Origin of the sequence: Chryseobacterium proteolyticum (assembly GCF_046591535.1) — a bacterium.
GTDB lineage: Bacteria > Bacteroidota > Bacteroidia > Flavobacteriales > Weeksellaceae > Chryseobacterium > Chryseobacterium proteolyticum.
The window spans coordinates 57,672-173,014 of the sequence record NZ_JBJLWK010000005.1 but is presented as its reverse complement, the minus strand read 5'-3'; the positions used below and the strand labels follow the sequence as shown (position 1 = coordinate 173,014).

The 115,343-nt window shown below is 35.2% G+C and carries 109 protein-coding genes, 11 tRNA genes and 4 pseudogenes (2 of these 124 cut by a window edge); 52 read left to right on the top strand and 72 right to left on the bottom strand.

Annotation, left to right across the window (positions count from 1 at the left end):
- Positions 1-2,013: the 3' portion of an ATP-dependent DNA helicase RecG gene (gene recG / locus ACJ5H0_RS18505; protein WP_411251604.1), read on the top strand. It extends 105 nt beyond the left edge of the window; only the last 2,013 of its 2,118 coding nucleotides appear in the window; its start codon lies off the left edge, out of view; its stop codon occupies positions 2,011-2,013.
- Between the two features lie 597 nt (positions 2,014-2,610).
- On the opposite strand, the gene ACJ5H0_RS18500 is transcribed toward recG, so the two are convergent.
- The 4 genes and pseudogenes from ACJ5H0_RS18500 to dapA form a co-directional block, all read right to left on the bottom strand.
- On the bottom strand, positions 2,611-3,057 hold the full coding sequence (locus ACJ5H0_RS18500; RefSeq protein ID WP_172283837.1) for a response regulator: 447 nt from the start codon (positions 3,055-3,057) through the stop codon (positions 2,611-2,613).
- Complete coding sequence (locus ACJ5H0_RS18495) at positions 3,050-3,631, bottom strand: helix-turn-helix domain-containing protein (protein WP_172283835.1); 582 nt, start codon at positions 3,629-3,631, stop codon at positions 3,050-3,052. The genes ACJ5H0_RS18500 and ACJ5H0_RS18495 overlap by 8 nt, the downstream gene beginning before the upstream one ends.
- Before the next feature lie 291 nt (positions 3,632-3,922).
- Entirely contained in the window at positions 3,923-4,429 is a 507-nt protein-coding gene (locus tag ACJ5H0_RS18490) for a GNAT family N-acetyltransferase (RefSeq protein WP_273650764.1), read from the bottom strand.
- A 106-nt stretch (positions 4,430-4,535) separates the two neighbouring features.
- Positions 4,536-5,409 (bottom strand): annotated as a pseudogene (dapA, locus tag ACJ5H0_RS18485) (4-hydroxy-tetrahydrodipicolinate synthase).
- A 107-nt stretch (positions 5,410-5,516) separates the two neighbouring features.
- On the opposite strand from dapA, the gene ACJ5H0_RS18480 reads away from it, so the two are divergent.
- The 4 genes from ACJ5H0_RS18480 to recO are packed head-to-tail and all read left to right on the top strand — an operon-like array spanning position 5,517 to position 10,177.
- The gene (locus ACJ5H0_RS18480; protein ID WP_172283829.1) at positions 5,517-6,272 is read left to right on the top strand and encodes a 5'-nucleotidase C-terminal domain-containing protein; all 756 of its coding nucleotides are present in this window, start codon (positions 5,517-5,519) and stop codon (positions 6,270-6,272) included.
- Positions 6,272-7,222: a bifunctional metallophosphatase/5'-nucleotidase gene (locus ACJ5H0_RS18475; protein WP_172283827.1), complete on the top strand. Its 951-nt coding sequence runs from the start codon at positions 6,272-6,274 to the stop codon at positions 7,220-7,222. The genes ACJ5H0_RS18480 and ACJ5H0_RS18475 overlap by 1 nt, the downstream gene beginning before the upstream one ends.
- Position 7,223: 1 nt before the next feature.
- Complete coding sequence (gene porZ, locus ACJ5H0_RS18470) at positions 7,224-9,491, top strand: type IX secretion system anionic LPS delivery protein PorZ (RefSeq protein WP_411251284.1); 2,268 nt, start codon at positions 7,224-7,226, stop codon at positions 9,489-9,491.
- Positions 9,491-10,177, top strand: coding sequence for a DNA repair protein RecO (recO, locus tag ACJ5H0_RS18465; RefSeq protein WP_411251280.1), 687 nt, complete (start codon positions 9,491-9,493; stop codon positions 10,175-10,177). The genes porZ and recO overlap by 1 nt, the downstream gene beginning before the upstream one ends.
- Before the next feature lie 144 nt (positions 10,178-10,321).
- On the opposite strand, the gene ACJ5H0_RS18460 is transcribed toward recO, so the two are convergent.
- From ACJ5H0_RS18460 to ACJ5H0_RS18445, 4 genes are all read right to left on the bottom strand, one after another.
- Positions 10,322-12,976 (bottom strand): MGH1-like glycoside hydrolase domain-containing protein, encoded by a 2,655-nt coding sequence (locus ACJ5H0_RS18460; RefSeq protein ID WP_411251276.1) that lies wholly within the window; start codon positions 12,974-12,976, stop codon positions 10,322-10,324.
- A gap of 47 nt (positions 12,977-13,023) precedes the next feature.
- The gene (locus ACJ5H0_RS18455) at positions 13,024-13,833 is read right to left on the bottom strand and encodes an SDR family oxidoreductase (RefSeq protein ID WP_411251273.1); all 810 of its coding nucleotides are present in this window, start codon (positions 13,831-13,833) and stop codon (positions 13,024-13,026) included.
- Between the two features lie 73 nt (positions 13,834-13,906).
- The gene (locus ACJ5H0_RS18450; protein WP_273650758.1) at positions 13,907-14,380 is read right to left on the bottom strand and encodes a GNAT family N-acetyltransferase; all 474 of its coding nucleotides are present in this window, start codon (positions 14,378-14,380) and stop codon (positions 13,907-13,909) included.
- Between the two features lies 1 nt (position 14,381).
- The gene (locus ACJ5H0_RS18445; RefSeq protein ID WP_411251270.1) at positions 14,382-14,999 is read right to left on the bottom strand and encodes a DUF1684 domain-containing protein; all 618 of its coding nucleotides are present in this window, start codon (positions 14,997-14,999) and stop codon (positions 14,382-14,384) included.
- A 106-nt stretch (positions 15,000-15,105) separates the two neighbouring features.
- Between ACJ5H0_RS18445 and ACJ5H0_RS18440 the strand changes: the two genes are divergently transcribed.
- Positions 15,106-15,894: an FAD-binding protein gene (locus tag ACJ5H0_RS18440; protein WP_411251267.1), complete on the top strand. Its 789-nt coding sequence runs from the start codon at positions 15,106-15,108 to the stop codon at positions 15,892-15,894.
- A gap of 145 nt (positions 15,895-16,039) precedes the next feature.
- Positions 16,040-16,687 carry a GMC oxidoreductase gene (locus ACJ5H0_RS18435; protein WP_411251264.1) on the top strand — a complete coding sequence of 216 codons (648 nt, stop codon included), beginning with the start codon at positions 16,040-16,042 and terminating at the stop codon, positions 16,685-16,687.
- Here the strand turns inward: ACJ5H0_RS18435 and ACJ5H0_RS18430 are convergent.
- From ACJ5H0_RS18430 to ACJ5H0_RS18405, 6 genes and pseudogenes are all read right to left on the bottom strand, one after another.
- Positions 16,684-17,549 (bottom strand): annotated as a pseudogene (locus ACJ5H0_RS18430) (AadS family aminoglycoside 6-adenylyltransferase). The gene ACJ5H0_RS18435 and the pseudogene ACJ5H0_RS18430 sit on opposite strands and share 4 nt — an antisense overlap.
- Entirely contained in the window at positions 17,550-17,951 is a 402-nt protein-coding gene (locus ACJ5H0_RS18425) for a hypothetical protein (RefSeq protein WP_172283809.1), read from the bottom strand.
- Positions 17,952-18,262: 311 nt separating this feature from the next.
- Positions 18,263-19,768: a malate dehydrogenase (quinone) gene (gene mqo / locus ACJ5H0_RS18420; RefSeq protein ID WP_306614479.1), complete on the bottom strand. Its 1,506-nt coding sequence runs from the start codon at positions 19,766-19,768 to the stop codon at positions 18,263-18,265.
- 192 nt (positions 19,769-19,960) lie between these two features.
- On the bottom strand, positions 19,961-21,049 hold the full coding sequence (locus ACJ5H0_RS18415) for an NAD(P)-binding domain-containing protein (RefSeq protein WP_411251260.1): 1,089 nt from the start codon (positions 21,047-21,049) through the stop codon (positions 19,961-19,963).
- Positions 21,050-21,059: 10 nt separating this feature from the next.
- Positions 21,060-22,082, bottom strand: a complete 1,023-nt coding sequence (locus ACJ5H0_RS18410) for an LLM class flavin-dependent oxidoreductase (protein WP_411251257.1) — start codon at positions 22,080-22,082, stop codon at positions 21,060-21,062.
- 230 nt (positions 22,083-22,312) lie between these two features.
- Positions 22,313-23,353, bottom strand: coding sequence for an NAD(P)H-dependent glycerol-3-phosphate dehydrogenase (locus ACJ5H0_RS18405; protein ID WP_172283800.1), 1,041 nt, complete (start codon positions 23,351-23,353; stop codon positions 22,313-22,315).
- Between the two features lie 221 nt (positions 23,354-23,574).
- Between ACJ5H0_RS18405 and ACJ5H0_RS18400 the strand changes: the two are divergent.
- Positions 23,575-24,610, top strand: a pseudogene (locus ACJ5H0_RS18400) (M23 family metallopeptidase).
- Positions 24,611-24,859: 249 nt separating this feature from the next.
- Here the strand turns inward: ACJ5H0_RS18400 and ACJ5H0_RS18395 are convergent.
- From ACJ5H0_RS18395 to ACJ5H0_RS18375, 5 genes are all read right to left on the bottom strand, one after another.
- Positions 24,860-26,035 (bottom strand): MoaF-related domain-containing protein, encoded by a 1,176-nt coding sequence (locus ACJ5H0_RS18395; protein WP_411251254.1) that lies wholly within the window; start codon positions 26,033-26,035, stop codon positions 24,860-24,862.
- A 15-nt stretch (positions 26,036-26,050) separates the two neighbouring features.
- A complete protein-coding gene (locus tag ACJ5H0_RS18390) occupies positions 26,051-26,704 on the bottom strand; it encodes an NAD(P)-dependent oxidoreductase (protein ID WP_172283796.1) in 654 nt (217 codons plus the stop codon).
- 185 nt (positions 26,705-26,889) lie between these two features.
- Entirely contained in the window at positions 26,890-27,174 is a 285-nt protein-coding gene (locus ACJ5H0_RS18385) for an Rrf2 family transcriptional regulator (protein WP_411251247.1), read from the bottom strand.
- A 68-nt stretch (positions 27,175-27,242) separates the two neighbouring features.
- The gene (locus tag ACJ5H0_RS18380; protein ID WP_411251244.1) at positions 27,243-28,193 is read right to left on the bottom strand and encodes a hypothetical protein; all 951 of its coding nucleotides are present in this window, start codon (positions 28,191-28,193) and stop codon (positions 27,243-27,245) included.
- A gap of 163 nt (positions 28,194-28,356) precedes the next feature.
- Entirely contained in the window at positions 28,357-28,716 is a 360-nt protein-coding gene (locus tag ACJ5H0_RS18375) for an FKBP-type peptidyl-prolyl cis-trans isomerase (protein ID WP_411251241.1), read from the bottom strand.
- Between the two features lie 207 nt (positions 28,717-28,923).
- Here ACJ5H0_RS18375 and ACJ5H0_RS18370 point away from each other — a divergent pair, with 207 nt between their 5' ends.
- Complete coding sequence (locus tag ACJ5H0_RS18370) at positions 28,924-29,919, top strand: catalase family protein (RefSeq protein ID WP_411251237.1); 996 nt, start codon at positions 28,924-28,926, stop codon at positions 29,917-29,919.
- 76 nt (positions 29,920-29,995) lie between these two features.
- Here the strand turns inward: ACJ5H0_RS18370 and ACJ5H0_RS18365 are convergent, their stop codons facing one another.
- From ACJ5H0_RS18365 to ACJ5H0_RS18330, 8 genes are all read right to left on the bottom strand, one after another.
- Positions 29,996-31,033: a TerC/Alx family metal homeostasis membrane protein gene (locus ACJ5H0_RS18365; RefSeq protein WP_172283786.1), complete on the bottom strand. Its 1,038-nt coding sequence runs from the start codon at positions 31,031-31,033 to the stop codon at positions 29,996-29,998.
- A gap of 195 nt (positions 31,034-31,228) precedes the next feature.
- The gene (locus ACJ5H0_RS18360) at positions 31,229-31,840 is read right to left on the bottom strand and encodes a TerD family protein (protein WP_172283782.1); all 612 of its coding nucleotides are present in this window, start codon (positions 31,838-31,840) and stop codon (positions 31,229-31,231) included.
- Between the two features lie 226 nt (positions 31,841-32,066).
- The gene (locus ACJ5H0_RS18355) at positions 32,067-33,011 is read right to left on the bottom strand and encodes a hypothetical protein (protein WP_411251233.1); all 945 of its coding nucleotides are present in this window, start codon (positions 33,009-33,011) and stop codon (positions 32,067-32,069) included.
- A 15-nt stretch (positions 33,012-33,026) separates the two neighbouring features.
- Positions 33,027-34,187: a toxic anion resistance protein gene (locus tag ACJ5H0_RS18350; RefSeq protein WP_411251230.1), complete on the bottom strand. Its 1,161-nt coding sequence runs from the start codon at positions 34,185-34,187 to the stop codon at positions 33,027-33,029.
- 6 nt (positions 34,188-34,193) lie between these two features.
- A complete protein-coding gene (locus ACJ5H0_RS18345; RefSeq protein ID WP_411251227.1) occupies positions 34,194-34,748 on the bottom strand; it encodes a TerD family protein in 555 nt (184 codons plus the stop codon).
- On the bottom strand, positions 34,738-35,562 hold the full coding sequence (locus tag ACJ5H0_RS18340; protein WP_411251222.1) for a phosphoribosyltransferase family protein: 825 nt from the start codon (positions 35,560-35,562) through the stop codon (positions 34,738-34,740). The genes ACJ5H0_RS18345 and ACJ5H0_RS18340 overlap by 11 nt, the downstream gene beginning before the upstream one ends.
- Before the next feature lie 5 nt (positions 35,563-35,567).
- A complete protein-coding gene (locus tag ACJ5H0_RS18335) occupies positions 35,568-36,242 on the bottom strand; it encodes an HAD family hydrolase (RefSeq protein ID WP_411251219.1) in 675 nt (224 codons plus the stop codon).
- A gap of 215 nt (positions 36,243-36,457) precedes the next feature.
- Positions 36,458-37,996: a SulP family inorganic anion transporter gene (locus ACJ5H0_RS18330; protein ID WP_411251216.1), complete on the bottom strand. Its 1,539-nt coding sequence runs from the start codon at positions 37,994-37,996 to the stop codon at positions 36,458-36,460.
- Positions 37,997-38,672: 676 nt separating this feature from the next.
- Between ACJ5H0_RS18330 and ACJ5H0_RS18325 the strand changes: the two genes are divergently transcribed.
- The 4 genes from ACJ5H0_RS18325 to ACJ5H0_RS18310 all read left to right on the top strand — a co-directional run bounded on the left by ACJ5H0_RS18325 (position 38,673) and on the right by ACJ5H0_RS18310 (position 41,016).
- Entirely contained in the window at positions 38,673-39,101 is a 429-nt protein-coding gene (locus tag ACJ5H0_RS18325; RefSeq protein WP_172283772.1) for a helix-turn-helix domain-containing protein, read from the top strand.
- 6 nt (positions 39,102-39,107) lie between these two features.
- Complete coding sequence (locus tag ACJ5H0_RS18320) at positions 39,108-39,434, top strand: helix-turn-helix domain-containing protein (protein ID WP_172283770.1); 327 nt, start codon at positions 39,108-39,110, stop codon at positions 39,432-39,434.
- 153 nt (positions 39,435-39,587) lie between these two features.
- Positions 39,588-40,472, top strand: a complete 885-nt coding sequence (locus ACJ5H0_RS18315; RefSeq protein ID WP_411251213.1) for a helix-turn-helix domain-containing protein — start codon at positions 39,588-39,590, stop codon at positions 40,470-40,472.
- Positions 40,473-40,557: 85 nt separating this feature from the next.
- On the top strand, positions 40,558-41,016 hold the full coding sequence (locus tag ACJ5H0_RS18310) for a VOC family protein (RefSeq protein WP_411251210.1): 459 nt from the start codon (positions 40,558-40,560) through the stop codon (positions 41,014-41,016).
- A 76-nt stretch (positions 41,017-41,092) separates the two neighbouring features.
- Here ACJ5H0_RS18310 and ACJ5H0_RS18305 read toward each other — a convergent pair whose 3' ends face one another.
- From ACJ5H0_RS18305 to ACJ5H0_RS18290, 4 genes are all read right to left on the bottom strand, one after another.
- Entirely contained in the window at positions 41,093-41,935 is an 843-nt protein-coding gene (locus ACJ5H0_RS18305) for an alpha/beta fold hydrolase (RefSeq protein WP_411251207.1), read from the bottom strand.
- 101 nt (positions 41,936-42,036) lie between these two features.
- Complete coding sequence (locus ACJ5H0_RS18300; RefSeq protein WP_411251205.1) at positions 42,037-43,137, bottom strand: slipin family protein; 1,101 nt, start codon at positions 43,135-43,137, stop codon at positions 42,037-42,039.
- A gap of 306 nt (positions 43,138-43,443) precedes the next feature.
- Positions 43,444-43,537: transfer RNA gene (locus ACJ5H0_RS18295), tRNA-Lys, on the bottom strand.
- Positions 43,537-43,601 (bottom strand) — tRNA-OTHER (locus tag ACJ5H0_RS18290). Before ACJ5H0_RS18290 ends, ACJ5H0_RS18295 begins: the two co-directional genes overlap by 1 nt.
- A 442-nt stretch (positions 43,602-44,043) precedes the next feature.
- Between ACJ5H0_RS18290 and ACJ5H0_RS18285 the strand changes: the two genes are divergently transcribed.
- Genes ACJ5H0_RS18285 through ACJ5H0_RS18270 form a run of 4 tightly spaced genes read left to right on the top strand, consistent with a single transcriptional unit; the run spans position 44,044 to position 46,177 of the window.
- A complete protein-coding gene (locus ACJ5H0_RS18285) occupies positions 44,044-44,469 on the top strand; it encodes a MarR family winged helix-turn-helix transcriptional regulator (RefSeq protein WP_345990593.1) in 426 nt (141 codons plus the stop codon).
- A gap of 20 nt (positions 44,470-44,489) precedes the next feature.
- On the top strand, positions 44,490-44,834 hold the full coding sequence (locus ACJ5H0_RS18280; protein WP_411251202.1) for a GIY-YIG nuclease family protein: 345 nt from the start codon (positions 44,490-44,492) through the stop codon (positions 44,832-44,834).
- A gap of 10 nt (positions 44,835-44,844) precedes the next feature.
- On the top strand, positions 44,845-45,303 hold the full coding sequence (locus tag ACJ5H0_RS18275; protein WP_172283758.1) for a DUF1330 domain-containing protein: 459 nt from the start codon (positions 44,845-44,847) through the stop codon (positions 45,301-45,303).
- Positions 45,284-46,177, top strand: a complete 894-nt coding sequence (locus ACJ5H0_RS18270) for an alpha/beta fold hydrolase (protein WP_411251199.1) — start codon at positions 45,284-45,286, stop codon at positions 46,175-46,177. Before ACJ5H0_RS18275 ends, ACJ5H0_RS18270 begins: the two co-directional genes overlap by 20 nt.
- Before the next feature lie 33 nt (positions 46,178-46,210).
- On the opposite strand, the gene ACJ5H0_RS18265 is transcribed toward ACJ5H0_RS18270, so the two are convergent.
- The 17 genes from ACJ5H0_RS18265 to ACJ5H0_RS18185 form a co-directional block, all read right to left on the bottom strand.
- Complete coding sequence (locus ACJ5H0_RS18265) at positions 46,211-46,762, bottom strand: exonuclease domain-containing protein (protein WP_411251196.1); 552 nt, start codon at positions 46,760-46,762, stop codon at positions 46,211-46,213.
- A gap of 87 nt (positions 46,763-46,849) precedes the next feature.
- The gene (locus ACJ5H0_RS18260) at positions 46,850-47,224 is read right to left on the bottom strand and encodes a cyclic-phosphate processing receiver domain-containing protein (protein ID WP_411251193.1); all 375 of its coding nucleotides are present in this window, start codon (positions 47,222-47,224) and stop codon (positions 46,850-46,852) included.
- A 20-nt stretch (positions 47,225-47,244) separates the two neighbouring features.
- Positions 47,245-47,730 carry a ribonuclease H-like YkuK family protein gene (locus ACJ5H0_RS18255; RefSeq protein WP_172283751.1) on the bottom strand — a complete coding sequence of 162 codons (486 nt, stop codon included), beginning with the start codon at positions 47,728-47,730 and terminating at the stop codon, positions 47,245-47,247.
- Positions 47,731-47,804: 74 nt separating this feature from the next.
- Positions 47,805-47,876: transfer RNA gene (locus ACJ5H0_RS18250), tRNA-Gln, on the bottom strand.
- A gap of 154 nt (positions 47,877-48,030) precedes the next feature.
- Positions 48,031-48,104: transfer RNA gene (locus ACJ5H0_RS18245), tRNA-Leu, on the bottom strand.
- Positions 48,105-48,467: 363 nt separating this feature from the next.
- Positions 48,468-48,554: transfer RNA gene (locus tag ACJ5H0_RS18240), tRNA-Tyr, on the bottom strand.
- Positions 48,555-48,730: 176 nt separating this feature from the next.
- Positions 48,731-48,812: transfer RNA gene (locus ACJ5H0_RS18235), tRNA-Cys, on the bottom strand.
- A gap of 79 nt (positions 48,813-48,891) precedes the next feature.
- Positions 48,892-48,963: transfer RNA gene (locus tag ACJ5H0_RS18230), tRNA-Pro, on the bottom strand.
- 67 nt (positions 48,964-49,030) lie between these two features.
- Positions 49,031-49,102, bottom strand: a tRNA-Asp gene (locus tag ACJ5H0_RS18225).
- Between the two features lie 177 nt (positions 49,103-49,279).
- Positions 49,280-49,352: transfer RNA gene (locus tag ACJ5H0_RS18220), tRNA-His, on the bottom strand.
- Between the two features lie 828 nt (positions 49,353-50,180).
- The gene (locus ACJ5H0_RS18215; RefSeq protein WP_411251190.1) at positions 50,181-51,200 is read right to left on the bottom strand and encodes a tetratricopeptide repeat protein; all 1,020 of its coding nucleotides are present in this window, start codon (positions 51,198-51,200) and stop codon (positions 50,181-50,183) included.
- Complete coding sequence (locus tag ACJ5H0_RS18210) at positions 51,193-52,854, bottom strand: APC family permease (protein ID WP_411251187.1); 1,662 nt, start codon at positions 52,852-52,854, stop codon at positions 51,193-51,195. The genes ACJ5H0_RS18215 and ACJ5H0_RS18210 overlap by 8 nt, the downstream gene beginning before the upstream one ends.
- Positions 52,844-55,228 (bottom strand): hypothetical protein, encoded by a 2,385-nt coding sequence (locus ACJ5H0_RS18205; protein ID WP_411251184.1) that lies wholly within the window; start codon positions 55,226-55,228, stop codon positions 52,844-52,846. Before ACJ5H0_RS18205 ends, ACJ5H0_RS18210 begins: the two co-directional genes overlap by 11 nt.
- Positions 55,219-55,962: a hypothetical protein gene (locus ACJ5H0_RS18200; RefSeq protein WP_411251181.1), complete on the bottom strand. Its 744-nt coding sequence runs from the start codon at positions 55,960-55,962 to the stop codon at positions 55,219-55,221. Before ACJ5H0_RS18200 ends, ACJ5H0_RS18205 begins: the two co-directional genes overlap by 10 nt.
- Positions 55,935-57,068 carry an AAA family ATPase gene (locus ACJ5H0_RS18195; RefSeq protein ID WP_411251178.1) on the bottom strand — a complete coding sequence of 378 codons (1,134 nt, stop codon included), beginning with the start codon at positions 57,066-57,068 and terminating at the stop codon, positions 55,935-55,937. Before ACJ5H0_RS18195 ends, ACJ5H0_RS18200 begins: the two co-directional genes overlap by 28 nt.
- Positions 57,065-57,304, bottom strand: a complete 240-nt coding sequence (locus ACJ5H0_RS18190) for a hypothetical protein (RefSeq protein ID WP_411251175.1) — start codon at positions 57,302-57,304, stop codon at positions 57,065-57,067. Before ACJ5H0_RS18190 ends, ACJ5H0_RS18195 begins: the two co-directional genes overlap by 4 nt.
- Complete coding sequence (locus tag ACJ5H0_RS18185; protein WP_411251172.1) at positions 57,270-57,719, bottom strand: hypothetical protein; 450 nt, start codon at positions 57,717-57,719, stop codon at positions 57,270-57,272. Before ACJ5H0_RS18185 ends, ACJ5H0_RS18190 begins: the two co-directional genes overlap by 35 nt.
- Positions 57,720-58,029: 310 nt before the next feature.
- Here ACJ5H0_RS18185 and deoD point away from each other — a divergent pair, with 310 nt between their 5' ends.
- Entirely contained in the window at positions 58,030-58,740 is a 711-nt protein-coding gene (deoD, locus tag ACJ5H0_RS18180; RefSeq protein WP_172283737.1) for a purine-nucleoside phosphorylase, read from the top strand.
- Between the two features lie 98 nt (positions 58,741-58,838).
- Here the strand turns inward: deoD and ACJ5H0_RS18175 are convergent, their stop codons facing one another.
- From ACJ5H0_RS18175 to ACJ5H0_RS18155, 5 genes are all read right to left on the bottom strand, one after another.
- Positions 58,839-59,627 carry a TatD family hydrolase gene (locus tag ACJ5H0_RS18175; protein ID WP_411251601.1) on the bottom strand — a complete coding sequence of 263 codons (789 nt, stop codon included), beginning with the start codon at positions 59,625-59,627 and terminating at the stop codon, positions 58,839-58,841.
- Positions 59,628-60,005: 378 nt separating this feature from the next.
- Positions 60,006-60,656, bottom strand: a complete 651-nt coding sequence (locus ACJ5H0_RS18170) for a hypothetical protein (protein WP_411251169.1) — start codon at positions 60,654-60,656, stop codon at positions 60,006-60,008.
- A gap of 162 nt (positions 60,657-60,818) precedes the next feature.
- Complete coding sequence (locus ACJ5H0_RS18165) at positions 60,819-61,241, bottom strand: ester cyclase (protein ID WP_411251165.1); 423 nt, start codon at positions 61,239-61,241, stop codon at positions 60,819-60,821.
- Positions 61,242-61,289: 48 nt separating this feature from the next.
- A complete protein-coding gene (locus tag ACJ5H0_RS18160) occupies positions 61,290-61,940 on the bottom strand; it encodes an HD domain-containing protein (RefSeq protein ID WP_345990620.1) in 651 nt (216 codons plus the stop codon).
- 69 nt (positions 61,941-62,009) lie between these two features.
- Complete coding sequence (locus ACJ5H0_RS18155) at positions 62,010-62,915, bottom strand: helix-turn-helix domain-containing protein (RefSeq protein WP_411251159.1); 906 nt, start codon at positions 62,913-62,915, stop codon at positions 62,010-62,012.
- Positions 62,916-63,047: 132 nt separating this feature from the next.
- Between ACJ5H0_RS18155 and ACJ5H0_RS18150 the strand changes: the two genes are divergently transcribed.
- Both ACJ5H0_RS18150 and ACJ5H0_RS18145 read left to right on the top strand, forming a co-directional pair.
- The gene (locus ACJ5H0_RS18150; protein ID WP_273650724.1) at positions 63,048-63,533 is read left to right on the top strand and encodes a DUF4822 domain-containing protein; all 486 of its coding nucleotides are present in this window, start codon (positions 63,048-63,050) and stop codon (positions 63,531-63,533) included.
- Positions 63,534-63,730: 197 nt separating this feature from the next.
- Positions 63,731-65,911 carry an outer membrane beta-barrel protein gene (locus tag ACJ5H0_RS18145; protein WP_273650723.1) on the top strand — a complete coding sequence of 727 codons (2,181 nt, stop codon included), beginning with the start codon at positions 63,731-63,733 and terminating at the stop codon, positions 65,909-65,911.
- 89 nt (positions 65,912-66,000) lie between these two features.
- Here ACJ5H0_RS18145 and map read toward each other — a convergent pair whose 3' ends face one another.
- The 10 genes from map to ACJ5H0_RS18095 form a co-directional block, all read right to left on the bottom strand.
- Positions 66,001-66,765 (bottom strand): type I methionyl aminopeptidase, encoded by a 765-nt coding sequence (map, locus tag ACJ5H0_RS18140; RefSeq protein WP_411251157.1) that lies wholly within the window; start codon positions 66,763-66,765, stop codon positions 66,001-66,003.
- 518 nt (positions 66,766-67,283) lie between these two features.
- Positions 67,284-67,763 carry a hypothetical protein gene (locus ACJ5H0_RS18135; protein ID WP_411251154.1) on the bottom strand — a complete coding sequence of 160 codons (480 nt, stop codon included), beginning with the start codon at positions 67,761-67,763 and terminating at the stop codon, positions 67,284-67,286.
- 25 nt (positions 67,764-67,788) lie between these two features.
- Positions 67,789-68,376 carry a DUF6705 family protein gene (locus tag ACJ5H0_RS18130; protein ID WP_172283714.1) on the bottom strand — a complete coding sequence of 196 codons (588 nt, stop codon included), beginning with the start codon at positions 68,374-68,376 and terminating at the stop codon, positions 67,789-67,791.
- 264 nt (positions 68,377-68,640) lie between these two features.
- On the bottom strand, positions 68,641-69,210 hold the full coding sequence (locus tag ACJ5H0_RS18125; RefSeq protein WP_273650720.1) for a DUF6705 family protein: 570 nt from the start codon (positions 69,208-69,210) through the stop codon (positions 68,641-68,643).
- Between the two features lie 18 nt (positions 69,211-69,228).
- Positions 69,229-70,551 carry a hypothetical protein gene (locus ACJ5H0_RS18120; RefSeq protein WP_411251151.1) on the bottom strand — a complete coding sequence of 441 codons (1,323 nt, stop codon included), beginning with the start codon at positions 70,549-70,551 and terminating at the stop codon, positions 69,229-69,231.
- Between the two features lie 347 nt (positions 70,552-70,898).
- A tRNA-Ile gene (locus ACJ5H0_RS18115) sits at positions 70,899-70,964 on the bottom strand.
- A gap of 152 nt (positions 70,965-71,116) precedes the next feature.
- Positions 71,117-71,488 (bottom strand): hypothetical protein, encoded by a 372-nt coding sequence (locus ACJ5H0_RS18110; RefSeq protein WP_411251148.1) that lies wholly within the window; start codon positions 71,486-71,488, stop codon positions 71,117-71,119.
- Positions 71,489-71,527: 39 nt separating this feature from the next.
- Positions 71,528-72,163 (bottom strand): hypothetical protein, encoded by a 636-nt coding sequence (locus ACJ5H0_RS18105; RefSeq protein WP_411251146.1) that lies wholly within the window; start codon positions 72,161-72,163, stop codon positions 71,528-71,530.
- Positions 72,163-72,564: a hypothetical protein gene (locus ACJ5H0_RS18100; RefSeq protein ID WP_411251143.1), complete on the bottom strand. Its 402-nt coding sequence runs from the start codon at positions 72,562-72,564 to the stop codon at positions 72,163-72,165. The genes ACJ5H0_RS18105 and ACJ5H0_RS18100 overlap by 1 nt, the downstream gene beginning before the upstream one ends.
- 25 nt (positions 72,565-72,589) lie before the next feature.
- On the bottom strand, positions 72,590-72,979 hold the full coding sequence (locus tag ACJ5H0_RS18095) for a hypothetical protein (protein ID WP_411251140.1): 390 nt from the start codon (positions 72,977-72,979) through the stop codon (positions 72,590-72,592).
- A gap of 181 nt (positions 72,980-73,160) precedes the next feature.
- Here ACJ5H0_RS18095 and ACJ5H0_RS18090 point away from each other — a divergent pair, with 181 nt between their 5' ends.
- Complete coding sequence (locus ACJ5H0_RS18090) at positions 73,161-73,391, top strand: helix-turn-helix domain-containing protein (protein ID WP_072958016.1); 231 nt, start codon at positions 73,161-73,163, stop codon at positions 73,389-73,391.
- A 342-nt stretch (positions 73,392-73,733) separates the two neighbouring features.
- Here ACJ5H0_RS18090 and ACJ5H0_RS18085 read toward each other — a convergent pair whose 3' ends face one another.
- Positions 73,734-74,081 carry a hypothetical protein gene (locus ACJ5H0_RS18085; protein ID WP_411251137.1) on the bottom strand — a complete coding sequence of 116 codons (348 nt, stop codon included), beginning with the start codon at positions 74,079-74,081 and terminating at the stop codon, positions 73,734-73,736.
- Positions 74,082-74,329: 248 nt separating this feature from the next.
- Between ACJ5H0_RS18085 and ACJ5H0_RS18080 the strand changes: the two genes are divergently transcribed.
- Genes ACJ5H0_RS18080 through ACJ5H0_RS18065 form a run of 4 tightly spaced genes read left to right on the top strand, consistent with a single transcriptional unit; the run spans position 74,330 to position 77,875 of the window.
- A complete protein-coding gene (locus tag ACJ5H0_RS18080; RefSeq protein WP_411251134.1) occupies positions 74,330-75,574 on the top strand; it encodes an SIR2 family protein in 1,245 nt (414 codons plus the stop codon).
- Positions 75,555-75,998 carry a hypothetical protein gene (locus tag ACJ5H0_RS18075; RefSeq protein ID WP_411251131.1) on the top strand — a complete coding sequence of 148 codons (444 nt, stop codon included), beginning with the start codon at positions 75,555-75,557 and terminating at the stop codon, positions 75,996-75,998. The genes ACJ5H0_RS18080 and ACJ5H0_RS18075 overlap by 20 nt, the downstream gene beginning before the upstream one ends.
- On the top strand, positions 75,976-77,292 hold the full coding sequence (locus ACJ5H0_RS18070) for an ATP-binding protein (protein ID WP_411251128.1): 1,317 nt from the start codon (positions 75,976-75,978) through the stop codon (positions 77,290-77,292). The genes ACJ5H0_RS18075 and ACJ5H0_RS18070 overlap by 23 nt, the downstream gene beginning before the upstream one ends.
- Positions 77,293-77,308: 16 nt before the next feature.
- Positions 77,309-77,875, top strand: a complete 567-nt coding sequence (locus ACJ5H0_RS18065; RefSeq protein WP_411251125.1) for a hypothetical protein — start codon at positions 77,309-77,311, stop codon at positions 77,873-77,875.
- Between the two features lie 2 nt (positions 77,876-77,877).
- Here the strand turns inward: ACJ5H0_RS18065 and ACJ5H0_RS18060 are convergent, their stop codons facing one another.
- Entirely contained in the window at positions 77,878-78,966 is a 1,089-nt protein-coding gene (locus ACJ5H0_RS18060; protein WP_411251122.1) for a DUF4238 domain-containing protein, read from the bottom strand.
- A 187-nt stretch (positions 78,967-79,153) separates the two neighbouring features.
- Between ACJ5H0_RS18060 and ACJ5H0_RS18055 the strand changes: the two genes are divergently transcribed.
- Both ACJ5H0_RS18055 and ACJ5H0_RS18050 read left to right on the top strand, forming a co-directional pair.
- Positions 79,154-79,582 (top strand): hypothetical protein, encoded by a 429-nt coding sequence (locus tag ACJ5H0_RS18055; protein WP_411251119.1) that lies wholly within the window; start codon positions 79,154-79,156, stop codon positions 79,580-79,582.
- A gap of 132 nt (positions 79,583-79,714) precedes the next feature.
- A complete protein-coding gene (locus tag ACJ5H0_RS18050) occupies positions 79,715-81,601 on the top strand; it encodes an ABC transporter permease (RefSeq protein ID WP_411251116.1) in 1,887 nt (628 codons plus the stop codon).
- Here ACJ5H0_RS18050 and ACJ5H0_RS18045 read toward each other — a convergent pair.
- Together ACJ5H0_RS18045 and ACJ5H0_RS18040 are read right to left on the bottom strand one after the other, a co-directional pair.
- Positions 81,598-82,677, bottom strand: a complete 1,080-nt coding sequence (locus ACJ5H0_RS18045) for a DUF3871 family protein (RefSeq protein WP_411251114.1) — start codon at positions 82,675-82,677, stop codon at positions 81,598-81,600. The two genes, ACJ5H0_RS18050 and ACJ5H0_RS18045, sit on opposite strands and share 4 nt — an antisense overlap.
- Complete coding sequence (locus ACJ5H0_RS18040) at positions 82,655-83,533, bottom strand: ATP-binding protein (RefSeq protein ID WP_411251111.1); 879 nt, start codon at positions 83,531-83,533, stop codon at positions 82,655-82,657. Before ACJ5H0_RS18040 ends, ACJ5H0_RS18045 begins: the two co-directional genes overlap by 23 nt.
- Before the next feature lie 328 nt (positions 83,534-83,861).
- Between ACJ5H0_RS18040 and ACJ5H0_RS18035 the strand changes: the two genes are divergently transcribed.
- A complete protein-coding gene (locus tag ACJ5H0_RS18035; RefSeq protein ID WP_411251106.1) occupies positions 83,862-85,334 on the top strand; it encodes a hypothetical protein in 1,473 nt (490 codons plus the stop codon).
- Position 85,335: 1 nt separating this feature from the next.
- Here ACJ5H0_RS18035 and ACJ5H0_RS18030 read toward each other — a convergent pair whose 3' ends face one another.
- The 3 genes from ACJ5H0_RS18030 to mce form a co-directional block, all read right to left on the bottom strand.
- Positions 85,336-86,550, bottom strand: a complete 1,215-nt coding sequence (locus tag ACJ5H0_RS18030) for a site-specific integrase (RefSeq protein WP_411251101.1) — start codon at positions 86,548-86,550, stop codon at positions 85,336-85,338.
- A gap of 213 nt (positions 86,551-86,763) precedes the next feature.
- Positions 86,764-86,837, bottom strand: a tRNA-Ile gene (locus ACJ5H0_RS18025).
- Between the two features lie 62 nt (positions 86,838-86,899).
- Positions 86,900-87,298, bottom strand: a complete 399-nt coding sequence (gene mce, locus ACJ5H0_RS18020; protein ID WP_172283698.1) for a methylmalonyl-CoA epimerase — start codon at positions 87,296-87,298, stop codon at positions 86,900-86,902.
- Between the two features lie 91 nt (positions 87,299-87,389).
- Between mce and rbfA the strand changes: the two genes are divergently transcribed.
- The 7 genes and pseudogenes from rbfA (at position 87,390) to ACJ5H0_RS17985 (ending at position 95,265) form a co-directional block, all read left to right on the top strand.
- On the top strand, positions 87,390-87,749 hold the full coding sequence (gene rbfA, locus ACJ5H0_RS18015; RefSeq protein WP_273650702.1) for a 30S ribosome-binding factor RbfA: 360 nt from the start codon (positions 87,390-87,392) through the stop codon (positions 87,747-87,749).
- Between the two features lie 3 nt (positions 87,750-87,752).
- Positions 87,753-88,958 (top strand): ABC transporter permease, encoded by a 1,206-nt coding sequence (locus ACJ5H0_RS18010; protein WP_273650701.1) that lies wholly within the window; start codon positions 87,753-87,755, stop codon positions 88,956-88,958.
- 49 nt (positions 88,959-89,007) lie between these two features.
- The gene (locus ACJ5H0_RS18005) at positions 89,008-90,795 is read left to right on the top strand and encodes an endonuclease (protein WP_273650700.1); all 1,788 of its coding nucleotides are present in this window, start codon (positions 89,008-89,010) and stop codon (positions 90,793-90,795) included.
- A gap of 62 nt (positions 90,796-90,857) precedes the next feature.
- Positions 90,858-91,601 carry a shikimate dehydrogenase family protein gene (locus ACJ5H0_RS18000; protein WP_411251096.1) on the top strand — a complete coding sequence of 248 codons (744 nt, stop codon included), beginning with the start codon at positions 90,858-90,860 and terminating at the stop codon, positions 91,599-91,601.
- A gap of 70 nt (positions 91,602-91,671) precedes the next feature.
- Positions 91,672-93,476, top strand: a pseudogene (locus tag ACJ5H0_RS17995) (DUF349 domain-containing protein).
- A 60-nt stretch (positions 93,477-93,536) separates the two neighbouring features.
- A complete protein-coding gene (gene ribD / locus ACJ5H0_RS17990) occupies positions 93,537-94,565 on the top strand; it encodes a bifunctional diaminohydroxyphosphoribosylaminopyrimidine deaminase/5-amino-6-(5-phosphoribosylamino)uracil reductase RibD (protein ID WP_411251093.1) in 1,029 nt (342 codons plus the stop codon).
- A 97-nt stretch (positions 94,566-94,662) separates the two neighbouring features.
- Complete coding sequence (locus tag ACJ5H0_RS17985; RefSeq protein WP_411251598.1) at positions 94,663-95,265, top strand: IMPACT family protein; 603 nt, start codon at positions 94,663-94,665, stop codon at positions 95,263-95,265.
- On the opposite strand, the gene ACJ5H0_RS17980 is transcribed toward ACJ5H0_RS17985, so the two are convergent.
- On the bottom strand, positions 95,262-95,972 hold the full coding sequence (locus tag ACJ5H0_RS17980) for a zinc metallopeptidase (protein WP_172283684.1): 711 nt from the start codon (positions 95,970-95,972) through the stop codon (positions 95,262-95,264). The genes ACJ5H0_RS17985 and ACJ5H0_RS17980 overlap by 4 nt on opposite strands.
- A gap of 107 nt (positions 95,973-96,079) precedes the next feature.
- Here ACJ5H0_RS17980 and ACJ5H0_RS17975 point away from each other — a divergent pair, with 107 nt between their 5' ends.
- From ACJ5H0_RS17975 to ACJ5H0_RS17895, 17 genes are all read left to right on the top strand, one after another.
- Entirely contained in the window at positions 96,080-97,210 is a 1,131-nt protein-coding gene (locus tag ACJ5H0_RS17975; protein WP_411251090.1) for a GNAT family N-acetyltransferase, read from the top strand.
- A gap of 483 nt (positions 97,211-97,693) precedes the next feature.
- Positions 97,694-98,065 (top strand): NADH-quinone oxidoreductase subunit A, encoded by a 372-nt coding sequence (locus ACJ5H0_RS17970; RefSeq protein ID WP_172283680.1) that lies wholly within the window; start codon positions 97,694-97,696, stop codon positions 98,063-98,065.
- Between the two features lie 94 nt (positions 98,066-98,159).
- Positions 98,160-98,720 (top strand): NADH-quinone oxidoreductase subunit B, encoded by a 561-nt coding sequence (locus ACJ5H0_RS17965; RefSeq protein ID WP_172283678.1) that lies wholly within the window; start codon positions 98,160-98,162, stop codon positions 98,718-98,720.
- A 6-nt stretch (positions 98,721-98,726) separates the two neighbouring features.
- Complete coding sequence (locus ACJ5H0_RS17960) at positions 98,727-99,221, top strand: NADH-quinone oxidoreductase subunit C (protein WP_172283676.1); 495 nt, start codon at positions 98,727-98,729, stop codon at positions 99,219-99,221.
- A 71-nt stretch (positions 99,222-99,292) separates the two neighbouring features.
- A complete protein-coding gene (gene nuoD / locus ACJ5H0_RS17955) occupies positions 99,293-100,516 on the top strand; it encodes an NADH dehydrogenase (quinone) subunit D (RefSeq protein ID WP_172283674.1) in 1,224 nt (407 codons plus the stop codon).
- Between the two features lie 123 nt (positions 100,517-100,639).
- Positions 100,640-101,149, top strand: coding sequence for an NADH-quinone oxidoreductase subunit NuoE family protein (locus ACJ5H0_RS17950; protein ID WP_172283672.1), 510 nt, complete (start codon positions 100,640-100,642; stop codon positions 101,147-101,149).
- A 12-nt stretch (positions 101,150-101,161) separates the two neighbouring features.
- Complete coding sequence (gene nuoF / locus ACJ5H0_RS17945; RefSeq protein WP_172283670.1) at positions 101,162-102,520, top strand: NADH-quinone oxidoreductase subunit NuoF; 1,359 nt, start codon at positions 101,162-101,164, stop codon at positions 102,518-102,520.
- Positions 102,521-103,402: a hypothetical protein gene (locus ACJ5H0_RS17940; RefSeq protein WP_172283668.1), complete on the top strand. Its 882-nt coding sequence runs from the start codon at positions 102,521-102,523 to the stop codon at positions 103,400-103,402.
- Positions 103,403-103,443: 41 nt separating this feature from the next.
- On the top strand, positions 103,444-104,442 hold the full coding sequence (locus ACJ5H0_RS17935; protein WP_172283666.1) for a 2Fe-2S iron-sulfur cluster-binding protein: 999 nt from the start codon (positions 103,444-103,446) through the stop codon (positions 104,440-104,442).
- A gap of 93 nt (positions 104,443-104,535) precedes the next feature.
- Positions 104,536-105,597, top strand: a complete 1,062-nt coding sequence (gene nuoH, locus ACJ5H0_RS17930; RefSeq protein ID WP_172283664.1) for an NADH-quinone oxidoreductase subunit NuoH — start codon at positions 104,536-104,538, stop codon at positions 105,595-105,597.
- A 138-nt stretch (positions 105,598-105,735) separates the two neighbouring features.
- Positions 105,736-106,293 carry a NuoI/complex I 23 kDa subunit family protein gene (locus ACJ5H0_RS17925; RefSeq protein ID WP_172283662.1) on the top strand — a complete coding sequence of 186 codons (558 nt, stop codon included), beginning with the start codon at positions 105,736-105,738 and terminating at the stop codon, positions 106,291-106,293.
- Complete coding sequence (locus ACJ5H0_RS17920; RefSeq protein WP_172283660.1) at positions 106,293-106,790, top strand: NADH-quinone oxidoreductase subunit J family protein; 498 nt, start codon at positions 106,293-106,295, stop codon at positions 106,788-106,790. Before ACJ5H0_RS17925 ends, ACJ5H0_RS17920 begins: the two co-directional genes overlap by 1 nt.
- A 4-nt stretch (positions 106,791-106,794) precedes the next feature.
- Entirely contained in the window at positions 106,795-107,124 is a 330-nt protein-coding gene (gene nuoK, locus ACJ5H0_RS17915; protein WP_172283658.1) for an NADH-quinone oxidoreductase subunit NuoK, read from the top strand.
- 3 nt (positions 107,125-107,127) lie between these two features.
- The gene (gene nuoL / locus ACJ5H0_RS17910; protein WP_172283656.1) at positions 107,128-109,041 is read left to right on the top strand and encodes an NADH-quinone oxidoreductase subunit L; all 1,914 of its coding nucleotides are present in this window, start codon (positions 107,128-107,130) and stop codon (positions 109,039-109,041) included.
- 2 nt (positions 109,042-109,043) lie between these two features.
- On the top strand, positions 109,044-110,537 hold the full coding sequence (locus ACJ5H0_RS17905) for a complex I subunit 4 family protein (RefSeq protein ID WP_172283654.1): 1,494 nt from the start codon (positions 109,044-109,046) through the stop codon (positions 110,535-110,537).
- 121 nt (positions 110,538-110,658) lie between these two features.
- Positions 110,659-112,038 carry an NADH-quinone oxidoreductase subunit N gene (locus ACJ5H0_RS17900; RefSeq protein ID WP_172283652.1) on the top strand — a complete coding sequence of 460 codons (1,380 nt, stop codon included), beginning with the start codon at positions 110,659-110,661 and terminating at the stop codon, positions 112,036-112,038.
- Positions 112,039-112,112: 74 nt separating this feature from the next.
- On the top strand, positions 112,113-114,413 hold the full coding sequence (locus ACJ5H0_RS17895) for a GAF domain-containing protein (protein ID WP_172283650.1): 2,301 nt from the start codon (positions 112,113-112,115) through the stop codon (positions 114,411-114,413).
- A 106-nt stretch (positions 114,414-114,519) separates the two neighbouring features.
- Here the strand turns inward: ACJ5H0_RS17895 and ACJ5H0_RS17890 are convergent, their stop codons facing one another.
- Positions 114,520-115,343, bottom strand: the 3' portion of a protein-coding gene (locus ACJ5H0_RS17890; RefSeq protein WP_172283648.1) for a Pycsar system effector family protein. Its footprint extends 355 nt past the window's final position; the window shows 824 of its 1,179 coding nt (coding positions 356-1,179); its start codon lies off the right edge, out of view; the stop codon is at positions 114,520-114,522.

The following is a 115,343-nucleotide window of genomic DNA, read 5'->3' as shown; positions in this document are numbered from 1 at the left end:
TTGGGAATTTCTACTGTGGAAGATTTGCTTAACTTCTATCCTATCCGGTATCTGGATAAAAATAAAGTGTATAAAATTTCTCATCTTCAGGAAAACAATCTGGAGATTCAGCTAAAAGGAAAAATTACCCATGTTCAGGAAATTCAAACCGGAAAAACCAAAAGGCTCTCCGCCAAATTCAATGATGAAACCGGAACAATGGATCTTGTATGGTTCCAATATTCAAAATGGCTGAAAGAGCAGCTTCCCATCAACAGGGAAGTCTATATTTTCGGAAAGATCAATCTTTTTAATAATCAGTTTTCAATGCCACATCCGGAAATTGAAATTGAAGAAAAAAGAGAAAATGATAATCGCCTGAGACCAATTTATCCAAGCTCTGAAAAGCTGACAAAACGTGGTTTAAACCAAAAATATTTTCAAACAATTCTCAGAAATATCTGCAAAGAGATCCCAAATCTTATTGAGGAAAACCTGCCGGATTACCTGATAAAATCCTTTAAATTCTTATCAAGGCAACATACTTTTTTAAATATCCATTTTCCACAGAGTATGGAATATTTTGAAAAGGCCGATCACCGGTTGAAATTTGAGGAATCATTTTTCTTTCAGCTAGGCTATGTTTTAAAGAAAATTCATCATAAAAGCCACGCGTTCGGCAATCCATTTCCTATTGTGGGAGACTACTTTACCGGTTTTTATGAAAACCATCTTCCTTTTGAGCTTACCAATGCCCAAAAACGTGTTTTAAAAGAAATACGCTTAGATATGAAGAAACCGATACAGATGAACAGGCTTCTTCAGGGAGATGTAGGCTCAGGAAAAACGATGGTTGCTTTGCTTACTATGCTTATTGCAATGGATAACGGCTTTCAAAGTTGTATGATGGCACCTACTGAAATCCTTGCCCAACAGCATTATAACGGAATAAAAGAATTGCTGGAAAAAACAGATATTAATGTCCGGCTTTTAACCGGTTCCACAAAGGCTTCTGAAAGGAAAATCATTCATCAGGAGCTTGAAAACGGAGAGCTTTCTATTTTAGTAGGCACCCATGCCGTACTTGAGGATAAGGTTAAGTTTAAAAATCTCGGGCTGGCCATTATAGATGAGCAACATCGGTTTGGTGTTGCACAGCGGGCAAAACTTTGGGCAAAAAACAAAATTCCGCCACACATTCTTGTTATGACAGCCACTCCTATTCCGAGAACTCTGGCTATGAGCTTTTACTCGGACTTGGATGTTTCTGTGATTGATGAAATGCCCGTAGGTAGAAAACCGATTATAACAGCTCATAGAAGAGAAAAAGACAGAACCTATGTTTATAATTTCTGTAGAGATGAAATAAAAAAAGGCAGACAGGTCTATTTTGTATATCCGCTGATAGAAGAATCTGAAACTTTAGATTATAAAAATTTAATGGAAGGTTTGGATCATGTTATGAACTCTTTTCCTGATTATAATGTGAGTATGCTTCATGGAAGGATGAAGCCGGATGAAAAAGACGCAGCCATGCATTATTTTGCATCCGGGAAAGCAGAACTTATGGTTGCAACGACAGTAATTGAAGTGGGTGTAAACGTTCCCAATGCCTCAGTAATGGTTATAGAGAGCGCTGAGAGGTTTGGTTTGTCACAGCTCCATCAGTTAAGAGGACGTGTGGGCCGCGGGGCGGAACAAAGCTATTGCATTCTCATGACTTCAGATAAATTATCAACTGAAAGCAGAACCCGCATCAGGACAATGACAGAAACCAATGATGGATTTAAAATCTCAGAAGTAGATATGCAATTACGCGGACCCGGTGATATTTTAGGTACTCAGCAAAGTGGCGTTGTAGATTTTAAAAGACTTGACCTGGTAAAAGATTCCGGGATTATAAAAACAACAAAGAAAACAGTTGAAAAGATTCTTGAAAAAGATCCCCTGCTTGGTCTTGCGGAACATCAGATTATTAAAAACTACTATCTGAAATACTATAAAGGGAAAAATAAATGGAGCAAAATATCATAAAAAAAAAACCGCAAAAAGAAAAAGATCTTTCCGCGGCCCCCTTATAAAACTGTTATTTAGAAGAAATTATTCTCGTGGTAAAAAATTTATTTAGTAGAATGCTTATTATTCTGTAGTTTGATGTGGAGTGAAAATATTTATAGCATTTGCATTTTTATTTTAAGCCACTACTAAATAAATTTTGAAAAAACAAAATGAATTATGTTTCCAACTTACTTATTATAAAAACTAACTGTGTTTGTCGAAAGGATTTTAAAAGAAACGACTATAATATCCCCCGACGCTTGAGTTTTCATGATTGTACCGTTTTGTTTAAAGATCTTCTACGCTTAACATTGGAACTGAATAATCCATTTTGTTTTACTAACATCGTGATTAACATTTTTTTACTTTCAAGATTTGAAAAATAATTATTTATATTAATTACTTTTATGATTAATTTGTGTTAGCACGTTTCTTGTACAAATTTCATCAATTGTTATTAATAACTATTTATATTATTATATTTAATAGTTATAAAATTTTCACCTATTGGTGAGTATTGTATAATATGTCTTATTTTATTTCTGAATTAAAATCCAGAAACATCAATGTTTATCATACTTTCAGGATAAGATTATCCTTATTGAGTCCTGATGTGTGGTATTGCCAATTGAGAGTCACTACCTCGGAAATTACCCTTTTCAGGTCTTTATAATTATCTGGTTTTTTTATATAAATATTTGCACCTTTTACAAAAATCCTTTCGACTTCTTCTTCTGACAATGTATCACAATATACCCCTGTGACCATACTGTTCAACCTCACATCTTTTTTAATCTCTTCCAGACATTCCAGCATCCCTTTTTTTGGAATGGTGTAGTTCATCAGCAGCACTTCCGGAATAAGAGCCTCCGCATTATTTAAATATTTCATCAAATCCTCACCATTGGAAAACGACTGCACCTTTACTGTTATTTTAAGATCTTTAAGTATACTTTTAAATAGAATAATATTGCCTTCGTCATTATCAACAAGTATGGTATTTAAATATTCTTTATTCATAAAGCATTTTATTAGTAACAGCCACAGTCTGCTCTTTTCTCCTTTTGATAATAATTTTCTGAAACTGGGAAGGAGTGATACCCGTTGTATTTTTAAATTGTGTACTGAGATGAGCAACACTGGAGTAGTTCAGCTTATGTGCAATCTCCGTAAGGTTAAGTTTATTTGTAATAATCAGCTCCTTGGCATATTCTATCTTCTGTAGAATAATAAAGTTTTCTATAGATGTGTACGCGACTTCTGAAAAAAGATTGGAAAGATATCCGTAGCTATGATTCAATTTTTCAGCAATGTAAATAGACGCTTTAACAGCAACAATATCTTTTGAGAAAACCAATTCTACGATTGCATCTTTTATTTTCTGGACTAATGCAATCTTCTGGCTCTCGATAATTTCGATGCCATAATCTTCAAGATTCTTTTTGAAATTATTGTGCTGTTCCTGAGTAAATGCTTCATAAAATTCAACTTCCCCAAAATTCAGCAAACGGTATTTCAAACCCTGTTCTTTAAGCTTTTCATCCAACACTTTTTTACAAAGAGCATTGAAATCAAATTTCACATACATTTTCATCCTAGTACAAGTGTGTTAATTATTTTGTAAATATAAACTTTTATTTCATATGAATGTGAAATAGGTTAATAAAGTTAAAATAATTTTCATAAACGCAAAAAACTCCTGCATTAAAGAATACAGGAATTTAAACACTAAGGATGAAAAAAATATACTGATAAAAGCCAATACAGCTTAAAACCAAGTATATGAACGTATTATTTTTGAAGTGATTTGGTTCTTTGCAAATATCACAATTATAACCAAGTCACCCGTTATAGAATTATCAGATATTGTTACACAATTATAAGTCTATTGTTCGTGAATTATAAATTCCATGAGATAATCGTCCATCACGAAACCATTCCCGATATCAAATACTCCTTCGTCGTAGATCCGGTATCCTTGAGATTCGTAAAATTGTCTTGCGGCATTAAATTTATTTACATTTAAGATTATTCTGCCATCTCCAGCTTCAAGTGTTTTGTCTGCCAAAAAAGCGAGTGCTTTTTTCCCAAATCCTTTTCCTTTACTCTCGGGAACCAAATAAATCCTGTGGAGTTTTGTTGTTTGATCTTCGTAGGCATTTTCGTAGCCTATAAATCCTTCAAAAGAGTTACTTTCTCCATCTTTAATAAGATAATAATGATAATGAGGGTGCTGCAAATGCCCTGCAATCTCTTCTGTAGAATACATTGTACCCAACATATACTCCATCTGTTCAGCCGAAAGTATTTCTGCATAGGCATTTTCCCATGATCTTCTGGCTAAATCCTGAATTAAAGGAATGTCATTTTCTGTTGCTTTTACTAATTCCATAATTTTATCATTAAAAAAAGTGAAAGGCACGAACCTTTCACTTTATGTTATTTAATTTATTGACAGATAACGTAACCGCATATTTATTTTTAACGTCTTACGTATCTTAAACATTCGCCATTTCAGCTTTTATTTTCGCGTAAAGTCCTTCTGATGCTGCTACGAGAGGAAGTCTTAAATAATTTTTAATAATTCCTTTTTCTGTCAAAATCACTTTAATTCCACATGGATTTCCTTCGGCAAAAATCAATCTTGTGATTTCCACAAGTTTGTTATGAATTTCATAAGCTTCTTTTACTTTTCCATCCAAAGCTAACTGAATCATAGTAGAAAACTCTTTTGGATATGCTTGTCCTATAACGGAAATAACTCCTTCACCCCCTGCCAAAGTTACAGGCAATGCATATTCATCATCTCCCGATACTAATGCAAAACCTCCAGGCTTCTTTCTTAAAATATCGAAATATTGAAGAATATTTGGAGCGGCTTCCTTAATTAAGAATAAATTAGGAAATTCTTTAGCCAATCGAATCGTAGTATCTGCCTCTATATTTTGTCCTGTTCGGGAAGGCACGTTATAGATAATGATCTTTTTTCCTGTAGAAGCCAGAGCTTTATAATGCTGATAAAGCCCCTCCTGATTAGGTTTATTATAATAAGGAGAAACTGATAAAACTGCTTCAAATGATGAAAGATCCGTTTCTTCAATTTGTTTTTTTTACTTCAAGAGTATTGTTCCCTCCAATTCCCAGAACCAAAGGAAGGCGTTTACTATTTACCTTAATGATATGATCTGTAACCTGTTTCTTCTCCTCTGCAGAAAGTGTTGCAGCTTCCGCTGTAGTTCCTAAAACAACTAAATAACTGGTTCCGTTTTCAATGTTATATTCAACAAGTTTTGTTAAACTATCAAAATCAACGGATAAATCTTCATTAAAGGGTGTTACCAAAGCCACACCTACTCCTTTTAAAATGCTCATCTGTTAGAATTATTTTTGTCAAATTTAATAATTTCGACTAAGAATTTATAATAAATAATAATGTTTTATTCTACATATAATTATATTTGCATATACTAAAAGAAATTATGAAAAATAAATTCTTATTGCTGGGAATTGCCTTGGTTTCGCTTACTTCTTGTAAAACAATTCCTTTACAGGTAGCAAATGTGGAAACACAAAAGAATATTTCCATTAATAAAGATCTGAAGAATGATGAGGCTTTTGTAAAAGTTATTGAACCTTATAAACAAAAACTGGATCGGGAAATGAATCAAAAAATTTCCCATACGAACACAGATCTTACCAAACAAGGTGATAACAGCAATCTGGGAAATCTTTTAGCTGATTATACTTTTGAAGGAGCCAATGAATGGGCAAAGTCACACCTGCAAAAGAATGTTGACGCTGCTCTCATCAATATAGGAGGTATTCGCACTTCCATTGGCAAGGGTGATATTTTACTCAAAAATGTATACGAAGTGATGCCATTCGAAAATGAAGTGGTCATTGTTAAAATGAAGGGATCCGACTTGCAGGGTTTATTTGAATACTATGCAAAAAATGAGGTCAATAATCCGGTTTCTCATTTGTATATAGAAACTCAAAACGGCAAACCATCCAAAACTTTAATTGACGGAAAAACCATTAATTCAAGTCAGGATTATTATATTGCAACTTCTGATTATTTAGCATTAGGAGGTGATAACATGAATTTCTTTGCAAAAGGGGAATCAATTTCTACGGGAATTAAAATGAGAGATCTTTTTATTGATTGTTTTAAGAAAAACCCGCAGATTGTTCCCAATACAGATGTTCGTTTAAATTTTATCGGTAAGAAATAATGGATAGAAAAAGATTTATAAAAACAATTGGTGGCGGGACTATGGCAATGGCTTTAGCTCCCAATATGATGATGGCTGAAGATTTCGGACTGAGTACCTTATCTTCAACAAATAAACTTACTATTCTTCATACCAATGATCAGCACAGCAGAATAGAACCTTTTGATGAAAGTTATACAAAAAATCCTAATCAGGGAGGTTTTGCAAGAAGAGCAAGTTTAATACAGCAAATCAGAAGTAAAGAAAACAATGTATTGCTTCTTGACTCGGGAGATATATTCCAGGGAACACCATACTTTAATTTCTTTGGCGGCGAACTTGAATTCAAATTAATGTCCATGATGAAATATGATGCTTCTACCATGGGGAATCATGATTTTGATAATGGATTACAGGGGTTTCTGAATGTTTTGCCTAATGCACAGTTTCCATTCATCTGCTCGAATTACGATTTTAAAAATACAGTTTTAGATGGTAAAACATCTCTCTATAAAATCTTCAATAAAAACGGAATCAAAGTAGGGATTTTCGGAGTAGGCATTCAATTGGAGGGGCTAGTGGGTAAAAAACAATATCAGGAAACCGTATATTCGAATCCGATTGAAGTTGCACAACATTATTCAAACTTTTTGAAAAATGAACAAAAATGTGATCTTGTAATTTGCTTATCACATATTGGCTACGATTACAAAGGAGAGCCCGATAAGGTAAGTGATAAGATACTGGCTGCAAGTACAGAAAATATCGATCTGATTTTAGGAGGACATACCCATACATTTTTACCGGAACCCCAAACCTTTAAAAACCGTCAAGGAAAAAATGTCCTGGTAAATCAGGTGGGATGGGCAGGACTTCTTTTAGGCAGAATAGATTTCCATTTTGACAATAACAAAAACGTACAACATATCTCCTGGAATAATCAGGTAATAGATAGCAGTATAATAGCATAATATGAAAAAACTCTCCATAATTTCCCTTGGTATTTTAGCATGCTTTCAAATGGCTAATGCTCAGGTTATCTCTTCAAAAAAATGGGCGGATATATTCTCCTACAACAATGTTATCTCCATGAAAGAAGATAATGGGAAAATAATTGCAGCTGCAGAAAACGGGCTATTCTATTATACCATCTCGACAGGTGAAATTACGAAGTTATCCAAAGCAAACGGCCTTCATGAAGTAGGTATTTCTGCTTTTGATTACAATGCTCAAACCAAGATCGGACTTATTGGTTATCAAAACGGCTCCTTGGATATTGTTACTCCGGACGGTGTTACTTATGTTGTGGATATCCCCATTGCTACAGGATACAACGGAAGCAAAAAAATCAATCATATATCAATTACAGGAGATAAGGCTGTTATTTCAGTTGGCTATGGAGTCTCTATTTTTGATCTTAGAAAAAAAGAGTTTAACGATTCTGCTTTTTTTCTTGCAGGAGGTGTATATGAAGCGAGTAATGAAGCAACTATCGTAGATAATAAGGTATATTCTGTAACGAATACTGGTTTAAAGAGCCATGAAATGAATACGACTTTTCCGGTATTTTCTACCTGGACAACTGATGTCCCGGGAACATTTACCCAAATCGATTCTGATCCTGTTATTAGCTTTTCTTCTGCAACTACAGCATACATCTTTAATAATGGTGTCTCTACTCCACTTTCACAGACTTTTGGAAAAGTACAGGATATCGTAGTGAGTTCAAATGGCATTATTGTTACCGATCAGAGTAGGATTTACACTTTCAATACCAACGGAAACTATGTTGGGACTGCGAGTGTAGGAGAAGAATGTAATACCGCTATAAGGACAGGTTCGAAGATATATGGAGGAACTATTCTTTCGGGAATTAAAGATGAAACCAATAATGCATTTAAACCGGATGGTCCCTATTTCAACTATGCTTATAAACTTAATTTATATGGTGAAAACCGAATTTTAGTTTCAACCGGAGGTAGAGAAGCAAGATTCAACACTCCACTTATTAATGCTAAAAATCCGGGTTTTTACTACTTTAACGGAATGCAGTGGATATATTCATCTTATTTTATAGGACAAACACAGTCATTTAATATTTTAGATGCTGTGGCCGATCCGAGCAATTTGGATGAAGTCTATTTCACCAACTATGTATATGGAGGACAGGGTATTTACAAAATGAAATACAACAGCACGAATAAAGATTTTGATTTTACAAAATATTACAGCTTATCACCACCTAATAACTTTGCCTATAGACCTGTAGGCTTAACTTATGATGATCAAAATAACTTATTTGCTACTGTAGGTTTCATGGATAATGGCTCTATGTCTGTAGTTCCATATGACAAAACTGCTGACAATTTTATCGTAAAGGAAATAGCAGGTCTGAGCCACGGTGTGCAGAAAGCTCTATATTATGAAAATCTTTTATGGGTACCGATCCCAAGGACGAACAACTTTTTAGTATATGATTATAAAAAGACTCCAACAAACGTATCTGATGACACCGCTTATATCCTGACTCAAGCCAGCGGATTTCCAACCAATTCAGGAGGAACGGTTTCTGTCGCCATTGATAAAGCCGGAGATGCGTGGATAGGTTCTGACACAGGGTTACGGGTTTTATCCAATGCGGTAACAGCCATTAAAGAACCCAATCCTACTGTAAACCCTATTATCATTGAGCAGAACAATCTAGGTGAGGAGCTTTTCCGTGATTCTCAAATTCTACAAATAGAAGTAGATGCAGGAGATTATAAATGGATTTCAGTAGATGGTGGAGGAGTATATTATCTGTCTTCAGATGGACAAAGAACCATAAAGCATTTTACAAAAGAAAATTCACCATTGCCTACGAACAGCATTACTGATATTAAAGTAGACAGAAAAACAGGAAAGGTATATTTTGCTTCTTACAACGGAATTGTAACCTATCAGGGAGATGTAGCAGATGTAACTTCGGGCTTCGGAAATGTAGTGGTGTATCCGAATCCTGTGGTACACTCCAATTTCAAAGGAAAAGTTACAATCAAAGGTCTGGCGGAAAAAACAAACATAAGAATAACTGATGTTGCAGGAAACGTCATTCACTCGGCAGTAGCAAGAGGTGGTTATTATGAATGGGACCTTAATAATCAGCGAGGAACCAGAGTAGCATCAGGTATCTATTTTGTCTTAATGACCAATGAAGATGGTTCTGATAAAGCGACCGCCAAAATAGCTGTGGTTAATTAATGAATTCACAAAAAGGATTTTTACTTTCATTTATCAAATACGGGGAAAATGATGCGGTTCTTCATTGCTTTACAGAAGAGGAAGGCTTTCAGACTTTTTTCCTGAAGGGTATTTACTCCAAAAGAAATAAGAAAAAAGCATTATTGCTTCCGTTAAACCAACTTAGTTTTTCCATTCCTGTAGGAAAAAGTAGCGGAATACCGTCCGTTACCAGATTCGAGTTGGTAAAAAACAACGATATGTATACCGATATAAAGATCAATACTGTGGTTTTCTTTATTTCAGATTTTCTTAATCAGATCCTGAGAAATGAACATAAAAATTCTAATCTCTATTTTTCCATTGACGAGTTTATTGATGAACTCTCTCTAAAGAATTATCAATCCCATTTGATTTTTTTAATTAAAATTTTAAAAATCCAGGGTGTAGCACCCCTACTCGACAATCACCAGTATCTGGATCCGGAAACAGGAACTTTTTCACCTCAACCGGCTCATCAATTATTCAGCCATGAGATCTCAGCCGCTTGGAAATCTATTATTTCTTCACAGAATCCTTATGAATTAAAAATTCATTCAGCATTAAGAAAGGATCTCCTGGATAGTATATTGGTTTATTACCATTACCATATTACAGACTTTAAGATCCCAACTTCCCTGGAAGTGATCCAGCAGATATTTGAATAAGTAAATTACACAATCATAAGATCATTTTTCTTATGGTTGTCATCGGTTTATTTTGTAAGGTAGCTGAATTGTGAAATTGTATTTAATACATTATTATTCTGCTATTCTGCTCGCTTGCTTTTTAGCAAATTGCTCCCCACTCAACTATTTCGTTTCTTCCGGCATTTCCGTTTGAGATTCCGCTATTTCCTTTTTGGGGAATTTTGGTTGAAGAATTTTAGATATCAGTCCGGTCCATCCTGTCTGATGAGAAGCTCCTACTCCACGCCCTGTATCACCGTGGAAATATTCATAAAAAAGAATGTAATCCTTAAAATCAGGATCTGTCTGAAACCTTGGATACTGTGAATTGACCGGCCGATTTTCATTTTCATCTTTAAGGAATATTTTTGCGAGTCTTTTACTTAGAGCATCTGCAATCTCCTCAAGATTAGAATAATTTCCACTGCCAGTAGGATATTCTACCATAAAATCAGGACTATAATAAAAGAAAAAACTTTGAAGACTCTCAATAATCAGAAAATTAATAGGAAACCAGATAGGACCTCTCCAGTTACTATTTCCACCAAAAAGCCCACTATCACTTTCTGCAGGTGTATATTTTACAGAATAATCAACCCCATTGAGATTAATTGTATAAGGATTTTTTTCATATACTTTGGATAGGGCGCGCACACCATAATCACTTAAAAACTCGTTTGGATCCAGCATTCTGCTGAGGAGCCTCTTTAAGCGATGTCCTCTCAACAGAGAAAGCAAATGCTTTGAATCCTGTCCCTTCACTTCCCAGTGCGAAACAAGGGCTGCCAGTTCGGGTTTATTTTCCAATACCCAATGCATCCTCTTTTTAAAATTAGGAAGTTTTTCAATCACCTCATCGTCAATTACCTCAACCGCAAACATAGGAATGAGTCCCACTATTGTCCTTAATTTAAGATACATATGATTTCCATCACTGGAAGAAATAGCATCATAAAAGAACTCATCTTCTTCGTCCCAGAGGCCAAAGTTTTCATCACCCATATTATCAAGAGAATGGGCGATAGAAAGGAAATGTTCAAAGAATTTCATTGCCATCTCTTCATAAACCCTGTTATAGAGAGCCAGTTCTAAGGCAATTCTCATCATATTGAGTGCGAACATCGCCATCCAACTGGTTCCATCCGCCTGTTCCAGCTGTTCTCCATTCGGGAGTGTACTGTTTCTGTCGAAAACGCCTATATTATCAAGTCCTAAAAATCCGCCTTCAAAAATATTATTCCCGTTGTTATCCTTTTTATTCACCCACCATGTAAAGTTCATCAATAGCTTCTGGAAAGCACTTTCCAGAAATTCAAGATCAGGCTTATCCTTCAGATATTCATCGATTTTAAAAACTTTAAAAACCGCCCAGGCATGAACGGGTGGGTTTACATCACCGAAATCCCACTCATAGGCAGGTAACTGCCCGTTAGGATGCATATACCATTCGAACAGGAACAACTTTAACTGATATTTAGCAAAATCGGGATCAATCAATGAAAAACTTATGGCATGAAATGCCAGATCCCAGGTTGCATACCATGGATATTCCCATTTATCAGGCATCGAAATGATATGTTCATTATTCAGATGTTTCCAATCGTAATTTCTTATTCTCCCACGGGATTTAGGTGGAGGCATTTCTGCAGGATCACCTTTCAGCCACTTTTCAACATTATAATGATAATACATTTTATTCCACAACAAGCCTGCAAATGCCTGCCTCTGAATCAGCTTTTCATCATCAGACCGGATTCCTTTCTGGATGTCATTATAAAAATCATCAGATTCTTTTTTTCTTGAATTGAAAATTGCCTCAAAATCCTGAAATGGTTCTGATAATTCTTTATCGGAGAGCCGAAACTCAAAGGTCTTTGTTTCTCCTGCTTTAAAATCATCTTCAATATAAAAAGAGGCTTTTGTTCCCTTATTCTCCAGATTTATGGCCGATAAATTCTGATTAATGATAAAGTCATTAATTCCGTCCTTACAGTATTTTGATTTATTAGCCGAACGATATATCCGTTCATTATTGGTCTCATTATCACAAAACAATGTTTTCCGGGATTGTTTGGAATAGATATTTCTGACCTCAAGATCCTTATGCTCAATTTTAATCTTTGAAAATTCTTTTGAGCTTAGCAGAGGCTTATAATCATCATATCCCCAACTCCAGGTATTCCTGAACCAAAGTGTTGGTAAGATGATAAGCGGAGCTTCATTTTCAGATTTATTGGTAACCGTTAATTGTATTAAAATATCATTTGCTCCTTCTTTAGCATATTCAATGAAGATATCGAAGTATTCGTTTCTTTCAAAAATACCGGTATCTATCAATTCATATTCATCTTCATTTTTACTTCTTCCTGCATTGATGTTTAGCAGATCTTCATATGGAAAAGCATTCTGAGGATATTTATAAAGCATTTTCATGTAGGAATGGGTAGGTGTGGAATCGAGGTAATAGAAATATTCTTTAACATCTTCACCGTGATTTCCCTGGCCGTTTGAAAGACCAAAGAAACGCTCCTTTATCATCTTATCTTTTTTATTCCAGAACCCTATGGAAAACACCAATTTCTGCCAGTCATCACAAATCCCGCAAATCCCTTCTTCCCCCCAACGATATGCCTTCGCTTCAGCAATATCATGATTGGTATAATTCCAGGCATCTCCATTCGCACTATAATCTTCACGTACCAATCCCCATTCCCTATTGCTTACATAAGGACCCCATTTTTTCCATTGTATATCAGAAAGTCTCTGCTGTTCTGTCATATATGTAGTTTTAAGAATGAAATAACAAATTAAAGGCAGATCATTATTTATCCGCCTGTGGAAAAGCTTTCAAAAGTCGTCATTCCTCCATCTACAAAAATGCTGGTTCCTGTTATATAATCTGCAAGATCACTCGCCAGAAAAGCGGCCAGGTTTCCGATATCTTCCGGTTGTCCGATTCTATTGTATGGAATTAGGTTAAGAAGACTGTTGAGTGTCTCCGGAGTATCCCAGGCATTTTTATTTATTGGTGTCTGGATAGCCCCAGGACAAATAGAATTAACTCTAATTTTTTGTGCTCCATACTCTTGTGCCAGGGTTTGCATCAGCATACGGATAGCTCCTTTACTTGATGCATAGTTGGCATGGCCTCCCCATGGAATAATTTCGTGTACAGAACTGATATGAATGATTTTTCCACAAGCTTTAGAACGAGAAAGATCTATTCCCCTGCGAAGAAACTCCTTAATGGCTTCTCTGGCACAAAGAAATTGTCCGGTAAGATTAACCCCAATTACAGCATTCCACTGATCCATGGTCATTTCGGTGAACTTAGCATCTTTCTGAATCCCGGCGTTATTAACAAGAATATCCACAGTTCCGAATCGGGAAATCACTTCCTGAAACATAGCGATCACCTGATCTTCTTTCGAAACATCACACTGATAGGTGATTCCTTTTCCTCCAGCATCCGTTATTTCTTTTAAGACAGCTTTGGCTTCCTCAACGGATCTTTCTGAAGAATGATTAACAATGACCGTGGCACCTGCTGAAGCTAAGGATTTAGCGATTCCTGTACCTATTCCACTTGATGCTCCCGTAACGACAGCCACCTGATTATGAAGGGATATTTCCATATTTTTTATTTGATGTTACTCAAAGTTAGTGGAAAGATCGCGCCAAGCAGAATTTTTTTACTTTAAAATTTTCTTAAAGTTTTTTATACATCAGCCGTTGCGGACCACTGCGTCCCATTCTGGTTTTCCCCTCGAATATGTAGCCTACTTTTATGTACAGCTCATATGCAGAAATATTGTTTTCGTTGACAGCAAGAACGATTTCATCACAATCTTTAAAATGATTCTTTACAAAATCATCTACAAGGCTCATAGCAGCTTTTCCAATGCCTCTCCCCTGAAAATCGGGATTAATAGACAATGATCTTAATAAAACAGATTTCGTATTATGGGTAAGATCCAGTTTATCATCACCGAAATCCAAGGCAAAATAGCCTGCAGGATTCTCATTTTCAAAAATCGTCACGGAAAATCCTTTACCATCATTTCTTTCTCTGATTCTCTCTATAGCAAATTCGGCAGTTGATGTATACTGCGATTGAACGTCATCCAATGTATAGTTAACTCCGGAAAAATCTTCGGGCTTGTAAAATTCTAAATGAATCATATTAATGGTGGTAAATATCGTTATACATTACTCCGGCGCGGATCTCCACAGGTAGTTTATTTTCTTCGGGAACAACCGGACAGTTATAATCATAAGCGTTATATGCACAATACGGTTGATAAGACTGGTTAAAATCCAGAATAAGAGTGTTTCCTTTCGGAATTTTAAGGTCCATATATTTTCCGCCACCATAAGTTTCTTTTCCATTGGTGAGGTCACGGAAAGGAAGGAAAAGATAGTCTTTATATTTTTCTTGTTTTAAAAGATCCAGACTTTGATATAAAGTAAGCGTATACTCCTGCCCTTCCAACGTAAAGCTAGCCTTACCATATTCTTTATATTGTTTAGTCTTTCCTGATGAAGTAGGAATTTCAAACGGTTCAGCATTAGCTGTTCGTACCAGCTTAGCTTCTACTCTGTATTTTAGATCCACAGGAAAAAAAGGATGTGCTTTAAAATTTTTAAAATTATCTCCTCTTAAAGGAGTTTCTTTAGGATTTAAATACTCTGCATTAAGGTTCTTCTGGAATTTTTTGATTTCAACCTTCTCCTTAAGGATTGATTTCTGTGAAAAAACGAAACAAGGAAACAGCAGCAATAGTAACAGGTATCTTTTCATTATTCATCTATTAAAGGTTAAAATTACAATAAAAAGTCCCATTAATTTTAATTAAAAATTATAATTTTTTGTGTTTTTCTAGCATAGTTTTTGGAAAATAACGAACATGAATAGAAAAGAGTTCATTAAAACAGGTATCATTGGAATATCTGGCTTTTACTTTTTAGGTACGCATCTTTTATATGGTTCCGCTCCAAAATCTCCTGAAAAAACAGAAATTTTGGATGCCCCTGTCATTATTATCGGTTCCGGATATGGAGGCGCCGTAGCAGCTTTACGCTTATGTGAGGCGGGAAAAAAAGTATTAATGCTTGAAATGGGACTGAATTGGGAAAAATCCGGGATTCCTTTTTCCAACTTATTAAAACCCCGAGAAAGTGCTGCATGGCTGAAAAAGAAGACCATTGCACCATTTATGAACCTGTTCTCTTTAAAAACTTTTACAGGTGCATTGGACCGACTGGATTTTGAACATATCAATATCTGGATGGGAAGAGGTGTTGGTGGAGGATCTATCGTAAATGGCGGAATGGCTGTAACCCCTAAAGAAAGTTATTTTAAAGAAGTTTTTCCACAGCTCGATGCTGAAATGTTTTATGATTACTATTTTCCTCTCGCCAGAAAAGAACTGAAGGTCAATGTGATTGATGAACAGTTTTTGCATGATTGTCCTTATTATAAATTTACAAGAGTAGGTGAAGAAGAGGCTCATAAAGCAGGCTTTAAAACCATCCGTGTTCCGAATGTGTATGATTTCAAATACATGGAGAGAGAATATAAAAATGAAGTTCCGAGATCTGCGCTTAATACGGAAGTAATCTATGGAAATAATCACGGTAAAAACAGTCTTGATAAAACGTATTTAAAAAAAAGCATCAGACACGGGAAATCTTGAAATACTGGATCTCCATTCAGTTACTTCCATCAAATTAAGTGATGACAAAAGTTATACACTGGATGTTAAACAGATCAATACCTCTGGAGAAGTAATCAAAGAGAAAATTTTTCATTGTAAAAAGCTGATCGTATCTGCAGGAACTATGGGAACTTTAGAGCTTCTTTTAAAATCCCATGCGAAAAACCAGCTTCCACTCAACAGTAATGTAGGGAAAAATTGGGGTAATAACGGAAACTTTATGACCGGTAGAAACTGGGTCAGACCTCTGTCCGGAGGTACAGGAGTTCAGCAATCCACTATTCCTGTAGGTGGAGTTGACAACTGGGAAGATAAAGAACATCCTTTTTTCACGGAGATTGCACCATTGCCAATGGGTATGGATGTGGCTACTGCACTATATCTGCTAATCAACAGGGTTGATAAAAAGGGAAAGGTATCTTTTGATACCACAACTCAAAGACTCCATATTGACTGGAATGAAAGTCATACAAAAAAGATGAGAGAGAATGCAGATTATTTTATCCGGAAAATGAACCGGGCTAATGGAGGTACCAGAAGCCATTTTCTTTTTAAAAATGGTTTTGGGCCTAATATATGTTATCATCCGTTAGGAGGTTGTGTATTAGGTGAAGCCACCACTCAATATGGTAAATTAAAAGATCATGAAAATCTTTTCATCCTGGACGGATCTTTAATTCCTGGAACCATTGGCGTGAATCCTTTTGTAACAATTGTTGCAATTACTGAATACTGCATTGAAAACTTAATCCGGCAAAATGAATTCGACTAATCCTGAGTCTTTATCATCGTAAGGTACTTTCGTACTTTACTTTCGTGCTCTTCAGGATATGAAGTTTCGAGCTTTCTGGCTAGGTCAGTTCCTATTTCATGAAAAAGATCTGCATATGCCAATAAAGCATTCCAGTTTTCTTCAATACTACTTCCGGAAAAAGTAGCTTCAATCCTTTTCCATAGATCTGGAGACAAATACTTTTTGAAAAGTCTTCCGTGTTTATTGGTCGTTATATTGTTCCACCCGTTTTCACTGGCAATATACCATTCCAGCAAAGGAACAAGATAATCAGTTCTGATTACATCCTCACTCATAAATTTAGCATAAAAAATATCTTCACGCTTAAGGCATTTTGCCACATAAGTTGTGTCCCACCAGAAATCATTCATCAGTTGCTGAAATCTTTCCGTTGTGGGTTTTTTAATCATCACAGACTGGTAAGTCGGGGCCTTTAGATTCTTTGTCAACTCATCTTTGTCGATCAGAACTTTATAGCCTACGTCCCAATCTTCAGGAAGCTCATCTTTTTTTATTTCTTTAATAAATTCAGATTTTTCATAGAGTTTGAAGTCCACTTTCACAAGATCTTCATACAAAACCATTTTCATTGCATGGACTCCGTCAAAAAATGTTTCATCTTCTTCTACCATTGAAATGGGCGCCCCAAAAAGTTCCAACCATGACTTATCAGATTCATATAGTTTCATTTTTTCAAAGACAAGTTCAATATCCAGATCACTAAAATCATCAACAGGAGCATAAGGATTTACTAATGAGCTGGTTAACAAAATAGCACGAATATCCGGATTCGTTTTCGCCAGTCAATGATCTGTTGTAATTTTTTTTCTCTGGTTTTCATTTAATAAGATTCTGATATTTTCACTCTGTATACATCCATTGCATTTCTCTTAATGGATTGTACAAAAAATCCACCTTCTTCAGGAATGACTTCTTTAAGATCAAAACTTTTACAATCTTTTGGCAATCCTGAAAATATGAGTGTAAACCAAAAATCCCGCATAAAAGGAACCGGAGTCCAGTCCGGAAATATTGTAATATTTTCAGCGTGGATCAGCTTACTTTGATGCTCCGAACTGTTATCAAAAAGATACGTGGTATTCCATATCCGGATCAGGTTACCCAAAAAAGGAGAGGCCGGGAAGCAGCAGTGCACAATAACCTGCTTCTCCTCTTCCACTTTTGTCTTAAGGGATTCAAGAAGTTCTCTGGCAATAATAGGCTTTACAACAATTTCTTCCACGGCTTTATATGAATTGCAAATAATATATCCTGCAAATTTATTTAAATTTCAATTGAAATGTATATTTTGAATGGATTATGATTGTGTAAAGTACTTTTCCAATATAAAAGCCGATTCATTGGAATCGGCTTTATTACTATTATTGATATTTAATTTATTCTTTGATATAAAATAATGCTTCAGAGACAATGTCGCATCAAAATTTCAGCACTCCCCATCAATTTCACTGCGGACATTTTAATTCAAGAAGCTTATCTCTAATATCTTTTATCTTTTATCTTTTATCTTTTATCTTTTATCTTTTATCTATACTAATAATGCAGCTCCAGCTTCTCTTTCGTATAAGCTCTCACTTTATCTGTAAGTTCAGGATTATCTGCAAGTTTTTGTCCGTAAGAAGGGATCATTTCCACTAATTTGTCTTTCCACTCCCCGTGAAGTTTTTCACCGAAGCACTTCTCAAGAACATTAAGCATGGCATAAACAGCAGTAGAAGCTCCCGGTGAAGCCCCCAGTAAAGAGGCAATGGTTCCACTCTTATTAACAACCACTTCGGTTCCGAATTCCAGTTTTCCACCTTCCTTTTCATCTTTTTTAATAACCTGAACTCTTTGTCCGGCTACTTTTAATTCCCAGTCTGCTTCATTGGCATCTTTAACAAACTCTCTCAAATGCTGCATCCTCTGGGCTTTCGTCATGGCTACCTGCTGAATTAGATATTTTGTTAATGGAATATTATGCCACCAGGCCCCAAAAAGGGATCTTATGTTTTTTGTATTCACACTTTCAGGAAGGTCAAGATAACTACCCTCTTTTAAAAACTTGGTTGAAAAGCCGGCGAAAGGCCCAAACAGGAGTGCTTTTTTACCGTCAATAATTCTAAGGTCAAGGTGAGGAACAGACATTGGCGGAGCATCTACTGTAGCCTGTGTGTATACTTTAGCCTGATGTTTTTCTACCAGCTCGGGATTATGCGTTACCAGCCATTCACCCGAAACAGGAAAACCTCCATACCCTTCACTTTCCTTAATATCTGAACTATCAAGCAACGGAAGCGCATAACCTCCGGCACCGATGAATACAAAATCTGCAACTACTTCTTGTTTGTGATTGTGAATCCTGTCTTTAACCTTCATTTCCCATTGTCCATTTTCTCTGGGATCAATATCTTTTACTTCATGATATAAAAAAACCTCTACATTGGAATCTTCTAATAAATGTCTTCCCATTTTTCGGGTAAGGGAACCAAAATTAACATCCGTTCCCAGATCCATTTTGGTTGCTGCCATTACTTCAGAAGCATTTCTCTTGCTCATCACTAAGGGAATCCATTCCCGCAGTTTTTCATGATCCGTAGAATACTCCATTCCTTTAAATAAAACGGATTTCACCATCTTATCATGGCGCTTTCTCAGATATTCTGCGTCCTTATCTCCAAATACCAGACTCATGTGAGGACATGAATTGATAAAATCTTTTGGATCTTTGATATATCCCTTTTGAAGTAAATAGGACCAAAACTGTTTGGAAATTTCAAATTGTTCTGCAATACTTTCTGCCTTTGAAATATCAATGGTCCCATCTTCTTTTTCCGGAGTATAATTCAATTCGCAAAATGCTGAATGCCCTGTTCCGGCATTATTCCAGGCTGCTGTACTTTCTTTGGCAAACCTGCCAAGCCTTTCAAAAATTGCGATCTCCAGATCGGGATCAAATTCGTGGAGTAATGTGGCTAAAGTGGCACTCATGATACCACCCCCAATGAGTACAACGTCATATTTTGGTTTTGGCGTTCTGCTTATAAGCGAATGTGACATAACATAAAATTTACTACTAATTTCGTGAAAAGTTTTAAAAAGAAGATTGCGTTTAAGGATTTTAACACAAAAGTTATTAAGAATATCTAACCTGTATCTGCACTAGAAAAAGTACAAAATTTTAGGTTAAATTTTGTACACCATTCAGATTATGGAATGATGAATACGAAATGCTTCTAATTAGACATCAATTTACTTCTCAATTCCCAGAGTCTTAACCAATTCCCTTGCCGCAGCACTTCCAGCTCTGTTTGCTCCGATAGTGGAAGCTGAAGGTCCATAACCCACCAAATGAATTCTCGGCTCTTTTGAAACTTCAGTGGCAAGTCTTCCGGACATGATGATACCTCCACCTTCTTCCTTAGGCAAAACAGCATCTAAATGAGACAGAGACCAGCGGAAGCCCGTATTCCAAAGAATGACATCAGCTTTTTCCTGTCTTCCGTCTTCCCATTTAACACCTTCTTCCGTAATCTCGCTGAACATAGGAAACCGTTTGAGGACACCTCTTTTTTCCATATTTTTAATTTCATCAGTAACAGGTAATCCCGTTACCGAAACAACAGATGTTGGCAATAATCCGCTTCTCACTCTTTTATCAACCATCGCAACTGCTAAACTCCCGGCCATATCATCAAACGGTCCTTCACGAAATTCCGGAGGCCTTCGTGTAACCCATGTAGTGGTGGTTACTTTTGAAATCTGATCCAGCAATTGAATCGCAGAAATACCACCTCCGACAATGATCACGTGTTTTCCCCTGAAGTATTCAGCATTTTTAAAATTCCGAGTATGCAGCTGTTCGCCCTTAAAAAGCTTAGCACCCGGATATTCCGGGATGTATGGATTTTCCCAGGTTCCCGTAGCATTAATGATGCCTAATGCAGAAAAGGAAACAGACGATGTATCAATATAAAACCGTTCTCCGTTCAGGCTCACTTTTTCAACCTTTACGGGCCGATAGACCTGTAACCCAAACTCTTTCTCATACAAATCATAATAATGCGGAACGGCAATATTAGCACGAACTTCCTTTTCATCTCCCTGAATAGTTTCTTCAAATGACATTCCCGGCAGATCATGAATGCGGTTTACTGTACTCAAGGTCAGGGAGTCCCAACGGGATTGCCATGCACCTCCAGCTGAAGGTGCAGCATCTAAAATAATAAAATCCCGACCGATTTCCAGTCCCATTTTTTTGAGGTGATATGCTGTAGAAAGTCCGGCTTGCCCGGCTCCAATAACTGCAATTTTTGTTTTATACCAAATTTTTCCTGCCATTTCAGATTTTTTAACGCCAGCCCAATTCAGGAGCCACATATTTCAAAATGGATTCAAGTACATGTACATTGTAATCCACACCCAATGTATTGGGAATTGTCAATAATAAAGTATCTGCTTCCTGAATGGCTTCATCCTGAGCCAACTCCTTAATGAGCTGTTCCGGTTCAGCAGCATAACTTCTTCCGAAAATAGCACGTTGGTTCCCCTCTAAAACACCTATTTTATCTGTTCTGTCGGCTTCATGTCCGAAATAATATCTATCCTGATCGTTGACGATTGCGAAAATAGACCGGCTCACAGAGACTCTCGGGATCCGTGTATGTCCTGCTTTTTTATAAGCCTCTCTATACAAACGAATTTGTTCAGCCTGCTGAATGTGAAAAGGTTTTCCACTTTCATCAAACTTCAAAGTAGAGCTTTGCAGATTCATACCGGTTTCTCCCGCCCAAACTGCAGTGGCATCCGAAGCCGAGCCCCACCAAATGCGATCACGTAATCCTTCAGAATGGGGTTCTATCCGCAATAATCCTGGAGGATTAGGAAACATCGGATTAGGATTAGGTTGAGCAAACCCTTCTCCTCTCAACAAATCAAAAAACTCCAAACCTTTACGACGTCCCATATCGACATCTGATTGTCCATCTTCCAAATCATATCCGAAGTATCGCCAACCATCAATGACCTGTTCTGGTGAACCTCTACTGATGCCTAATTGTAACCGGCCTCCAGAAATCAAATCTGCTGCACCGGCGTCTTCTACCATATACAATGGGTTTTCATACCGCATATCGATGACACCCGTTCCGATTTCAATTTTTTTGGTTTTGGCACCAATAGCCGCTAACAAAGGAAACGGCGACGCCAACTGGTTAGCGAAATGATGCACTCGAAAGTACGCTCCATCAATCCCAATTTCTTCTGCAGCTACAGCCAGATCTATAGATTGCAACAGAGTGTCACCTGCTGTTTTGGTATCATATGAAGGATGATTTCCCCAATGTCCAAACGATAAAAATCCTATCTTTTTCATATATCTAATTTACAAAATGTAATCTCTTGAAATATTATCATATGGTAAGTTCGGAATATAACAAGTCCTTACTATTTACCAATACATTTCAGATACAAGACAGATTGCATTCCGTTTTTATATACACTGAACTGGATCAAAGATCTGTGCCCCGGTAAAAATAGTCTCCAATAAAAAAACATCAGCAAATTGCTGATGTTTATATTCTGTCCTGTAATTTTCAAATCGTTTTAGTTCAATTTTGCGGTCAGCTTTTTAAACTGTTTTTCTGCATTTTTACCTTCATACAGAATTCCATAAATGGTATCAACAATCGGAAGTTTCAGATTTTTTTGTTTAGCCGTTTTATAAATAGAGTTAGCTGCGTAGTATCCTTCTGCTACCATGTTCATGGACTGGATAGCAGATTTTACAGTGTATCCTTTTCCGATCAGATTCCCTAAACTTCTGTTTCTGGAAAACAATGAATAGGCCGTCACCAATAAGTCTCCTAGATAGGCACTTTCATTAACATCTCTCGGTGCCTCATATATGGCTTCAAGGAATGTTTCCATTTCTCTGATCGCATTCGACACAAATACGGCCGTGAAGTTGTCTCCATAACCCAAGCCACTTGCTATTCCTGCACCAATGGCGAAAATATTTTTAAGGATTGCACTGTATTCGTTTCCTAAGATATCTTTACTTGAGTGGACTTTTATAAAATCGGAATTAAAGATATTCAACAGTTTTTCGGAAACTTCATCCTCTACAGTGGCTACGGTAAGATAAGAAAGACGTTCCATCGCTACTTCTTCAGCATGACAAGGTCCGGCAATTACCGCCTGATTCCGGAATCCGATCTGAAATTCATCTCTCAGATAATGAGCAACCACATCGTTTACTTTAGGAATAATCCCTTTAATTGCAGAAACAAAAATTTTATCTTTATAATCGCAGGTCATCTTATCCAATGTATCTGAAAGATAAATAGAAGGAGTTGCCAGTACAATAATATCACAGGCTGTAACAAGCTCATTGATATCAGTTGTCAGTTTTAAATTTTTAAGATTAAAGTTAACTGCAGTTAAATAAGTAGGATTGTGCCCGCGAAGCTCAATAGCTCCTTTTACAAATTCACTTCGTACACACCAATGTACTACTTTACAGTTTTCAACAAGCATTTTTACAATCGCAGTTGCAAAACTTCCACTTCCTACCACTCCTACGGAAACTTCACTTTTATTCTTTTTCGGATTTGAAGATTCTGAAATAGTTTTCTTTTTCGCCATAATTGAAATGTGAACTGCAAAGATATTAAAACAAAAAATTAAGAACTCTTTCGGAGCGTGATAAAACCTAATTTTTTGAAAACATTAACACTTTCACACAATTAAACCTTTAAATCCACGTTAAATACAGAAATAAGTAAATTTTAATTAAAAATAATTCATAAAACTGTTTTTTAATTAAATTTGCAGGCTAATACTGTTTTAATACTAACTGAAGAAATATGAATAAATTTCTAAGCAGCAAAAAGAAGGTAAATATACTCCTGGGAGGACTTTTACTGGTAGTTTTTGCTCAAGGCATCTTTATAGCTAAGTTATCTTCCGAAAAGGATGATAAAACATACGAAGTAAACCTTGTGAAAATAAACACTGAAAAAGACAGTGTAGATTACTTAAAAATGAAAACAGATCTTACTTTAGTAGATCAAACCGTAGCACAGCTTAACTCATTCCTGAAGTCTAAAGATGTTCCTAGTGAAAAGCTGATGTTTCTGAGTAAAGACAGTATTTCAAACACTGTCTATCTGGCCAAACAAGCCAACCGTTACAGTCAATATTTAATGGATTTACAAAAAAAAACTGATGCAGGTTCCATTGGGAATGCCAACTGACGGATATATTTCGTCCAATTTTGGAGTCAGAAAAAATCCTATTCCATTTAAGACCGTCTATGCTTCCGTAAGGACAAGTGCGGTTGCAGATTCTAAACCAGCAGTTGCCGCAGCTCCAAAACCGGAAGTGAAAGCCGAACCTGTTGAAAAGATCATTGAATTGACAGACAGTTACGGAAATAAAAGAGAGGTAAAAGTAATGGTTACTCCAAAAGCAACCAATGCTGCTACTCCATCAGCTGCATCAACCACTACAAAAACCTTAGCCGCCAATCCGTCATCTTCCAAAACAGCACCAACAGAAAAAAATAATCCACCTGCCGAAGCAGATCAGATGCAATTTCATAAAGGTCTGGACATTGCTGTTGCTTATGGTTCTGATGTAAGAGCAGCGGCAGCCGGAACCATTATTTTCTCAGGACAGAAGGGAGGTTATGGGAATTGCGTAATTGTTTCCCATGGAAATGGCTTGGCAACTTTATACGGCCACTTATCCGAATTGATCGCAAAAGTAAACGATAAGGTAAAAGTAGGTCAGGTGATTGCCAAATCCGGAAATTCAGGACGTTCCACAGGTCCTCATATTCATTATGAAGTGCACAAAAACAATACTCCGGTGAATCCGAAATTATTTATGAATTTATAATATAAAAACGGCTGTCAAAAGACAGCCGTTTTTGTTGTTTTATTCGAAATTTATACTTGAAAAAGAGACTGTGTAATCCGTTATATCTGAGAGAGTTTTATACACAAAGATTCTATCGTTTTAATTTTAATCAATCAAGAATCCGCTAAGGTTGCCGGCTACAATAAGTCTTCTAATTAAAATACCTAAATGAATTATTGGATTAAAAAACTCGGCTGCCTGACGGCAGCCGAGTTTTTACCTATTATTTTATTTCAAGATTTTAAACGGTACTTTAAAATGATCGAACGATCCGTCTTTTCCAGCAATATTCGTATAAATTATGTTTTTATTATAATCCTGAATATGGGTAACATTTTCACCGGTTTTAGGTTCATGCCAATACACCATGAATATATTTTTTGCAATCTCAGTTGCCGTATACTCAACAGTATCTGAAATACCTTTAAAAGCTTCTGTACCGCTAAAAGACATCGTTTTATTATCTTTATAATTCAATACAAAATTTCCTTTTCCAAAATCCACTTCAACCTTTCTTCCGATTGCCGGATATGGCGATTTCAGATCCCAGTTCATCTCTCCTAAAAATACCTTAACACCCATGCCCAACTCATCTTTTCCAGGAAGATCCGGATATTGATTCACCATATATTTCACTACAGCATCTGAACTTTTGTTCTCATGAACGGCTTTTTTATAGTTTTCTAAATACTTTTTAACAAAATCCAGAGATTGTGGAGACAAATTTAGTTTCGCAAAATGAGACGGAACAACTTGTTGTGGTTGCAAAGCCTTCATTGCGTCAATCTGTGCAATCCATTTATCAATAGCTTCATTGTTTTGAGTATCTGCCATCCAGATATGAGAATCTACAGAAACGGAAATACCTCCAACAATTGTTTTTAACGAAGGAATCCACAGAAAACTATGGGCAGGATCGTCAGGGTTCTGTCTGATCTCAATTTTATTTCCTTCCAAATCGGGAATTGAGTCTATAGCCTGAGGAACATAAACCTCTGAGGGAGCATCCGCTTTCAACTGAGGATTCCATACTGCCAGCTTATCATCTTTAGAAGCCGAAATAAGGTAAGCTGTCTGCGCTGTGGAAATGATCCTTACGTTAGGAAATGCTTTTTTAATAACATCAAGCCCAAAATAAAAGTCAGGGTCGCTGTGCGAAATAAAAACGGTTTTCAGATTTTTGCCTGTCGCTTTTATTTCCTTTACCAACTCTTCCGCATATTGTTTTTGGAATTGTGCATCAATCAGTATGGCATCTTTATCTCCGTATACAAGAGTAGAGGTAATCGGAAAAATAGCTTTTGCTCCCGGATTATATACTTTTATTTTTAGGGTTCCAGCCCATGCACTTCCTACAAAAACTAAAACAGCCAGTAATGATAATAATTTTTTTCTCAGCATCATAAAATGTTGTTTTGATTAGTAAGCAGCTGTAAAACGTTCACGGATATGATTGTTCTGTTCCAATTCATCTACAAGAACAACTGCGACATCTTCTACTGACAGAATACTTCTTCCCTCTTCATTCAATACCGGAGTTTCTAAAGAAGTTCTGTATTTTCCTGTTCTTGTTCCTACGTTAGCCTGGTTCATTTCAATTGCAGGGCTAAAGAAGGTCCAGTCAAGCGTATTATTTTCTTTGATCTTATTCAAATAATCTCTGGCAGCGGTAGCTCCAGGTTTATATGCTTCGGGAAAATCTGGGGTGTCTACAATTTGTACATGATCCGGTGTATAAAGACTTCCTGCACCTCCTACTACTATAAGTCTTTTTACTCCCGATTTCTCAACTGCTTTTTCAATGTTTTCAGAACCGGTAAGAAAGTCATTGTATAGATTCGGATTTGTCCATCCGGCGTTGTAAGTACTGATTACAGCATCAATTCCCTTTAAATTTTCGGCTAGCTGTTCTACATTGTTTACATCAACACTTTTAGCCTTTACTTTGTCATTCTGCTCTACTTTAGAAGCATCTCTTACGATCGCCTCTACTTCATAACCTCTGTTTTCCAGTTCTTTCACTACATGTGAACCTACAAATCCTGTTGCACCAATTACTGCTACTTTTTTCATAATGTTTATTTTTAAATTAAATTGTAATAAATTTTGTTACATTTAAGGGTAAAAAATTTTAATTGAATTGATCACAAAACTCCTGTAATGTTTTATCCCCTAAAAATTGAATCACTAACTTTTCTGTTTCGCTGAATAATGTGTTTAAATGATTATTAATCTCTTTTCCAACATTACAAGCCGGATTAGGATTTAGATTTTTTTTTACCCAGAACTTCAGTGTTTTTTACTGCTGAGTAGATATCAGAAATACGGATTTCGCTCGCATTCCTTGAAAGCTGGCTTCCTCCTTCTTTACCTTGTCTGCTTGCAACCAGACCAGCGTTTCTTAAAACCCCTAACTCTTTACGAACAACAACAGGATTAATATTAATACTGCCAGCCATCCACTCAGAAGTTAACCACTCCTCCGGACTATCTGCCAATAAGGTCATAATATGTACTGCCGTAGCAAATCTTGTATTGTTCATTTTAATTACAGGACAAAGGTAAAACAATTTTTTTAATTGTAACAAAATTTATTACAGTTATTTTTTTCTTAAAGTATCAATTTATCCAAATCCAAAAGCAGATAGTTGATGTTCTGATTGATCGTCCTTGTTGCTGATTGCATCTGATTAAGCATTGCTGCACGGTTTTGCAGGTCATCAGCACGATAAAATCCTCCGTCACTAAAAATGACCGAACTGTCTGCAGCTTTCCTATCATCATCGAACTGATAATGAAGCCATCTTTGTTTCATACTCTGGATGATGGAACTTGATTCTTTATTGGAAAACTTCTTCTCGGTATACATATACCAGATAAATGGTGGAAAATTAGGAGATTCAAGTCTTTCGTTCCATATATCCCTGAGAAGATTTCTTTGATGGATAAACTCTACCTTCTTCCCCTTCGGGTTCAGGGTAGCCAATCCGAATCCGGCTCCCAAAGCACCCCCACCAATATCTATTGCACTGCTCCATCCCTCATCTTTTACAATTCCTCCCGCAATGGATGCCGCAGCTCCTGCCACAATGGAATATAAAATAAGTTTATTATTCCTGGAAGCATTGAGATTATCTACATAACTTCCAATCTGAGCCACCCGCTCTCCTTCGCAATCAAATTCAGCCGCTACAGCATCCAGCTCTGTTAGTGCAATCGTAATTTTACTGTTAATTTTAGTTTTAAGTTGTAAAACTTTAACCTGAGCACTTAGTGAGGTATCCTTTTTAAGTTCTATAATCTGATGCACTTCGTCCAGATTATCCAGAGCATTCAGGATAAGGATACTCTGATCGGAAAACATTCCTTTAAGTTCCTTGTTCGCAGCCAGAATAGAATCAGAATTATAGGAAGGAAGCTTTTTGCTGTAATTGTATTGGAACGGGGCTTTGCAGTAGCTATCTTTTAAAGTAAGAATATTCTGCTTTATGGCCTGATTTTTTTTGGAAACACATGAAGTTATTAAGCTAAAAATAGCAAAAAGGTAAAGCAGCTTTTTCATTCAATCTATTTTTGTGTAGTCAGCTGTTGAAGGAGATTGCATGCATTATTAAAAATAATCTATCACCTATTTAAACAACTTAAAATCTAAAATACGAATTTAAAGTAAATAAAAAAATTTACCCAGAAATCGGGTAAATTTTAAGCTTTATTTAATCAGTAAATTATTTAATTCCCAATAGTTCAACTTCAAAAATAAGGGTACTGTTCGGGCCAATTTCTTTGCTGATCTGTTCCTCACCATAAGCCAGGTTAGGAGGAAGGAATAATCTCCATTTACTTCCTACCGGCATTAGCTGAAGAGCTTCTGTCCATCCGGATATTACTCTATTCAAAGGAAATGACGCCGGAGTTCCTCTTTTTACAGAGCTATCAAAAACCTCCCCTTTGATTGTGGTTCCGTGGTAGTGACATTTTACCGTATCTTTTGCTTTAGGCTGAGCTCCATTACCTTCTGTAATGATCTCATACTGCAATCCGCTTGGCAAAGTTACAACACCATCCTTTTTGGCATTTTCTTCCATGAAGGCTTTTCCCTCATTAAGATTTTTTTTCTGCCAGTTCTTTTTTGCGTTTAAATAACATATCTGCTACTCCCATTATTTAATTTTTTACAAAGATAAACTTTCTGAAAAACACTGAAAACCGAATGTTAAGCAGATAAAACACTAAAATAACATTATCTTAACATGCAATTCGAAACTTGGTGTTATAATTGGATTTAAAAATTAATGCCAAGCCCAATATTATATAATAAGAAATTCAATGAACTGACGGAGGAGGAAAAAGAACTTCTTACGATCAACAAAAAAAGTATTTCAGATTTTGTTGAACAGTCATCCATTATCAGCGATGTAGATTATGCGACGCGAAATGCTCATGCTACAACATATGCGGTTCTAAAGGGAGAGTTCAAAGTAAATACAAATCTACCCGATAATCTGCAACCCTTTTTTGATAAGGAAAAATATGATCTTATCATCAGGTTTTCCAATGCACATCTGAAAATTACAAAATCGAAAAAAGAAATACCAGCCTATGGTTTTTCAGTAAAAATAAAAGACGAAACCGGCGATGTTCTGGCCAATTATCCATTGGTTAATTTCCCTTTGTTCCCGGTTAACTCAGTAAGTACATTTTTGAAGCTTTTTACCTCAATAAACCAATTTTTTATAAAAAAATGGAACCATGTATTTCCTCTTGCTTACCAGATAATAAAAATAACCCCATCAGTATTCACCTTTTCATTTTTAAAGCATCTGTTCAGGTTGATCAGCCGGCGTAACAATTTCTTCCTTTCATTTGATTTTCACTCTATCGGAGCCTACCGATTAGGCGAATATATGATCAAAATACAGCTAAAACCTCAATCTCCGGAGAAGAATTTTGGAAAAAAAACAGGTACCCGTGAAGCTATTGAAAATTACTTTTCATCCAATGAGTATGTAGCGGATGTATTGGTTCAGCTGTGTTGTGATTTAAAGGATCAGCCCATTAATATTTTAAATCGTGAATGGAAGAATGCTCCCCTTATTAAAATAGGTGAAGTACTAATCAAAAAGGATGGCATACTGGAGCGATCGTGTGAACACGAACTCCTGTCTTTTAATCCTTTTGAAAGCAAGACTATTTTCCAGCCTGTTGGTAAAATCCAGAAACTCCGGGATGAAGCGTATAAGGTATCTGTACAGACCCGGCGTAAGATCAATAAACTGTTGCATGGATAACCTTGAAAACAATTGACACGAAATAAAAAAACTAGATTCAATAAAAAAGCCTTACTTTTAAGTAAGGCTTTTTGATTTATTTTTCTTCAAGCTTTTCTTTTGCTTCGTCCTCTTTTTCAGGGAACATGATTGATAAAATAACTGAAATCACCAGTACTCCACCCACGACCCCTAATGAGATTGGTGATGAAATATGAATCCATGGTGCAATTAACATCTTAACTCCAATGAAAGATAGGATGATAGCTAATCCGTAAGGTAATTTACTGAACATATGAATAAAATTCGCTAATAGGAAATACAATGATCTAAGTCCTAGAATTGCAAAAATATTCGAAGTATAAAGAATGAACGGATCATCTGAAATCGCAAAAATAGCAGGAATTGAGTCTACAGCGAAAAGAACATCCGTAAATTCTATTACCCCTACAACAACCAAAAGTGGGGTCGCCATTCTGATCCCGTTTTTAACGGTAAAGAACTTATCTCCATCATAGTTATCGGCAACTTTCCAGAAGCTCTTGATAAGCTTTGCCCCGGCAGTATTACTGAAATCTTCATCCTCATCATCGCCTCCGTCACCCCAGGATTTAATACCGGCATAAATAAGGAAAATACCAAAGAGTGCCATTACAATATTAATCTTAACAGCTTCACCAAAAATGTGCATTTCAGGTAAATAAGTTAAATTGATCAGCTCGACTCCTGCAAAAATAAATATCGCCCTGAAAATCAAAGCGCCTATAATTCCCCAAAATAAAACTTTATGATGTAAATATTTCGGAACTTTAAAAAATCCGAAAACAAGGATAAATACAAACAGGTTATCCACTGAAAGGGCTTTTTCTATCCAGTAAGCAGCCTGGTACTGGGTAAACTTTTCTACAGCAAGATGATGCCCATCAGCCTGATTGAACACCCAATATACCACTCCTGAAAAGATCATGGACAATGAAATCCACACTACAGACCAGATCGTTGCTTCTTTAGATGAAACCTCGTGACTTTTTTTGTTGAAAACTCCCAAATCGAGAAGCAACATGATAACAACCGTTACCGCAAATCCCCACACCAATCCAGGATGCAGTTCTAAAATACTTTGATGTTTTTCCACTTTACTATGTGTTTATTATATACGATAAAAGCAATAGCTGTACAGAGTACAATTATTGCCATTTATTTCAATTCGCGTAAATATAACCAATTTCAGCATAACTAAGCCTGACAAAAGTCTTGTTTAATAAATTTACAATCAACAATAATCAGCTCACTACGCCTGTAAATCAGTCTATGTGCTATATTTTTTTTCTTATAAATACTTTTGCTGTACGGTCTGGATTGTCTGCTCCAGTTTTCTGTCTGCGGTAGGATCTCCGATTGCGTTGAATTTCCATTCCCCGTTTCTTCTGTAAAAAACTCCCATTACCATCGCAACATGCCCGCTGAATGATTTGTCGTTAGCAATATCGTATTTAGCGAAAACTTCTTTTACATTAGTCGGTGTTCCCTCATAAATACGAATGGACGCAAACGGAATGGTTCCGAAATCCTGACCTCTGTAGCTGTTCAAAACCAGGGCAACATGCTCAACACCGGGATCCAGCTGATTGAAATCCACCGTAATAACCTCATTATCCAAACCGTCATCTCCGTCTACATCCCCTGTAAGATCATCCCCACTATGCTTCACAGATCCGTTTTTAGACTTTAGGTTTCCGAAGTAGATTACTTCCGTTGCATTTTTATTGGAATCATATAAAATACAGCTCGCATCTAAGTCTACTGCTTCTTTTTTACTTCCCCCGAAAAAGCTCTTTTTCTCAATCGCCCCCCAGTTAATTCCCACACAGGCTTGCGTAAGAGTAGTTCCGTTTTCTTTGGTAAGATTAATTCTTTGACCTTTCTGTAAGTTAATAGCCATTTTTTTATGTTTAATTATTTTTTTAGTGAACTGCGAAACCGCTGAATCGCAAAATTACTTTTATCCTACCTTTTTTGAAGGTAGTTTCTTTTTTAAGTTAATCCGTTAAACTGAATAATTGTGAAATTGCTTCTTTTTTTTATCTTATAGTAACTATTTTACAGTTTCTACAAATAATGCAATTTGGCCTTTTTACAATTCAGCAAATTTGCATTTTCCCTCCTTCCTAATTATTCAAATTCAAATTAAGCATTGCACGCAGAATATTTGTTTCTTCATTGACATCAAATATTTTGCTCATAATATCAACGTTTTCTAAGTTTCGAAGATAGTCCTTTAAAACAGTCTCTACATCTTCAGGTAGTGTACGTTTTCTTTCACCGATTGATTCCTCCAGCTCCTGATTTTTCCTCTTTAGCTGGTTGATAATAACAATCTGGTTCGATTCATTTTCCGCAGTATTTAAGTACGCAAGCTCATCATCGATCAGGTATAATCTCTTCTCTTCAATGTTGAAGATAAAGTGTTCATCCGATTGAAAGATCCGAAATAATTCATATTCATTTCTGTCGATTCTGTAACCACACATAAAGCGTACTTTAAAGTTTTGTATATTAAGCTTACCTAATAATTTCCTTTCAATAAAATAATCATTGTACTGGTAAGAAGGAACCGGATGAAGCTTAAGTTTTGATTCATCTGCCTCCGTTCTGTAAAATTCCGTTGCATATTTTTTATGAAAATATAAAACATCATTCCAGTTCAGGGTGAATTTATCTTCTGTAAGATCTTTATACAAATTTTTCAAATGCGTAGAAAATATACCGCTGTACATTTTCCTGTCTATTTCAAAACTATCAACTTTCCTTTCTTCAAAAGCTGAAATATATTGATTATTAATATCAATTTCATTAATAACCGCCAGCAGATCGTTTTCCTTTTTCTTCTTTATCTTGGTCAACAATTCTATCAGGCTGTCCGTATACTGAAGGTGAAAAAGCTCAAGCTTCTGAAAATCCAGTGTCTTATTTTCATTGAACAGATTATGTATAATATCTGTTTTAATGTAAATGGATATTATATTAACATTTTCAAAGAAGTTGGCAAGAAGTTTAAGTTTCGTTAATCTTCTTTTACTCTGAGACAGTATGGTTACAGCTTCATCATTCACCGGTGTATCGTATTATTAACCTCTGATATTTGCTTTTAGTTCGCTTTCTAATGTTTGCAGGTCCTGATCCAGCTTTCTTCTGTTTTCTGTTCCTTGCTTTTGGATCTGCTTTACTTCATTCAGGGTATTGATCAACATGGCTGTTGTTTCTTTCAAGGTTTCAGCGGATACAATGGTCTGCTCGTTTGCTTTCGCAACGTTTCTGGAGTTTTGCCCCAGACGTTCTGCATTTTTCCTTAAAATTTCTTCTGTAGTGGAAGATACCTTTTGCTGAATTTCAATATTCTGTTGCTGTCTGTGCATGGCAACAGCTAAAGAAAGCTGATTCTTCCATACCGGCAATGTTGTGGTAAGGATAGTCTGTGCTTTTTCAGCTATGGAAACATTATTGTTCTGTACCAATCTGATTTGCGGAAGGGACTGCATCATGATCAGACGAACAACTTTGAGATCAGCCAATCTTCTGTCCAGCCTGTTAATGAAGTCTCTTTTATCTGCAATCTGATAATCAGCATAATTCTGGATATTCGCTTCCATTTCTGCAAGTTCTCTTCCCGCTCTCTCCATTCTTAGATTCCCTGCAATTACAAGATCTTCTATTTGTTTAATTGAATTCACATTGCTGTCAAAGATCGTTTGCAATACTGCATTATCCTTTGTAGAAGTAATGATCCCGGCATTTACTTTATAAGAGATCTGATCAATATTATTGATAATCTTATCGTACTTCGCAAATAAGTTCTCAACCTGGGTAATTACTTTTTTCATGAATGGCAAACGGCTTAAAAAGCTTTTCGCTTTATTTCCGCCATTGATCTCATCTACATCCACGTAATTAAGCTCAACCAATAAATTATTGATCAGCTCTCCTACCTCACCTGAATTGGATCTTCTTACGTTATTCAGAAAGCTGTCACTCTGATTTGCAAGCGTCTTCTGCAGTTCAGAACCAAAATTTACGATAGAACCGGGATTAGTTTCATCTATGGCATTCGCTGCATTTTCATATTTCTGCAGATCATCATTTTTGATCTGGCTTAAATTCACATTTCCATCGCGGTCCACCAGAACCCCAGGTGTTCCCTGGTTGGATTGAACAGGCTGTGCCGGCTCAAATGTTTTAAGAGGTTCAATTGACTGAAGTGGGCCGATAGGTTGATTGGGTTCGTTATCCATGATAAATTATTGATAAAGTGATACAAATTTTTCAAGCCCTTCTCTCTGTCCGCTTCCTACCGCTTCAAACTTCCAATCTCCGTTTCTGTTATAGATTCTTCCGAATTCTACCGCCGTTTCGATGGAGAAGTCCTCATCCAGTTCATATTTTAGAATTTCTTCGTTGGTATCGGTATTGAAAATTCTGATAAAAGAGTTTCTTACCTGTCCGAAATTTTGTTTTCTTGCTTCAGCTTCGTGAATGGTAACAACCACTGTTATTTCCTTTACAGCAGAATCGATTTTGGTAAGATCAATTTTAATTTGCTCATCGTCGCCATCTCCATCTCCAGTCAAATTATCTCCCGTATGGATTACAGCTTTATCCGGAGATTCCAGGTTGTTATAAAAAATAAAGTGATTATCTGAAACCAATTTTTTATTTTCTCCCAATAAAAATAAAGAAGCATCTAAATCGAATGAACCTCCCGTTGATGTATTATTGATGTCCCATCCTAAACCTACGGTAAATTTAGGTGCGTTTATATTTTCTCTTTGTCCTTTTTGTAAGTTAATAGCCATAATATAATTCTGTTTGTGTTAAAGCATTTATGTTATTTTCGTATTCTTCTATTAAATGATAGTTATTGCTGATTGCCAGTTCAAGCAAGCTATCGATCTGTTCCTTTTTTACTTTAGACGTAAGATACTCAAAATTACTTGAATCCAACCCTAAAATATATTTCACAATTCTCGTATTAAACTGAAAACCAGCCCTTGCCATCACCTCAGCAATGTGATCTACATTTTTTACTGCATAGTAATTGAAGTAGTTTTCAATTTTCGGGTCAATACTAAAATTCATTAACTCCGCATAATATAAGAATATGAAATCAGCTTGTACGTCATATTCATTCAATATTTTGTTTACAGTATGCTCATGGCTTCCTGTAATTTTGATATCATCTATAAAAATACAAAGTTTTCCTCTTAGAAAATCCTTGTCAATATAATACGTATCATTAGCAATCAGATTTTTCCGATCCTCGAAATTAAGATTTCCATAATCTGTTGTATAGGTATGATTACGGTTGATCTTGGATAAAATACTTGACTTCTTTCCTTTTTGAAAAAGATAGAAATCAAGGCACTTTTTAAAATAAAAGCATAAAAAGTTTGAAGCAGTGGGAATTGCCATATAAGGACTCGGTAAAATCACGATTTCTTTATCGGCATCGAAAAGCCCTTCATAATGTCTAATAAATCCTTCGAATAATTCTTTAGCAAACTTCTCGGCATAAGATTTATCTCCATATTTAAAATAACTGTATTCTGCCGGAGAAAAGCTAAACTCTTCCGCAGAATGAATATGATGTAAACTGTACCTCGTGTTCATAGTTATTATATTGAATGTTTAAGTAAATGTGCATTGAAACCAAAGCTTTTCGCTCCATTAAAATCGGCAATCGCATTATCACCGATATGCAAAATCTGACGAAGTTCCAGCTCCTGGTTTTTGATTTTACTTTTCACTTCCTGAAAAGCAATCGGATTGGGTTTTGAACAATTGATCTCATCTGAATAGATATGGAAATCGATATAATCGTCCAGATTCTCTTCTATTAAAAACTTTCTAAGCGTTTTCCCTTTTATAAAGCCGGTATTACTTAAAATATTGATGGTCTTCCCCTGGTTTTTGATCTCGTCGAAAAGCTGGTGTATATTGTCAAAAATAATAACCGGTTTGTACTCCAGGAACAATTCTTCGCTTTTTATATAAAATGCATTGAGATCATCCGTATTGATTTCTTTTATATCAACCTGTAAAGCGCTTAATATAAGAAGATAAATTTCAAATGTATCCACATTCCCTCCTGTAACTTCGTTCATCGTATTACACAAATCATCATAATATTTTACTGTTTTTGTAACAGTTTCTATGGGTTGATTAATGGTAAAAAACGAGATGAACAGCTCAACTCTTTTTGCTTTAAATTCAGGGTGAGATTTTATCAAAGTAAGCCACAAATCAAAAGAGAAATGATAGTGGTTGTGGATGTCAATATCTGTTTTCAAAATGGTACGTATTACAATTTACACAGAGCATTGCTAAAAATTACTCCATATAATTTCATTTTTTCGTCGTTAGTTTTTAGTTTGAATCTATTCAATTCCTCCCAAAGATAATTTTTTAAAATTAAAGTCTGTTTTTTTTATAACTTTTTAAGATTTATGATTAATAATTAAGAAAAAAAAACGACAACTCATCATGGCACGTACCTACCATCTGTCTATTTCTCGGGCATTACCTTATAAGTGGGATCATCTTCTATGCTAACATCAATTACCGCTTCCGCTGTTTTTAAAATTTTCCTGCAGTCTTCGCTTAAATGGCGTAGGTGTAAGGTTTTATTGAGCTCATGATACCGTCTGGACAGCTTATCTAAAGCATCAATTGCACTCATATCAACAATTCTGCTTTCTTTAAAATCCACAACAACTTTATCCGGATCGGCTGCCGGATCAAATTTCTCTGCAAATGCGGTTACAGATCCGAAAAATAAAGGGCCGGAGATTTCATAATACTTCACTCCATCTTCATCAACGTACTTTCTTGCTCTGATCCTTTTTGCATTATCCCAGGCAAATATCAACGACGCAATGATGACTCCTACAAGAACAGCTAAGGCCAGATTATGCAAAACTATTGTTATCATCGCAACGATCACTCCAACAAATATGTCAGACTTTGGCATCTTATTGACAATCCTTATCGAAACCCACTGAAAGGTACTGATGGCTACCATCATCATTACTCCTACCAAAGCAGCCATTGGAATTTTTTCAATAAATGGTGCTCCTACCAGAATAATAATCAAAATCGTTATTGATGCAATGATTCCTGAAAGCCTGGCTCGGGATCCTGCATTGAGATTAACTAACGTCTGAGCTACCATGGCACAACCGCCCATTCCGGCAAAAAAACCATTGGTAATATTAGCAAGTCCCTGAGCCACAGATTCACGGTTAGCATTTCCTTTGGAATTGGTGATCTCATCAACCATCGAAAGAGTTAAAAGAGATTCTATAAGGCCTACACCAGCCATGATTAATGCGTAAGGAAATATAATATTCAGGGTTTCTAACGAAAATGGTACGTCAGGAATATGAAATGCCGGAAAACTTCCGCTGATGTGTGCAATATCCGCGACAGTCTTTGTATGGATATTTAATCCCAGGACAAGTCCAAAAACAATAATAATGGCAACCAATGAGGCAGGAACAACTTTGGTCAGTTTAGGAAAAAAATAAACAATGGCTATCGTAAAAGCCGTAAGTCCGGCCATAATATATAAAGAATTTCCCTGAAGCCAATGAACAGCTCCGTTGCCATCTACAAATTTAAACTGTTCTACCTGAGCCATAAAAATAATGACCGCTAAACCATTCAAAAACCCATACATAACGGGCTGAGGAATGAGGCGAACAAATTTCCCCAGTTTAAAAATACCAACCAATATCTGGAAAACTCCTGCTAAAGCAACGGTTGCGAACAGATATTCTACGCCATGCGATTTGGCCAAAGCAATCAATACAACAACTGTAGCACCTGCTCCTCCGGACACCATTCCCGGCCTCCCTCCAAAAACAGCCGTGATCAATCCCATTAAAAAAGCGGCATACAAACCCGTAAGCGGAGAAAGTCCCGCAAGAATCGCAAATGAAAGAGACTCCGGGATCATGGTCATCGCGACAGTAAATCCCGCAAGTAATTCATTTTTATAATTAATTTTTTTAGGAAAATCGAAGATATTAGTGAATGCATCCATAGTTAATCACAAAGGTAAATACTTGAAATATTATACACAATAAACGAATTCTCAAAATAGCATAAACGAATAAGCATTATTTCAAATAATTCACACATAAATTTATATTATTAAAAATATAAAAATTTAAAACCTTAATTTTTCCGTTAATGTCATTTTTTAACATTATTTATTACTTATATTTTTTGCATCAATTTTAAATTTTTCTATATTTGAAAATCAAGAAGTTGATTTTTTATTATATAACTTTAAATTAAAATAAGATTTTTCTTATTTAACTTTTATAAAAAAAATTAATCTACGAGTAAACAATATAAAGAAAAAATTGAATGAAAGGGCTTTAGATAATATATTATTGCTACTGCAGTCATAAAATCTGATATCTATAGTATTTTATTAGACGAGACAAAAGATAAATAATCGCTAAAAGCATCGATGGAGGTTAGAAGGATACTCAAGTCATTCTTTACATACTAAAAAATTCAGCAAATAATAGCCATGCTATTCCAGAAGTTTTGCTTTTTACCATCTTCGCTGCTCACAAGGGCAATTGATTACCTATTTTGTAACATATTCTATTATTTCTATACGTATCACATATTCAGAATACAGTTGATATACTATTTTATCTAATCTATCTAAGCAAACACTAATTATAAAATATTATCTAATAAAAATGTTATACAAAGAAATACATATCGGGCAATTCGTGAAAGAGCGGGTTGACGATAAAGGAATTACAATGGAAAGAATTTGTAATTTCTTAAACAAGGATGAAGAATTTGTTGAAAAGATGTACAACAGCAAATCGATAGATACAGAAGTTCTGCTACGATGCAGCAAATTACTGGAGTACGATTTTTTCAGATTATATAGTTCTCACCTTATTTTATATGCTCCACCGGCAGCTGTAAACAAGAATACGGAGAAATCAGACAAAATCCCTTATTTCAGAAAAAACATTTACACACAGGAAATAAAAGAATTCATCATTAAAAGAATTCAATCAGGAGAGATGACTCTGAATGAGGTCATTAAAGAATATTCTATTCCTAAAAGTACCCTTCACCGTTGGCTGCAAAAAATAAACACACCCATTAAATAAGATATAATGCGACCAAATTACAGCAAGATTTACCATGATATGCTCAGACTGGAGCATCCGGATAAATTAGAAGAACCCAAAATTAAAGAACTACTGAAAAGACTTAACACTTCTGACGATGTCTTAAAATTCAATGAAAGAATTTTTGAACAATCAAAAGAAAGCTCAAAAAACAATCAAAAACTAAAAACCTACGACAAAAAAACAATGCTTAAACTACTGCAATATCAAAAAAAGCATGGCTTTTCGACAAGTTACATGTCTAAAAAGTACAAGATAAGCAGAACTACCATTGCAAAATGGAAAAAGAACTTTGAAGAAGAAATCAGTTAAAAAAATAATAAAAAGCCGGCGAATGATTATTTGCCGGCTTTTTATTTAAGCTGGATAGGTCTGTACATTCGAATCATAATGCCTATCATAGCTTTTCTATAAAGAAATAAAATATTGATTTTTTTAATCAACAGATTGATAACTTTGTTCATCATGAAAGAAGAGCACGAGCTGAATATTGTATCATTTGTCGGTCGTTATTTCAATTACATCCTTCCCGAAAAGGAAATGGACATTGTATGCCTGTCCGTCAGTGGCAAAGAGATAATACCTCTTGAGGGTAACCGCATTCATTTTTATATGATTATTATAGGAGTGACGGGTAAAACCAGGATCAAAGCAGGCTCGCATCAATTTTTAATCATGCCCAACAGTGTTTCTGTGATTCCGGCAGAATCATGGGTAGCATTAGAAAAGCCCCAGAAAACATTTGATGCAAAATTCATCTTTTTTGAACCTTCATTTATAAAAAAAGGCTGGGCTTATAACCATGTGCTGAATGATCTCATGTTCATTAATCCCAACTATCCTCCGACATTTCCTCTGAAAGGAAAACAACAAAAAGATTTCCTGTACAAATTCAATAAAATTTCACAGGAAATAGACACAGAAGCTCCCTTCGGAATGGAAATGATACGACTTTATCTTGTACAGATTTTATTTGAATACAATAGGATTTGCGAAATCTGCCTGCTGAATTCCGATACTTCGATCAACCGGAAATTTCAGATTATGCACCGCTTCCGGCAGCTTGTTGACGTACAATTCAAAGAAAATAAAGCCGTGGCATCTTATGCGGACCAAATGAACATAACCCCTAAATACCTCAGCGAGTGTGTAACTGAACATTTAGGATATCCGGCTTTAAAAGTTATTCAAAACAGAATTTTGCGTGAAGCAGAGGTACTTCTGAAATATACTGAGAAAAGTATTAAAGAAATCAGTAATGAGCTGCAATTTGACTCACCAACGCATTTTTCCCGCTTCACACAACATCAGAAAGGCAAAACTCCCACAGAACTTAGACAGCAACCGTAAAATTGGTCACTTAAGCCGAAATCCGGCTCTCCTATTTTCCTGTCTTTATGTATAGCTTTGTATCATCACATTAAACAAAAAAATCATGATCAAAGGATTATATGAAACCCATATTCAAGTGAGTAACCTGGAGAATGCCATTCAATTTTACACTGAAGTATTAGGTCTCACACTGGCTCATCGTGACGAAACGAGACCTATTGCATTTTTATGGATTGGTAAAGGAAAGGACTTTATGCTGGGTTTATGGGAGCAAAAAGAAAATTTACAACCACGGCATTTTGCTTTTTCAAGTGATAAGGAAGACATCCTGAACTATTCTGTTGACTATTTACAAAACAGAAATCTGAAACCTTATAATTTCTTAAAAGACGGGATAGACAAGCCTATGGTTTTTGCATGGATGCCGGCTTTAGCTATTTATTTTAATGATCCCGACGGAAATCAACTGGAATTCATCTCTGTTTTAGAAGGTGAAGGCAGACCTGAATGGGGTGTAATTTCTTATGAAGAGTGGGTCAGTAAAAATAACGAGGGGAAATAAATTCATCCGCTCAAAATTTTTTTGAATTAAAAATTCTGGCCCGTCTGCGGACCAGAATTTTCAAATTGGCATACCATCAATTCTGAAGAAAATTAACAATTTCTTCAGACGTGTCCACGAGTACATGTCCCTTATTTTCATCAATAATTGTTTTCAAGTCCGGCAATATACCTCCAAGACGTTTTGAAATCTGTTCTGTAGACCGGATAACATCTCTTCTTCCTCCAATGAACAAAACCGGCATGGTAAGGTTCTCCAACTCCTCATCCTGAAAGATATACTCTTTATCCATCCGTGCATTGACATGATCCTGCATTAGATCCATAAACTCTATAACCTTTGGATCAACGGACTGTTCTCCTAATATAATTTCGTTGATTTTTTTCCTGCCCGCTTTCCCAAACAGCGAGTAGAATATCGCCTTAAATATAAAACTTCCTGCAGTTCTTACAATACCGGCTGGTGAAAGCAAAACCATTTTGTTTACCCTTTCAGGAAAACACCCTGCAAAACGCACTGCCAGCCATCCTCCCTGGGACAACCCTACAATATGTGCTTTTTTTATCTGCATTGCATCAAACACCTCGTGTAACCACAGGGCATAATCCATGGTTTCATAGGAAAGCCGCGTCTCCGCACTTTTCCCGGGTTCACCGATAATATCAACGGCTATTACTTTATACTTTTGAGCATAAACATGGAAATCTGAGATCCATGACGTCGAATTGGATGACGCACCATGTAAAAGAACAAGAATGTCTTCATTTTCCTCACCGGCTTCTACCATATATGTATCTCCAAAACTTGTTTTACATAGTCTTTGCTTAATTCCCACACCACAACCCAGCAGCGCAGCATCATACATTGTCAAGATCTTTTGTCTTCCCTGATCATTCTTAAAAACGGTATTTTTTCTCATTACCTATAATTTTTAAAATTTCCTTTTACTTATTCAGATGGTACTAAAAAAGCAGATTCCTTTACAGAAACCTGCTCATATATAATAATTGGGGCAGTTTTCTATTTTGCGAAAATCTCTTTAAGCTGGGAAACAATATTGCTGTTTCCGGATACGGTAATATCTCCGATTTTATCCGCGATCCTTTCCATATATTCCATTTCTTTCAGTTTCCACAACACTTCATTTTCTTCCATCAATTTTGCGGTATTCAGCAAGCTCCTTGTAGAAGCTGTTTCCTCCCGACGCATGATGCTATTGGCCTGAGCCTTTTTCTCGGCAATTAAAACCTGATTCATGATCTCCTTCATTTCTCCGGTAAGAATAACGTCACGAATCCCCGCATCTGTAGCTCTCAGTCCAAGATCGTCACCCTTTTTACCCATATTAGCAAGAATCTCCTGCCCTACATTATCTTTTTTCACCAGCAATTCATCCAGTGTTAAAGCCCCAACAAATTCACGCAAAGCCAATTGCATGATAATGTATAGTTGTTTATCATACTCCTTATTATCCATCAATGCTTTCACCACGTTTTCAACCTGGTAACGGACATAAAAATTGATACGAAGCATTGTTTTATCTTTTGTTAAAAGTTCCTGACCTGCAATCTCCATTTGTTGCATGCGGGTATCTACACTTTTTACTTCAACAGAAATTTCATTCATCCAGAAATAATAAGTCCCTGCTTCCAGCACTTTTGTCAGCTTTCCATCAATAATGAGCAAACCTTTGTATTGACTTGTTACCACAAATTTTCTCACAAGGTTTTTCAATTTTGGATTTTCCAGAATCGTTTTGGAAATTTTTTCAGTAATATCAACTTTCGTCATATCAATCTTTTGAAATGTCCTGTTTACGACATCTTTCCAGGCAGCATATTGCCCTACATGCAGAACTTCTTTAAAGATTCCGTTTTCATAGACTAAAACAAGTTCTCCGTCTTTTACCTCAACCAATTCAAGCATAGCGCTTAACTCCTGATGTTTTAGTAAAAGCAGCAGGTCGTCATTTATCTGCAAAAGTGTTTTCATTTCATAGATATCCACAGATTTATTTCCAAAAATCCAGTGATGGCCTTCTCGTAAAATCTCAATAAGATTCCGGTTTTTAAATACCAGACCTACCTGATATGCATTAATTTGTACATTTCTAAACATCATATTATATTTTAAGGTTATTTTATACTTTATAAAAGGAAAAAACTGAGGATTTTTCTTCTGAAACAGCGGAAATAAGCATTTCTGAAAGAATCATTTCAAAACATACATGACAATACTACTTTCTGGGTACACGGGCTTTTGAGCGTTTTCACTGTCACTGCTACACAAAAAAACTTCATTTACACCATCCAGCTTTTTATCATGATCCGTCAGGTTATTTTTTCACAAAAAACTTTTTTACAGGCTTCTCCAAAATATTGACTGGACAACTGAAAAAGCTCAGACTTTTTCCATACATACATTTTTTGAAGAGAAATATTAAACTCCGCAAAATAGATTTTGAGTCTATTTTAACCTACGTTAAAAGCGTAGTGCTCTGACCAACTGAGCTATCTCATCCGAAATGAGAGTGGGAATCGAACCCACGCATAAAGCTATTACTCTACCAAACTGAGTTATATTTCCATAAGGAAACAGAAGGATTCGAACCTTCGACCCATAGCACATGGTAGAAGTTTTTGGAAAACTCCTCAAACCTTCAGATCAAGCTGAACAGAATAAGATCATGTTTCTCAACAATCCTTCTGCAATGGTGATATACCGAAACACTCAACAAGACCTGTCTGATATCTTCATTAAGGTTTGTTTTTTCCAAACCTTATTATTAATTCATTTTGATAATGCAAAGTAATAATAGAAATACGCAATCATTTTGCGTAATAAATTATTTATACAGGAAATCGATTTTCTTAGTCTAAAAGACTTGTTTTTAATTACCTATTTGGGCTATCCAGTCATTCATATTTTAAATCAATTAAACAATAAAATTAGCTAACCATAATACGTAATTAATTAAAATGTTTATATTTGCACAATAAAAATACTTGACAACTCAAATATAATTCAATGATAAGTACAGATTTATTACTGCTTATGAACATTACAAAAGTGCAGGCCATTATTTCAAGAAAATTTGATGCATTGAGTGTGCATGGACTTAGCTTCAGTGATTTTACGATCCTGTATATTCTTATAGGGTCTTCAGAACATAAGATCCGCAGAATAGATCTGGCGGAGAAAACAGGTTTAACAGCTTCAGGGATTACACGCCTTTTGAATCCCCTTGAAAAAATAGGTCTTGTATCCAGAGAAGCCAATGAGAGAGATGCAAGGGTCAGCTATGTTGTAATCACCGATACCGGGAAAAAAGTCTTTGAAGAAGCAAAAAAAACAGCAGAAAATATTACAGCAGAAGTATTATCATTTAAGAAGAACAAATCTCTTAAAGCTACTTCAGAATTCCTATTTGAGCTGGGAGGATCGATACAATAATGAACAGACAATGGATTTAAATGAAAAATACAATTAAACAGCAACTTAGAGAAAAAGCTAAAAATCACCCTGTAACAATGGGAGTTCTTTCTATTAAAAATACCATAAACGGAAAGCAGTTTATCCAAGGCTCCCTTAATATCGAAGCATTGGAGAATAAAATAAAATTCTCACTCAATATTGGTCAGTACACGCATCGGCAATTGCAGTCTGACTGGAATGAGTACGGTGAAAATGCATTTATATTCGAATGTATTGCGGTAGTGGAGTCCCAGAACAATCCTTATATCAATTACCGTCAGGAAGTTTTAAAAGCAGAAAAGAATTGTATCGAAGATATTGAGCTCCCGGAAAATCTTTACTAGTTATAAAAAAATGACAACATCTTATCTATATCCTACTTTCGAGGCAGGAAAACATTTATTCAGTAAAAATATAAAAGGTTCAATCGTTAATCTGAACCTTATTAAATTAAAAAAAGAAGCCGATTATTCATCTCATCCGGAACTGAAATCTTCCGGGATCACAAGTGGCTGGGATGCATATTGCCGATACATACAGGAAACAGAACCCTTTCTCACAGCCAGTGGAGGTGAAATTCTTTTTATTGGAAAAGGGGATCATTTTTTAATAGGGCCTGAAAAAGAGTATTGGGACATTTGCATGCTCATCCGTCAAAAAAGTGTAGGCGACTTTTTAAATTTCGAACAAAACGAAGAATATATGAAAATCGCAGGCCACCGCACCGCAGCTATTGAAGATTCTCGACTGTTACCACTGGAAGAGATTCTGCTTCAATCGATAAAACCCAACAATGGAAACAGCAATCATTAACAATGTAGATTTATGCTACGAGATCTTTGGAGAAAATAATAGTACTTCTATAATTTTAATCTCAGGATTAGGCAGCCAGATGATCCGATGGGATAATTCTTTCTGCGAGCAGCTTTCTTCACAAGGCTTCAAAGTCATCCGTTTTGATAACAGGGATTCCGGGGCTTCTGTTTTTACTACGGAAAAAGAAATCCAATTCGGAAGAAATATCGAGCAAACCTTTTCAGAGATCAGAAAAGAAGACATTCCCTATTCACTGATGGATATGGCAAAAGACGTTATAGGGCTTATGGATCATCTACACATTAAAAAGGCTCATATTATTGGCAGATCCATGGGTGGGGCGATTGCACAATTGCTGGGCTCTTACTTTCCCGAAAGAGTATCATCGATCACCATTATTATATCTACCTCGCTCAATCCTCAGCTGCCTTCTGTACATCCGGAGGTTATGGCAATGATGACCCAACCACCTGTTGATTATCTTACCAACAAAGAAGTTTATATTAAAGAAAAAATAATTTTTGCCAAAAGGATATCAGGCAATTTCCCTTTGAACGAAATGCAGGAAAGAAGTTTAATAGAACAGGAATTAATCCGTTCTAAAACAAAAAATGGTATGTTCAGGCAAATGTTGGCTATGGGCTCCTGGATATACAACCCCAATGACCTGCAACAAATTTTAGCACCTGTTCTTATCATTCACGGAACAGATGACCCTATTTTTCATCCTGAATCTGCCAGAGATCTTTACCGGACTATTCCGAATTCAGAGCTTATGATGATCGAAGGAATGGGACATTCCATCCCGGAAGAGCTTTATATCCCAATCTGCAAAAAGATTATACAAACTGTAAATTTATCGGAAAAATAAAACTCCCTTCTTAGAAAGGGAGCTTTACCGTAATTAGTTATTTTGCAGGCACCAATGTAAAATCTTGGCAATATTTTTAGCATCGTCCACACCGCGGTGATGGGTTCCTTCCAGCTTAAGATTAAGTTCCCCTAAAGCCCTGCTCATTCCTACACTTTTCCTGATCGTAGGATGAACACACCCGAATAATGTCTTCACATTAATATGACTATCACTTAAGGGATAATCAAGATTAAATCTTCTGGCCTGGTTTTGAAGCATGTTCAAGTCATAATTGCCATAACTCGCCCAGGTAAGATGTTCTGAATGATATTCTGCACGGAGTATATCTAAGGCATCATCAAATAAAACACCTTCTTCATCCAGCATCTTTTGGGTGATGGTAGTCAGCTCCGTACAAAATGGGCTCACCTTTGAATATTGAGGTCTTACCAAAATCCCTTCGTTTCTTGAGATCTCACCGGTCTTTGCATCCATAACGCAAACCCCGATTTCAATGATCTCACTTTCTTGTCCTCTTGGCGGCCGGCTGTCCCAACATGTTGCTTCGAGGTCTATAATAAGTATATGATCTGTTGTTTTCATAGTTTTTGTCGTACATGTATAAAAATGTACTTTGTTATTAATAATTGGTCAACTTCAAATGAGCTCTGGTTCCTATGTCAGATCAACCTAAAAGAGCTCATTCTGTCTTCTAAAATTTTCAAGCAGGTTAATAATATTCTTTTTACCCACCGGATTCATGGAATGACTGTAAAATTTTGGTATATCCAAATGATGATCCATACAATATTCTATCAGCCATTTTGCACAGTCATATCCAGTCTTTTCGGAATCCCAGTTACCGGTATGCTCTCCATCAGCAAGGTCGTGATCAAAAGAGATCATTTCCGGAAGTCCCTTTTCTGAAATCCAATGGATAAACTGCTTATAATTCCGAACAATGATCCAGTCTTTCAATAAGAAAAAATCCTGTTTTGTATAGTGATAGGCTTCTTCCGGACACCTGATATCATCAAGAAACAAAAGCTTTTGTATCATTTTCATAAAATCATCAAGATTTATTATTAAACCATCATATCTGCACAATTGGAGCTCGCAAAAGCATAAGGTTTAGCTTTGAATACATATCCCATTCCCAAAATATACCCCATGGCATCTTTCAAGGCTACATTGGATTTAAAATCAGGATCTGTATTGATATCAGCATGAACTTCCATTTCGACCCCATATTTATCTAAAACAGGACAGATGGTATAAGCAATTTCTACAGATTTATTCACCTCATTAAGCATCCGCTCTTTGATGCTGATTGTTTGAATTTCTTTTTGTTTTCTGATAAAAGTAAACGCACCTTTTCCTTCACGAATAAATACTACTGCCGTAGCATAACTAATAGTATCTCCATACACATGAGAATCTGATCCCACACAAACTTTCAGTCGGTATCCATTAGCTTCTTCGCGGATGATGGCTTCTTCTATCAACTGTGTGATAGGCTTGTGGAAAAATTTTCCACTCATATTCTGCCATATTTCTTGTTGCGTTTCCATTTTTTTTACATTTTTTTTAAAATTCTACATATTGTTCTTTATAATTGATAAGCGATGATTGAGTAAAGATTTTGTTGATTCATCAGGACTCGAACCTGAACAACAAGAGTCAAAGTCTTGTGTGCTGCCGATTACACCATGAATCATTCTGCAGTACTGAGTTACATATAAGTTTTGTCCGCAATTACAGAACAGACAGGATCGAACCTGTACATTCGTTAATTATCATTGATTATAGATAAATAAAAATTCATTATAAAAACCAAATGGTTATTTATCTTTATATGAATTAACATTTTGTACAGGAAAAGGGAGTCGAACCCTCAATATCTTGAGTCTAAGTCAAGTGCGTCTGCCAGTTCCGCCATTCCCGTATTTTTCACAAATTATAATTGATGAGATATTATAACAGATAAATTATAATAGCTGCAATCATTGATCTATGATCTATCATCACTTTTAATTAAGGTTAGAGAAAGTTTGTCGGTGTAAACTTTTGCTTGTTAGTGTTTGTAAAGATCTTCTGCGCTTGACAAACCCTTCTCTTTCCTCTTTCGTTATATGATTGATCAATGATGATTGATCATTGATTGATAAGATATTAGTCTTAAGATTTATGAATCATCTTTTATCTTTTATCTTTTATCTTTTATTAATAATAATCAACTGATTAGGAATCGAACCTAAGCGACAAGAGTACAGTTCCTGCATGCTGCCATTACATTATCAGTTGATTGTGGTGGAAGTGGTAGGATTCGAACCTACTCAGCAATAAAGCAACAGATTTACAGTCTGTCCCGGCTCTCCAACTCCGGCGCACTTCCCGACTTGTATAAGGATCAGTGATAAAGATGAATAGAGGTTTTGATTTCATCATAATTTCTGATCATTATAATGGAGTAAGCAAAAGGCCTGTCTTAATTTTTTGTTTGATATAAGAACTTCTGCGCCCGACATCCTTTTAACTTTTCTCCGGAACTAATCTCATTTTAGTTATTTGAGATGGTTATGGGATTCAAACCCACTCAGCTTACGCAACGGTTTTGCAGACCGCCCCGACTCTTCCACTTCGGCGAACCATCAGGTTTTATTCATTATAATTGATCGTTCATTAGTGATAATTGACCTGCATTTCAACTTTTCGCGTTCAATTAAAAATAGTCTGGAAAGCAAGATTCGAACTTGCGACCTCCCGCGTCCAAGGCGGGTAAACAACCACCGTTATCTTTCCAGTTATAAGGTTCAGCTTCCTATTTCTTTTCCGAGAGACAGTCGGAGCCGAAATATTCTGTGAACCTTGCGGTCTATGCGAGAATCGAACTCGCAGTGCCCAAGAGACAGTCGGGCAGGTTAGCCATTACCTCAATAGACCTTTTTGCGGAGAGCAAAGGAATTGAACCTTCACGACTATCGTAGAACTTATGAGCATTAAGCCGGAACCGACCCCTATTTATCTACTCTCCTTATTAATCCCAGAGAAATTAAACCTCCGCTTTTTCCGGTTTTAAAAGACCGGTGGTCGGTTCATTAAGCTAAGGAATTGTACTTTGGGTTTCTCCGGGGATCGAACCCTATTCTCCGGTGCCACAAACCGACGCTTTACCAAATAAGATAAAGAAACCATAAAAAAAGCACCTCTTTTCGGGAGGTGCTGTATATATTTTGACGTGTCAGATCAATAGCTGACCCACATATATAAGCACCTTTTATCCACAAATTCACTATCCTGAAGACATGGGTAACCTTTCGGCTCCTCTGCTTGTAGTCTTGAATACGGATTAAATATGTAATGCAATTGTTTCATTATATTTTTTGTTTTAAACACTTTTTGAAATTCTGAAAACCTGTTGCTTTCAATTTTCGATTGCAAAGTAAATATGATTTTTTTTTAACTCGCAAATAAATTTCAGATATAATAACTTAAAAATCAATAAGTTACATTAAATAAAAAGAAATAGAAATTCCTGTCCGCAAATTATTGCAGATACTTTAATTACCTAAATGACTGTCTCTCACCGGTTTGTTTATCACTCTATTTTATTGTATTAAAATTTCATCGCTAATTAAAAATTTTCACTTTTTTGGTTATTTTTTTTTCATTCTAAATAATTTCTGTTCTAAAAACACAAAAAACGCCCCGGGAATCGAGGCGTTTTTGCAGTATTTTGATTAAATCTTTACGAGTTTACAGTAAATAATTTACAAAGTCAGCACATTTTACCTCATTCCATATCATGCATTCATATCCAAACGAATCCTTTAGTACAGGGCTATCGCATAGATTTAAACTGATATGTGCTGTTTGTATTGTCATAATTTTATGTCCGCAAAGATAATATTTTTCCTGATAAAATGGTGGTTTTGAAAGCTTCAGCCATTATGTTTGTTAGGAATTTATAAAGATTACTATGGAATTCTTAAGTCTTTTAATCTTTTAATTCAAACATCAATTAATTCCTGAACATCTTATTCCTTCCAGTCTTATACCTTGAAATATCTTTTAAAATAAGCGAATCATCAGGATTAAAATATTTTAGCTCATTGACAATTTCGGAATGGGTTTCTACCTTTTCGGAAATGATCTCATAAGCAATATTTCTCGTGACAGTCTGAAGGGAAGAGTTCTTTTTAAATTCATACTTCATAGCCTCCAGATAAATCAGCTTTTTATCTGCTGGCGTTTCTTCATATAAATGCTGAATTTCCCTTTCTAATTTTGTAGAATCAAAAATATTTGCAAAATAATTGTTCAGACAATTGAAGGCATCTTTATTTTCTTTCCATCCTGTTAATAGGATTTTCTGTGCTTCATCAGGCATTTCCATCTTTTTTCTGTAGATCAGCGAGGCTTTTACCATCTGGCTGTTATCCACGAAATCATCTGCCAACATCTGATAATAGACATGTGCATTTTTGATATCATTCATCTCTTTATAAAGATCACCTACTTTTTCTTTCTGATCCAGTTCTTTATAAAGATCAATTGCTTTTCTGTATTGTTTTGCTTTTTCATAGCAAGCCGCAGCATCGGATTTATTATGCAATCTTTTCAGATAAATAACGGCTGCCTCATTATAAAATTCACCATTTTCCAGTGTTTTTGCTGCCCTGTAATTATCCTGGAGAAGGTTCATATAAACTTTTGCGGCTTTTTTGTAATCTCCTTCTGTAATATATTTTTCTGCCAGCTCTTCATATTTACTACGGATTCTGTCAAAAAGAGAATTTTCAAGGTAAAAGTTTCCTCCCGAATTTCCTCGCCTTCCGGAACGTTGATCATTTTTTTCTTTATCCTTCAGGCTGATCATTACCACAAAAATTATGATAGCCACCGCGATAAAAATACCCAAGGTGCTCAATACACTCCAGAAACTCTGATGAAAAAGTTGCGCTACAAGCCCCAGCACTTTAAGAAGTACCAGTATTAAAAATGCTCTGATAAATTTATCTATAAACTTCTGCTTATTCATCTTTATCGGATTTTAAAATGGTTTTGTCCTCGCTGAATAAACGATATACCAATAAGATGACACAAATAACCAGGAACCATACAAACCAGTTGTACCCGTACATCCCGATCAACGGATAAAAAAGATAGATCAGCATTCCTATCAAAATAAGAACCAGGAATATTTTAATACCACCGGGTACATTATCGCCTCCGATATTCAAGGTTTTCTTCCGGAAGAAATAAGAATAAAGTCCTACACTTCCGATAATCAGAATAATCAGCCAAATAATCTCGGAGAATGAAATGTCTTTCGATGGTCTACTTTCATCACCCAAACTTTCTTTTGTATTTACATTTTGACCGGATGAAAAATGGGGTTCCGCACTTTCTAAAGTTCCATAAAGCCTTCCAAGAGAATCTTCCATTAACACCTGCTTTTTTCTCCAGATACTTTTTACAATTCCCTGATCAACAGGTTTATCATGATTTTTATTTTTGATGGAATCGGAAATTTTACGCTGGTAATCCCTGGATTTGTCTGCAATATGTTTTGCTATTTTCTTGTTGTAAATTTTCTTTAGAAAATCCCGCGTCTTACTTTCTTTTGCCCTGTAATTTTCAAGCTTCTTTTCCACCTTATTCATTTCCTTCGCGTCGGATCCTTTGGAAGCTGCGGCATAGTCTTTCATTAATTCCTTTCTTTCATTATGATATAGGGAATCAATCTTCATATCTATTTCGGTGAGACCGGATTCAAAGGCTAACTTGCCGGGATTCTGATTTTTCAAAGCCTCCTTGGAGAATACATTTCCTGAAGAAACAGGGCTTTCTGTTGTTCCCTCTTCTTTAGTAAAGCCTATCATAATTCTCCCGACAATAATTATGATCCATAATGCAAGGAGAGCCCACCGGTAATCCCTTTGTTTACCATTTGCCCCGTTTCCTCCCCATAACCGGCTCAGCCAATTGTTATTAAATCTGAACTTCCCGGAACCATCTCCTCGGGAAGTTCCCATAATATCCAGAGGCACGCCCAAATCTACAGCCCGATCAGGATATTTTTCTATATACTTTAGATATTTTTCGATTTCTTTTTTGTTTCCCGCCATCACTTTTTTCAGATCAAAAGGCAGGTTTTTCATCCATTCTTCTTCCGTTGTTGAGGTCCGCAGAGATTCCATCATTTTTTCATCATCAATTTCCACTGCAAAACTTTTGATTTCTTTTGGAATATAAACTCCGTTTAATGGTTTGCTGACAGAAGATCCATTCTTTTGTGGTTCTTCAAGCAATGCGGCCCAATCTATTTCTTCTCTTAATTTTACCATTCCGAATTCGGGATGGATAATCAGAAACTGAGAATCAATATGGAGCCAGTCTTCAGGAGTGACCTTAGGATAAAATGTAGTGTATTCAGGGATAAATAAGACCTCATCTATACATTGAAAATAAGAATTCCTGCCAACTTCCCGGGGGGCCTCATTATTAAAAACAATAAAACAGCCATAGAGAATATTAGGTTCTTTGGAAGGAATCGCAAATGTCATTACCTGGTCTAGGTCAATTCCCAAAGCATCCATTTCACTGAGCCATACGGATGGTGAAGAACTCCTGATCAGAAGTCCCTTCCGGGGATAATCATTCTTTGGAAAAGGTTTTATTCTAAGTTCCATATTCCAGAATTTGATTGATAAAAGGCTCCAGATAATCTGAACACATATCCCCCATTGTTCTCATCTTAAGCAAGGTGGTTTCAGGAAGGTAATATTCTGCTCCTCCAAATTCGGTATGGGTTGCCAGAGACAGAAAGCCATGTTCCGTAGAAGGGATATAAAATACCGGAATATTTTTATTACTGCTTTTGAAAGTTAATATCCCACGGGAATCCGTGATAATCTCACTTCCGTCTGAAAAAGTAAATTTATTTTTGTACTGATTCGCAATTATTTTTATCCTGTGATTATTTCGGTATAATGTCAAAGAATTGTCATAAACTTTTGCCAGCCTGTTATTTGATATAACGAGACTGTTTTCAGTGTTGATTCCGATATTATTAAAGTTATTTAAAATCTTTATTCCGCTATTCGCCAGCTTTTTCATTTCAGTTTCTACTTTTGAATGATTCCGGGCTATCTCTTTATCATTCTTCACCGATTCAAATGAAATATTTCCATCGATATTAATATGATAGATCCAGGAGGATTCCGCATGATGCAGATAAAAACTTTTGTTAAAATAAATCAGCCGATAATCATTGGGTATGTTTTTCCCGGTTAGATTGAGCTCAGAATATTCTTTGGTATTAAGATTAAGTTTTGAAATAATATGCTTATCAGGCTGGTACTGGCAAAGGATAAATTGTTGTTGCTTATTTTTAGCCAGAGCAAACTGCCCGCGAGGTCTTACCGAAATATTTTCAATTAAAACCTCACAGCCCCTATGTATTCTGTATCGGTCATAATAATCCTTATTATAATAATTATCAGACAAATAGGTTTTAAGCAGCTGCTTTTTATTGCTCAAGATAAAGAACTCCCCTTCATACAAAAAGGAAGCTATTTTGTTCATTGGTGTAGGAAACAAAATAGGATAATTCTTCGGAACATCCGTTTTTTTGCCATTCACAGAATCCTGATCAGCTTTCTGTTTTCGTTGTGGTGGATTAGCCCATAAGTCTTTTAGCGGAAGTACAATTTTCTGGATGTGTTTCCTTGTTCCTTTATGATATTTGAAGAAATTAACCTCTCCATCAGCAGATGTGGTTACTATAAACTTAAGCCTGTCCCTGTTTTCATGAATTACTTTTTGCAAGCTTTCATTCATGAGATTTTCCTGGTTGGTGATAAAAAATACCTCAAGATCTTTTTCCGTGTGCTCATCCTGGAAAAACTTATCCAGAGCCTGGGAAACATCCAAAGCTGAGCTTACCTGGTTTAGATGATCTACAACATTTTCCACGCTATCAAGAGAAACAGGAACACTTGTTTGCCCCAGAACGAAAACTTTACATTCCGAATGAGCCTTCGGATGCTTAATGACCGCAATTGCAGATGCATAGGCCAATACTTTCGGTGTTCCCCAGTTTTTCAGAGAGGTATCTATTAAAATTATTCTTTCAAAAACATTTTCTTCCGGAGGTATCTCCCTTTGAATATAGAGGGTTTCGTTGTTGGCTATTCTGCTCATAAAAACCTCATCTTCATTTGCGAATTCCGACAAAAGCATTCGGTGAAACTCCCCCTTATTGGTCATATCAGAAATTCCTCCTATCGGCTGTTCACCGGGAGAAAGGTGACGCATGGGAATTTTGAGGCCACTCCAGATTCTTTTGATCAAGCTTCCTACCTGAAATGTTTTAGGCTCTTCTATTAAATTCTGGATAAAATCATTATTGGATTCTACGGTTATCTCCTCTTCTGCAACCTCATCATCCAGCTCCGGCTCAGTGCCAAAGCCTTTCATCGCATAAATAATTGACTCTACCGAAGGAAATTTTTCATTGAGCCACACAAGAACTCTGGTATCCTTTACCAGAGATGAGGATGTTACGGGTATTTTTTCAGCACTTTTGGCCAGAGTATAAGGATTTTTTGCAAACTTTTTCAGAAGCAATGAACCGGATGGTGCAGAGATCCTGTTATGGGAATTGTGAAATAATGTTTGCAGCAAAAGAATTCTGTTTTGCCCTTTTTTATAAGATTTACCTAATTTATTCAGGTTTCCAAGAAAACTGATAATGCAATCCACCTCAATATTTACTTTGGCTTCCTTTTCAAGCTTTTTTAAATAATACGAAACGGCATTGAAATTAAGATAGCCTTCCTGGGTTGCGTAAAGTACTAACAACAAAGCTCCAAAGGGAGGGATTCCCTGCAGATGTAATTCTTTCAGGACTTCAATTATGTAAGGCCGGTATGCAATGGCTCCTACATTCGGAATGGACACAAGGTTATTTTCGTGATAACCTGTCTCATCACGCACATCTTCATCTGTATTCCATTCCCAAAAATATTCTTCGTAGGACTGGAAGTATTCATTTAGCTCCATTCTTTCGCTTTTTGAGTGAGCCGGTATGAGCTTATGGAAAGCTTTTTCAGATCTTTCTTAGCAATGGACAGATAACTTCCGTCTTCATTCCATAAAAGCCAATAGCTCAGGTTCTCGTTATATTTTCTTTGAAGTAAAGCACTTACATTCTTAAATTCAAAATCAAATCCGGTGGGTAAAAGATGTCCTTCTTTCTCCCAATAGGTTTTTCCCGGTAGCCCCAGTAAAGGTGTACCCAGGAATAGCGCCCTGTCTCCAATGATAATCCATTCGTTTCTTTCAAGTTTGAATGTGGGTAATGTCTGAATAACCGTTCCAATCTCCGACATAGGACTTAATAAAGCGATGGCAGGCTGTTCTGTAGTTTCAGGTTTTAGCCTTATCCTGATTTTTTCATTAATTCCAAAAAAATTCTGATTGGATGGCGGCAGAACCAGACGCAATGCCTGGTCAATAGGAGACCATAATAATGCAGTTCTTACTTTCCGGGTAGGAACTAAGGCTTTCTTTTTAAATAATAAACCATTACGGAGCTCATATAAAATGAAATTGGGCAATTGTTGAACCTCCGGAGAAGCAGCCTGCTCTTCAGTAAATCCTTTAAGCCAGATCATCTCATCCTCCAAAGCAATCTGAAGATTTTTCCAGTTCCGGATCGAACCTAAAAAATCTTCATCAGCACGAGGCAATTCCGCCCAAAAATCAATTACATGCTCTGTAAGATCCTCTGCCATAAGCCTTCTATTTCCTGTTGAATATATTGTTTCTGTTCAGGATTTTTGATCCAGTCACAGCGGGTTTGTAGATATCTCAGTTTATCTTTAATCACATTTTGTTCTTCAAATGTTGCAGATCCGCTATTCCATTTTTCCTGTAAGATTTTCACATCCTTCATTACCTCTTCAGGATTCGGCATTTTATTGTGCAATGCCTGAGGATGGCTTTGCGGGTTTTCATCCTTTTCGATGGTCCTGTTAATGATCCCTTCCAGAATTTCAATCTGCTCTTCCGTATCCCAAATATGTTTCAATACCCAAAGGTCAGAAAGTATTGCTTCACTTCTCCCGCAAATCAAAGCACTTGCAGCAATAAGGTTCTGAAGCTTTACCGCTCTACGGTCGGAAATTGCAATTCCCGTATTCCGGAGACTGATTACGGTATTGAGGTAAACTTCATAAATAGGTTTCAGATCCACTGTTTTACAAAGGTTCTGAAGCTCTCTTATTTCCTCGGCCCTAATTTCAGGAATATCCCTTTCCTCTGCATTTTCTAATCTTCTTCCTGCTAAAAGAACCTGTTGAAGCAGCTCAGGGTTCACATAATCTACATTGATCCTGATAAGAAAACGGTCGAATAAAGCATTTAAAGCTTCATCTTCAGGTAAAACATTGCTTGCTCCCACAAACATGAGTGCAGGCAGATGCTTGGTTTCCTTTCCCCTCTTAAAGATCTTTTCATTCAAAGCCATCAAAAGCGAATTGAGGATCGCTGAATTGGCATTAAAAATCTCATCCAGAAAAACCATTGAAGCCTCGGGCATCATCCCTTCTGTATTGGTAAGAAGTTCGCCTTCTTTTAATTTCCTGATATCAAAAGGACCGAAAATTTCATTCGGTTCCGTGAAGCGGGTAAGCAAATACTCAAAATTCTTCCCATCTTTAACCGTTTGGGACAAGGTTCTTACTATAGCTGATTTTGCAGTTCCCGGCGGACCATATAAAAATGCATTTTCTCTGGCCAGAAGGCAGATCCCCAGCAGATCGACCACATCGTTTTTACCTACAAAAGTGTCTTTTACGTAATTGAGTACCGCATTAAGCTTTGAAATATTCGGAATCATTTATTTTCTTCTTCGTTTATAATTTTTAATTCTCGCCAGAACTCGTCTTTATGTAAGCCAAATTCAGCAACCAACAACTTGTTAATATAGGGTATTTCAGCCAACCTTTGAGCTCTTTTTTCAACAATCCTTTCAAGATATAGCTTCCGGTATGTCGGCTCTTTCAACTCTTCCTGCCAATTCATATTTTCGAGATCAAGATCATACCCTACACCCGAGTAATGGAATTGCAGCAAAATACTTTCCAATTTTTTTTATCAAAGGATCGTCGGGGTCCAAATTCTGAAGAACAACAATTATCTGGGGTAAAAATCTCAGCGAAAGATCTGCTGATAAAACTGCTCCGGAATTTTTCATTCCTCTAAATTCAGAGATGAACTGATCCAGGTCTTTTGCCGTATTTTCCCTTATTAAATACAATTGAGCAGCATAATAAAGGACCTTAGCAGCCCAGACTGCAGCCTCTTTATCATACTCCAAATGATCCGTCAAAAACTCCAGTCTTTCTTTTTCAAATTCTGATTCAAAATAATCCGCGGCATCCTGTTCTTCTGTCTCTGAAATTTTTTGAATATTTGAAAAAACGGTGATACATTCTTCTTTACGGAGAAGAAATAAAGTATCCAGGAAAGGAGATGTATTTTCGGTCATATAACAAAAGTAAAATTATTTTTTTGAGAATAAAACTTTAATATCATTATGATTAAGAATTAATTAATGCCTCTGTCTTCGGCCAGCCACGGGAATACAAAGGCCTAAGAACAAGTTTTTTAGAGGATATAAAGATTTTTAAAACCGACGAAGTTGATAATAAAATATTTTTGTTCATACATTTGAAAATCTTAGATTTTCCAGTGCTCTGAAAACATAAAATAATAAAATAACCTTTGCGTTTTTGCGATTAACTTAAAAAGCAATAAAAGTAAAAGTTGCTATCTTTGCCGTCATTCAAAATAACATTATGAGTATTCACATTAGTGCAAAAAAAGGAGAAATTGCGAAAGTAATATTGCAGCCGGGGGATCCGCTTCGTGCACAATATATTGCCGAAAACTTTTTAGAAAATGCAAAACTGGTAAGCAAAACCAGAGGTATTTTGTATTATACCGGACTTTATAAAGGAAAAGAAATCAGCGTAGGAGCAAGTGGAATGGGTTTTCCAAGCATCGGTATTTACTCCTATGAGTTGTACACCGAATATGATGTAGATACAATCATCCGTATCGGTACCTGTGGAGCTTACACCACAGATCTGAAAGTATTTGATATTCTAAATGTTGAACATGCGGCAAGTGAAAGTACCTATGCAAAATATGCATGGGAAATAGAAGGAGATATTATTTCTCATCAGGGAAATATTTTTGATGTGATCAATGCAACGGCAGAAGAATCTTCTTTGAAAACCAAGGCTGTTACTATTCACAGCAGTGATATTTTCTATCGAAAGGATTTAACCGTTCCTGAGATTGCAACAAGATACAATTGTCCGGCTGTGGAAATGGAAGCCTTTGGATTATTCGCCAATGCTAAACATTTAGGGAAAAATGCAGCCACAATTCTTACGGTAACGGATATCATTCCTACTCACGAAAAAATTTCGGCAGACCAAAGAGAGACAGCTTTGAAACCGATGATTGAGCTGGCTTTGGAATCGGCATTGAAAGTTATTTAAAACCTTATATCACCCTAATTGTAGAAAGCAATATTGCGATTCGCAATTTGCTTTTCAACCATAAAAAAAGAGCTTCACTTATTCAGTAGAGCTCTTTTTTATATCCTGAAAAATTTCCTGGCGACCGCTGTTGTTTCTTCTGCTACATCCGTCAAACTTATTTTCTTGATCTGAGCAACGGTTTGCGCCACATAAGGTAGAAAGGCAGGTTCATTTCTCCGGTTCTGACTTCGCGCTGAGATATTTTTCGGAAGCATAAACGGAGCATCCGTTTCAATCATCATTCTTTCTAATGGAACATACCTGATCACTTCCTCAAGGTGTTTAAATCTCTTTTCATCACTGATTGCTCCTGTAAATCCTAAATAAAACCCTTTATCCAAATAGCTTTTTGCTTCTTCTAAAGTCCCTGTGAAACAATGAACGACTGCTTCCGGAAGTTGGGAAAGGTAATCCTCTGTAATTTCGGTAAATCTTTTAAATGCAGATCTCTCATGAAGGAATAAAGGTTTATTGATTTGAATTGCCAGTTCAAGTTGTGCACAATAACACTTCTCTTGTAGAGGCCTTGGTGAAAAATCACGGTCAAAATCCAATCCGCACTCTCCCACTGAAACCACATGGTCCTGTTTTAGAAGGTTCCTGAGTTCGCCGATACTTTGATCATTAAATGATTTAGCATCATGAGGGTGAATGCCCGCCGTTGAAAATAAAATATCCGGATAATCCTGCGCTATATCTGCAGATTCTTTACTTCCACGCACACTTGTCCCCGTAAGGATCATATAGTCTACGCCATTGTCCAGAGCACGGTTAATCACTTCGTCTTGTTCATTATAGAACTGTTTATTGGTCAGATTAATGCCAATATCAATGTAGGTATTCATTTTTCTTTTTTTTGTTTTGTTATTGATATGAAAATATCTTATTACATGGGGACTGTTTACGGCACTTCTAAAAGATCTTTCACTATGGAATTTCTTGTACCTGGAATATTTTGTTCCATTAATTTCTTTGGTTATTTTCACCCAGACAAGTTCTTGTTTTTGTCTTCTTACCTTCCGTAATGGTATGGATTCAGATAATTGGTCATCTGTATCGGATTGCTCAGTTCTCCGCCACTTTTTGTTCCCATACTTTTTCAGGTAAGTTCCTATTTTCCCGTATTCAAAAGCCCGAAAAGCTCCTTTGTTATAGATATTTTTCATTCAAATGAGTTTTTGGCAAAATAAAGCATTTGCTACGCAATCTTTTTACGCAATATATTATTCATTGATAAAAGTTTCCAGAAAACCAATAAGCTGTGTTCCTCCACTTGCCCAACGAATGCCGTGTCCTTCTTTTTCCCTTATTTCGTAGACAACCCCATGCTTATAATGAAAGAATACATTCCACCAGGTTTTATTCTCGATGATATAATAGATTTTAGCCATTACCTTTTCCTGTTTTTGAAAATTACTGCCTTTTACCTCACCCCAGAACTGGTCGTCCGTTCTTCCCACATGTTTTTCCCATGCCCTCTGTGCAATGGTGATTTCTTTATTAAAATAGACCTGACAACTATCAATCAAAGCATCTTTTAGAGGTGGAATGGCTTGTTCATCACGAACGCTTGCTGAAGTAAGTCTCTGCCCCAGAACATCAAGCCAGTATTCAAAGGGGATCTCTTCCAATTGTCTTGCTTTTTCTTCATTTTGATCCTTAGTTTCCAGAATATGGATAAAGTGCCCGAAACTTTGCTTCCGGTCAATCAGAATTTCTTCGTTAAAATAAGGAAGATGCCAATCTAAAGTTCCATCCTTACATCTTTGAATGTTTTGATCGATAGTCCGAAGATGTTCTTCCGAAACAATGGCACCATATTTTTCTTTCCAGGAGCCCGAAAAAAATAAAGAACATGGCTGAATTCCGCTCATTTAAAAAATTTTAACCAAAATAGCAGATTTTTTTCAGCAATAAAAGTACACTCTACATTATTGTTGACGTAAAAATGAAAAATTTAAAATACATTAAATAATCTTTGTTCATTAAAAAATCCCCATCAGTGACAGGGATTTTTAATTTATTCTTTTGATGGGTTACTCATTACTTTTAAGCTGTGCCAGGACTACCGATAAATTGTTAATTCCCCAATGCTCAAAATATTTTCCATTTTTAAGACGGACAATATCAATGACATCAATACTTATTCTTTTTCCTGAAGGTGCAATTCCCATAAAATTTCCGGTGTGAGTTCCGGATATATTTTTTCTGGTCGTAACGAGGTCTCCTTCTGCAACCTGCTGAAGAATAGTTACCTGGATATCTGGCATGGCGGGCCTTAATATCCCATTAAAAGTATTGATCATTCCCTGTTTTCCATTATCAGCACCTTGTGGGGCCGAGTGGTTGATGAAGTCTTCATCCATGAGTTCTTCAAAGGTTTCAACGTTCCCCTTTTCAATAACTTCTATATTAAAGCGTTTTACTATTTCTTTGTTTTTTTCCTGTTGCAAATCCATATCTTATTATTGATTTTTTTCTTAGATACGTAAATTTAGGATAAAGCATTATTCGCTCCAAGGAGAATGCAGAATACAGTTGCAGAAATTTTTCCTTTCAAAATTTGGAATCATAAATGCACAGACATCTGCTTTTATATTTCCGAAAGTGGTTTCGGTTTTATGTTTAAAACCATCAAAAAACGTTGGAATAATTTTATTCTTAAAATCATTCCGGGGGAATGCATCTATAATCTCATTCCGGTGTGGATCACTCAGATACTCATACCCTTCTCCCATTACATCCAATCCTACTCCGGAGTACATCAAAGCTACTTCATTCTCTTTATGTTCTGCAATCCCAATGGTTGTATGCAATGCTATCGTATCCCAAACCAGCTGCAATTGATCTTTCGGAAGACCGTGGCTTTTCAGAAAATCCCTTGCTGCATTAGCTCCGTCTACTTCAAATCTCAAATCGGGACTGCTGTAATGGGGCACTAAACCCAGATCATGAAAAACTGAGCTTATATACAAAAGCTCTGCATCATACTCCATATTTTTTCGTTTTCCGTTAAGTGAAGAAAAAAGGAAAACCCGTAATGAGTGGTTATAAATAAATTCCGTTCCATGCTCTAACAGCAATTCAGTGGCTTCTGTAGCAATTTTACTGTCCGGAATTATAATTCCGGCAACACTTTTTAATCTTTGGACTGACATATTTTTTATATTTTAATCAATACAAAAATAGGCCTGTCCTTCTTGCTCCGGAATGTCAGAATATACCTATTACCTGCCAATATTTACAAACATCCTACGGTATTCCAATGGTGAGATATCTGTGTGTTTTTTGAAAAAATGACTGAATTGTTCAGGCGTACTGAATGCAAGGTGATAAGCAATTTCTTTTATTGTTTTAGCAGAAAATTGCAATAATCTTTTTGATTCGGCGATCACTTGTCCCGCAATGACCTCTTTAGCTCCTTTACCGCTTTTCTTTTTTGATATATCGGATAATTTACGGGGTGAGACGGATAGCTGTTCTGCATAGTACAATACATCATGCATCTTGTTATATTGTTGACTGAGTAATTCAAGAAACCTGCGATAGATCTGATTGTCGAAATCGTCAATTCCATCCTGAAATGAAGGCATCGCATTGGCCAGCTTAATCATTAGAATTTTTAGATAGGCTGCCATAGCATCTAATTTATTGGGATAATCGGCACCTTCATATTCTCTAAAAAGGATCTCACAAACCCCAATCAGTTCAGTGAAGTCCTTTTCCTGCAAAGGAAAATTCTGATGAAGGGCAGCATCATTAAAAAGCAGCAATTTACAATTGGAGGCACTCGAAGGCGTCTTTTCCCAAAAGCAATCTCCAAAGCTTAATTCAAATCCGGACAACTGGGTGGGATGGGAAAAAGAAAATATTTGTCCTTTCGATATGACAAATACCTCCGCCCCCTGAATATGAAATTGTTTCCCATCAATAATGATGCTTCCGTTTCCTTCGTGAACAATGAGCACTCTGTTATAGGTAACACTGACTACATCCGTTTTTTCCAGAACCGAATGATCCAGTTTAACCACCTGAAAAGAATCCTTTATTTCCTTATCGAAGATGAGCACTTCATCATACATATTATATGCTTCTCTAATGGTTCCAAAAGTACGAATATCAAAAAAGTTCACAACAGATCTGCCATACTATTTCCGGAATCACAAAATAGCAACAATCAATGATGCTTTTTACAACAAAAGGAATGTTTTATACAATCTTTTGATTTTTATAAACGATAAGTTTGTCCTGTTTAAAACCTATTTATGATGAACATTTTAAAAAAGCTATTTTACGGACTGTATGTATTGATGATGATATCTGTAATCTCATGCTCCGACAATAATGACGAAACTACTGTTGGGGAAACCGTTCTCACCCCTTCACAGATACTTTCGTCTACTCCATGGGAAACAACCCATGCTAAAAACCAAAATGGACAGCCGGTTCCTTTAACGGACACTCATGTAACGAACTTTGTAGGCTTTGCTTATTTTAAAGCAGATGGTACATTTACGATGTATAATCTTGATGATTCTCCTAAAATGCATGGAGACTGGTCCGTTTCTGCAGACGGAGCAACCAGAACTATCATAGCAAAAGATGCGAACGGAAACGTACTTTTTACAAGAATAGTAAAAATTACAGTTTTAACGGAACAGGAATTTACTTACAGAATATTTCCTGATGCTAATGATCCATCTGTATATTATGATATCATCCATACTCCAACAACTCATCCCGAGCCTTAGGCTCTTTTTATAATAAGTGAAAGCCGGTTCAATGAGCCGGCTTTGTTTTTTACTCATTTCTCTTCCAAAATAGGGCAGCTCTGCTTTACATACTTTGGAATATATTTATTTTCTTGATTTTTTTTCATTTTTTTCCCAATATGGATGTAACATATGTCACCCTATGGTTGTCTTATCAATTGAAACGCCCCTTGAAAATGAAAATAATAACATGTACAATCGCCCTATTAACTGCTTCTTTAGCTTTGGCTCAGGCCAAAAAAGATACCGTTAAACTAAAAGACATAGAAGCAGTTACTTTAGTGGTAAGAAAACCGACAGTGGAATCCAAAGTTGACAGGACGGTTTTTAATGTAGCCAACAGTTCCATCCTGGCCGGAAATACCACCTGGGATGTACTGAGAATGACTCCTTTAGTAAGTATAGATAATAATGATGCTATTAAAGCAGAAGGTGAGAACGTTACGGTTTATATTAATGACAGAAAATCTGTTTTTACAGGAAAAGAACTAAAAGAATATCTGGCAACAATTCCCGCCGATAATCTCATGAAAATCGAGGTGATCACCAGCCCTTCTTCGCGTTATGAAACGACAGGATCCGTCATTAATATTGTACTGAAAAAGCGGGATGATGAAGGAATGAAAGGAAGCATCACCCTGAATAACAGACAAAACAGAAAAAATTCGCAATACACCAACTTCAACCTGAATTACCATAAGAAAAAATTTACACAAACGGTTATTGGAAGTTATAGTGACAATACATGGGTACAAACCAATTCGATTGTTAATTCCCTGTATGAAAATAATGATATTACCACAATCAATACTTTAAACACAGATAAAAGTAAAAGCCCCTCCATTTCTTCCACTTCAGAATATGAGCTGAACGATAAAAACAACATCGGTTTTATTGTGGAATATTATCAAAGTAAAAGAACGTCTTCATCAGAAGCGGAGGCAAGCAATTATGCCAATGACCAGTTCAAGTATTCTTATGATCAGAGCCAAAACTTAGCGGGTATGAATCGTACTTTGGGAACCAATCTGTTTTATAAGTATTATGATAAAGAAAAAAACAGGATCTTGGATGTCAATTTAGGGACGAACTACGACTCTCAAAAAGATTCTAATGATTTCCTGAAAACATTTAGCAATAAACCGATTCCGGATCAAATAGGAGTTAATTCCAACAATCAGATGCGTAACTATTATATCAAAATTGATTATACGCAATCCATTGGAAAGTCGGGAGCCACATTTGAAGCCGGAGGAAAAATAGATTTCAATAATAATGTTGCTCCTTATTATTTGACGGGGAACAAGCTGGATCTGCTTCAAAAAACAGATAAATTCCATTATGAAGATAATATCAGTTCCCTTTATGCCAATTTTAGTAAAACCTTTTTCAAGAAGCTGGAAACCAGAGTCGGGATACGCTATGAATATATTGATTTCAAAGTAAGACAGGATATTGCAGGAACTTCAAGAAAAGACGGCTATGGTACTTTCCTTCCGAATCTATTGTTAAAATATTCTTTTTCAGACAAGTACGATCTAAGCCTTACCTATAACCGTAATATCTGGCGTCCGTGGTATGCCGAGTTCAACCCTTTCCTTCTACCTAATAATGATGGAATTTACTCCAGGGGAAATATAGACTTACAGCCCAACCCAAGCGACAGGCTTTACCTGAAGTTCGGAATCTTGAAAAAATATTTCCTTTCTGCCAGGTACATGTTTACCAAACAAGATTACTGGACCACGTATAGTACTCAGGTAGTTAATACACCTGGAGATCCCGACAACCCTACAAAAGAAATAACAGTGACCTATCCCGGCAATTTTAGCGGAAAGGTTCAGAAATACTACCTGTTTGCCAATACCAACCAGACTTTTCTGAAGAATAAATTAAATGTAAATGTAGGCTTTGGCTGGTATTATATTGACAACAGTGATTTCAATCAAAGAAATGACCTGAAAGCAAGAGACTACATCAGCTATTGGGGAGGATCAACCAACCTTTCGTACACCAACCTGTTTAACAAGAATATTAATCTAAGTGCTTGGGTGGAAATATCCAATCAGAATAACGGGAACTCTTACGCCAATAAAACGAATGTATTCCACAATATTTCCATGACAAAAATATTCCCAAAAACACAGATGGAAGTCAGCCTTCAGCTGATGAATATTTTCCAGAGACCGAACTTTGATTCCACGACCTTCAGTCCTGTGGGAACTTTTAGAAATTCCACCCAATCCGATTGGTACGGAGTTTCCCTGTCTTTTGTGAAACGTTTCGGAAACCAGAAAGTAAAAACCAATACAAAGACCGATGTCGAAAAAGGCGGCGGTGGCGGCGGAGAAAAGTAAATACTATTTTAATTGTTACTTATAGAAAAGGACTTTTTGAAATTCAAAAAGTCCTTTCTTTATCCGTTCGGAACCAAACTCCTATAATCTTAATTAAGAATCCCGTTCATCTCCGTTAAAATTACCGGCTTCCCATCAGTCACGATGATTGTATGTTCATGCTGTGCCATGTACCCACCTTTATTTCCTACCATGGTCCATCCGTCATTCAGCTCAACGGCAAGGCTGGAAGTGGTTGAGATAAATGTTTCGATAGCAACAACCGAATTCTTTTTGAATCTTCTGGAATCATAACGGTTTTTATAATTCAGCAGATCATCCGGCTGTTCGTGCAGACTTCTTCCGATGCCATGCCCTGCAAGATTTTTAATCACTTTAAAACCTCTTTTCTTAGCCTCAGTCTCCATAAGCCATCCGATATCTGCAATTTTAACCCCGCCTTTAATACTGTTAATTGCCCTTTCAAGAATATCTTTAGAAGCATCCACTAATTTCTGATGCTGATGAACATCTTCCCCAATAATAAACGAACCTCCATTATCCGCCCAGAATCCATTTAGCTCTGCTGAAACATCGATATTAATTAAATCTCCTTCTTTCAGAACTCTTTCTTCCGTTGGAATACCATGGCAGAATTCATTATCTACGCTGATGCATGTCCAACCTGGAAATCCATAGGTCAGATAAGGAGCCGATTTAGCGCCAAAATCAGAAAGTATTTTTGCTCCAAACTCATCAAGTTCTTTTGTCGTCATTCCAGGCTGAGCATAGTTGGTCATTTCCTTTAAGGTATAGGCAACTGCTTCACTTGCTTTTTGCATTCCTATTAATTCAGATTCGTTTGTTATTGACATTATTATTTGTTTACGTAGGTTATTTTTGGATCGTTGTTCACAAAATTTACTGGAAACTACAAAGTTAGGCAATTAAAATATAGGATGGTGTGACAGGAAAAATTCCTATGTGAAAATGTTGAAGATAAATTTAAGTCATGTTTGATTACAAATCCTGATCTACGTTTTTGTTCTGTGATATTTAAAACAAAATATTGATAGGTATAAAAAAACCGCTCACATTACTGTAAGCGGTTTATTTTATGTGCCCAATATAACTGGTGGCATTTGTTTTCTTATGTCTAACATAGATAATATAACTTATCTATAATTCTTTTTCTCGATAAAAATTAATTGTTTTTTTTACAATGTTTAATTTAGCAATTCCACTTCGCATACCTATAAAAATATTTTCTTCATCAAATATGACTACAGAATTTGGATATAGATTTCTCCAAAATTGTTCTCTAAAAATAAGGATCGCTTCTTCATTTACTACTTTGTAAAAACCATGAAAAGAAACAATATAAATAATGTCATTAAACACAGTTGATGCTTCTAAGGCATCTCCAAAGGATTCGATTTTTCTGTATGTGAAATCTTTTTTTTAATTCATATAAGCTTCCCCAGATACCCGAGCCTTCGGTAAAGTAGATTTTATTTTGGAATCGAAAAATATCAACCACATTTCCAAATTTTATTTCTATAGATTTCTTTATCTCTCCTTTCGGCTGAAAGTATAATGCTCCTCCCCATTCGCCTTTATTTTCTCCAATCAGTTTTCCACCTTCTATTTCTAATTCAGAATCTTCTTTATAATAACTGGCCTTTTCTACTATCAAACGATTATTTTCTTTTTTCACAGCATAGCAATCTTTAGATTGATTGAGAACAAACGATTCTTCAGATCCTACTTTTGGAATAGAATACTCACTAAAATTATCTGGAATTTTTATTTCTTGTCCTGTACTATAAGAACAAAAATAGAGTGTGAATAATAGAAGTAACCTTTTCTCCATTGTTAAATTTATTGAAATGATGAAATTATTGCTTAGTAAATATCAAATCTTTTGTTTCAGGTAAATAGATATTTATGTCCGTTCCCTGAGGACACTTACTGCTATCAAGTATAATGTCATTAGGACGATATTCCCAGGATAATTGTGTAGGACTTATCTTTTTTAAATTAATTTTCCCCCATCCAACGCGACAATTAGTCCCTCTATAATTAAATATTGCTTTACCTCCATTATCAACTATAAATTGACTATAAATTGTATGCGTATATTGATTCGACTGAAAATTCATGTTTTTAGTATCTTGCAGTATTGTACCTGTTGAATTTTTCACAATATATCTTATGGATAAAACATCTCTATATACTTTTTTATCCACTAGGTCAAAAAGCTTATCTTCTTCTTTAGAAATGTAAATGGTAATTTGTCTTCCATTATAGGAGGCTGAATAAACTCCTGTAAAAGCTGGTAATTCATTGTTTGTATCTTTTAAATGCGAGAGGTTAGGCACATTGTTCACAGCAGTACGAAGCGGATATGTTTGCTGTGCCTGGCAAGATAATAGACCCACTAGAAAAGTGAATAATATGGCTGTTTTTATATTTATTGTTTTCATTTATTTTTATGTTTACTATTTAAGAGCAGGTTGTTGAAGTTGGTTGATTATAATTATCTAGGGTAATGTTCTTTATTGAACTATCATAGTATCAAGAAAATTTCTAAAGAGCTATCCCAATAAATGGGATAGTTCCTAACCTAACTCAAAAACCAATGATAATCAGAATTACTAGTATAGAGAGTTCCTTCTAATTTATTACGCTACAAAAACAAACCTTTACCAAGGGTAGTAAAGGTCTTTAAGTTAATATTAAATTTTACTCTATTGTTTAGTAAATATCAAGCCTTTTGTTTCAGGTAGATAGATATTTATGTCTGTTCCTTGAGCACACTTGCTATCATCAAGTATGATATCATTAGGCTTATATTCCCAGGATAACTGAGTACTATTAATTTTGGTTAAAATAATTTTGCCCCAACCAACGCGGCAATTTGTTCCACTATAGAAAAAAATAATGGAATTATTATATGACTTTATTCCTATACTGTACAGTTCTATTTTGGAAGTACTGTTACTTTTTGTGTCTTGCAAAATTACACCAGAAGAATTCTTAACGATGTATTTGATATCTAATATATCTGAGTAGAATTTCTTTGAGCTCTTCTGTAATTTCTTTTCAACTTTTGTAATATATAATGTAATTTCTTTTCCTTGGAAGTTTGCTTTATATGTTCCGATATATGGAGGAAGTTCATTATTGGTATCCTTCAAATAAGCATTAGCTGGAATATCTTTTAAATCTGTATTTAGGGGTAATGCTTGCGATTTACAGGAAAATACCCCTATAAAGAATATAAATAATATTACTGTTTTAAGATTTACTATTTTCATAACTTTACATTTTGATTTTTAAGAACAAGGTACTGGAGTTGGTTGATTAGTACTATTTAAAGTGATGTTATTTATTGTGCCATCTTTTTCTATTCTTTGCAGGTTGAGCTTTCCTGCTAATCCCATATTACTTAATGTTTCAAAGAATAATGTTTCTGCTCCTAGATTGTTTAAATCCCCTTTACTATCTATGTACTTTGTCCCATTTTTTGCCCAATCAGTTAAATTGCTCTCTGTTCTTTGAAAATCAACAGTAAAGTTATCTAAATCATCTTGCGTAAAAGTTTTTACGGCATCTTGATACCCTCCATTAAACCATATTACATAATGCATGCCATTAGGAGCCACCATTCCTAAATAAGCATTGTTTGCATTTGCTGGATTAGAAGTGGGCTGTGCTCTTGCAAAACCTAATAACTGGTCTATATCTGGAGGAGATAACATAGGTATTCCTGTCGGTGTGTGATTGTGATAACCTCCTACATATCCTGTTTTATTTCTAAAATTCACACTGTGAGTTTCTCCTGTAATTGTTGCGCTAGGTGTTCCGTCTGCTTTAAACATTACTCCAAGCTCACCTCCTTTAGGTGCTTGTTTTCGGAGTTCATTAATCTTTTCAAGTACCTGTGGTTTAGCTAGATTACTTCTTGTTTTATCACAAGGAGTGTCAGGAGTATTTGGGTATGGATAGCCTGTACCTCCTCCACCATTACCCATATCACACAATCCTGTTACAGGATCTACAATACCTAAGCAATCAGAAATTTCTATTGGGGCATCTATAACCCTACAAGTTGTAACATTACTGGATACCCAATATCCATCTCCTCCCTCTGGATCAGGATTAGATTCATTATTTGGATACCACGTAGAAATCGTTTTGGTTGAACAGACTAATGTGCCCTTACTACTATTGTTTGTATTGGTATTTATTGCTTTTTTAACTCTTGCAGAAATATAATTTTGGAAAAAACTAATATCATTTTGTGATTGTCTATATATGAAGTAAATTTTAGTGCCATGTCTGGGAACTTGAAGCACAGAAATAACTTTTCCATTATCTACCACAGGAACCATCAAAAAACTTTCATCAAAGCTATCCATTGTTGTGGCATAATCCCAATAAGGTGTTCCACTGCCTTTTTTGATTTTAGATTCATTTTCCTGATAGACTTTCATTACATTTTTAATATACTTTTCGTCCTCTTTCCAAAGGCTTTTGTTAGTATATTCTTTAGAACTTGGATCAAATGAAGCGGTGACTTCATCATGAACACATGAATACAGCGAGATGCAGAGGACTACTAGTAGCAGTAGCTTGAAAATAAATTTCTTTTTCATTTAGTGTTTGTATTTCTTTAGGTAGCTAATATAAAAATATTTTATAATTCACAACTTAGGGTTTTCCTTAATTGTTGAATTATTTTTTATTTGACGTGAAACTCTTATTTCAGGTGCATAAAAGATTAAGAAAATACACAATGCTTTGTAATCTTAATAAACGTTTTCTTTTCACTGACCTTAGAAAATAGATGGGCATAATTATTATTTAAACCACCAGATCGATTGCTTTTGATTTTAACTCTTTGTAAAGCCAAATGTTCTTATAAAAAATTCAAAAACTAATACTATAATACTTTGTGACACAAAAAAAACCGCTCACATTTCTGTAAGCGGTTCATTTTCTGTGGTCCCACCTGGGCTCGAACCAGGGACACTGGGATTATCAATCCCTGTCTCTAACCAACTGAGCTTAATACATTTACTAAAACACTGTCTGTTTAATTTTTTAGCACATGTGCCTAAAATTAAGCCTTATTACCTATAATTAGTAGGGAAATGACTAAAAAGTGCTAACATAATAGAGATAGTTTTAATAATGAGAGTTGATTAATATTGATCTAAACTATGAACTTTGAATAATTTTCTTATTTTGATACATCAATACAGAGAATTTTTTATCCTTTCTCAGAATCAGCATCATATATGCTGGTATCTCAATATCCTGCATCTCTTCTAATTTCTGCCTTAAAAAATCTAAAATGTCACTTGGATATAGGAATTCTACTCTCATCAATACATCGGCATTAAAATACATAAGAATGTGCTTTGTTCTTAGTTCTAAGACTTCATTAATCTCACCAAAGTATTCATAGGGTTCTAATGACAATCCATTCTCAATAAATTCATAAGGTGGAATAGAAATTAAGTCAAATTCATAATCTGTATATTCGCTATCAAGTTTAAAAATCAAGTAATCATAAATATTGTTTTTCATTAATGTAATGGTATAAAAAAACCACCTCTTAGGTGGCTGTTAATCAATTTTAGGAATTGGAACCATAGGTGTAACTATCTTCTGCATTTCCTCTTCTATTTCTTTTAGTTTTTCTGGATATATTTTTCTTTCATAAAATAGCATTTTAAATACATCATCAAATTCAATAAGGTTCTTATAATATCTCCTGTCAATACAAACTCCAAACTCTCCAATTGGCGAGTTTCCAAAATGAGGATGAACTACCTCATTATTATCAACACTATAATCCAAATGGTCATAATAGAAAATAGCCAGTTTATTGTAACCAAAATCAAAGTACTTTATCAACCATTCTTTTAATTGTAACTCATTATTGTTGGTTTTATATTCTTCAAGTGCAACTTTACAGGCTGCATCTAATTCCTGAACTTTGATGCCATATTCAACTTCTTCGTAAAAGTTCGTAAAATACCTATATCTCTTAGTACAATAATTGGCTTCTTGTAAACAATCATAAGGCAGACCATCATCTTTCCATTGCTGACATTGCTCACAAAGATTCTCGGAATAATTTTTAACTTCCTTGTATAAATCGTTGTATTCATACAACCAATAAGCAATCTTTTGTAATGTAAAAGGGTTGTCATTGAGTTGTTTTAAATGATTTATACTATTAAATATTTGTGATTCCATTAGCTTAGATTGCTTGCAATAAGAAAAAGCATAATAGCAAATACTAAACAAGTAATTGTTAAAAAAGAAAGTTGTTTAACGTTCAATATTCGGTTTTTAGGGTAAATGGCAAATGCTAAAAAAGGTGTTAGTAAATAAAGCATTATTAAGTTAATGAATACAACAAATATCCAATGAATATTTATAGCTTTCCAAAGAGGAAAAAAAGCAATCATTAATCCACTGATAAAAATTACAATTTTAAGAACCATGTTATCTAATTGTCCATTATTGACAGTATAATTGAGTGATTCCATTGGATTATAAGATTCCAGCCTCTTATATTTTCTGATAGAATGTTGAAAGAAAGCAAAAGGAAGCTGAAAAAACACTGTTGAAAGAATAAATATAGCTATTTCCATGATTTAATAATTTGAAGTTGTGATATTAATTAAACACCAATTTATATAAATAGTTTTTTCCGCCATTCTTAATATATCCAGCTCCAACTACATCTCCGGATTTATCTGATAAAGTAAATTCACTGTTTGTGTCTCCTGTAGGAGAAAATGTAATTTCAATAACATCATTAGATTTTTGCTTTAATGTGTACTGAGTTGGTTTAAGTTCATGATATTCACCATTTATCCAGACATAACCTAAATTTCCACCAGATTTATAAGTTATTGATTTAATAATTGGTGTATCACTTGCATCATACCAAGTTTCTCCGTCCTTACTATACTGACAAATCTTCACTTCATGAGTTAAATTTTGTGCAGTTACTAATCCTGATAAGGCAATGAGAAAAAGCATTAATAATTTTCTGAGTTTCATAACATATTAATTTTAAAGTTTCAAATATAGTAAATGTATCATTTATGATAACCATGTAATTATCATTTATGACCACTTTTGGCTATTAATATTATTAATCAAATAGAAGTAGAGCTTATCACATTTCTTTACGGTTTTCCGTAGTTAAAGTGTATTCTAATTATTGTTTAATTCAGCAAAAGTGGATAAAAAAGAGTATCAAGTTGCAATAGGAAAGCGTATAAAACAGCTTAGAGAAAAGAAAAACATTTCTCAAGTTGAATTGGCTGCTTTATGCAACTTTGAAAAGTCTAATATGTCCAGGTTAGAAGCTGGGAATACCAATCCTACTGCATATACATTGCATATTATTGCTCAAAAGTTAGAAATTGAAACCTTTGAGATTCTAAAGTTCAAAACTTTACCTGAGTAAGTTTTAGCTATTTATACTTATCCTTGCAGAAACCTGGATAGGGGAAATCGTTGTTATTCTGATAATGTTGAGTAAGAAAGCATATAAGTAAATCTTTTATCTCCAGGTAACTTGTAACAGTTTACAAAGATGTGCAAGTCCTTGCATTACACCTGGAACTAAATAGCATTTTATATATCTTATATATCCAAGTGCATTCTAAGGTTTTTGAATTCTCCTGCACATTTTTTCCTTACACTATATTATATAAAAGGAAATTTTGTGCAGCTAAAAAATAAAAATGTCCAGATTTTACCTAAGCCTATATATGATTCTACAGTAAAATTTGGACATTTTAGGAATTTAATCAGCCATTGATAAGTTACCTGGAGCTGAATATACTTTAGAAGAGGTAAGTTCTTCTGCTCTGTAAACATACCTGTGAGATAAAGTAATGATTTCTCCTGTGTCTTGAATAGTGTACTCATAAGGCTCACACTCTTCCTTTACAATTGAACCAGGAAATTCTGAGCCAATTAAAGATTTACAGGTTTCTTCATCGAATGTAGATGTAATAGTAGCTTTCTTAGAAGTGGCATAATACATTCCTGTAGTTTTGCTTAATACCATTTCAATACCTCCTGAGACTTCAAGTACAAAGAACTCCTTGTTCTCTGCTACTCTTCTTTTGTAATTGATAATTCTTACCATTGTTTTTGATTTTGAGTTAGAAATAACACCACAAGAATTGAAATTAAGCAGCACAAATAAACCCAGCTTTCAACTTGAATTTATAATTGTTCCTGTGAAATTTTTGTTTTCTTATAAGTCGTGGGGCGGAGATTTCCTCCTGAGAATTGGTGGGGGCTGTTTAGTGAGGGACTCTGTGAGTGAATATTTTTTTACAGAAAAATTTTTTAGAAAAAAAATATGTAATTTTATTACTAAATCTAATACCCATGAAATATTTATACCTGAACGGTAAGAATTCAGTTGCACTTACATATATTGAAGATAGTTCTAAAGGAAGTATTGTTAAAGATGTATATATCGACAATATTGTACATGTCTTTGAAGATGACGAAAATCCTAATAAAGAAGCATACGCCGAAGAAATAAAAAGAAATTTTTATAAGAAACTTCTTAATAATCAATTTGAAAACTTAGTTATCCTTACTGGTGCAGGTTCATCAGTTGGTATTGGCAATGCGGACAAAAAAGGTAAAATATTATCCCAACTCTGGGATGATTCAGAAAATGAGCTAACAACAGCTAAATTTACCTTGTTATGCGAAAAGCTAAATTATGATGATAAATATGATAATGGGGAAATTATCAAAAACTTGGAAAAATTATTATCTATAGCAAATACAGCAAAAGATTATATACCCAAAGACGAGATTGATATTGCTGATTGCGTAGACAAAATTAAAAATGTTATAAAAGACAGATGTACCTTAGAACTTCCAGAAAACTCTCCTCATACCTTGTTTATTAACAAAATAACAAAAAGAAAGGTTACATTTCCAAGATTGAAATTATTTACACTCAATTATGACACCCTCTTTGAACAAGCTGGTAAGGTAGGAAACTTTACGATTCTTGATGGATTCTCTTTTTCACAACCGAGAATGTTCAGTGGTCGAAACTTTGACTTAGATATAGTTTCAAGAAATAATAGTAGAGTAAAAGAAGAGGATAATTTTGTTCCTAAAGTATTTCACTTATATAAGCTTCATGGTTCAATTGATTGGTGCAAAGAAATGAATAGAATTTACCAAAAGGAAAATGTTGATGACGCACTTATGATTTATCCTAATCAAAGTAAATATGAAAGTTCATATGATCAACCATACTTTGAAATGATGTCTCGTTTTCAACAAGCCTTAAGAAATGAAAATATATTACTTATTTGTATTGGGTTTAGCTTTGGTGATAAACATATTGTTACAGCTATTAAAGAAGCTTTAGAACAAAACCCAAGTTTTCAACTAATAATAATTAACAGAAGTATTGATACATCAAATGAGAACCTGAAACCATTTATAGAGGCAGCAAAAGAGCATAGTAATATCACTTTTATTGCAGAAACATTTGTAGATTTCGCCAAAAACTATCCTGATTTGAAATCATACAATCAAGAAGACACAAATAAGATTATTATTAACCTTAATAAGGATTCAAATGAAACAAAATCCATTTAATCATAGTCATTTTATCGGTTATATTAATCAAGTATCGCCACAATTTGTAAAAATACATTTTCCTTCTTCTGTTTTAATGAAATCTTTTTCATTTTATGGTGAAGATCTAAAAGGCGGTTTAGTTGGAAGCTATGTAGTAATTGAAGGGGAAAAATATGGTTTTTTGGGCAAAATATTAGAGCTAAGCTTACCAGAAAAAGAAAGGTTAGAATTAAGTGAAAAATCTTTTAATACAAAAGACTTTCATCCTACTGGCAAAATTGAAATACTAATTTCTTTTGATTTATTTAATCCTACAAAGATTGATAAAGGGCTAAACTCTTTACCTCTCATTGGAGCAAAAGTTTTTATATGTTCTTCTGAATTTATAAGTAATTATTTTAAAGAATTTGGAGTTAAAGATGAGCATAAAAAAAAATGCTAAAACAATTGAATTCGGGAAATTAACTTATGATAAAAATACCATTATTGAACTTTCTCAACAAGCTTTGTTTAGTAGACATTGTGCTGTTGTTGGAACTACAGGAGGAGGAAAAAGTTATACCGTCAGTAAGTTAATTGAAGGAATAATTGAGAATAAAGGAAAAGCAATTATAATTGATCCAACTGGGGAATATTCAACGTATGATCATAACCCCCATGTTGAAAAAACAGTATTAATCACTGACTCATATTTTTCATATAAAAATTTAACTATTAGTGACTTGTTTGTATTGTTCAAACCTGGTGGTCAAGTTCAACAGCCCATTCTTTTGGAAGCTATTAAGTCTTTAAAAATTGCGGAATGTATGATTAAAAATAAGGATAAACATTCTGTAGAGTCGGAAACAAAAGAAAGAATCATTTTTAAAATAAAAGACAAACAAAATCTTGTAGTTGATTATGGCTGTATATTGAAAGATAGTATGCCAAAAAATCCATTTTTAAATATGTACTTCAAGTATAAAAATATTATTGAAGATATATCAGTATCGGATTTTAATATTAATCTTGTGGCAAGACAGATTTATAATGAATGTGTATATGATAATGGAAATTTGTGGGGAGGTCATGACGGGAGAAATTGGGGAAATAGCACAAGTCTTGTTATGAGGATTAATAATATTCTCAATGATAATGATTATAAAAAAATGTTTGGCTTTGAACAAAGTGACAATAAAGATTTAATTGGAATTATAAAAGAATTTTTAGAAAGCGACAAAAATGTTTTGAGAATTGGTTTTGAGAATATTCCCTATAATTTTCAGGTAAGAGAGATTTTGGCAAATGCTATAGGGAAATATTTACTTAATCTATCAAGAAAAGGAGAATTTAAGAAGCAGCCTATAGTATTATTTGTCGATGAAGCACATCAGTTTTTAAATAAAAAGGTTAAAGATGAGTATTTTGAATCAACAGAATTAAATTCATTTGATACAATAGCAAAAGAAAGCAGAAAATATGGACTTTTCCTGTGTATTGCTACACAAATGCCAAGAGACATTCCAGTAGGAACTTTAAGTCAAATAGGAACATTTATATCTCACAGACTGATTAATCATCAAGACAAGGAAGCAATTGCAAATGCTTGCTCCTCTGCCAATAAAGATACTTTAGCTTTTTTACCTGTTTTAGGCTCTGGTGAAGCAATACTTATGGGGGTTGATTTTCCCATGCCTGTTATGCTTAAAGTTGATTTACCTAAAATTGAACCCAACTCAAGTACACCACTATTTTAACAATAAACTCTATAAAATGCTTAAACCAGAAGACTATTTAAATATTATTGAAGAAATTAGAAATACTGACATAAAATCTTTAGATGAATATGTAGAAAAAGTAATAAATCCATTAAGATTAGAAAATGAAAATTTTATTGAGAAACTATATAAAGATATAAACTATCTACTAAAAGGTATTGATAAAAAAGGTGACCATGAACTTGTTATTAAAAACGGCGATTTAGCTGTAGAAAATGGCGATTTGAAACTGACAGGTTACCAATCAAGATTACATAGTTTATCAATGTGGCTTCATACTGAGATTTGTAAAAAACTAATTGGTAATAATCCATTTAATTTTATGAAGAAAATGGAAGACTTTGAAAAAAATTACTTGAATAAACCTAATTATACACCTGAGTACAAGGCAAAACTTGATAAAATAAGGAAAAGTCTAAAGAAAGAAAGACAATTAAACCTGGGTAAACAAGAATCTTTTTGGGAAAAAATTTTAGATGTAGATAATTTAGAATTAAAACCGAATGTTGCTGGGATAGGAATAAATTTAAATAATCTTATAGACAAATTCAGGAAAGAATAATGTTAAATCTTTGACATTTTATTTTTTGCATTTAGTTTTTTAAATTCTTGCATCATAATATATTCGTCAATCTTTGACAAATCATTATTCTGTCTTTTATATTTTTCATAATATAATTTAATAAGATAGTAGGCATCATCTTGACTATTATTTCTTTCGCAATCTGCAATAATTTGTTTTAAAATATCCATTTTTCTATGAATTGAAGTATCATCAATAATATCTTTATGTTCTAAAAATTTTTGATAATCATTTTCACTACAAATAACAAATCTTTTTGCTTTTGAAATAGTTTCATTATTAATCAAACTTACATTAAAATTTGAAATTTTATGACGATAAATATAATTTACCATTTTATTTTTGTCATGAAATAATTTAACTAAATGTTTTTTACTTAATGGTAAAGAGAATTCCACTGTTCTTTTAAATGGATTGTTTGATTTTTCAGATGTAATATCATCAAAAATGACAGGGTTATCATTAGTGAAGAAAACTGAACCATCTTTAATAGTATGAATCTCAATAATTAAAAATTCATGCATTTCAGAAAATGCTGCTGTAAAGTCAAGATGATTTTCTCTAAATATTTTGTTAATTTTAGAACTGACTTCAGATCTTATCAAATCAATATCGAAATCCTCAACTAAATATGTCTCGTCTAAATAATTAAACCTTGTCTCGCTTGTTTTTATTGCATGGTCATAAAGATTTTGAATATTAATGATATGTTCATCTATCATTTTAGAAAAAACATGCGGATTCCTATGTAGTAAATGAAGAATAGAAATTATAATTTCAGACCTTTCTAAATTATTTATATATGTTCTTTTTTCATCAAATAATATTTTTACTGACCTGTCAAACATAGGTTCAATAAAGTTAGCGTAGACATTTTCTACAGCTAAAGGATTATCTGATTTTTGACTTGGTAAATCTAAAGTATAAAGATTTGTGATAGCTAAAATATTATCCGTTGCAACCTTAAAGAATTTTTCTTCTTGTTTGTCATAAACTTCTATAGTATATGTACGTTTATTTTTCTCTCCAAAATTTTTTAGATACACCTTTGGAACATAATGTTGTTTCATATTGACAGAAATATTAACTAATATAATAAATTCATTTAGAATTAAAATTTATCGTTAATCAATATTTTAATATTGATAGGTCTACTAATTAATATTTGTTAAAGTTGTGAATTTTGACTTTTGTAATGAATAAAAAATGTAATTTTAGATTAAGAAAACGTTATTTTTGCAAACAAATACATAACATATGGACACTAAAAAATTAGCTTTTGAATATTTTCTATGCGAATTAATGAAGTGGGATATGGAGGCAAGACACTTAGAAGACTTTAATACAAATAATGATTTAAGTATTCTGAAATCATTGAAACTACTATTTTTCACTGTTGCTATTGATGCAAAAAATAATAATCCACTATTAAATATTTTTAATAATTTTCATGCGATGCCATTAGGACATGTTGAATTAGATGTTTACAATCAATACTCTGATTTAACTTATTTCTCTTTAGATAGATATTCTTTAAAATTGAAAAATATAAGTTGGGATGATGTACAAAAATCTTTAAATTCAAACACTGAAGAATTATCTATGATTCAAAAAGGTAAAATTAAAAATGCCGTATTAGAACTAAAAAAAAAGAAAATTCACATTAATATTGGCGAAAGCATTTGACTTAGTTGAGTTAAGCCATAGTTGGAATTCATGGATTTCTAAATTTAATTCTTCTTATTCTAAGATTTCTTACATAGAACCAGAATTAATAAGAAATGATTTTCAAAATCTTGAAATTCAATCATTCTAAATATGGTTGAAAATAGTTTAAAACATAATGTAGAAATAATAATTAATCCTCTTCTTGAAGAGGATTTTTGGAGATCCGATAAAATTACTTTAGACGTAGATTATTGTTATGGACTTATTTCATCTGGCACTATAGATTTAAAGAAATTTTCTATAGAAAAAACACAAGAAATTATAAAATACTTAGTTTTATCTATTACAAAAGGAGAATATGTCTTTCCCGATACCTTAACTTTTCTGAAAGAACTTTCACAGAATTTAAATAAAATAAGAGAAAATTCTTATTATTTTGAGCAAGATAATCTCAGCTTCAACAATAAATTTTTTCAAGATAATTTTATTCTTCCTCTTAATTACTGCGTTACATCATACATATCGTTAATTGTACATCTTAATGATATTTATAATTTAGAAAATACCGACTACTTATTTGAATTTAATACAGATGATGAAAATGATATTTATACTAAGACAGAAACTCAAGAGGAAATAGCTAAATGGCTTCAAATATTTGGATATAATATTGTAATTGTAAGAATTGAAAATCAATTTAGTGTGGAAAAAAGAGATTATAAGACTCTGCTAAATATTTCTCACGAACTAAATAATAATGATTTTGACACAACATTTAAGAACATCTTAAAACAAAAATGTGATTTTCTACGATACAAATGGGTGATAAGAAGAAAAAGATCAGGTATTAGTGTAAAATATTTAAAAGACGGTGCTTTCATTGAACCAAAATTTGAAGATTCAACAAATGTTTTTATTTCCAAATGGAAGAATGATATTGATTTTCACTATAGTGATGGGATTGCGAGCAATGATAGATTTAGAGTAATTTACCATTCTTTAAAGAGAAAAAAATTGAATGAATTAACTCTTTATGAACTGCACCAATTAATTAAATATACAAAAGATTTTAAAAAAGACTATATCCTTCTTTGCCAATACGTTGAAGAAATCAAAAAAAGAGAATCTTCATTAAGCGATTCCGACTATAACAGATACATTTTTGCTAAAGATTATAATTACGCTCTAAATAATAAATTCTCCTTTTTAATAAGCACTAAAGATGCTTCTTTAGAGACTATAAATCATCTGTATAAATACATAAAAGACTTTCAGGAAAGTAAGGAAGTAAAAAACTTTTTTGTAAACTATAAGTATTTAAAATTTATCGTAGAAGAAATAAGAAAAATTGATGATAATTCTTCTGAAGATTATTTAGCAGTCACACAAAAGCTTTTTTTATTGGGAGAAAATATAATTGATAATTATAAATCGGACATAAAATGGTCTGAAAGGAATTTAGTTTTTTTATACTTTTTTGAGTATGATAAATCGTTAATTAAAATCAATGATATTCCTGTTTTTTTACAATCTAACTTTCAACTTCCCCTATCTCCAACAAAGTATTTTAAAGAATTTAATGAAATCAAAAATGAGTTTCTAAAATTTAAGGGAAAATATGATGTATATGAAAAAATAAACCCGCAAGTTCAAAAGGTCAAAGAATTAGAAAAAAAGGATATTAGAGACTTAGAACGTCTTTCTCTATTTACAGCTGTAATTTCATTTATTATTGGCGGTGTGTCGGGATTCTCATTTATAAAAGATACTTACACGGCATTAATATTCTTTATTATATTTTCAGCTTCTCTAATTTCATTTTTAATTGTACTATTTATCTTTACACGAGGAGAAAAGATTCTAAAAAAAAGAAATATTATTTTAATTATTGTTCTTTATCTTTTTTTTGGTGGAAGTCTATTATTTCTTAGATACTATTTTAATAATGATTATGGTAAAAAGATTGACAATCTGGAATCTGAAATAAAAAAGATGAAAAATAATACCACCCTACAACAGCAGAGTGGTATTAATTAACTCAAAAACCAATGATAATCAGAATTACCACTGAGACTTTGTTGAATACCTTTAGTAAAATCAAAAGCATTCAAATTTCTATCTAAGAAAGTATCTATGTAACTGCTCTTATTGGCTTGTGTAAAGAGATTGTAGAGATTCCATAGATTTATATCTCCATAATTATCTCTACAAAAACTTTCATCTTCATAATAATCTTTTGTAATGGTATTAATATGACCATCTGTAAATTGGAGTAATGGTATCTTTAATTTCTCTTTTTTAGGCAGATGTTGATACAATCTTGTTCTCCCCAATAATTGAGCAAATTGATGTTCAGTTAATGAGTAATCTGCAAACTGTTTCATTTCTGATAAATGTTTCTCTGCATTATAATTGTTAAGTACCTGGAAAAGTTTAGATTGTAGCTCTTCATAGGAGCTTACTTTTAAATCGTCAACAAACCCATCACTCCAAACACAAAGATTACAGCATACTTTATTCTGAAAACCAACAAAGAATTTAAACTTTTCAAAAGTTTTCTTATTGTACAGATTTTCCTGATTATAGGCCCTAACACCACCAATTGTTAATGACAGCTCATTACCATTGATAATATCTGTAATTGCAGGTATTTTAACAATAAAAGCCATCCTTTCATAATAGATAGTTTTCTCATGGTCTAATAAATCCTTTACATTCTTGTAAATAGCACCTGGAGTCCTCCCTTTGATTTGGTGAGAAACCCTTATTTCAGGCTCAGTGATAGAATGGTTGGGGAATACATTAGAAATGCAATTTTGAGAGATTTCTATAAACTCTTGATGACTTATGGTCTTTTCGTTATCCTTACTGAATACAGGTATGATACATTCATTTTTCAAATATTGCAAATGAACTTCTTGCGTATTGGCTTCTATAAAAGGTTTATTTTCATAAGTTGAATTTTGAGAAAAATCTATAATCTCATCAATTTCTTTAATATTATTAATTATTATATTTTCTTTTGGTAACTCTATTATGTTAGCACTTTTTGCTGGTCTTAAATCAAAAGCCTGCTCTACAGTGGCAGGCTTAATGTGTCTTAGTGTGTCCATTTGTTGAATAATTTTTAGGATTTGATAATTGTATTAAGAAACTCTTTTTCTCTTCATAATGAGGTTTAAGGTTTTCTTGATATTCAGGATATTGTTTGTACAAAGCCAATAATTCAGCTATATTATTACAATATTGGATTTTTTGAATTACCTGCTGTTCATTAAGATTATTTTGGTGTCCAGGTACGCCACTATTACACCAATCTAAAATCAAATTCCCTATCAATTCACTTATCTGAAATTCAGGTTTTCCCATGAATAAACCAGTTCTGTCTTTACTTGATACTGCGAAATGTTTTATATCAATATCAAAAACAAGAGTAAATTCGTAGTCCAATCCATCTCTTTGAACTGACTTCAAACCTACTTTTTCAGGAATGTATTTACCATCTTTTTGATTCAATACATAATCCTGTTTAGTTCTCATAGTAGCAATGATATGAGCATTGGCTTGAAGAATTTTATCCACAAATGCCTTTTGTCTTGGTGTGACCTTTGCCCAGTTAGTAAAACTGTTTCCTGCCAATTTAGAGTGAAAATCTAATAGTTCATCCCATTCATGAGAAATGGAATCAATTATAATAACTTCCATTCCTTCTTTTTCACAAACATCAATAGCTTTAATGTAATTTTCAGGTGTGAATGGTGGTGACATTGTCAAAACATTGTAGTTGCCTAAATGAGCATATAAATCAGCACTTCCATTCTCAGTGTCAATAACAGCTACCTTTGACAAGTCACCATTAGTCAATCCTTTTGCGATGAGCAAGGAAGAATACGTTTTACCTGTTCCTGATGCACCTTGTAGAGCCATTTTTATCTTAGCTCTTTTTCTTTCGCTTTGTCTTAATTGCATAATATTTTTTGTTTAATGGTTAATATTAAAAATGTAATCGTTCATATGATAGTATATACTTATCTATATATCTTTCTCAGCTGTTAACTTGTCTTTAATTTCACTACTAATTTTCAACTATCTACTATACCAAGTTGATAATCAATTTTTTATAATTAATTTAACACTCTATTTTTAATGAGAAGTCATATAAATTTGTATATTTGAGGGTTGAAATTCTTTGAATAAAACATGAAGCAAGGATTCATTTAGGAGTGTTGGTGGTTCTACTCTAAAAATCTAATCCAGCCTAATTCTTAGGAATTAGCCCTTTCTTCTGAAAGGGGTTATGTTGTTAAATAATACAACACTTAATACCACCAAGAACCATCTTGGAAGTGAACCCCAAAAAAATCCTGATGCGGTATTTCAGGTAGAAGAATATAAACAGTTTCCTAAAACTTTTCCTGTTTATATTCCCAATAATTTTGATATTACTGAATTAGTGAAACACAATCCTCCTAATTTTAAATATCACAAAGATTATTTTCTTTATTTAGTACATCTTATTACTGACATTCACTCAAAAAATAAAGATGTAGAATACGAATTTATTCCTTTTTACAGTCCTTTAATTCAAAGAAGAGTAAGAAAATATAGGGACTATCTAAATTACTTAGTTGAAAATAAAGTTCTTGAAGAAAGAAAACAATATATTGTGGGTAAACAATCACGGGGATTCTGTTTTTCTTCAAAATATCAAACTGAAATAAAAAGAGTTTTTATTACCAAGAAAACCTTAATTAAATCCATATTAGAATTTATCTCAATTGAACCAAAAGAAACTTGTGAAGATTCAATAAATTTTGAACCTGAAAACAACTTAGGTTATCTTCTTAAATGGTATAATCATAAATTGACAATAGATTTTAAAGGTGCTAAATTATATTTAGAGAATTTGAGAAGTCAAGATGAAAAACATTTCCTTGATAAGTATAAAGCAATGTCAAGGTTTAATAGCAGATACATTGTTTTGTTAAAACTACAAAGGCAAGAATTTATTCATACTATTGACTCTACAGCAGGCAGGCTTCATACTGTTTTAACTCAACTCAAAGGAGATTTAAGACAGTTTGTCAAATATGATGGAAAACCTTTAGTTGCTATTGATGTAACCAATTCTCAACCCTATTTATCTACTGTGTTTTTCAATCAGAATAAATATAAAAGCAATAAACTTTTAGAAAGAATCAGATTGTACAATAAATCCTATAAAATAAATATAGAGCATGAGAACTTTGTTCCTTACTTTTTGGAAAAGAAGATTAAAGAATTTGCTAAACTTGACGATGTTGTTAGTTTTATTGAAATTGTAAAATCTGGTCAGCTATATGAGAAGTTCGGTGAACTGCTAAGTTCTAAAGGCTTAATTAATCAAGATAATCCAATAAGAAAACAAGCAAAGGAAATAATTTTCAGTTCAATATTTAGTCCTAATCAGTCCATAGCTTATAATCAGCCTATGCAGATTTTTAAAGAAAACTTTCCTAATGTCTATGAGATGTATAGGTCAATAAAACAGAGTGAACACAGAACATTAGCTTGTGTATTACAGAATCTTGAAGCTGATTTAGTTCTTCATCAAGCATGTAAAATCATTTCAGAATTAAGACCAAACGCCCCATTATTTACCTTGCATGATGCAATTATCACAACTGACGAGCATAAAGATTTTGTTAAAGAAATACTACATAACGTACTGTTAAATGCAATAGGAATTCCACCTAATTTAAAATTTGAAGAATGGAAAAAGGTAGCTTAAACTACCTTTTTAATTTTTCTCCTAATTTAATCATCTGCTCACTCACTTTCTTATTTACCACTTTAGCATAATGTTCCTGAGTAATAGTTATTTTAGAATGCCCTAAAAGTTCACTCACCACTTCCATAGGCACATCATTATATAATAACACAGTTGTAGCAAAGGTTTTTCTTGCCATATGATGAGTAAGATTCTTTTGAATACCAATTATCTCTGCAATTTCCTTCAAATAAGAGTTGAATTTCTGATTACTTATTTTAGGTAATATTTTAATTTCATTACCAATTTCCTGATATTTCTCTATTATGTTAGCACTTTTAGACAGAAGAGGGATAGAGATTTCCTTTTGAGTTTTCTCTCTAATCATCTTAATCCAATCATTCCCATCAAATCCCTTAACAATATGTTTTGCTTCCAGGTTTGACATTTCATTATATGCCAAGCCTGTGTAGCAACAGAAAATAAACATATCAGCTACTTGCTGTAATCTGAATTGTGAAAATTGATACTTTTCAAGTGATTCAAGTTCCTCTGTAGTAAGATAAACAACCTCTTTCTTTATTAATTTAACTCTGTAAAGAATAAAGGGGTCTTTATCAATTATTCCTTCTGAAATTGCTATTCTAATCATTCTTCTGAATCTTTGTATTGTTTTGTTAACAGTTGCAAGAGCTAAATCCTTTTCAGATTTTAGATAAAACTCATAATCTTGAACAAACTTCAAATTCATATCCTTGAACTGATAATCATTCTTATTGTACTGGTGCTTTAAATAGTCTTTCAGTAATTGTTTTGCCTGTTTAAATTTCCAAAGAGTACCAATTGTATAGTCTTTACCAACCAGCTTTTCTAACTTATCATTATGTTCGTTAAAAACATGAAGTACTGTTTTGTTCTTTTTGGGAATTTTCCCCTTATATTTTAGAAAAACATCTTCTACATCAAAGGTCTCTTCGTTAACCTGTAGAAATAAAAAAGCCTGATTAATTTCATTCTTAATCAGGCTTAATTGGGAATTGATAAAAGTATTCTCATCATTGGGTGGTTTAGCTTTCTGCTGTTTACTATTCCAATAATTAGGATTTATAAACAATCCTGTAGAAAATGCTTTTCTATCTCCTTGAAAGGTTAATCTACAGATTATAGGTACTAATCCTTGTTTATTAATTCTGGTTGCAGAAATTAAAAATAGGATTTTTAAAATATTTATATTCATTAGTTATCGTAAATAATTAAAAATGTGTGATTTAATATGCAACCCAAAATTTAAAAGTTGCAACCCAATTGTATGCCTTTTTAGACATTAAATCAATATGAAAAAGAATGAAGTAATTAGAATTACAGAATTCAATAGAATAGTAAACTATTGAAAAACAGCTTTAGTAAATAAAAAAAAGCACCTACATTTCTGTAAGTGCTTGATTGTATGTGGTCCCACCTGGGCTCGAACCAGGGACCACCTGATTATGAGTCAGGTGCTCTAACCAACTGAGCTATAGGACCTCAAAACTTGGTTAAATTTTGTGCTTGCAAAAATAGTAAAATTTCTTTCACTACAAAACTTTTTATGACTTTTCTTGACAAAGTTCTACGAGCACTCCGTTGGTGGATTTAGGATGAAGGAATACAACTAATTTGTTATCAGCACCTTCTTTTGGCTCTTCGGAGATAAATTGAAAACCTTCTTTTTTTAATCTTTTTACTTCTTCGACGATATTTTCAACGCCAAAAGCCAGGTGATGGATGCCTTCTCCCTTTTTATCGATGAATTTTGAGATCGGACTTTCCGGGTTGCTGGCTTCAAGAAGCTCGATTTTGCTTTCACCGGTTCCATAAAACGAGGTCACTACTCCTTCCCTTTCTACAGTTTCTTTTTTGTAGGAAGGTTTTCCTAAAAGCTTTTCAAAAAGTTCATCGGAAACCCCTAAAGATTTTACGGCAATGCCGATATGTTCTAACTTCATAAGTAAAATACTATAATTAAATCGTAAATTTGAAATACCCATTACATTTCAAATGAGCAATTCAAACAAAAGTACTAAATTTGCATAAATTATGGAAAGTAACAGACAAAGAAAAGTAGCACAGATTATACAGGAAGATTTTGCAGAATTATTCCGCAAACAGGCAGCTGACAGCAAACAGAACATTTTGGTTTCTGTTTCGGATGTTAAAGTAACTGCAGACCTGGGAATAGCAAAGATCTACTTAAGTATTTTCCCTCAGGAATTCCGTTCACATATTATGAAGGAGATTGAGGAGAACAAACCTCAGTACAGAAATTTCATTGGCCAGAAAATGGCTAAACAAGTTCGTATCATTCCACAGCTTAGTTTCTATCTTGACACTTCTCTTGATGATGTTGAAAAACTGGAAAAAGAATTAAGAGGCGAGGGAGACAATCCTGTATTATAAATTTTGAAAAACATTGCATTCTATATTGCTTCCCGATACCTTTTAGCAAAAAAAGGAAGCACTGCCGTTACCTTCATCACATGGTTATCCGTGGGAGCAATGATGGTTGCCGTTACTGCAATGTTTGTCATTATTTCAGTTTTCTCGGGCCTTGAGGATCTTAACAAGGATCTGATCTCTAATCTTCATGCGGATCTTACGATCAAGAGCTCTGCAGGCAAGACCTTAAAGAACCTGCCAAAAATTGAAGATCTTCTTAAAAAAAACAAAGATATTACCAGCTTTTCCCGTGTCATTGAGGAAAAAGTATACATTAATTATAACGGAAAAGGAGACATTGCCTATCTGAGAGGAGTGGATTCAGCTTATACCGTAGTCAATCCCATCAATAAAGACGTATTTTACGGCAGCTATCCAAGTTTCGATTATTCGAATGAGGTATTGATGGAAAATTCACTGGATAACAGGCTTTCGATTCCGGTAGCTTCTTCAAAGGATTATGCCACCATTTTTATGCCGAAACCAGGACTTGGGATTATCAATAAAGAGGATGATATTTATAATAAAAAAGACATTCTGGTGACCGGTATTTTTCCGGGAAAAGATCAGCTGGACAGTTACATCATTTCCCCGATTGAATTGACGGAGCAACTATTGAACCTGCCCAAAAATTCAGCCTACCAGATCGTCATCAAGTTAAAAAATCCTGAAAATGCAGATATCGTTAAAGGTAAATTACTTTCTACTTTGGGCAAAGGGATTGATATCAAGACCAAAGAAGAAGAAAATGCTGCTTTCTGGAAAATGATCAATACGGAAAAGCTTTTCATCTATTTAATCTTCGCGCTGGTTATTTTTATTACGACCTTTAACCTGGCTGGAGCCATTATCATTCTGCAACTGGATAAAAAAGAACAGGCCAGATCACTGATCTCGCTTGGATTCCCGTTAAGCCACCTGAGAAGAATTTACTTCTACACCGGGGTCCTTATTGTAATATCAGGGATTATTTCCGGGTTGATTCTGGGGACAGCATTGTGCTATTTCCAATTGTTTACAGAATTTTTTAAAGCCAACGAAACTTTGCCGTTCCCGGTAAAGATCGTAGGTAAAAATTATATCATTGTAGCCGTTACGGCATCTCTATTCGGCTTCATTATTTCATGGGTATTTTCAAAAATAAGCAAGGAATATATTACTAAAAATTAATATACGTAAGATCGTATTTTCTTTACCTTTGCGACCCAATTTTTAAATAATGAAACGAATTTTATCTTCTTTTTTATTGGTATTAGCTTGTTTTTATACATTAGCACAGATACCTGCAGGCTATTATGATTCGGCTGTTGGATTAACCGGCCCTTCATTAAAAACCCAACTTAAGGAAATTATTTCTACCGGATATGTTCAACATACCTATAACGACCTTTGGGATGCCTATCAATCCACCGACAAAGACAATTTTTACGAGATGGATGGCACCGTTCTGGACATCTATTCCGAAAACCCAGCGGGACCGGATAATTATAACTATACTTTTATAGTCAATCAATGCGGCAGCAACAATGGACCTGAAGGAACCTGCTACAACAGAGAGCATATTGTCCCTCAGAGTCTTTTCAGTGAAAACCTTCCCATGAAATCTGACATTCATTTTATACGTCCTACGGATTATAAGGTGAATGGTATGAGATCTAATTACCCTTTTGGAGTTGTAGACGTACCAACATTCGTTTCCCAAAACGGATCCAAGCTTGGAAGTTCTGCTTCTGCAGGATATACAGGTATTGTATTTGAACCTAATAATGCTTTTAAGGGCGATATAGCAAGAATGGTCCTTTATTTCGTAACAAGATATGAAGCCCAGCTTTCTACTTTCAGCACAGGGAATATTTTGGGAGGTTCTGCTTTCCCGGGGCTTCAATCGTGGGAACTGAATCAGTTGCTGGCATGGCATGCGGCAGATCCGGTGTCACCGGAGGAAATTGCAAGAAACAATGCATCTTATGCTTATCAAAACAACAGAAACCCTTATATCGATCACCCTGAATATGTGGCACTGATCTGGGGAACTCCGGTTATCGATACCCAGGCGCCAACAGCAGCGACCAACCTGATAGCCAACAACCCTACTTCTAACTCCATGTCATTGAGCTGGACGGCAGCAACCGATAATATAGGCGTAATTGGTTATGATATTTATGCAAACAATACATTCAAAACTTACGTAACAGGAACTACGGCAGTGGTTTCCGGATTATCTCCTTCTACTACGTATGATTTCTATGTAATTGCTAAGGATGCAGGCGGAAATTCATCTCCTCAGAGCAATATCGCACAAGGGACTACCTTGGCATCACCGGCAGGAGGAAGTTGTGGAACCGAAACTTTTGATGCCATACCAACCACTCCTAATCCTAGTTCTTACATCGATAGAACATGGACAAGCAATGGAATTACATGGAATGCTACCTCTGCAAGAACGGATGAAACGATCAATGGAAAATCCATCACGATAAAAAATGGAGTCTTAACAAGCTCTACCATTTCAGGAGGTATACAAAGCTTAACACTAACGACCCAATTGAAGTATAGTGGAGCTGCCGGAACATTGAATGTTGAAATCAATGGAAATCTTGTAGGTACCATACCGTACAGCGCTTCCGTACAAACAACAACGATCAGTAATATTAATGTTACCGGAAATGCCGTGATCAAAATCATCACAACATCATCTGCAACAAACAGAATCGCAATGGATGATCTTAGCTGGACATGTAATTCAACATTAGCTACTGTTGATGCCACTAAAAATCCATCATCATTTGTGGTTTATCCTAATCCGGTTACAAATAATGAGCTTTATGTAAAAGGTGAACTGCTGAATAAAATTTCCAAAGCAGAGATTTATGATCTGTCGGGAAAACTGATCCGGGTGATTAACAATCCATTCAAAAATTCTAACAAAATTCATTTAAATGGATTGATCAAAGGAAATTACATCCTAAAAACAGACAACATTTCTGCAAAATTCATTGTGGAATAATCTTAAAAATATTTTAATCTATAAAGACCGATTTGTTCGGTCTTTTTTTTTATTTTTGATAGATGGATTCCAATAAAAAATTAGGCTTAATAGGAAGAAATATTTCTTATTCTTTTTCCAAAAAATTCTTTGAAGATAAATTCCAAAAACTAATGCTGAAAGGCATCTCCTATAGTATTTTTGATCTTCAGGAAATCGAAGAGGTTGAAAACCTGTTTTCAACACCTGGGCTACTGGGCTTTAATGTGACCATCCCGTATAAAGAAAAGATCATCAATTATCTGGACAATTTGAGTGAAGAAGCTGAAAAAATAGGCGCTGTAAATTGTGTTTTAATTGAAAATGGAAAGAAAACGGGTTATAACACGGATGCTTTCGGATTTGAAAAAACCCTTCTTCTCCATAAAAAACCACACCATACTTCGGCATTGATTTTAGGTGATGGCGGAGCCGCCAAAGCGGTACAATATGTATTGGATAAAAATGGCATTTCTTCACAGACCGTTTCCAGAAAATCTATATTAAATTTTGATAATCTGGATACAGAAACAGTAAACGACCACAAGCTGATCATCCAGACTACTCCCGTGGGTACATTTCCGAATGTTGAGGATTGCTTAAAATTCCCATTTGAGGGACTTTCCCGCGAACATTTGATCATCGATCTTATATACAATCCCAATTACACGAAGTTCATTATTAATGCTTCGGAAAAAGGAGCAAAGACTGTAAATGGCTATTATATGCTTGAACAGCAAGCAGAAAAAGCTTGGGAAATTTGGAATTTTCAAAAAAAAATAACATAAATTAGTGCATTAATTGGCTTTTTAGCTACGTGCGACAGATAATAAACGCCATTCACATAAAAGATTTGCTATGACAACAGAAAATAACCTTTCTGAAAACGAAGAAAGTAAAAATTCTATCGAAGGATCAAATGAAGAAACTTCAGAAAACACTGTACCTCAGGAAGAAAACCAGCATGATGATGCTGAACATCTGGAAGAGGAAGCAGATACTGATATTTCTTTGGCTGATGCATTGAAGGAAATGGAAAAAATCATCAACGCTCCTAATGCGGGCGAGGATGTAAAAAAAATTCAACCAGTTAAAAGAAAAAGCAAGTCATTACATCCATGATGAAGTGGAGGACAAAAAGCACGAATATGTAGAAGCCGGGAATGCTCCTGAAAATTTCAGCTATGAGCACCCTTCTCAATCTAAGCTTTCAGCTTTGGTTAATATCTTCAGAGAAAAGCATGACAATTTCCAGAAAGGACTGGAGGAAGAACAAAAAAAAGAATCTGGAACATCGTCAGGGAATTATTGAAAGGCTTAAAAACCTTTACACCAATTCCGAACCCAATACCAATTTATTCAAATCGATCCGTGAGATTAAAGAAGACTGGTCTAACGCGGGACAGGTAGCAAAATCTGAATTTAAAATCCTTAACAATAATTATTTCCACCATCTGAATCAATTCTATCAAATGCTGGATTTAAATAAAGAGTTTCTGGAGCAGGAATATGGTCATAATCTTGAAAAAAGACAGCATATTATTGCCCGTGCTAAAGAACTGGAAAATGAGCCCGTTATTCAAAAAGCGCTGAATGAGCTGCAATATCTTCATAAGCTTTGGAAAGAAGAGGCAGAACCTGTAGCAGAAGAATTCCGTGAAAAAACATGGGAAGAGTTCAAAGAAATTTCGAATAAGATACACGAAAGAAAATCTGAGCTTTCCGCAGCCATAGAAACTGAACAGAATGACAATCTTGAAAAGAAGAACAAGATTATCGAAGAGATAAAGAAATTATCCGAACCTGCGGAAACTCCTAACCACAATTACTGGCAAAATGCCATCAGAAGAGTTGAGGATCTCCGTTCAGAGTTTTTGAAAACGGGAAGTGTTCCAAGAAAGTTATCCAACCAAAACTGGAATGATTTTAAAACCACTCTAAGGAATTTCAATACGACAAAGAACAATTATTATAAATCTTTGAAGGGTTCTCAGCAAACCAATCTGGAGGAAAAATTAAAACTGATCCAGACTGCCAAGGACAATATGAATAATGAAGAATGGGATATTGCCGTTCCATTATTTAAAAAGCTTCAGGAAGACTGGAAAAAAATCGGCCATGTTCCAAAAAGCATGACCAACAAGATCTGGGATGAGTTCCGTGATGCCTGCAATACTTTCTTTAATAACTACAGAGAAAAAAGCAATGCATCTACAGATAACTGGAAGGAGAACTACAAACAGAAAAAAGAGCTTCTTGAAGAGCTGAAAACGATCTCTAACGATGAAGGAAGTATTGAAAAAATAGAGACGATAAAAACAGCATGGAATAATGTAGGAAAAGTTCCTAGAGATAAGATCTCTATCAACTCCGAATTCAACAAGACTTTAAGAGAAAAATTAAAGCTGAATAAGATCAATGAACTGGAGTTGAAAGAAGACGGTCTTTCTGAAAATCAATTAACCGATAAGGCAAGAAAAATGAAGAGCCAGATCTCTGACCTGGAATCAGAAATCGTTAAATTAGAGAACAACCTTTCATTCTTCAATAAACCTTCAAGGGACAATCCTCTTTTAGCAGATACGTTCAACACGATTGATGAGAAGAAAGCTCATCTGGAAACTTTAAAACAGAATCTTCACAACATTATTGTCGGAGAATAACAGATAAAAAAATAACACCCAAGGCGAAGCAAAGAAATTTGTCTTCGCCTTTTTTATATTATGCAGGACGAATTATACATAAGAAGATGTATCGAGCTCGCTCAAAAAGCTTTGGGCAGAACATATCCTAATCCTCTTGTAGGAAGTGTGATTGTACATAGCGGCGAAATTATTGGAGAAGGCTATCATCACAAAGCCGGAGAGCCTCATGCAGAGATCAATGCAATCAATTCCGTAATCAATAAGGATCTTATTCCTGAATCTACCATTTACGTATCCCTTGAGCCCTGTGCTCATTACGGGAAAACCCCACCATGCGCATTAAAGATCAAAGAACTGGTATTCAAAAAAGTGGTAATCGGAGCGATGGACTCTCATGACAAAGTGAACGGGAAAGGCAAAAAGATCATTCAGGATGCCGGAATAGAAGTCGTTTCAGGGATACTTGAAAAAGAGTCTGTTGAGCTGAACAAAAGATTCTTTACGTACCATGAAAAGAAAAGACCTTATATCATTTTAAAATGGGCTGAGTCAAAAGACGGATTTTTGGATAAAGATTTTAAACCGACTTCAATTTCAAATTCGCTGGTCAATCAGTTTGTCCATCAACTACGAGCTGATGAACATGCCATTTTAGTAGGTACACAAACCGCACTTAACGATAATCCCGGCCTTACCGTAAGAAATGTTGAAGGAGTAAATCCTGTCAGAATTTTAATAGATCTCAACCTGAAAGTCCCTGATAATTTTAAGATTTTCAACAAAGAAGCCAAAACGTTGGTTCTTAATTCTATCAAAGAAGGAAACGAAGAAAATATCCACTGGATCAAAATCAGAAAGGATGATTTCATTTCCGACCTGATGGACATCCTGTATCAGGAGCAGATCCAATCCGTTATAATAGAAGGAGGGCGTTTTACCCTTCAGCAATTCATTGATGCCAACCTTTGGGACGAAGCTATCGTTATCAAAAATGAAAATCTCATCCTTGAAAAGGGAACACAAGCCCCTGAATTCCATTCAGAACCTTTTAAAATCGAAACCGTAAGAGATAATACGATAGCTTTTCATACTTCCCGTATGGTGTAACCGTTTTAAACTGAACCCGTAGTTAAATTATACAAGTCTATTGGGGTTTCAAACTAAAGCATTTTATACTTTTGTACTTTTAAAGCCGGCCATAATGATGCATGAATACAAAACCATTGATAAACCCATCGAAAACACTTTAATCAAGGAAAAGGGAAGCAAATTCATCGGATTTGCTTATCCCGTTGCGAACGAAAATGAACTTAAGGACGCGCTTGAAAAAGTAAGAAACGAGCATCCTAAAGCGACACACCATTGCTACGCTTTCAGAATGGGCCTTCATGGTGAAAATTACCGAGCAAATGATGACGGGGAACCTTCGGGAAGTGCCGGGTTACCAATCTACAATCAACTATTAGCCCATGAGATCACCAATGTTCTCGTGATTGTAGTCCGCTATTATGGAGGAACTAAACTGGGCGTATCAGGTCTTGTGAAAGCATATAAAGAGTCAGCAAAGTTAACCCTTGAAGAAGCCAATATCATCACACGGGAACTGGAAACAGAAGTTGAAATCCAATTTAATTTTAATCAGCAAAATACCATTTTCACTCTGTTGTCAAAATTCGATGCAAAAGTCCTGAATTTTGACGCGAATGAAAACTGCATCCTTACCGCCTCTTTAAAAACGGCACAAAAAGAAAACATCTCAGATAAATTATCCGAGATGCAATATGTATCCTTTACATTTAAAGATTAATTTCTTCGGCCTCCCATCAGGATCGACAACCAGTAAAGAAGTTGTACCAGTGATCCGATAGCTGCAACTACATAGGTTCTGGCAGCCCATTTTAAGCTGTCCTGTACTCCTACATATTCTTCAGGAGTTACGGTTCCTGTATCTTTAAGCCATTTCATCGCCCTGTTACTTGCATCGTATTCTACAGGAAGGGTGATAAAAGCAAATAAAGTAGTCACGGCAAACAAGGCTACCCCAATTGCCAGGACAGTTGTATTCCCATTAGGATTCTCAATTGTTCTGCTGGCAGCCATAATGGCAATACCTGCAAAAATGACAAACTGCATTAAATTAGAACTGATATTCACAATAGGAACTAATTTTGACCGCATCTGAAGCATGGAATACCCTACTGCATGCTGTACTGCATGGCCGCATTCATGAGCAGCCACTGCGGCTGCCGCTGCATTTCTCTGCATGTACACCCCTTCTGAAAGGTTGACCGTTTTATCTGCTGGATTATAGTGATCTGTTAATTGTCCGGGAACCGAAATTACCTGAACATCATTAATTCCGTTATCTCTTAACATTTTTTCAGCCACTTCTTTTCCTGAAAGGCCATTTCGAAGGTGTACATTGGAATAATACTCAAATTTGGATTTCAACTTTGATGAAACATACCAACTCACCAGCATTGTAATCCCAATAATTACATAATAACCAATCATTTTAATAAAATTTTATAGATATTTTTTAACCTGTAAGATGTAAAAACTGTGCCAAAGTATTACATTTTATTTATTTATATTTGCCTTTTAATTACCCCAGAAAAACCATGTCTAAAGTTTCAATTCTAGAAGTAAAAAACCAGAACGAATTAAAACAGTTTGTGATGTTCCCCATGGATTTGTATAAAAACAATCCTTACTATGTACCCTCATTTATCAAAGATGAAATGAAGATCTGGGACGCCAAAGAAAATCCAGCACTGAATTACTCGGAATCAAAACAATACCTTGCCTATAAAGACAAAAAAGTAGTGGGACGTATTGCCGTGATGATCAATCACAAGGAGGAAAAGGAACTGGGCATAAAAAAAGTTCGTTTCGGGTGGATCGATTTCATCGATGACAAAGAGGTTTCTGAAGCATTGATCCAAAAAGCAATTGACTACGCAAAGGAGCATCATATAGACATGATCGAAGGTCCTATGGGATTCACCAACCTGGATAAAGCAGGAATGCTGACCATGGGGTTTAACAAACTGGCGACCATGATCGGAATTTACAATCATGATTACTATCCTAAACATCTTGAAAGCCTTGGCCTTACCAAGGAAAAGGAATGGGTGGAATTTGAAATGGAATTCCCTAAAGTCCTTCCTGAAAAAGTAGAAAAATTCAGTGGATTGATCGCTCAAAAATACAAACTGAAAGTCCTGAACTTCAAATCTAAAGAGGAAATTCTTCCGTATGTGGAGCCTATGTTTAAGCTTTTGGATGAAACTTATAAGCACCTCTCCACATATACTCCTATTTCCGACGAACAGATCAAAACATACAGAGAAAAATATTTCCCGTTTATCGATAAAAACTACGTGATCTGCGTTGTTGATGAAAATGATCAGCTGATTTCTTTTGCAATCACGATGCCTTCTTATTCGAAAGCGTTACAGAAATCAAAGGGTAAACTATTCCCCTTCGGGTGGTGGCATTTTTTACAGGCCGGTAAAAAGAATGACCGCGCTAATTTCTATCTTATCGGTATTCATCCGGAATACCAGAGAAGAGGAGTTACGGCTATTATTTTTAAGGAAATTTTCGTTCGTTTTACCAGTATGGGAATCAAATTTGCAGAAACCAATCCGGAACTGGAAGAAAACAAAAGTGTGCAACTGCTTTGGCAGGATTACAATCCGGTTAATCATAAAAGAAGGAGAACCTATTCACTGAAGATCGATAGCTGATAAAGTACGAGGTTCGTGTTGCTGGATTTTCAATTCCGGTTATAAACCATAACATAAGTTTCAATTTGATAATTTAAACTAATGATTTTCAACCCTGAACATCGATACACACACCCATAAATCGAATTTCACATCCCGTATCTCGTCACTCACAATTAATTACTCAAACGTATAACTCCTCTCCTATGAAACCACATCTCATCGTCTTCGCTATTTTAATTGCCGGGTTTATTATTTACAACTTTTTTTTCCAAAACGGAGACGATAAAACAAACACGGTAATCAATATTATTTACGCCAGTATCCTTTTCGGTTATATTTCATTTATGGCTTACTCTTTACTCAAAAAAATGCAGAAATAACCGTTATTTTTATTAATTCTAAATTACCGGTTTTTCCCATTTTAACTCCACATTTAAGGTTATTAATTTCATGCTTTCTTGTTTATTCGCTAAATTTGCAAATTGAGATAATAATGCAAAAATGAATTTACCTGAAAGTTATATTCCGATCCTTATCCAAGCTGCCGTTGCCATTGGTTTTGTAGCTGTTTCATTGCTTGGAGCGCATTTCTTAGGACCTCGTCAGAAGAAAGGAAATTCTGTGAAAAATCAAAGTTGGGAGTGCGGTGTTCCTGTTGAAGGAAATGCCAGAACCCCTTTTTCGATCAAATATTTCCTGACAGCTGTCTTGTTCGTTCTATTCGATATCGAAATCGTATTTTTTTATCCATATGCCGTTAACTTCAGAGAATTCGGATTCGAAGGATTCCTTGCAGTCCTTACCTTCGTGGCTATTTTCTTCGTAGGTTTTATCTATGTATGGAAACGTGGCGCGCTAGATTGGGATAAATAAATTTTAACATTAAAAAGATTTAATTATTTGATGGATTTAAAGCTTTATCATGCTTTTAAACTTCTAAATTTTTAATCTTTAAATATTTAATAAAATGTCAGATAAAAAACCAGTAATAAGAACAGATGCACCTGCTCCCGAAGGATTTGAAGGAGAAGGATTTTTCGCAACGAAACTGAGCAGTGTAATCGGAATGGCAAGAAAGTTTTCTCTTTGGCCGTTACCATTTGCTACCTCTTGTTGTGGTATCGAGTTTATGGCGACTCTTAACCCAACATATGATGCTTCAAGATTTGGAATGGAAAGAAACTCTTTCTCTCCAAGACAGGCAGATATGTTGATGGTTTGTGGAACTATATCCAAGAAATTAGGCCCGGTCCTAAAAGAAGTGTACACTCAGATGGCTGAGCCAAAATGGGTGGTTGCTGTAGGAGCATGTGCTTCCAGCGGTGGTATTTTTGACACCTACTCTGTTTTACAGGGAATCGATAAGATTATTCCGGTTGACGTATACGTTCCGGGATGCCCGCCAAGACCGGAGCAGATCATTGAAGGAGTAATGCAGGTTCAGGCTCTTGCAGAAAGCGAAAGCATCAGAAGAAGAGATATGCCTGAATATCAGAATTTATTAGACTCTTACAACATAAGCAACTAAACGGAAATGACGAACGAATTTGTATTAGAAGCAATCACCAGGGAGTTTCCTGAAACTGTAATTTCCAGTTCAGAGCCTTATGGAATGCTTACCGTTGAAGTGAAGAAAGATGACATCAAAAAAGTGATTCATTACCTTAAGGATTCGTCTTTAGAAATTAATTTCCTTACAGATATTTGTGGAATTCATTATCCTGAATTTCCGGAGAAAGAAATCGGCGTAGTCTACCATTTACATAATATGATGACGAATTTCAGAATCCGTCTTAAAGTATTTATGTCCAGAGAGAACATTGAGGTAGACTCTCTTACAGATCTATATGCCGGAGCGAACTGGATGGAAAGGGAAACCTATGATTTCTTTGGAATCAAATTCAAGGGACATCCGGATCTGAGACCTATTTTAAATATGGAAGATCTTGGTTACCACCCGATGCTGAAGGAATATCGTCTTGAGGATGGTACAAGAACCGACAAGAACGATAGCATGTTCGGAAGATAAAATAAAAATATAATGATTGCTGATGATTGGTTAATGATCAATTATCGCTTATCAATTATCAATTATATATTATGAAAGATAACTCATTATCTAATATACTTAACCAATACGAAAGTAAGGAGCAGATTGACGGTCAGTTGTACACCCTCAATTTAGGTCCGACTCACCCTGCTACTCACGGGATCTTCCAGAACGTTTTAACGATGGATGGGGAAAGAATTCTTCATGCTGAGCAAACCGTAGGTTACATCCACCGGGCATTTGAAAAAATTTCTGAAAGAAGAAATTATACCCAGATTACGACCCTTACCGACCGTATGAATTATTGTTCTGCTCCAATTAACAATCTGGGCTGGCATATGACGGTTGAGAAACTGATAGGAATTGAAGTTCCAAAGCGTGTGGATTATATCCGGGTAATTCTTATGGAATTAGCAAGGATCGGGGATCACCTGATCTGTAACGGAGTAACTGGTATGGACTCTGGAGCAATTACCGGACTTACTTATATGTTCATCGAAAGAGAACGTATTTATGATATTTACGAACAGATCTGCGGTGCGAGAATGACAACCAATATGGGAAGAATCGGAGGTTTCGAAAGAGATCTTACACCGAAATGTCATGAACTGATCAAAGATTTCTTAAAAACTTTCCCTAAGAAGTTTGCAGAATTCTGCCAGCTTTTGGAAAGAAACAGAATATTCATGGACAGAACCATTGGTGCGGGAGCAATTTCAGCTGAAAGAGCTTTAAGCTATGGTTTTACAGGTCCTAATTTACGTGCTGCAGGTGTAGATTATGATGTTCGGGTAGCACAACCTTATTCTTCTTACCAGGACTTTGATTTTATCATTCCTGTAGGAACAGCTGGTGATACCTACGACCGTTTCATGGTTCGTCAACAGGAGATCTGGGAATCTATTAAAATTATCGAGCAGGCATATAACAATCTTCCGGAAGGGGATTTCCATGCTGATGTTCCTGATTTCTATCTTCCTGAAAAAGCTGACGTTTATAACAAAATGGAAGCCTTGATCTATCACTTCAAAATTGTAATGGGAGAAACTGAAATTCCGAAAGGAGAAGTATACCATGCTGTAGAAGGAGGAAACGGAGAATTAGGATTCTACTTAGTGAGTGACGGAGGAAGAAGTCCTTACAGACTACACTTCAGAAGACCATGTTTCATCTACTACCAGGCGTATCCGGAAATGATTACAGGCTCTGTAATTTCTGATGCCATTGTAACCATGTGTAGTATGAATATTATTGCGGGAGAATTAGACGCATAGTAAGAAGTTAGAATAAAGATGAAAGAAAAAAGACTTTCATCAACCCAATAAAAACGAATTTAGAATATCGAACTTAAGAATCTTTTTTCTTTGTTCTTTACTCTTTAATCTAAGAGATAAAAAATGAGCGAAACAATAGCTTTTAAACCGGAAAGTTTAGAACAAGTACATAAAATTATCGCAAGATATCCTGAAGGAAGACAGAAGTCTGCCCTTCTTCCTGTTCTGCATTTAGCACAAAAAGAATTTGGAGGATGGCTGGATGTCCCGGTAATGGATTACGTTGCTGAATTATTGAGTATTACGCCAATTGAAGTATATGAAGTAGCTACTTTTTATACCATGTTCAATATGAAACCGGTTGGTAAATATGTTTTGGAAGTTTGCAGAACCGGACCTTGTATGGTTCGCGGAAGTGAAAAGATCCTGAATCATATCAGGACTAAACTGAACATTAAGGATGGTGAAACGACTGAAGATGGTATGTTCACTTTAAAACCTGCTGAATGTCTTGGTGCATGCGGATATGCACCGATGATGCAGTTGGGGAAATTCTTTCATGAAAATTTAACGATAGAAAAAGTAGATGAAATCCTTGATCTTTGCAGAGAGGGACAAATCGCTTTGGATTAATTAAAATATACGATGAGTAAAAAACTTTTACTTAAAGATGCACATATAGAAGGTATTCGCTATTTCGAAACATACCGCAAACAGGGAGGTTACGAAGCTGCTGAAAAAGCCTTGAAGATGACACCCGATGAAATTTTGGAAGAAGTAAAAACTTCAGGACTTCGTGGTCGTGGTGGTGCAGGATTCCCTACGGGGATGAAATGGAGCTTTCTGGCAAAGCCTGAAGGAGTTCCAAGACACCTTGTAGTGAATGCAGATGAGTCTGAACCGGGAACTTTTAAAGACAGATATCTGATGGAATTTATTCCTCATTTATTGATTGAGGGAATGCTTATCTCCTCGTTCTGTTTAGGCTCAAATGTTTCTTATATCTACATCCGTGGAGAGTATTCATGGATCCCGGATATTTTGGAAGAAGCTATTGAAGAGGCTAAAGCAGCAGGATTTTTAGGTAAAAACATTTTGGGAACAGGTTTCGATCTTGAAATCTATGTTCAGAGAGGTGGTGGAGCTTATATCTGTGGTGAAGAAACAGCATTGCTTGAATCGCTGGAAGGAAAAAGAGGTAACCCGAGATTGAAACCACCATTCCCGGCTGTAAAAGGACTTTGGGAAAGACCTACGGTTGTTAACAACGTGGAATCAATTGCAGCTGTGGTACCGATCATTAATATTACCGGTGCTGAATTTGCAAAAATCGGAGTGGGAAGATCTACAGGTACGAAATTAATTTCTGCATGTGGAAATATCAATAAACCGGGAGTTTATGAAATTGATATGACGATCACTGTGGAAGAATTCATTTATTCTGATGAATATTGTGGAGGTATTCCAAACGGAAAAAGATTAAAAGCCTGTATTCCTGGTGGTAGTTCGGTTCCTATTGTTCCAGCCAACCTATTGTTGAGAACAGTAAACGGAGAACCAAGATATATGAACTATGAATCCTTAGCAGATGGAGGATTTGCTACCGGAACCATGATGGGTTCAGGAGGTTTCATTGTTTTAGATGAAGATCAGTGCATCGTGGAACATACCATGACTTTAGCGAGATTCTACAATCACGAAAGTTGTGGACAGTGTACACCTTGTCGTGAAGGGACAGGATGGATGTATAAGATATTGAAAAAGATAGAAAACGGACAAGGAAAGATGGAAGACATCGATTTGCTTTGGGATATCCAGAGAAAAATCGAAGGAAATACCATTTGTCCTTTAGGTGATGCCGCAGCCTGGCCGGTTGCAGCAGCGATACGTCATTTCAGAGATGAATTTGAATGGCATATCAAAAATCCAGAGTTATGTTTAACTCAAAATTATGGTCTGGCTAATTATGCTGATCCTATTCCGGCTGTTGAAAAAAATGTATAAATGAAGAAGTTGTTTGTGATCGGCGTAATGATGTCGAGTTTTGTTTTCGGACAAAAAGAAAAAGATACTTTAAGTGTGGAAAGAAATCTGGAAACATTTACAGGTGCAACTCCAAAAAAACAAAAACCAGACCCTCTATCCAAAAAAGGTCAGATGTTTGTTTTCTTTGGCTGGAACAGAGCTGCTTTCAGTAATTCTGATATCAATTTTTCAGGAAATGGTTATAATTTTCAGCTGAATAATGTATCCGCTCATGACAGACCTACAAAATTTGGAATTGTATATTTTGATCCTACGTGGTTTACAGTGGTTCAGTACAACTTCAGAGCTGGTTATTTCATAAAAGATAATTTAGCGCTTGTTCTTGGGATTGATCATATGAAGTATGTTATGGATCAGAACCAAACCGTTAATTTTAAGGGACATATTTCAGATCCTACATATGCAGGTATGGTTCAAAACGGGCAGGTAAACCTGGCAGATGAAAAGTTCCTTACTTTCGAACATACGGACGGACTTAACTATGAAAACTTAGGTCTTGAAAGGTATCAGAGCCTTATCAATAAGAAAAATATTGACCTGGTATGGTCTTATGGAGCAGGAATTGGGGTAATGTTTCCCAAAAGTAACGTAAGACTTTTTGGGAATGAAAGGAGTGACCGTTTTCACGTTGCCGGTATGGGAACTGATGTAAGAACCAGCTTAAACCTTGTGTTCTGGAATCACTGGATGGCAAGACTGGAAGGAAAATTTGGATATATCAATATGTGGGATATTAAAACCACGTTGAATAATAAGCCAGATAAAGCACGACAAGATTTCGTTTTTGGACAAGTCCTTGCCGGAATTGGATATACATTTAATACGAAAAAATATAATTAATAAAGCCTATTGCTTATTGCAGAGAGCTTAAAGCGTATAATATGAGCGAAGAAGTTAAAAAATTCAAAATAACGATAGACGGACAGACTACTGAAGTGTTGCCTGGGACTTCCATCCTGGAAGCAGCAAGACAAATCGGTGGAAAATCTGTACCTCCGGCAATGTGCTACTACAGCAAGTTGGAAACCAGTGGAGGAAGATGCAGAACTTGTTTAGTAGAAGTTTCTAAGGGATCTGAAGCGGACCCTCGTCCCATGCCAAAACTGGTGGCTAGCTGCAGAACCAATGTAATGGACGGAATGGAAGTGAAAAATCTTACTTCTGATAAAGCTCAAGAAGGTAGAAAAGCCGTTACTGAATTTTTATTGGTTAACCACCCGCTGGACTGCCCTATTTGTGATCAGGCTGGAGAATGTCATCTTCAGGATCTTGGATATGAACATGGTGTGGAAAATACCAGAACGGAGTTTGAAAGAAACACCTACGAAGCGGATGACCTGGGACCACATATCAAGCTGAATATGAACCGTTGTATTCTTTGTGCAAGATGTGTTCTTACAGCGAATCAACTTACTGAAACCAGAGAGCATGGTATTCTTTTCAGAGGAGATCACGCAGAAATCTCGACTTATTTAAATAAAGCTTTGGATAATGATTTCATTGGGAACGTTATCGACGTTTGTCCGGTAGGAGCTCTTACCGACAGAACCGCACGTTTTGCAAGCAGAGTTTGGTTTACCAACCCGATGAATGCTTCATGTAAATGTGACAAGTGTTCAGGAAAAGCAGTTGTATGGTTGAAAGGAGATGAAGTGGTAAGGGTTACAGCCAGAAAAGACCAGTGGGGAGAAGTTGAAGAATTTATCTGTGATACATGTCGTTTTGAAAGAAAAGAATTGAAAGACTGGAATATTGAAGGTCCAAGACATATCGACAGACATTCTGTGATTTCACTCAACCATTATGAAAAACCTAAGGATGAGCTAAGAGTTTTAGACAATCCTATGGCTAAAGAAATCAGTGAAAAAGACGAAAAATAACTTTAATAAGATTTCAGATATCAGACTACAGACATCAGATTAAAGATCTGAAATCTAGCATCTGACATCTCATATCTAACATCTATAATAAAAATGGATTTAATTACATTTAAATTGATACTTGTACTAGCACTTTTCTTGCTTTCGCTAACGATAGCGGCCTACTCTACCTGGGCAGAAAGAAAGGTTGCTTCTATCATGCAGGACAGAATCGGGCCTAACAGAGCCGGACCTTTCGGATTGCTGCAGCCTCTTGCTGATGGTGGAAAGTTTTTCTTTAAAGAAGACTTTACTCCTGCCAATGCAGAAAAATTCCTTTTCGTATTGGGACCTGCTTTGGTGATGTTTATTTCATTAATTACAGGAGCTGTTATTCCTTGGGGGAAAAGTTTAAATATCGGTGGAATGTCTTACGACCTTCAGGTGGCTAACATTGATGTCGGCGTACTTTTCATTATCGGAATGGCTTCCATTGGGGTTTATGGGATCATGATCGGAGGTTGGGCTTCTAATAATAAATATTCATTATTGGGTGCTATCCGTGCTTCTTCTCAGATGATCTCTTATGAATTGGCAATGGGATTGGCGCTGCTTTCTATCATCATGATGACAGGAAGTTTAGATTTAAAAGTAATTACTGAAGCTCAAACAACAGGAAAACTGTGGGGACTTATCCACATTGACGGGATGAACTGGAATATTTTCTATCAACCGTTGGCTTTCCTTATTTTTATTGTTGCTGCACTAGCAGAAACGAACAGACACCCTTTCGATTTACCGGAGTGTGAATCCGAACTTGTGACAGGATATTCTACGGAATATTCCTCCATGAAATTAGGTTTATACATGTTCGGAGAATATGTAAATATGTTTATCTCCAACGCATTTATGGTTGTTCTTTTCTTTGGTGGTTATAACTATCCGGGAATTGAGTGGGTAACACAAAACTGGGGAGAAAATATTGCAGGAATATTAAGTATCGGAGCGTTTTTAGTTAAAACCATTATCGGAATTCTGATCTTTATGTGGATCAGATGGACGCTACCGAGATTCAGATATGACCAGCTGATGCACTTAGGATGGAAAACTTTGATTCCATTGGCTGTTTTGAACCTGATTGTTACCGGAGCTTTGATTTTAGCATTCGGACATTAAAAAATTGAACATTTGAAATGAGCTGATTTGAAAGTGAAATCAAATTTTATCTTTACTTAAGCAGCTCTATTCAGACATAAAATATTAAAAATTAAGATAAAAGACAGAATTAGTCTACCATCTATAATCTATAATTAAATGAAACTTACTAACAGATCAAAAGTTGTTTCTAATAAAGAAATGACCCTTGCTGAGAAAATCTACTTACCGGCGATTTTCAAAGGTATGGGGATTACATTCAAGCATGCTGTAAGAACCGTTGTAAAAGGAGCTCCTGCAGTATACTCGTATCCAGAAGTACAGAAACCAAGAGCAGATATCTGGAGAGGTCAGCACGTTCTGAAAAGAGACGAGGAAGGCAGAGAAAGATGTACCGCTTGCGGACTTTGTGCGGTGGCATGTCCTGCAGAAGCAATTACCATGACTGCTGCTGAAAGAACTAAGGAAGAAAAACATCTTTACAGAGAAGAAAAATATGCATCAGTATATGAAATCAATATGCTGAGATGTATTTTCTGCGGAATGTGTGAAGAAGCATGTCCGAAATCAGCAATTTATTTAACCGATAGATTGGTAGATGTGGAAACCAACAGAGGTTCTTTTATCTATGGAAAAGATAAATTAGTTGAAAAGATAAACGAAAGGATTGACATCACGACAAGACAATCCGAGAAACAAAAAAATGCGGTAAAATAATGGATCAGTTTTTATTTTTCTTGGTGGCTTTTTTAGCAGTGGCAGGTGCAGTATACTTTGTATTTGCAAAAAATCCTTTGTATGCTATCTTATCATTAATTGTTACAATGTTTTCCATTGCAGGGATGTACATTCTTTTGAATGCCCAGTTCCTTGCCATTATTCAGATCATCGTGTATGCAGGAGCGATTATGGTATTGTTCCTTTACATCCTGATGATGCTTAATCTTAATAAAGAAGACGAAAGTAAGAAGAACAATACTTTAAAATTTATTGGAGTCTTTACAGCCGGTCTGTTATTGATTGGTATTTTAGGAGTATTCAGAGGAGTTCAGGACAACCATATTGTAGTGGAAAATGTAGACAGGGGTGTGGGTCTTACTAAAAATCTGGGTAAACTTTTGTTTAATGAATATGTTTTACCGTTTGAGCTTGCTTCCATCCTTATTTTGGCAGGTATTGTAGGTGCGGTATTAATCGGTAAAAAAGATTTATAAAATTATGGGAGAAGTAAATACATTTATACAAAGCGTCCCTTTAAATTATTTCATTATTCTTTCATCAGTATTGTTCTGTTTGGGAGTATTGGGAGTGTTATTGAGAAAAAACGCTATTGTAATTTTGGGTTGTGTAGAGCTTATGCTCAATTCTGCAAATCTTTTATTGGCTGCTTTTTCAGCGTATAAAGGAAACAGCGATGGACAACTTTTAGTTTTCTTCATTATGGTGGTTGCTGCTGCTGAAGTAGCAGTAGGTTTGGCAATTATTGCTATGCTATATAGAAATACCCGTTCTGTAGATGTTAGTATATTTAATAAATTAAGAGGATAAAGAATGGAAAATTTAGTGTATGCAATAGTACTTTTACCACTTTTAGGCTTTCTTATTAACGGTTTATTCGGGAAAAATCTTCCCAAAATAGTAGTAGGAGGATTGGCAACTGCAGCGGTTTTCGGATCTTTCTGTATCGCGGTAAGTATTTTCATGAATTTCAATTCTGAAAGCCAGCCGGTTATCGTAAAAGCTTTTGAATGGTTCAGAGTAAATGGAGTTCAGATTAACTTTGGTTTCCAGATCGATCAGTTATCTTTAATGATGATCATGATCATTACAGGTATCGGATCACTGATCCACTTATACTCTATCGGATATATGAGCCATGATAAAGGTTTCTATAAGTTCTTTACTTATCTGAATCTTTTCATCTTCTCTATGTTACTTTTAGTAATGGGAAGCAATTACCTGATCCTGTTTATCGGATGGGAAGGTGTAGGTTTGTGTTCCTATCTATTGATCGGATTCTGGTTCACAAATGAAGAATATGGTAAAGCAGCAAGAAAAGCGTTTATCATGAACAGAATTGGGGACCTTGGTTTATTGATCGGTATTTTCATGATCGCTTCTCAGACCAATGCTATTGATTATCTTTCAGTAGCTCAAAACGCTTCAAAATTTGAATTGGACGGAACTGTAATTATCTTTATTACGGCGAGTTTATTTATCGGTGCTACCGGTAAATCGGCACAGGTTCCTTTATATACATGGTTACCGGACGCAATGGCCGGACCAACTCCTGTTTCTGCATTAATTCACGCAGCAACAATGGTTACTGCGGGGATCTACCTGGTAGTAAGATCTAATTTCTTATTTACTTTGGCTCCAACTGTTCAGGGCGGAATTCTGTTGATCGGATTCTTAACTGCAGCTTTAGCAGGTTTCTATGCACTTCGTCAGAACGACATCAAAAAAGTATTGGCCTATTCTACTGTATCGCAGCTTGGATTTATGTTCATTGCTTTGGGATTAGGAGCTTATACTACAGCGATGTTCCATGTAATGACACACGCCTTCTTCAAAGCATTGTTATTCTTAGGAGCAGGATCTGTGATCCACGCTATGAGTAATGAGCAGGACATGCGTTTTATGGGCGGACTTAAGAAGGTAATTCCGATTACCCATGCTACTTTCCTTATCGGAACACTGGCAATCTCTGGTTTCCCTTTACTTTCAGGGATGATTTCCAAAGATGAGATTCTGGTAGCTGCATTTGCAAAAAATCCAATCTATTGGGTAATGTTATTCATTCTGGCAGCTATTACGGCAACGTATATGTTCAGACTGTATTACCTTACATTCCACGGAGAGTTCAGAGGAACTGAGGAACAGAAACACCACTTGCATGAAAGCCCGATGAACATGACGTTACCGTTGATCGTATTGGCTATTCTTTCTGTTATCGGAGGTTTTATTAATCTTCCTCACTTTATCGGCCACGGTCATTATGCAAAGTTAATGGAATGGCTGAAGCCGGTTCTTACTGAAGAAAGTTTCAAACAAATGGAAGCTACGCTTTCAGGAGTTGATTTTAATACTGAAATGATATTATTAGCAGCCACTGTTGTAATGTTCTTCGCGGTATGGTTCATCGTTAAAAACACGTATGTGAATAAGCAAAAGAGAGCCCTTCCGGAAGAAAGCTATACAGGCTGGGAAAAGCTGTCTGCTAAAAAATTATATATTGACGAACTTTACAATGCATTAATTGTAAAAACTGTTGAAGGATTAGGACGTGGAGGTAAAATGTTTGATAAGGGTGTTCTAGATCGTTTTGTAGACTTCGTAGGTGAAGGAGCTGAGGACAGCGGTAAATCTATGAAACGTATTCAAAACGGAAATGTTGAGACATACATTCTTATCATGTCTTTAGCTGTGGGAATTATACTGATTGTTAACTTTATATTACAATAATAATGTCTTGTTTATTATTAACATTATTGCTTTTACCTCTAGTAGGGTCGGGACTTGTTTTTGCCTGGAAAAATAAATCCAGCAAATATTTGGCACTAGGAATTGCATTGGTACAAATGCTTCTTACATTTTATATACTTTCGGATTTCGATTTTACTCCGACTGTAGATAGTGTATTGCAGCATGAGATCAATTATCCATGGTCACAATTTATTAAAAGCTCGCTTCATTTCGGTATTGACGGGATGAGTATGCTGCTTTTATTGCTGACCAATATCCTTTCGCCAATCATTATTTTATCTTCATTTAATGAGAACATCAATTACAGAAACTCATTCTATGGTCTTATCCTGTTGATGCAGTTTGGACTTGTAGGAGTTTTCACATCTCTGGATGGATTATTGTTCTACATTTTCTGGGAGGTAACACTGATTCCAATCTGGTTCATTGCCGGACTTTGGGGCCAGGAAAATAAAAGATTTGAATTCACCACGAAGTTCTTTGTATATACATTCGTAGGATCTTTATTCATGCTTGCCGGATTGATTTATGTGTATAATCACTCTGCATCATTTGCCTTAACAGATCTATACAATGCATCACTTAATGAAACTCAGCAGACGGTTGTATTTTGGTTTATATTCTTTGCATTTGCTGTGAAATTACCGATCTTCCCGTTCCACACATGGCAGCCTGATACCTATACCTACTCACCTACTCAGGGATCGATGTTATTATCAGGGATCATGCTTAAAATGGCTGTGTATGGTGTTATCCGTTATTTATTACCGATCACTCCTATTCCTATTATGGGAATTTCAGGGCAGATCGTTATTATCCTTGCGATAGTAGGAATCCTTCATGGAGCATTGATCGCAATTATCCAGAATGATATGAAGAGGATCATTGCCTATTCATCTTTCTCTCACGTTGGATTGATGGTAGCAGGTATTTTTGCATCTGCTGTTGTTACACTAAGAGGAACATTTACTACTGAAGGTGCTGAAGGTGCTTTGGTACAAACTTTTGCTCACGGTATTAATGTCGTAGGTTTATTCTATTGTGCAGACATTTTATATAAAAGATTTAAATCAAGAGACATCAGACAAATGGGTGGTTTAGCGAAAGTAGCTCCTAAATTTGCCGTATTGTTTTTACTGATCCTTTTAGGTTCAATGGGCGTTCCGTTGACTAATGGTTTTATCGGGGAATTCATTTTGATTAAATCAATCTTTGACTTTAATGTATTAGCTGCTATTATTGCAGGTTTAACTGTGATTCTTTCTGCTGTTTATCTATTGAGATTCTACGGAAAGGCAATGTTCGGAAAAGGAGATGAAGCCGTATTGAGTACAGCGAAAGATCTTTCAGGAGTGGAGTTTTCTGTTCTGGCCAGTTTAGCGGTTTTTGTGATCTTACTTGGTATTTTTCCTCAACCGGTAATCGAAATGGTGAGTAGTTCGCTGAAGTTTATCTATGCATCTTTGATTAATTAAAAGATTGAAAGATTCAAAAATTTAAAGATTAATTTAATAATTTAAAAAATTAAGAGAGTATGAAATTGAGAAGTCAGTGTTTTTATCTTGAATCTCGAATCTCGAATCTCAAATCTATATTATGAGTGTTTTAATTATTGTTTTCCTAACTGCAGTTGCTGCGTTATTTTCAGGCGTTTTTGAACAAGGAAAATTCGCAAGGTACATTGGGATTTTGGGGTTAATCATTGCATTATATGTTAGCTTCCTGCCTGAATGTTCATTTTTCGAACATTACAGACATATGTATGAATATGGCTCTAATACTGCCTTATTTACAAAAATCTCAATTGTAACTACTTTACTATTGTTCTTTCTGGGTGGTTTCGCATTCAGTAACCACAGAAGCCATCAGTCCGAATTGTATGCATTGATGCTATTCGCTTTGTGCGGAGGTATTACTCTTTTCGGATATCAGAATCTGGTAACCCTGTTCTTAGGTATTGAAATCCTTTCCATCCCATTGTATGTGATGGCCGGAGCTAATAAAACTGATTTAAGATCAAACGAAGCCTCTATAAAATACTTCCTGATGGGAGCGTTTGCCACCGGATTCCTTTTATTCGGTATTACGTTCATCTATGGAAGTACAGGAACTTTTGATATCTATAAAATCCATGATTTCGGAGCTGCTCACCCAAAAGATGTAATGTTCATCTTAGGGGTGATCCTGATGCTTTGTGCATTGGCATTTAAAGTAGCATTAGCACCGTTCCATATGTGGAGTCCTGATGTATATTATGGTTCTCCATCATTGATCACAGCTTTCATGGCAAGTGTTGTAAAAATTTCAGGATTTTTCGCATTCTTCAGATTAATGAATATAAGTTTTGCAGGAGTAACCCACGAATGGATTAATATACTTGGAGTATTCATTATCATAACCTTGCTTCTGGCCAATGTTATGGGTCTTGCACAGACCAATGCGAAAAGAATGCTGGCTTATTCTTCTGTTTCTCATGCAGGATATATCGGATTGGTATTCTTTGGAATGACGAATCTTTCTACTTATAATCTGGCTTTCTATCTTTTTGCTTACTCATTATCTACTGTAGGAGTATTTATGTGTCTGATATGGGTAGAAAAATTGAAAAGAGAAACTTCTTTTGGAGCATTTAAAGGATTGGCAAAATCAGAGCCTCTTTTGGCTACCGTAGCTGCAATCTCCATGCTTTCAATGGCTGGGGTTCCTTTAACAGCCGGTTTTATGGGTAAATTTGCATTATTTTCCCAGGCAATGAACGGAGCTGCCTTTTTAGTGCTGGTTGCCGTTTTAGGTTCTGCAGTTTCAATTGCTTATTACCTGAGATTAATCATAGCCATGTTTTTCTTTAAAGAAACAACATTCAAAACTTCAGAAAAAGTAACAATTACGTATAATATTGTAGCGGTGGTAATTATAGCTTCTATCATCATTTTAGGAGTATTCCCTGACCTGTTCGCAAAACAATTTGGACTGTAATCAAAATCATAAAAATATAAAAGCACAACATAAAGTTGTGCTTTTTTTATAACTTTACTTTATAATTTTCAGCATTGTTACATCTTTACAAAAAAGACGCCCCTTTTCAAGTATCCATTTCATTCAAAAAATATTTGGATGTTCTTGAGCATATCCGGTACAATGACCGATTAGAATACCGGGTGAATTATGCGGAATCCCTTATCGAGAAAACAAAAAAAATCAAGGAGCTCAAAGACGGTTTCCAGGATGTTTCGTTATTGGAAAAACACGAGGACCTCATCAGGCTTCTATTGGCAGACTTGTTTCCAACGGGTTTAACCAATAATGAGATAAAAGCCGCCAGTATTCCTCTTTCAAAAACGACATTCAATTATACCGAACGATTCAAGAATATTTTAAAAGATGCCGGTAAGGATTTTGAAATTGAGCTTAGGAATATCAGTGATGATGAATTCTATGTATTCTGCTGCTGTCTTATCCTCCAAAGTTATTTCAAGAGAGATGTGAAAAGTACAATGCCATTGTATTATGATATACCCAATAAGCAGGGAATCATGAAGCATTATAAAATCACAGTAAATTCAGATTTCACAGATATTTATCCTACGGAAAAGGCTAAAATACCGGCGGATGATGTTATCGACATGCTTCTTGAAAACCTGGATGATTACAAGCTGTGGAAAAAACACTTCCCATCGAAATCATGGGTCTTAAAAGGTTTTACCATTGTTTCTCTGGTCGACTGTACATCTGAAGTTGCACTTTCCGATCTTAAATCAAGTATGATCCAGATTGATCCTGAAAACCTTACTCCGGATAACAACCTGATCGAGATATTTAAGTCTTATTTTGATGTCGCGGAATTGAACTTCGGGCTGATGCTTTTCAACAAAAAAGACCAGAGGCTGGAAAAGGTTCCGATTTACGAAAATCTTTTTACGAATCATATCCTCGACTTTTGGATCAATACCTTTGATGAAGAAACCCGGAAAAGTACCTTTGAAAATTTAAATAACAACTCCAGGGCTATTGTCATATCCAATGTCAATAATATGGAGCAGGAAATAAAAGATCAGCCTTCCTTTAGCATCTTAAAGGAAAACAACATCAACAGTTTCATGGTAATTCCAATCATGAAAGATGGAGAATTACTCGCCATTATGGAGTTTACCTCTCCTATTCCCAATAGTCTGAATGGCTTAAAGTTGAAAAAGCTGGAGTTTTTCAGTGATATGATTCTTTTTTCGCTGAACAGATTCAGTTTTGAAAAGAATTATCAGATTGAGGCAATCATTCAACGGGAATACACGTCCATCCACAACAGTGTGGTCTGGAAGTTCAGAAATGAGGCAGAAAAGTATTTTAATGCTTCGTTAGCCAAGAAGATCTATACCTTAAAGCAGATTTCTTTCAAAAATCTTACGCCGTTATTTGGATTCTCTGATATCCGTTCTTCCTCCGAAAAACGATTCAATCTTATGTTGGAAGATCTTAATAGGCAGATTGATTGTCTTCATGATATTTTCACTCTGGTCAATTCAGATTCCGAGAAATATTTACTGGCTTTGGAGATTTTTGAAAATGAACTGAATAATGAGATCAAGGCCGATACGGAACAGCGCTTCCAAAGGTTATTAAGGGATGAAATTCATCCGTATCTTCAGGCAAAATTAGAGGTAAGGTCCACTAAGGAGGTAAAAACAATGATTTCAGAGTATTTTTCCCAGGTCTTCACTCAAACCGATCTATTTTACAACAGCAGAAAAAGCCTTGATGATTCGATTACTCTGATCAACAGGAAACTTGCCGATATACTTGATGAGAATCAGATCAAAGCGCAAGCCATATTTCCTCATTACTACGAAAGGTTTAAATCAGATGGTGTAGAGCATAATTTATTCATCGGACCAAGTATCACTCCGGATCTTCATTACACATCCAAGGTGGTTCACCAGTTAAGATACTGGCAGCTGAAAACGATCTGTAAAATGGAACAGGAAATTAAAACCTTTAAGGAAGAGCTTCCCATTCCGTTGGATATCGCTTCACTTATTTTCGTTTATAATGAAAAAATAGATATCCGCTTCCGTATGGATGAAAAGCGTTTCGATGTAGATGGTGCTTACAATTCGTATTATGAAATTATCAAAAAAAGAATAGATAAGGCTCATATAAAAAATTCAACCGAAAGAATTACCTGTCCGGGAAAAATAACTATTGTTTACTTTGGAATGGAAAACCAGAAAGAATACCTGCAATACATCAGTAAGCTTCAGAAAAAAGAAATTCTTCAGTCTGACGTTGAGTTTTTAAAGGTTGAAGACCTCCAGGGGATAACAGGATTATTAGCTCTAAGGGTTTCGATTGCTTAAAGATTTTCTTCACAAAAAAACATCAGGCTTCCCTTTAGTTCACTTGTAAAATATAGTGGGAATAATCCTATTTCCCTATAGAATTATCCTATCATCCTGAACACGATTAAAGTGTAAGGAATGCATAGGCAAAAGAAAGTACGGAAATTATAATTCCTGCCATGAAAATCTGATACGTAATCGATAAAAGTTTATATTTTCTGTCCAGGACCTTTCCCAGGTAATACAGGTCTTTTACCATCGAATCATAGATATAATCCCTGTCCTTGATCAGATCCTTCATTGCATTGTGGTAATCATCAAAGATCATTTGATGAAAGTTTCCAAAAAACAGGAGGTTTACTTTTCTATTGCTAACATCTGTGTTCGTAAATTTCGTTTTTGTCACATTCGGCTTTGTGGATAAGATGGCAAAAATAATGGTCATCACACTTGAAATAAGCAACAGAAAACTAGGTACAATCAGGTGGGCGTTTTTAGGTGCATCCAGCTTTGGTACCAGAACTGACAGACAAACCGAGATAATAATCGCATTTACAGAAAGTAATATGTTGGCCTTGCTGTCTGCAATATCACTAAGGCGGGTATGGTTATTTAAAGTAACCCTGAACAGAGTATCCACACTTCTGTCGGATTTCGGTTCTTTAGGTTCTTTTTTATTGTCTTTAGCATCGGAATTTTCCTTCTTCTCCTCTTCCTTTTCCAACTTCTTCTCAATCTTCTTAATATTCTTTTTCTTTAAAGGCTCCCAATTTTCTTTGGCATAATCGGTATAATATTTATGCTTGTTTTTCAGAAGCTCAAGGTTTCCGGCATTCCATTCATCATTAGAAAAGCATCTTACATTGGTAAGCTCCCACTCTTTCCTTAAAGAATCCGAAATATCATTATAATCATGGCTTGCAAAATGGCTGCAATCGGCATCTTTTG

Bases quoted from the DNA above. Each gene is read 5' to 3' on its own strand.
- ACJ5H0_RS18500 (WP_172283837.1), bottom strand. From the start codon at position 3,057: ATGAATAAAGAATATTTAAATACCATACTTGTTGATAATGACGAAGGC.
- ACJ5H0_RS18495 (WP_172283835.1), bottom strand. From the start codon at position 3,631: ATGAAAATGTATGTGAAATTTGATTTCAATGCTCTTTGTAAAAAAGTG.
- ACJ5H0_RS18490 (WP_273650764.1), bottom strand. From the start codon at position 4,429: ATGGAATTAGTAAAAGCAACAGAAAATGACATTCCTTTAATTCAGGAT.
- ACJ5H0_RS18480 (WP_172283829.1), top strand. From the start codon at position 5,517: ATGAAAAATAAATTCTTATTGCTGGGAATTGCCTTGGTTTCGCTTACT.
- ACJ5H0_RS18475 (WP_172283827.1), top strand. From the start codon at position 6,272: ATGGATAGAAAAAGATTTATAAAAACAATTGGTGGCGGGACTATGGCA.
- porZ (WP_411251284.1), top strand. From the start codon at position 7,224: ATGAAAAAACTCTCCATAATTTCCCTTGGTATTTTAGCATGCTTTCAA.
- recO (WP_411251280.1), top strand. From the start codon at position 9,491: ATGAATTCACAAAAAGGATTTTTACTTTCATTTATCAAATACGGGGAA.
- ACJ5H0_RS18460 (WP_411251276.1), bottom strand. From the start codon at position 12,976: ATGACAGAACAGCAGAGACTTTCTGATATACAATGGAAAAAATGGGGT.
- ACJ5H0_RS18455 (WP_411251273.1), bottom strand. From the start codon at position 13,833: ATGGAAATATCCCTTCATAATCAGGTGGCTGTCGTTACGGGAGCATCA.
- ACJ5H0_RS18450 (WP_273650758.1), bottom strand. From the start codon at position 14,380: ATGATTCATTTAGAATTTTACAAGCCCGAAGATTTTTCCGGAGTTAAC.
- ACJ5H0_RS18445 (WP_411251270.1), bottom strand. From the start codon at position 14,999: ATGAAAAGATACCTGTTACTATTGCTGCTGTTTCCTTGTTTCGTTTTT.
- ACJ5H0_RS18440 (WP_411251267.1), top strand. From the start codon at position 15,106: ATGAATAGAAAAGAGTTCATTAAAACAGGTATCATTGGAATATCTGGC.
- ACJ5H0_RS18435 (WP_411251264.1), top strand. From the start codon at position 16,040: ATGGGAACTTTAGAGCTTCTTTTAAAATCCCATGCGAAAAACCAGCTT.
- mqo (WP_306614479.1), bottom strand. From the start codon at position 19,768: ATGTCACATTCGCTTATAAGCAGAACGCCAAAACCAAAATATGACGTT.
- ACJ5H0_RS18415 (WP_411251260.1), bottom strand. From the start codon at position 21,049: ATGGCAGGAAAAATTTGGTATAAAACAAAAATTGCAGTTATTGGAGCC.
- ACJ5H0_RS18410 (WP_411251257.1), bottom strand. From the start codon at position 22,082: ATGAAAAAGATAGGATTTTTATCGTTTGGACATTGGGGAAATCATCCT.
- ACJ5H0_RS18405 (WP_172283800.1), bottom strand. From the start codon at position 23,353: ATGGCGAAAAAGAAAACTATTTCAGAATCTTCAAATCCGAAAAAGAAT.
- ACJ5H0_RS18395 (WP_411251254.1), bottom strand. From the start codon at position 26,035: ATGATGCTGAGAAAAAAATTATTATCATTACTGGCTGTTTTAGTTTTT.
- ACJ5H0_RS18390 (WP_172283796.1), bottom strand. From the start codon at position 26,704: ATGAAAAAAGTAGCAGTAATTGGTGCAACAGGATTTGTAGGTTCACAT.
- ACJ5H0_RS18385 (WP_411251247.1), bottom strand. From the start codon at position 27,174: ATGAACAATACAAGATTTGCTACGGCAGTACATATTATGACCTTATTG.
- ACJ5H0_RS18380 (WP_411251244.1), bottom strand. From the start codon at position 28,193: ATGAAAAAGCTGCTTTACCTTTTTGCTATTTTTAGCTTAATAACTTCA.
- ACJ5H0_RS18375 (WP_411251241.1), bottom strand. From the start codon at position 28,716: ATGGAAGAAAATGCCAAAAAGGATGGTGTTGTAACTTTGCCAAGCGGA.
- ACJ5H0_RS18370 (WP_411251237.1), top strand. From the start codon at position 28,924: ATGCCAAGCCCAATATTATATAATAAGAAATTCAATGAACTGACGGAG.
- ACJ5H0_RS18360 (WP_172283782.1), bottom strand. From the start codon at position 31,840: ATGGCTATTAACTTACAGAAAGGTCAAAGAATTAATCTTACCAAAGAA.
- ACJ5H0_RS18350 (WP_411251230.1), bottom strand. From the start codon at position 34,187: ATGGATAACGAACCCAATCAACCTATCGGCCCACTTCAGTCAATTGAA.
- ACJ5H0_RS18345 (WP_411251227.1), bottom strand. From the start codon at position 34,748: ATGGCTATTAACTTACAAAAAGGACAAAGAGAAAATATAAACGCACCT.
- ACJ5H0_RS18340 (WP_411251222.1), bottom strand. From the start codon at position 35,562: ATGAACACGAGGTACAGTTTACATCATATTCATTCTGCGGAAGAGTTT.
- ACJ5H0_RS18330 (WP_411251216.1), bottom strand. From the start codon at position 37,996: ATGGATGCATTCACTAATATCTTCGATTTTCCTAAAAAAATTAATTAT.
- ACJ5H0_RS18325 (WP_172283772.1), top strand. From the start codon at position 38,673: ATGTTATACAAAGAAATACATATCGGGCAATTCGTGAAAGAGCGGGTT.
- ACJ5H0_RS18320 (WP_172283770.1), top strand. From the start codon at position 39,108: ATGCGACCAAATTACAGCAAGATTTACCATGATATGCTCAGACTGGAG.
- ACJ5H0_RS18315 (WP_411251213.1), top strand. From the start codon at position 39,588: ATGAAAGAAGAGCACGAGCTGAATATTGTATCATTTGTCGGTCGTTAT.
- ACJ5H0_RS18310 (WP_411251210.1), top strand. From the start codon at position 40,558: ATGATCAAAGGATTATATGAAACCCATATTCAAGTGAGTAACCTGGAG.
- ACJ5H0_RS18305 (WP_411251207.1), bottom strand. From the start codon at position 41,935: ATGAGAAAAAATACCGTTTTTAAGAATGATCAGGGAAGACAAAAGATC.
- ACJ5H0_RS18300 (WP_411251205.1), bottom strand. From the start codon at position 43,137: ATGATGTTTAGAAATGTACAAATTAATGCATATCAGGTAGGTCTGGTA.
- ACJ5H0_RS18285 (WP_345990593.1), top strand. From the start codon at position 44,044: ATGATAAGTACAGATTTATTACTGCTTATGAACATTACAAAAGTGCAG.
- ACJ5H0_RS18280 (WP_411251202.1), top strand. From the start codon at position 44,490: ATGAAAAATACAATTAAACAGCAACTTAGAGAAAAAGCTAAAAATCAC.
- ACJ5H0_RS18275 (WP_172283758.1), top strand. From the start codon at position 44,845: ATGACAACATCTTATCTATATCCTACTTTCGAGGCAGGAAAACATTTA.
- ACJ5H0_RS18270 (WP_411251199.1), top strand. From the start codon at position 45,284: ATGGAAACAGCAATCATTAACAATGTAGATTTATGCTACGAGATCTTT.
- ACJ5H0_RS18265 (WP_411251196.1), bottom strand. From the start codon at position 46,762: ATGAAAACAACAGATCATATACTTATTATAGACCTCGAAGCAACATGT.
- ACJ5H0_RS18260 (WP_411251193.1), bottom strand. From the start codon at position 47,224: ATGAAAATGATACAAAAGCTTTTGTTTCTTGATGATATCAGGTGTCCG.
- ACJ5H0_RS18255 (WP_172283751.1), bottom strand. From the start codon at position 47,730: ATGGAAACGCAACAAGAAATATGGCAGAATATGAGTGGAAAATTTTTC.
- ACJ5H0_RS18215 (WP_411251190.1), bottom strand. From the start codon at position 51,200: ATGAATAAGCAGAAGTTTATAGATAAATTTATCAGAGCATTTTTAATA.
- ACJ5H0_RS18210 (WP_411251187.1), bottom strand. From the start codon at position 52,854: ATGGAACTTAGAATAAAACCTTTTCCAAAGAATGATTATCCCCGGAAG.
- ACJ5H0_RS18205 (WP_411251184.1), bottom strand. From the start codon at position 55,228: ATGGAGCTAAATGAATACTTCCAGTCCTACGAAGAATATTTTTGGGAA.
- ACJ5H0_RS18200 (WP_411251181.1), bottom strand. From the start codon at position 55,962: ATGGCAGAGGATCTTACAGAGCATGTAATTGATTTTTGGGCGGAATTG.
- ACJ5H0_RS18195 (WP_411251178.1), bottom strand. From the start codon at position 57,068: ATGATTCCGAATATTTCAAAGCTTAATGCGGTACTCAATTACGTAAAA.
- ACJ5H0_RS18185 (WP_411251172.1), bottom strand. From the start codon at position 57,719: ATGACCGAAAATACATCTCCTTTCCTGGATACTTTATTTCTTCTCCGT.
- deoD (WP_172283737.1), top strand. From the start codon at position 58,030: ATGAGTATTCACATTAGTGCAAAAAAAGGAGAAATTGCGAAAGTAATA.
- ACJ5H0_RS18175 (WP_411251601.1), bottom strand. From the start codon at position 59,627: ATGAATACCTACATTGATATTGGCATTAATCTGACCAATAAACAGTTC.
- ACJ5H0_RS18170 (WP_411251169.1), bottom strand. From the start codon at position 60,656: ATGAGCGGAATTCAGCCATGTTCTTTATTTTTTTCGGGCTCCTGGAAA.
- ACJ5H0_RS18165 (WP_411251165.1), bottom strand. From the start codon at position 61,241: ATGGATTTGCAACAGGAAAAAAACAAAGAAATAGTAAAACGCTTTAAT.
- ACJ5H0_RS18160 (WP_345990620.1), bottom strand. From the start codon at position 61,940: ATGTCAGTCCAAAGATTAAAAAGTGTTGCCGGAATTATAATTCCGGAC.
- ACJ5H0_RS18150 (WP_273650724.1), top strand. From the start codon at position 63,048: ATGATGAACATTTTAAAAAAGCTATTTTACGGACTGTATGTATTGATG.
- ACJ5H0_RS18145 (WP_273650723.1), top strand. From the start codon at position 63,731: ATGAAAATAATAACATGTACAATCGCCCTATTAACTGCTTCTTTAGCT.
- map (WP_411251157.1), bottom strand. From the start codon at position 66,765: ATGTCAATAACAAACGAATCTGAATTAATAGGAATGCAAAAAGCAAGT.
- ACJ5H0_RS18135 (WP_411251154.1), bottom strand. From the start codon at position 67,763: ATGGAGAAAAGGTTACTTCTATTATTCACACTCTATTTTTGTTCTTAT.
- ACJ5H0_RS18130 (WP_172283714.1), bottom strand. From the start codon at position 68,376: ATGAAAACAATAAATATAAAAACAGCCATATTATTCACTTTTCTAGTG.
- ACJ5H0_RS18125 (WP_273650720.1), bottom strand. From the start codon at position 69,210: ATGAAAATAGTAAATCTTAAAACAGTAATATTATTTATATTCTTTATA.
- ACJ5H0_RS18120 (WP_411251151.1), bottom strand. From the start codon at position 70,551: ATGAAAAAGAAATTTATTTTCAAGCTACTGCTACTAGTAGTCCTCTGC.
- ACJ5H0_RS18110 (WP_411251148.1), bottom strand. From the start codon at position 71,488: ATGAAAAACAATATTTATGATTACTTGATTTTTAAACTTGATAGCGAA.
- ACJ5H0_RS18105 (WP_411251146.1), bottom strand. From the start codon at position 72,163: ATGGAATCACAAATATTTAATAGTATAAATCATTTAAAACAACTCAAT.
- ACJ5H0_RS18100 (WP_411251143.1), bottom strand. From the start codon at position 72,564: ATGGAAATAGCTATATTTATTCTTTCAACAGTGTTTTTTCAGCTTCCT.
- ACJ5H0_RS18095 (WP_411251140.1), bottom strand. From the start codon at position 72,979: ATGAAACTCAGAAAATTATTAATGCTTTTTCTCATTGCCTTATCAGGA.
- ACJ5H0_RS18085 (WP_411251137.1), bottom strand. From the start codon at position 74,081: ATGGTAAGAATTATCAATTACAAAAGAAGAGTAGCAGAGAACAAGGAG.
- ACJ5H0_RS18080 (WP_411251134.1), top strand. From the start codon at position 74,330: ATGAAATATTTATACCTGAACGGTAAGAATTCAGTTGCACTTACATAT.
- ACJ5H0_RS18075 (WP_411251131.1), top strand. From the start codon at position 75,555: ATGAAACAAAATCCATTTAATCATAGTCATTTTATCGGTTATATTAAT.
- ACJ5H0_RS18070 (WP_411251128.1), top strand. From the start codon at position 75,976: ATGAGCATAAAAAAAAATGCTAAAACAATTGAATTCGGGAAATTAACT.
- ACJ5H0_RS18065 (WP_411251125.1), top strand. From the start codon at position 77,309: ATGCTTAAACCAGAAGACTATTTAAATATTATTGAAGAAATTAGAAAT.
- ACJ5H0_RS18060 (WP_411251122.1), bottom strand. From the start codon at position 78,966: ATGAAACAACATTATGTTCCAAAGGTGTATCTAAAAAATTTTGGAGAG.
- ACJ5H0_RS18055 (WP_411251119.1), top strand. From the start codon at position 79,154: ATGGACACTAAAAAATTAGCTTTTGAATATTTTCTATGCGAATTAATG.
- ACJ5H0_RS18050 (WP_411251116.1), top strand. From the start codon at position 79,715: ATGGTTGAAAATAGTTTAAAACATAATGTAGAAATAATAATTAATCCT.
- ACJ5H0_RS18045 (WP_411251114.1), bottom strand. From the start codon at position 82,677: ATGGACACACTAAGACACATTAAGCCTGCCACTGTAGAGCAGGCTTTT.
- ACJ5H0_RS18040 (WP_411251111.1), bottom strand. From the start codon at position 83,533: ATGCAATTAAGACAAAGCGAAAGAAAAAGAGCTAAGATAAAAATGGCT.
- ACJ5H0_RS18035 (WP_411251106.1), top strand. From the start codon at position 83,862: ATGTTGTTAAATAATACAACACTTAATACCACCAAGAACCATCTTGGA.
- ACJ5H0_RS18030 (WP_411251101.1), bottom strand. From the start codon at position 86,550: ATGAATATAAATATTTTAAAAATCCTATTTTTAATTTCTGCAACCAGA.
- mce (WP_172283698.1), bottom strand. From the start codon at position 87,298: ATGAAGTTAGAACATATCGGCATTGCCGTAAAATCTTTAGGGGTTTCC.
- rbfA (WP_273650702.1), top strand. From the start codon at position 87,390: ATGGAAAGTAACAGACAAAGAAAAGTAGCACAGATTATACAGGAAGAT.
- ACJ5H0_RS18005 (WP_273650700.1), top strand. From the start codon at position 89,008: ATGAAACGAATTTTATCTTCTTTTTTATTGGTATTAGCTTGTTTTTAT.
- ACJ5H0_RS18000 (WP_411251096.1), top strand. From the start codon at position 90,858: ATGGATTCCAATAAAAAATTAGGCTTAATAGGAAGAAATATTTCTTAT.
- ribD (WP_411251093.1), top strand. From the start codon at position 93,537: ATGCAGGACGAATTATACATAAGAAGATGTATCGAGCTCGCTCAAAAA.
- ACJ5H0_RS17985 (WP_411251598.1), top strand. From the start codon at position 94,663: ATGCATGAATACAAAACCATTGATAAACCCATCGAAAACACTTTAATC.
- ACJ5H0_RS17980 (WP_172283684.1), bottom strand. From the start codon at position 95,972: ATGATTGGTTATTATGTAATTATTGGGATTACAATGCTGGTGAGTTGG.
- ACJ5H0_RS17975 (WP_411251090.1), top strand. From the start codon at position 96,080: ATGTCTAAAGTTTCAATTCTAGAAGTAAAAAACCAGAACGAATTAAAA.
- ACJ5H0_RS17970 (WP_172283680.1), top strand. From the start codon at position 97,694: ATGAATTTACCTGAAAGTTATATTCCGATCCTTATCCAAGCTGCCGTT.
- ACJ5H0_RS17965 (WP_172283678.1), top strand. From the start codon at position 98,160: ATGTCAGATAAAAAACCAGTAATAAGAACAGATGCACCTGCTCCCGAA.
- ACJ5H0_RS17960 (WP_172283676.1), top strand. From the start codon at position 98,727: ATGACGAACGAATTTGTATTAGAAGCAATCACCAGGGAGTTTCCTGAA.
- nuoD (WP_172283674.1), top strand. From the start codon at position 99,293: ATGAAAGATAACTCATTATCTAATATACTTAACCAATACGAAAGTAAG.
- ACJ5H0_RS17950 (WP_172283672.1), top strand. From the start codon at position 100,640: ATGAGCGAAACAATAGCTTTTAAACCGGAAAGTTTAGAACAAGTACAT.
- nuoF (WP_172283670.1), top strand. From the start codon at position 101,162: ATGAGTAAAAAACTTTTACTTAAAGATGCACATATAGAAGGTATTCGC.
- ACJ5H0_RS17940 (WP_172283668.1), top strand. From the start codon at position 102,521: ATGAAGAAGTTGTTTGTGATCGGCGTAATGATGTCGAGTTTTGTTTTC.
- ACJ5H0_RS17935 (WP_172283666.1), top strand. From the start codon at position 103,444: ATGAGCGAAGAAGTTAAAAAATTCAAAATAACGATAGACGGACAGACT.
- nuoH (WP_172283664.1), top strand. From the start codon at position 104,536: ATGGATTTAATTACATTTAAATTGATACTTGTACTAGCACTTTTCTTG.
- ACJ5H0_RS17925 (WP_172283662.1), top strand. From the start codon at position 105,736: ATGAAACTTACTAACAGATCAAAAGTTGTTTCTAATAAAGAAATGACC.
- ACJ5H0_RS17920 (WP_172283660.1), top strand. From the start codon at position 106,293: ATGGATCAGTTTTTATTTTTCTTGGTGGCTTTTTTAGCAGTGGCAGGT.
- nuoK (WP_172283658.1), top strand. From the start codon at position 106,795: ATGGGAGAAGTAAATACATTTATACAAAGCGTCCCTTTAAATTATTTC.
- nuoL (WP_172283656.1), top strand. From the start codon at position 107,128: ATGGAAAATTTAGTGTATGCAATAGTACTTTTACCACTTTTAGGCTTT.
- ACJ5H0_RS17905 (WP_172283654.1), top strand. From the start codon at position 109,044: ATGTCTTGTTTATTATTAACATTATTGCTTTTACCTCTAGTAGGGTCG.
- ACJ5H0_RS17900 (WP_172283652.1), top strand. From the start codon at position 110,659: ATGAGTGTTTTAATTATTGTTTTCCTAACTGCAGTTGCTGCGTTATTT.